The 115,343-nt window shown below is 42.3% G+C and carries 107 protein-coding genes (2 of these 107 cut by a window edge); 65 read left to right on the forward strand and 42 right to left on the reverse strand.

Annotated features, from left to right (window positions below):
- From PNC201_RS08150 to PNC201_RS08225, 16 genes are all read left to right on the forward strand, one after another.
- Positions 1 to 1,676: the final stretch of an ATP-binding protein gene (locus PNC201_RS08150; protein WP_102056740.1), read on the forward strand. 1,954 nt of this gene lie to the left of the window's left edge; only the last 1,676 of its 3,630 coding nucleotides appear in the window; its start codon lies beyond the left edge, outside the window; its stop codon occupies positions 1,674 to 1,676.
- Positions 1,677 to 1,734: 58 nt separating this feature from the next.
- Positions 1,735 to 2,250, forward strand: a complete 516-nt coding sequence (locus PNC201_RS08155) for a YgjV family protein (protein ID WP_102056741.1) — start codon at positions 1,735 to 1,737, stop codon at positions 2,248 to 2,250.
- Positions 2,251 to 2,543: 293 nt separating this feature from the next.
- Positions 2,544 to 5,528, forward strand: coding sequence for a TonB-dependent receptor (locus PNC201_RS08160; protein WP_102056742.1), 2,985 nt, complete (start codon positions 2,544 to 2,546; stop codon positions 5,526 to 5,528).
- A 95-nt stretch (positions 5,529 to 5,623) separates the two neighbouring features.
- Positions 5,624 to 6,622 (forward strand): proline racemase family protein, encoded by a 999-nt coding sequence (locus tag PNC201_RS08165; protein ID WP_102056743.1) that lies wholly within the window; start codon positions 5,624 to 5,626, stop codon positions 6,620 to 6,622.
- Positions 6,619 to 7,707 (forward strand): M24 family metallopeptidase, encoded by a 1,089-nt coding sequence (locus PNC201_RS08170; protein WP_102056744.1) that lies wholly within the window; start codon positions 6,619 to 6,621, stop codon positions 7,705 to 7,707. Before PNC201_RS08165 ends, PNC201_RS08170 begins: the two co-directional genes overlap by 4 nt.
- 9 nt (positions 7,708 to 7,716) lie before the next feature.
- Positions 7,717 to 8,661 (forward strand): ornithine cyclodeaminase family protein, encoded by a 945-nt coding sequence (locus PNC201_RS08175; protein WP_102056745.1) that lies wholly within the window; start codon positions 7,717 to 7,719, stop codon positions 8,659 to 8,661.
- Positions 8,642 to 8,899 carry a hypothetical protein gene (locus PNC201_RS08180; RefSeq protein WP_017217477.1) on the forward strand — a complete coding sequence of 86 codons (258 nt, stop codon included), beginning with the start codon at positions 8,642 to 8,644 and terminating at the stop codon, positions 8,897 to 8,899. The genes PNC201_RS08175 and PNC201_RS08180 overlap by 20 nt, the downstream gene beginning before the upstream one ends.
- 430 nt (positions 8,900 to 9,329) lie before the next feature.
- A complete protein-coding gene (locus PNC201_RS08185; protein ID WP_102056746.1) occupies positions 9,330 to 9,755 on the forward strand; it encodes a hypothetical protein in 426 nt (141 codons plus the stop codon).
- A gap of 120 nt (positions 9,756 to 9,875) precedes the next feature.
- Positions 9,876 to 11,492 (forward strand): DUF4435 domain-containing protein, encoded by a 1,617-nt coding sequence (locus PNC201_RS08190; RefSeq protein WP_102056747.1) that lies wholly within the window; start codon positions 9,876 to 9,878, stop codon positions 11,490 to 11,492.
- A gap of 547 nt (positions 11,493 to 12,039) precedes the next feature.
- The gene (locus PNC201_RS08195) at positions 12,040 to 12,549 is read left to right on the forward strand and encodes a hypothetical protein (RefSeq protein WP_102056748.1); all 510 of its coding nucleotides are present in this window, start codon (positions 12,040 to 12,042) and stop codon (positions 12,547 to 12,549) included.
- A gap of 153 nt (positions 12,550 to 12,702) precedes the next feature.
- Positions 12,703 to 13,344, forward strand: a complete 642-nt coding sequence (locus PNC201_RS08200) for a hypothetical protein (protein ID WP_102056749.1) — start codon at positions 12,703 to 12,705, stop codon at positions 13,342 to 13,344.
- An 18-nt stretch (positions 13,345 to 13,362) separates the two neighbouring features.
- On the forward strand, positions 13,363 to 15,039 hold the full coding sequence (locus PNC201_RS08205) for a lactate permease (protein WP_102056750.1): 1,677 nt from the start codon (positions 13,363 to 13,365) through the stop codon (positions 15,037 to 15,039).
- Between the two features lie 81 nt (positions 15,040 to 15,120).
- Positions 15,121 to 15,447 (forward strand): hypothetical protein, encoded by a 327-nt coding sequence (locus PNC201_RS08210; protein WP_233525235.1) that lies wholly within the window; start codon positions 15,121 to 15,123, stop codon positions 15,445 to 15,447.
- Positions 15,448 to 15,639: 192 nt separating this feature from the next.
- Positions 15,640 to 15,927 (forward strand): type II toxin-antitoxin system RelE/ParE family toxin, encoded by a 288-nt coding sequence (locus tag PNC201_RS08215; protein WP_102056751.1) that lies wholly within the window; start codon positions 15,640 to 15,642, stop codon positions 15,925 to 15,927.
- A gap of 10 nt (positions 15,928 to 15,937) precedes the next feature.
- On the forward strand, positions 15,938 to 16,255 hold the full coding sequence (locus PNC201_RS08220; RefSeq protein ID WP_099029135.1) for a HigA family addiction module antitoxin: 318 nt from the start codon (positions 15,938 to 15,940) through the stop codon (positions 16,253 to 16,255).
- Between the two features lie 115 nt (positions 16,256 to 16,370).
- On the forward strand, positions 16,371 to 16,994 hold the full coding sequence (locus PNC201_RS08225; protein ID WP_102056752.1) for a DUF5710 domain-containing protein: 624 nt from the start codon (positions 16,371 to 16,373) through the stop codon (positions 16,992 to 16,994).
- Between the two features lie 362 nt (positions 16,995 to 17,356).
- Here PNC201_RS08225 and PNC201_RS08235 read toward each other — a convergent pair whose 3' ends face one another.
- Positions 17,357 to 18,523 (reverse strand): putative manganese transporter, encoded by a 1,167-nt coding sequence (locus tag PNC201_RS08235; RefSeq protein WP_102056753.1) that lies wholly within the window; start codon positions 18,521 to 18,523, stop codon positions 17,357 to 17,359.
- Positions 18,524 to 18,593: 70 nt separating this feature from the next.
- Positions 18,594 to 20,219, reverse strand: a complete 1,626-nt coding sequence (locus tag PNC201_RS08240) for a M28 family metallopeptidase (protein ID WP_102056754.1) — start codon at positions 20,217 to 20,219, stop codon at positions 18,594 to 18,596.
- A 47-nt stretch (positions 20,220 to 20,266) separates the two neighbouring features.
- Between PNC201_RS08240 and PNC201_RS23245 the strand changes: the two genes are divergently transcribed.
- From PNC201_RS23245 to PNC201_RS08260, 5 genes are all read left to right on the forward strand, one after another.
- Positions 20,267 to 20,440, forward strand: coding sequence for a hypothetical protein (locus PNC201_RS23245; protein WP_158299109.1), 174 nt, complete (start codon positions 20,267 to 20,269; stop codon positions 20,438 to 20,440).
- Between the two features lie 37 nt (positions 20,441 to 20,477).
- The gene (locus tag PNC201_RS08245) at positions 20,478 to 21,278 is read left to right on the forward strand and encodes a DUF3025 domain-containing protein (RefSeq protein WP_102056755.1); all 801 of its coding nucleotides are present in this window, start codon (positions 20,478 to 20,480) and stop codon (positions 21,276 to 21,278) included.
- A 1-nt stretch (position 21,279) separates the two neighbouring features.
- Positions 21,280 to 22,065, forward strand: coding sequence for an ABC transporter ATP-binding protein (locus PNC201_RS08250; protein WP_102056756.1), 786 nt, complete (start codon positions 21,280 to 21,282; stop codon positions 22,063 to 22,065).
- Positions 22,058 to 23,266, forward strand: coding sequence for an ABC transporter permease (locus PNC201_RS08255; RefSeq protein WP_102056757.1), 1,209 nt, complete (start codon positions 22,058 to 22,060; stop codon positions 23,264 to 23,266). Before PNC201_RS08250 ends, PNC201_RS08255 begins: the two co-directional genes overlap by 8 nt.
- 155 nt (positions 23,267 to 23,421) lie before the next feature.
- The gene (locus PNC201_RS08260) at positions 23,422 to 24,564 is read left to right on the forward strand and encodes a hypothetical protein (protein WP_102056758.1); all 1,143 of its coding nucleotides are present in this window, start codon (positions 23,422 to 23,424) and stop codon (positions 24,562 to 24,564) included.
- A gap of 394 nt (positions 24,565 to 24,958) precedes the next feature.
- Here the strand turns inward: PNC201_RS08260 and PNC201_RS08265 are convergent, their stop codons facing one another.
- The 3 genes from PNC201_RS08265 to tsaA form a co-directional block, all read right to left on the reverse strand.
- The gene (locus tag PNC201_RS08265) at positions 24,959 to 25,759 is read right to left on the reverse strand and encodes a UDP-2,3-diacylglucosamine diphosphatase (protein WP_102056759.1); all 801 of its coding nucleotides are present in this window, start codon (positions 25,757 to 25,759) and stop codon (positions 24,959 to 24,961) included.
- Positions 25,760 to 25,889: 130 nt separating this feature from the next.
- Complete coding sequence (locus tag PNC201_RS08270; RefSeq protein WP_102056760.1) at positions 25,890 to 27,617, reverse strand: proline--tRNA ligase; 1,728 nt, start codon at positions 27,615 to 27,617, stop codon at positions 25,890 to 25,892.
- 131 nt (positions 27,618 to 27,748) lie between these two features.
- Positions 27,749 to 28,456, reverse strand: a complete 708-nt coding sequence (tsaA, locus tag PNC201_RS08275) for a tRNA (N6-threonylcarbamoyladenosine(37)-N6)-methyltransferase TrmO (RefSeq protein WP_069020685.1) — start codon at positions 28,454 to 28,456, stop codon at positions 27,749 to 27,751.
- A gap of 157 nt (positions 28,457 to 28,613) precedes the next feature.
- On the opposite strand from tsaA, the gene PNC201_RS08280 reads away from it, so the two are divergent.
- The gene (locus tag PNC201_RS08280; protein WP_102056761.1) at positions 28,614 to 28,796 is read left to right on the forward strand and encodes a hypothetical protein; all 183 of its coding nucleotides are present in this window, start codon (positions 28,614 to 28,616) and stop codon (positions 28,794 to 28,796) included.
- 104 nt (positions 28,797 to 28,900) lie between these two features.
- Entirely contained in the window at positions 28,901 to 29,083 is a 183-nt protein-coding gene (locus tag PNC201_RS23490) for a hypothetical protein (protein ID WP_233525236.1), read from the forward strand.
- A gap of 382 nt (positions 29,084 to 29,465) precedes the next feature.
- Here the strand turns inward: PNC201_RS23490 and PNC201_RS08295 are convergent, their stop codons facing one another.
- Both PNC201_RS08295 and PNC201_RS08300 read right to left on the reverse strand, forming a co-directional pair.
- Positions 29,466 to 29,945, reverse strand: a complete 480-nt coding sequence (locus tag PNC201_RS08295) for an acyl-CoA thioesterase (protein ID WP_010372647.1) — start codon at positions 29,943 to 29,945, stop codon at positions 29,466 to 29,468.
- 84 nt (positions 29,946 to 30,029) lie between these two features.
- On the reverse strand, positions 30,030 to 31,679 hold the full coding sequence (locus PNC201_RS08300) for an electron transfer flavoprotein-ubiquinone oxidoreductase (protein WP_102056763.1): 1,650 nt from the start codon (positions 31,677 to 31,679) through the stop codon (positions 30,030 to 30,032).
- 176 nt (positions 31,680 to 31,855) lie between these two features.
- On the opposite strand from PNC201_RS08300, the gene PNC201_RS08305 reads away from it, so the two are divergent.
- The 3 genes from PNC201_RS08305 (at position 31,856) to PNC201_RS08315 (ending at position 34,053) form a co-directional block, all read left to right on the forward strand.
- Positions 31,856 to 32,608 (forward strand): electron transfer flavoprotein subunit beta/FixA family protein, encoded by a 753-nt coding sequence (locus tag PNC201_RS08305; RefSeq protein WP_010604704.1) that lies wholly within the window; start codon positions 31,856 to 31,858, stop codon positions 32,606 to 32,608.
- Positions 32,605 to 33,531, forward strand: a complete 927-nt coding sequence (locus PNC201_RS08310) for an electron transfer flavoprotein subunit alpha/FixB family protein (RefSeq protein ID WP_102056764.1) — start codon at positions 32,605 to 32,607, stop codon at positions 33,529 to 33,531. The genes PNC201_RS08305 and PNC201_RS08310 overlap by 4 nt, the downstream gene beginning before the upstream one ends.
- A 114-nt stretch (positions 33,532 to 33,645) precedes the next feature.
- Complete coding sequence (locus PNC201_RS08315) at positions 33,646 to 34,053, forward strand: VOC family protein (RefSeq protein WP_102056765.1); 408 nt, start codon at positions 33,646 to 33,648, stop codon at positions 34,051 to 34,053.
- 109 nt (positions 34,054 to 34,162) lie between these two features.
- On the opposite strand, the gene PNC201_RS08320 is transcribed toward PNC201_RS08315, so the two are convergent.
- Complete coding sequence (locus PNC201_RS08320) at positions 34,163 to 35,233, reverse strand: DUF3083 family protein (RefSeq protein WP_102056766.1); 1,071 nt, start codon at positions 35,231 to 35,233, stop codon at positions 34,163 to 34,165.
- Positions 35,234 to 35,481: 248 nt separating this feature from the next.
- Between PNC201_RS08320 and glnS the strand changes: the two genes are divergently transcribed.
- From glnS to PNC201_RS08355, 7 genes are all read left to right on the forward strand, one after another.
- Positions 35,482 to 37,146: a glutamine--tRNA ligase gene (gene glnS, locus PNC201_RS08325; RefSeq protein WP_102056767.1), complete on the forward strand. Its 1,665-nt coding sequence runs from the start codon at positions 35,482 to 35,484 to the stop codon at positions 37,144 to 37,146.
- Between the two features lie 56 nt (positions 37,147 to 37,202).
- Positions 37,203 to 39,029 carry a protein kinase domain-containing protein gene (locus PNC201_RS08330; protein ID WP_102056768.1) on the forward strand — a complete coding sequence of 609 codons (1,827 nt, stop codon included), beginning with the start codon at positions 37,203 to 37,205 and terminating at the stop codon, positions 39,027 to 39,029.
- A gap of 102 nt (positions 39,030 to 39,131) precedes the next feature.
- Positions 39,132 to 40,406, forward strand: coding sequence for an RNA polymerase sigma factor (locus PNC201_RS08335; RefSeq protein WP_102056769.1), 1,275 nt, complete (start codon positions 39,132 to 39,134; stop codon positions 40,404 to 40,406).
- Between the two features lie 137 nt (positions 40,407 to 40,543).
- The gene (locus PNC201_RS08340; RefSeq protein WP_102056770.1) at positions 40,544 to 41,389 is read left to right on the forward strand and encodes a YciI family protein; all 846 of its coding nucleotides are present in this window, start codon (positions 40,544 to 40,546) and stop codon (positions 41,387 to 41,389) included.
- An 85-nt stretch (positions 41,390 to 41,474) separates the two neighbouring features.
- The gene (locus tag PNC201_RS08345; protein WP_010372682.1) at positions 41,475 to 41,864 is read left to right on the forward strand and encodes a YciI family protein; all 390 of its coding nucleotides are present in this window, start codon (positions 41,475 to 41,477) and stop codon (positions 41,862 to 41,864) included.
- A gap of 14 nt (positions 41,865 to 41,878) precedes the next feature.
- On the forward strand, positions 41,879 to 42,232 hold the full coding sequence (locus tag PNC201_RS08350) for a DUF1428 domain-containing protein (protein WP_102056771.1): 354 nt from the start codon (positions 41,879 to 41,881) through the stop codon (positions 42,230 to 42,232).
- 54 nt (positions 42,233 to 42,286) lie between these two features.
- A complete protein-coding gene (locus PNC201_RS08355; protein ID WP_102056772.1) occupies positions 42,287 to 42,916 on the forward strand; it encodes a glutathione S-transferase family protein in 630 nt (209 codons plus the stop codon).
- 90 nt (positions 42,917 to 43,006) lie between these two features.
- Here PNC201_RS08355 and fur read toward each other — a convergent pair whose 3' ends face one another.
- The 5 genes from fur to PNC201_RS08380 all read right to left on the reverse strand — a co-directional run bounded on the left by fur (position 43,007) and on the right by PNC201_RS08380 (position 45,454).
- Positions 43,007 to 43,453 (reverse strand): ferric iron uptake transcriptional regulator, encoded by a 447-nt coding sequence (gene fur / locus PNC201_RS08360; RefSeq protein ID WP_010372691.1) that lies wholly within the window; start codon positions 43,451 to 43,453, stop codon positions 43,007 to 43,009.
- Positions 43,454 to 43,557: 104 nt separating this feature from the next.
- Entirely contained in the window at positions 43,558 to 44,085 is a 528-nt protein-coding gene (fldA, locus tag PNC201_RS08365; protein WP_010604714.1) for a flavodoxin FldA, read from the reverse strand.
- 14 nt (positions 44,086 to 44,099) lie between these two features.
- Positions 44,100 to 44,378 (reverse strand): LexA regulated protein, encoded by a 279-nt coding sequence (ybfE, locus tag PNC201_RS08370; RefSeq protein WP_010372698.1) that lies wholly within the window; start codon positions 44,376 to 44,378, stop codon positions 44,100 to 44,102.
- Complete coding sequence (locus PNC201_RS08375) at positions 44,378 to 44,599, reverse strand: DUF2788 domain-containing protein (protein ID WP_010372701.1); 222 nt, start codon at positions 44,597 to 44,599, stop codon at positions 44,378 to 44,380. The genes ybfE and PNC201_RS08375 overlap by 1 nt, the downstream gene beginning before the upstream one ends.
- A gap of 87 nt (positions 44,600 to 44,686) precedes the next feature.
- The gene (locus tag PNC201_RS08380; RefSeq protein WP_102057864.1) at positions 44,687 to 45,454 is read right to left on the reverse strand and encodes an alpha/beta fold hydrolase; all 768 of its coding nucleotides are present in this window, start codon (positions 45,452 to 45,454) and stop codon (positions 44,687 to 44,689) included.
- A 136-nt stretch (positions 45,455 to 45,590) separates the two neighbouring features.
- Here PNC201_RS08380 and seqA point away from each other — a divergent pair, with 136 nt between their 5' ends.
- The 7 genes from seqA to PNC201_RS08420 all read left to right on the forward strand — a co-directional run bounded on the left by seqA (position 45,591) and on the right by PNC201_RS08420 (position 56,776).
- The gene (gene seqA, locus PNC201_RS08385) at positions 45,591 to 46,139 is read left to right on the forward strand and encodes a replication initiation negative regulator SeqA (protein WP_010604716.1); all 549 of its coding nucleotides are present in this window, start codon (positions 45,591 to 45,593) and stop codon (positions 46,137 to 46,139) included.
- 13 nt (positions 46,140 to 46,152) lie between these two features.
- Positions 46,153 to 47,790 (forward strand): phosphoglucomutase (alpha-D-glucose-1,6-bisphosphate-dependent), encoded by a 1,638-nt coding sequence (pgm, locus tag PNC201_RS08390; protein WP_102056773.1) that lies wholly within the window; start codon positions 46,153 to 46,155, stop codon positions 47,788 to 47,790.
- Between the two features lie 245 nt (positions 47,791 to 48,035).
- Entirely contained in the window at positions 48,036 to 49,070 is a 1,035-nt protein-coding gene (gene astE / locus PNC201_RS08400; protein ID WP_102056774.1) for a succinylglutamate desuccinylase, read from the forward strand.
- A gap of 351 nt (positions 49,071 to 49,421) precedes the next feature.
- The gene (locus tag PNC201_RS08405; protein WP_010372716.1) at positions 49,422 to 50,639 is read left to right on the forward strand and encodes a thiamine pyrophosphate-dependent dehydrogenase E1 component subunit alpha; all 1,218 of its coding nucleotides are present in this window, start codon (positions 49,422 to 49,424) and stop codon (positions 50,637 to 50,639) included.
- Positions 50,639 to 51,616: an alpha-ketoacid dehydrogenase subunit beta gene (locus PNC201_RS08410; protein ID WP_102056775.1), complete on the forward strand. Its 978-nt coding sequence runs from the start codon at positions 50,639 to 50,641 to the stop codon at positions 51,614 to 51,616. The genes PNC201_RS08405 and PNC201_RS08410 overlap by 1 nt, the downstream gene beginning before the upstream one ends.
- Positions 51,617 to 51,625: 9 nt before the next feature.
- Positions 51,626 to 53,197, forward strand: a complete 1,572-nt coding sequence (locus tag PNC201_RS08415; protein WP_102056776.1) for a dihydrolipoyllysine-residue acetyltransferase — start codon at positions 51,626 to 51,628, stop codon at positions 53,195 to 53,197.
- 648 nt (positions 53,198 to 53,845) lie between these two features.
- The gene (locus PNC201_RS08420; protein WP_102056777.1) at positions 53,846 to 56,776 is read left to right on the forward strand and encodes a TonB-dependent receptor domain-containing protein; all 2,931 of its coding nucleotides are present in this window, start codon (positions 53,846 to 53,848) and stop codon (positions 56,774 to 56,776) included.
- Positions 56,777 to 57,213: 437 nt separating this feature from the next.
- Here PNC201_RS08420 and PNC201_RS08425 read toward each other — a convergent pair whose 3' ends face one another.
- The 7 genes from PNC201_RS08425 to PNC201_RS08455 form a co-directional block, all read right to left on the reverse strand.
- A complete protein-coding gene (locus PNC201_RS08425; RefSeq protein WP_102056778.1) occupies positions 57,214 to 57,462 on the reverse strand; it encodes a DUF3862 domain-containing protein in 249 nt (82 codons plus the stop codon).
- A 12-nt stretch (positions 57,463 to 57,474) separates the two neighbouring features.
- Positions 57,475 to 58,299, reverse strand: a complete 825-nt coding sequence (locus PNC201_RS08430; protein ID WP_102056779.1) for a CsiV family protein — start codon at positions 58,297 to 58,299, stop codon at positions 57,475 to 57,477.
- Entirely contained in the window at positions 58,296 to 61,769 is a 3,474-nt protein-coding gene (mfd, locus tag PNC201_RS08435; RefSeq protein ID WP_102056780.1) for a transcription-repair coupling factor, read from the reverse strand. Before mfd ends, PNC201_RS08430 begins: the two co-directional genes overlap by 4 nt.
- A 16-nt stretch (positions 61,770 to 61,785) precedes the next feature.
- Positions 61,786 to 62,676, reverse strand: a complete 891-nt coding sequence (locus tag PNC201_RS08440) for a carbon-nitrogen hydrolase (RefSeq protein WP_102056781.1) — start codon at positions 62,674 to 62,676, stop codon at positions 61,786 to 61,788.
- Between the two features lie 5 nt (positions 62,677 to 62,681).
- Entirely contained in the window at positions 62,682 to 63,719 is a 1,038-nt protein-coding gene (locus PNC201_RS08445) for an agmatine deiminase family protein (protein ID WP_102056782.1), read from the reverse strand.
- Between the two features lie 114 nt (positions 63,720 to 63,833).
- On the reverse strand, positions 63,834 to 64,400 hold the full coding sequence (locus PNC201_RS08450) for a hypothetical protein (RefSeq protein WP_010372743.1): 567 nt from the start codon (positions 64,398 to 64,400) through the stop codon (positions 63,834 to 63,836).
- 66 nt (positions 64,401 to 64,466) lie between these two features.
- Positions 64,467 to 66,335, reverse strand: coding sequence for a methyl-accepting chemotaxis protein (locus tag PNC201_RS08455; RefSeq protein ID WP_158299111.1), 1,869 nt, complete (start codon positions 66,333 to 66,335; stop codon positions 64,467 to 64,469).
- Positions 66,336 to 66,500: 165 nt separating this feature from the next.
- Between PNC201_RS08455 and PNC201_RS08460 the strand changes: the two genes are divergently transcribed.
- Positions 66,501 to 67,460, forward strand: coding sequence for a DUF4382 domain-containing protein (locus PNC201_RS08460; protein WP_102056784.1), 960 nt, complete (start codon positions 66,501 to 66,503; stop codon positions 67,458 to 67,460).
- A gap of 54 nt (positions 67,461 to 67,514) precedes the next feature.
- Here the strand turns inward: PNC201_RS08460 and ald are convergent, their stop codons facing one another.
- Positions 67,515 to 68,636 (reverse strand): alanine dehydrogenase, encoded by a 1,122-nt coding sequence (ald, locus tag PNC201_RS08465; protein ID WP_102056785.1) that lies wholly within the window; start codon positions 68,634 to 68,636, stop codon positions 67,515 to 67,517.
- A 139-nt stretch (positions 68,637 to 68,775) separates the two neighbouring features.
- Here ald and lrp point away from each other — a divergent pair, with 139 nt between their 5' ends.
- The 7 genes from lrp to rmf all read left to right on the forward strand — a co-directional run bounded on the left by lrp (position 68,776) and on the right by rmf (position 76,295).
- On the forward strand, positions 68,776 to 69,255 hold the full coding sequence (gene lrp, locus PNC201_RS08470) for a leucine-responsive transcriptional regulator Lrp (protein WP_095726862.1): 480 nt from the start codon (positions 68,776 to 68,778) through the stop codon (positions 69,253 to 69,255).
- Positions 69,256 to 69,369: 114 nt separating this feature from the next.
- Complete coding sequence (locus PNC201_RS08475; RefSeq protein WP_102056786.1) at positions 69,370 to 71,979, forward strand: DNA translocase FtsK; 2,610 nt, start codon at positions 69,370 to 69,372, stop codon at positions 71,977 to 71,979.
- Positions 71,979 to 72,617, forward strand: coding sequence for an outer membrane lipoprotein chaperone LolA (gene lolA / locus PNC201_RS08480; RefSeq protein ID WP_102056787.1), 639 nt, complete (start codon positions 71,979 to 71,981; stop codon positions 72,615 to 72,617). The genes PNC201_RS08475 and lolA overlap by 1 nt, the downstream gene beginning before the upstream one ends.
- The gene (locus tag PNC201_RS08485) at positions 72,610 to 73,950 is read left to right on the forward strand and encodes a replication-associated recombination protein A (protein ID WP_102056788.1); all 1,341 of its coding nucleotides are present in this window, start codon (positions 72,610 to 72,612) and stop codon (positions 73,948 to 73,950) included. The genes lolA and PNC201_RS08485 overlap by 8 nt, the downstream gene beginning before the upstream one ends.
- A gap of 2 nt (positions 73,951 to 73,952) precedes the next feature.
- Positions 73,953 to 74,333: a fluoride efflux transporter CrcB gene (gene crcB / locus PNC201_RS08490; protein ID WP_102056789.1), complete on the forward strand. Its 381-nt coding sequence runs from the start codon at positions 73,953 to 73,955 to the stop codon at positions 74,331 to 74,333.
- Between the two features lie 7 nt (positions 74,334 to 74,340).
- Positions 74,341 to 75,636 (forward strand): serine--tRNA ligase, encoded by a 1,296-nt coding sequence (gene serS, locus PNC201_RS08495; RefSeq protein ID WP_045988497.1) that lies wholly within the window; start codon positions 74,341 to 74,343, stop codon positions 75,634 to 75,636.
- A 488-nt stretch (positions 75,637 to 76,124) separates the two neighbouring features.
- On the forward strand, positions 76,125 to 76,295 hold the full coding sequence (gene rmf, locus PNC201_RS08500) for a ribosome modulation factor (RefSeq protein ID WP_010372771.1): 171 nt from the start codon (positions 76,125 to 76,127) through the stop codon (positions 76,293 to 76,295).
- A 78-nt stretch (positions 76,296 to 76,373) separates the two neighbouring features.
- Here the strand turns inward: rmf and fabA are convergent, their stop codons facing one another.
- Positions 76,374 to 76,889, reverse strand: a complete 516-nt coding sequence (gene fabA, locus PNC201_RS08505; RefSeq protein ID WP_010372774.1) for a 3-hydroxyacyl-[acyl-carrier-protein] dehydratase FabA — start codon at positions 76,887 to 76,889, stop codon at positions 76,374 to 76,376.
- 240 nt (positions 76,890 to 77,129) lie between these two features.
- Here fabA and PNC201_RS08510 point away from each other — a divergent pair, with 240 nt between their 5' ends.
- The 16 genes from PNC201_RS08510 to PNC201_RS08585 all read left to right on the forward strand — a co-directional run bounded on the left by PNC201_RS08510 (position 77,130) and on the right by PNC201_RS08585 (position 91,949).
- Entirely contained in the window at positions 77,130 to 77,984 is an 855-nt protein-coding gene (locus tag PNC201_RS08510; RefSeq protein ID WP_102056790.1) for a 6-carboxytetrahydropterin synthase, read from the forward strand.
- Positions 77,977 to 78,801 carry a M23 family metallopeptidase gene (locus tag PNC201_RS08515; protein ID WP_102056791.1) on the forward strand — a complete coding sequence of 275 codons (825 nt, stop codon included), beginning with the start codon at positions 77,977 to 77,979 and terminating at the stop codon, positions 78,799 to 78,801. The genes PNC201_RS08510 and PNC201_RS08515 overlap by 8 nt, the downstream gene beginning before the upstream one ends.
- Positions 78,798 to 79,232: an acyl-CoA thioesterase gene (locus tag PNC201_RS08520; RefSeq protein ID WP_010372783.1), complete on the forward strand. Its 435-nt coding sequence runs from the start codon at positions 78,798 to 78,800 to the stop codon at positions 79,230 to 79,232. The genes PNC201_RS08515 and PNC201_RS08520 overlap by 4 nt, the downstream gene beginning before the upstream one ends.
- Positions 79,233 to 79,516: 284 nt before the next feature.
- Positions 79,517 to 79,882 carry a response regulator gene (locus PNC201_RS08525; RefSeq protein WP_010372787.1) on the forward strand — a complete coding sequence of 122 codons (366 nt, stop codon included), beginning with the start codon at positions 79,517 to 79,519 and terminating at the stop codon, positions 79,880 to 79,882.
- Positions 79,879 to 80,460, forward strand: coding sequence for a chemotaxis protein CheX (locus PNC201_RS08530; RefSeq protein WP_010604738.1), 582 nt, complete (start codon positions 79,879 to 79,881; stop codon positions 80,458 to 80,460). Before PNC201_RS08525 ends, PNC201_RS08530 begins: the two co-directional genes overlap by 4 nt.
- 2 nt (positions 80,461 to 80,462) lie before the next feature.
- A complete protein-coding gene (locus PNC201_RS08535) occupies positions 80,463 to 81,761 on the forward strand; it encodes a sensor histidine kinase (RefSeq protein WP_102056792.1) in 1,299 nt (432 codons plus the stop codon).
- A 325-nt stretch (positions 81,762 to 82,086) separates the two neighbouring features.
- Positions 82,087 to 82,602: a chemotaxis protein CheW gene (locus PNC201_RS08540; protein WP_010604740.1), complete on the forward strand. Its 516-nt coding sequence runs from the start codon at positions 82,087 to 82,089 to the stop codon at positions 82,600 to 82,602.
- Complete coding sequence (locus PNC201_RS08545) at positions 82,602 to 83,789, forward strand: methyl-accepting chemotaxis protein (RefSeq protein ID WP_010604741.1); 1,188 nt, start codon at positions 82,602 to 82,604, stop codon at positions 83,787 to 83,789. Before PNC201_RS08540 ends, PNC201_RS08545 begins: the two co-directional genes overlap by 1 nt.
- An 8-nt stretch (positions 83,790 to 83,797) precedes the next feature.
- Positions 83,798 to 84,163, forward strand: a complete 366-nt coding sequence (locus PNC201_RS08550) for a response regulator (protein WP_010604742.1) — start codon at positions 83,798 to 83,800, stop codon at positions 84,161 to 84,163.
- A 10-nt stretch (positions 84,164 to 84,173) separates the two neighbouring features.
- On the forward strand, positions 84,174 to 84,458 hold the full coding sequence (locus tag PNC201_RS08555) for an STAS domain-containing protein (protein WP_010604743.1): 285 nt from the start codon (positions 84,174 to 84,176) through the stop codon (positions 84,456 to 84,458).
- 1 nt (position 84,459) lies between these two features.
- Entirely contained in the window at positions 84,460 to 86,436 is a 1,977-nt protein-coding gene (locus PNC201_RS08560) for a chemotaxis protein CheA (protein ID WP_102056793.1), read from the forward strand.
- A gap of 14 nt (positions 86,437 to 86,450) precedes the next feature.
- The gene (locus PNC201_RS08565; RefSeq protein WP_102056794.1) at positions 86,451 to 88,685 is read left to right on the forward strand and encodes a methyl-accepting chemotaxis protein; all 2,235 of its coding nucleotides are present in this window, start codon (positions 86,451 to 86,453) and stop codon (positions 88,683 to 88,685) included.
- Between the two features lie 11 nt (positions 88,686 to 88,696).
- Positions 88,697 to 89,497, forward strand: a complete 801-nt coding sequence (locus PNC201_RS08570; RefSeq protein WP_102056795.1) for a CheR family methyltransferase — start codon at positions 88,697 to 88,699, stop codon at positions 89,495 to 89,497.
- Positions 89,491 to 89,991, forward strand: coding sequence for a chemotaxis protein CheD (locus tag PNC201_RS08575; RefSeq protein WP_233525237.1), 501 nt, complete (start codon positions 89,491 to 89,493; stop codon positions 89,989 to 89,991). Before PNC201_RS08570 ends, PNC201_RS08575 begins: the two co-directional genes overlap by 7 nt.
- Positions 89,991 to 91,043, forward strand: a complete 1,053-nt coding sequence (locus PNC201_RS08580; RefSeq protein WP_102056797.1) for a protein-glutamate methylesterase/protein-glutamine glutaminase — start codon at positions 89,991 to 89,993, stop codon at positions 91,041 to 91,043. The genes PNC201_RS08575 and PNC201_RS08580 overlap by 1 nt, the downstream gene beginning before the upstream one ends.
- 54 nt (positions 91,044 to 91,097) lie before the next feature.
- Positions 91,098 to 91,949, forward strand: a complete 852-nt coding sequence (locus tag PNC201_RS08585; protein WP_102056798.1) for a lysozyme inhibitor LprI family protein — start codon at positions 91,098 to 91,100, stop codon at positions 91,947 to 91,949.
- Between the two features lie 34 nt (positions 91,950 to 91,983).
- Here PNC201_RS08585 and PNC201_RS08590 read toward each other — a convergent pair whose 3' ends face one another.
- From PNC201_RS08590 to ggt, 19 genes are all read right to left on the reverse strand, one after another.
- On the reverse strand, positions 91,984 to 92,376 hold the full coding sequence (locus tag PNC201_RS08590; RefSeq protein ID WP_225739576.1) for a hypothetical protein: 393 nt from the start codon (positions 92,374 to 92,376) through the stop codon (positions 91,984 to 91,986).
- Positions 92,377 to 92,434: 58 nt separating this feature from the next.
- Positions 92,435 to 94,726, reverse strand: a complete 2,292-nt coding sequence (locus tag PNC201_RS08595; RefSeq protein ID WP_102056799.1) for a sensor domain-containing diguanylate cyclase — start codon at positions 94,724 to 94,726, stop codon at positions 92,435 to 92,437.
- A 2-nt stretch (positions 94,727 to 94,728) separates the two neighbouring features.
- Positions 94,729 to 95,706, reverse strand: coding sequence for a response regulator (locus PNC201_RS08600; protein ID WP_045989674.1), 978 nt, complete (start codon positions 95,704 to 95,706; stop codon positions 94,729 to 94,731).
- Positions 95,678 to 96,817, reverse strand: coding sequence for a response regulator (locus PNC201_RS08605; RefSeq protein ID WP_010604753.1), 1,140 nt, complete (start codon positions 96,815 to 96,817; stop codon positions 95,678 to 95,680). Before PNC201_RS08605 ends, PNC201_RS08600 begins: the two co-directional genes overlap by 29 nt.
- Complete coding sequence (locus PNC201_RS08610; protein ID WP_010604754.1) at positions 96,807 to 98,705, reverse strand: EAL domain-containing response regulator; 1,899 nt, start codon at positions 98,703 to 98,705, stop codon at positions 96,807 to 96,809. Before PNC201_RS08610 ends, PNC201_RS08605 begins: the two co-directional genes overlap by 11 nt.
- Positions 98,706 to 98,707: 2 nt before the next feature.
- The gene (locus PNC201_RS08615) at positions 98,708 to 99,307 is read right to left on the reverse strand and encodes a response regulator (protein WP_010604755.1); all 600 of its coding nucleotides are present in this window, start codon (positions 99,305 to 99,307) and stop codon (positions 98,708 to 98,710) included.
- Positions 99,308 to 99,456: 149 nt separating this feature from the next.
- Positions 99,457 to 100,785, reverse strand: a complete 1,329-nt coding sequence (locus PNC201_RS08620) for a Na+/H+ antiporter family protein (RefSeq protein ID WP_102056800.1) — start codon at positions 100,783 to 100,785, stop codon at positions 99,457 to 99,459.
- 1 nt (position 100,786) lies between these two features.
- Complete coding sequence (locus PNC201_RS08625; RefSeq protein WP_102056801.1) at positions 100,787 to 102,730, reverse strand: transglutaminase family protein; 1,944 nt, start codon at positions 102,728 to 102,730, stop codon at positions 100,787 to 100,789.
- Positions 102,720 to 103,649: a DUF58 domain-containing protein gene (locus PNC201_RS08630; protein ID WP_233525238.1), complete on the reverse strand. Its 930-nt coding sequence runs from the start codon at positions 103,647 to 103,649 to the stop codon at positions 102,720 to 102,722. The genes PNC201_RS08625 and PNC201_RS08630 overlap by 11 nt, the downstream gene beginning before the upstream one ends.
- Before the next feature lie 14 nt (positions 103,650 to 103,663).
- Entirely contained in the window at positions 103,664 to 104,569 is a 906-nt protein-coding gene (locus PNC201_RS08635) for an AAA family ATPase (protein ID WP_102056802.1), read from the reverse strand.
- Positions 104,566 to 104,949 (reverse strand): response regulator, encoded by a 384-nt coding sequence (locus PNC201_RS08640; RefSeq protein ID WP_010372856.1) that lies wholly within the window; start codon positions 104,947 to 104,949, stop codon positions 104,566 to 104,568. The genes PNC201_RS08635 and PNC201_RS08640 overlap by 4 nt, the downstream gene beginning before the upstream one ends.
- Before the next feature lie 235 nt (positions 104,950 to 105,184).
- A complete protein-coding gene (locus PNC201_RS08645; RefSeq protein WP_102056803.1) occupies positions 105,185 to 106,465 on the reverse strand; it encodes a S41 family peptidase in 1,281 nt (426 codons plus the stop codon).
- A 45-nt stretch (positions 106,466 to 106,510) separates the two neighbouring features.
- Entirely contained in the window at positions 106,511 to 107,083 is a 573-nt protein-coding gene (locus PNC201_RS08650; protein ID WP_010604765.1) for a tRNA-(ms[2]io[6]A)-hydroxylase, read from the reverse strand.
- A gap of 42 nt (positions 107,084 to 107,125) precedes the next feature.
- Positions 107,126 to 107,779: a sulfotransferase family protein gene (locus PNC201_RS08655; RefSeq protein ID WP_102056804.1), complete on the reverse strand. Its 654-nt coding sequence runs from the start codon at positions 107,777 to 107,779 to the stop codon at positions 107,126 to 107,128.
- Between the two features lie 2 nt (positions 107,780 to 107,781).
- Positions 107,782 to 108,156, reverse strand: a complete 375-nt coding sequence (locus PNC201_RS08660; RefSeq protein ID WP_102056805.1) for an MAPEG family protein — start codon at positions 108,154 to 108,156, stop codon at positions 107,782 to 107,784.
- A gap of 56 nt (positions 108,157 to 108,212) precedes the next feature.
- A complete protein-coding gene (locus PNC201_RS08665) occupies positions 108,213 to 108,917 on the reverse strand; it encodes an SIMPL domain-containing protein (protein ID WP_102056806.1) in 705 nt (234 codons plus the stop codon).
- A 137-nt stretch (positions 108,918 to 109,054) separates the two neighbouring features.
- Positions 109,055 to 109,270 carry a hypothetical protein gene (locus PNC201_RS23665; RefSeq protein WP_102056807.1) on the reverse strand — a complete coding sequence of 72 codons (216 nt, stop codon included), beginning with the start codon at positions 109,268 to 109,270 and terminating at the stop codon, positions 109,055 to 109,057.
- A gap of 125 nt (positions 109,271 to 109,395) precedes the next feature.
- Complete coding sequence (locus PNC201_RS08680; protein ID WP_095726893.1) at positions 109,396 to 111,090, reverse strand: NAD-dependent malic enzyme; 1,695 nt, start codon at positions 111,088 to 111,090, stop codon at positions 109,396 to 109,398.
- A 172-nt stretch (positions 111,091 to 111,262) separates the two neighbouring features.
- Complete coding sequence (gene ggt / locus PNC201_RS08685; protein WP_102056808.1) at positions 111,263 to 113,023, reverse strand: gamma-glutamyltransferase; 1,761 nt, start codon at positions 113,021 to 113,023, stop codon at positions 111,263 to 111,265.
- Between the two features lie 82 nt (positions 113,024 to 113,105).
- Between ggt and rrtA the strand changes: the two genes are divergently transcribed.
- Positions 113,106 to 113,690, forward strand: coding sequence for a rhombosortase (gene rrtA, locus PNC201_RS08690; protein ID WP_102056809.1), 585 nt, complete (start codon positions 113,106 to 113,108; stop codon positions 113,688 to 113,690).
- 25 nt (positions 113,691 to 113,715) lie between these two features.
- On the opposite strand, the gene PNC201_RS08695 is transcribed toward rrtA, so the two are convergent.
- Positions 113,716 to 115,343: the 3' portion of a S9 family peptidase gene (locus PNC201_RS08695; RefSeq protein WP_102056810.1), read on the reverse strand. 856 nt of this gene lie beyond the right edge of the window; 1,628 of the gene's 2,484 nt are visible here — the last part of the coding sequence; its start codon lies off the right edge, out of view — the gene reads right to left on this strand; it ends in the stop codon at positions 113,716 to 113,718.

Raw genomic sequence — 115,343 nt, forward strand, 5'->3', positions numbered from 1 at the left:
CAAGTCTTGATGGGATCCTCTCTGTTGCGCCAGAGCTTGCGGGCTCATTACGATTACGCTATGACCAAAATATCATATCGTTGCAATATTCAAGTCTAGACTTTGGCTCTGAGAAGCTGAGCTTTTATTACCGTATTAAAGGACTAAGCGACAAGTGGCTGAAACTTGCAAATGGAGCAAGGCAAATAAATTTACTCCAGCTTGAGCCTGGCACCTATCGAGTAGAAACCTATACCGTTAATCGCTTTAATATGCAGTCGCCCGTTCACGAGTTTAGCATTTATATCGCTGCACCAATTTGGTGGAACGCTTACTCGAAGACCCTTTATACCCTAGTCATTGTGCTTATCATTGCAGCATTTGTTCGAGCGAAACAACGGCGTTATCGGCAAGTGCTGCGGGATAATCAGAAAATGTCAGCGTTACAAGAGCGGTTAGAGTTGTCATTGTGGGCAAGTGGTGATGAACTTTGGGATTGGCATGTTGAGTCGGGTAAAATTTATCGTTACAGCGTAAATCCAAGGATCGATTTTAGTGATCTCCAAGATAAACTCATCCTCGATGAACTTGACCAGTTTGTACACCCTAAAGATTGTGTGTTACTTGAGGAGCGCCTGCAATCTTGTGTGGACGGCCGTGAAGACGTATATGAATTGTCTATTCGAGTTAAAGATCAACAGGGAGAGTGGATCTGGGTATTAGATAGAGGAAAGGTAGTTGCACGAGATGATAATGGTAGAGCAACGCGGATAGCGGGGGCACTGAAAGATATTGCTGATTTGAAAGCACATCAACAAGCCTTGCAGTCGTTAAACGAGCAACTTGAGATAAAAGTTGCGATGCGCACCGATGAGCTATATAAAAAGAATCAAAAACTTGAGCAAGCAATGTTTGAGTTAAAGCAAACGCAAGAAGACTTGATTGAAAGTGAAAAAATGGCTTCTTTAGGTGTTGTGGTTGCGGGGGTTGCGCATGAGATCAATACACCTTTGGGTATTGCTATCACAGCGCTTTCTCATAACGAAGATTGTTTATCTGAGTTGGTAGAAAAGCTTGAGAATAAAACCCTTAAGCAAAAAGATTTGGTTTCCTCCATCGATGCACAGCAAGAAGGATATCTGCTGATTAGTCGCAATCTGCAAAGAGCAGAAAGCCTTATTAGTAACTTTAAGCAAGTTGCAGTAGATCAATCCAGTGAGACTGAGCGTGATATTAACCTGCTTGAATATATCAATGACGTATTCGACTCACTTAAGCCATTGGCTAAAAATAAAGAAGTATATTTGTCCATAGATGGGAATGCTGATGTAAATTTCTCCACCTATCCAGGCGCGGTTTATCAAATAATGGCAAACCTATTTAACAACTCCGTTATCCATGGCTTTGAGGGGAGTGCCTCTGGTACGGTTAGCGTGTTAGTCGAGGCGACGGATAGCCACTGGACTATTGTATACTGCGACAATGGTGTCGGCATGGACGAAGCAATGCAAAAGACCTTGTTTGAGCCATTTGTAACCACAAAACGTAATCAAGGCGGATGCGGATTAGGCATGCATATTGTTTATAATTTGGTAACGCAACTTTTAAAAGGCGAGATCCGCTGTAAAACGGCGAAATTACAAGGTGTCGAAATTACAATAAAAGTACCGTTTAAGAAAATAACGGCTGAAAATTAACTTAGGTGAATTACAGCAAGCTAACTGCCTGTGACAATGCTTCTTTTAGGAGTTTGTCATGTTCTTATTATCTCAAGTTTTGGTTACCCTTGCTGTTTTACTCGATCTCGCCTCATTTCAATTTATGAAACGTCGGCAGGTGTTATTGGCACTAAGCTTGTCGACTGCACTCACTGCAATTCACTTCTATCTACTTGATGCTATGGCTGGTGCTTTGCTTATGGCGGTTGCGAGTCTCAGATATCTGGTGTTTATCAAGTCGCAGTCAAAGCGCTTGCTTATCGGGTTTCTACTACTCAATACAGTGCCGCCTTTAGTACACTTAAATGCAAATTACGAACTTTATGCTGTTTTTGGCAGTGTTTTATTGACATTAGGGGCATTTATTCGCGCGCAGGTGGCATTTCGGTGTGTGATGATGTTAGGTACGGTGTGTTGGCTGATACATAATTGTTATATCGGCTCTCCCATGGCGATTGTGTTAGAAAGTACTTTTTTGGTGAGTAATTTGATTGGGTTATGGCGAATTTATATGAAGCGTAAAGCGAGTAAGTTAAAGGCTGAGTTGAAGTAGATTCAATTTTACTGGAATGGGCACTAATAAAATTAGGTTGAGTTTTAAAATGTGTTATATTTCAGTTGGTTAAGTTATTTTCTATCTACTTTTTCAGATAATTACGCTGAGTACAAGTGGTATAGGAAACAGACTGAAATAAAAGTTATATAAATAATCTTTATCTAAATCATAGTGTTATCACTTTTATTAATATTAATTGCATAATTAATATTGTATACAATATATCAATTGTGTATTGTTTGTTCGTTACCAAAAAACACTCAAATCAATGGGAACAAAAGGACAACAATATGCGTAATAACAAAAAAACAGCGCAAACACTGTGTAAATCACTCACTGCATCAGCACTTGCTCTAGCATTGGGGACTTCTACTGCATTTGCTGCAGATGGCAATAGTACTGTGAAAGGGAGCATCGTAAATGGTCAAGGTACTGAGTTATCTCAGGCTCAATTGACCTTTACACACAAATCCAAGGGGCTGAAGTTTGCTGTACAAACTAATGGTAAGGGCGAATACATTTTGCGTAATCTGCCTGTTGGCCGTTACAGCGTGTCAATTAATAAAGCTGGATTCGAATCCGTTATTGAAGAGGATGTCGAGCTTAATATTGGACAGGCGCTAATCTTAGACGCTCAATTATTACAACAAGGGCAGGACATAGAACGGATAGCGGTGACTGGCACGGCGATTCGACGTGTGGATATGGCCTCTTCAACTGCTGGAGTAACGTTTACAGACGCCGAGCTTAAAGTCATGCCAGTAAATACCGGCTTTGAAAGTATAGCGTTATTGGCACCGGGTACAGCTGAGCCTGGTGGTGATTCATTTAATAGAGCCTCAAGTTTCGGTGGGTCCTCATCGGCTGAGAATGGCTACTATTTTAATGGTCTAAATGTCACGAGTATTCAAACTGGTTTAGGCTCAATTCGTTTGCCTTGGGAAGCTATCTCACAAACTCAAATCAAAACGGGGGGAATTAGTCCTGAATTTGGTGGCGCACTAGGTGGCATCGTTAACGCAATTTCTAAATCTGGGGATAACGAATTTAACTTAGGGGCAGAAGTGAGAATAGACCCTGCTTCAACCCATAGTTATCACGACTCAAACTACCTAGATAATGGCACAGTGAATCTTAATACTGAGCAAGAATACGACTCTTTTAAAGAGCTACAAGTTTGGGCAAGTGGTGCACTAATAGAGGACAGCTTATTTTACTATGGTTTGTATGCACCTCGACGGGAGGTTAATCGTTGGGCTGGGCAAACGACCTTCAATGACAGAAAACGAGATGAAGATCGCTGGTTTGCAAAAGTTGATTGGTTCATCAATGAAGACCATTCCATCGGTTTTTCCGCCATGAATAACAAAAGAGAATGGACACGGCAAACCTATGCCTATGACTGGGAAAGCGATGCGATTGGTGATAAACAAGGGGTTGCGGCTCCTGGTGAAGATGGCGGCAAGGTTTACAGTGTCAATTATAGTGGTTACTTTTCTGACTTTTTCTCGGTGTCGGCTGTGGTGGGCCGAGTGACCGAAAACGTTGAAAATATTGTCGCATCAACAGTGCCGGGTGTTTGGGATGAAAGAGAGGGATTCGTTACTTTATCAAGTCATACAGCCAGCAGTGTTTCTGAGCAAGAGTTTATCCGTGATCAAGCGAGAGTCGACTTCAATATCGATTTGGATTACCACTCCATTTTGTTCGGTGTTGATTATACTAAAGTTACGGTAGATCACTTTGAAGGTCAAAATGGCCTTGGAGACGCAGAAGGCTGGTGGACAATCAAAACCGCTGGTGAAGGGAGCATTTCTGGTGCTGCGCTCGGTCAGGATTATATCGAACGTCGAATAAGAACAAGGACGGTTGATTCTGAGGTTAACTCGCTTGCTTTCTACGTCAATGATTCTTGGCAAGTCACCGACCAACTCGTGTTAAATCTGGGCCTGCGTTATAGTCAGTTTGAAAATACCGTTACTGACGGTAGAGCGTTTGTAGATATGGATAACCAACTTGCGCCTAGATTTCAAGCGATTTATGACCTAAACGGTGATGGCGAATCCAAAGTTTTCTTTACTTACGGGCGGTACTTTCAACCTGTTTCTGCCAACATGAACATCACTCAAGGCTCGGCTTCAGTAGAGTGGTTTGAGTATTTCAACCTCGATCAAGTAGACAGTGATGGCTATCCTGTTTTATTAAGTGATGGCTCGCCAAGTCGAGGGGAAATGCTTCGAGATAGACGCTGGCGTCAACGCGGAATTACAGAGCCCGGTTTGATTGCTTCGTCCACCCTTAAGCCGATGTATTCTGATGAATTGACTTTAGGATATCAGACCACCGTTTTTGACGATATGGCATTTGGGGTTAGAGCGATTTATCGAGACCTTGGACGCAGTGTTGAAGATACGGATGTTGGTCCTGTGCTTGCGAAGAAATTGGCCGAACTCGGTATCCAAGACAATGTCGGTCAGGGTTCTTACTATGTGCTAAATAACCCGGGTGAAGCGATCACCATGAGTTATGACTTCGATGGCGATGGCCAAGTCGATGAAGTGACACTCAGTGCACAAGAGCTTGCCCTGCAACAAGCAGTACGTAAATATCTTGCACTTGAATTTACCTTAGAAGGAAATATTACCGACAAGTTACGGATTAATTCTTCTTATACTTGGTCACACAGCTATGGTAATACAGAAGGTTTAGTGAAAACCGATAACGATCAGGCAGATCCAGGTTGGACAACTTCTTATGATTACGCGGATCTGATGGATCACGGCTATGGTAATTTACCGAATGACCATCGCCATTCAATAAAAGTATCAGGTTCTTACGATATCACAGATGAGTTAACTTTGGGTCTGGTTGCAAGAACGTCGTCAGGTCGCCCGACTAACTATTTCTCTAAGCACCCAGTCGGTATAGATAGCTGTACCGCAGGAAGCCCTTGGGATGCATGCGTAAGTAAAGATTATGGCCATGTTTCGCATTACGACGAAAATGGTAACCCAGCCCCTCGCGGTAGTGTAGGTAATCTTCCTTGGGCAACCACGATAGACTTATCACTCAGTTACTCTACAGATATTATGGGACATGACTTGTTACTCAAGGGCACCGTTTATAACCTACTAAACAGTGATAAAGCGCTTGGGATCAATGAACAGCGATCTTTAGATGGTGCAAATGGCTTAATCGTTAACCCTGACTACGGCATTACAACGTTACGACAAACTGAGCGTTACGCGTCGTTAGTTGCAAGGTTTACATTTTAGTTTCCCTGGTGATAGCCAAGGGTAGGTGCCATGTACCTAGCTCTTGGTTTAAGCCAAACAAAACGTTTGGCTTATTTCATGTCACGGAGAGTATGATGACGTTAACAATAGATTTTGAGCAAATACTGAGCCACGCGGAAGTAATAGAGACGGTTGACATGCATACCGCCGGAGAGCCTTTGCGGGTAATTGTCGATGGTTTCCCTGAACCTCAAGGCAACACTATTTTAGATAAACGGCAATACTGCGTAGAAAATCTTGATCACTATCGCACCGCGCTGATGTATGAGCCTAGGGGTCATGCTGATATGTATGGTGCGCTTATCGTTGAAAAGCAGTTACCAGAAAGCGATTTTGGCGTGTTATTTCTTCATAATGAAGGATACTCAACAATGTGTGGTCATGCGATTATTGCTTTAGCTACACTATTTTTACAGCACAATCCTGCAAAGAAACAGTTGTTGATAGATACGCCTGCAGGGCTAATTACCGCATGGCTAAGAGACGGCCAAGCTGAATTTGCTAATGTACCAGCAGAGGTAGTGACACTTGATAAGCAAGTCAAGACATCTGAATTTGGTTTAATCTCAGTGGATATCGCATTTGGTGGTGCGTTTTATGCCTATATTGACGCTGATACAATCGATTTAGCTCTTACGTCAGCAAATGCAGCTTACATTCAGCAGTTAGGTTTAACGCTTAAACAAGAAATTGCAACACAGATTAGCTTAGTGCATGACGATGCGCGCCTCGCATTTTTATATGGTGTGATTTTTTATTCCAATTCTCAAAAATCGGACTCTGCTCACAGTAAGCATGTGTGCATTTTTGCCGATGGCGAATTAGATCGCAGTCCAACAGGGACAGGGGTCAGTGGTAGAGCTGCAATTCTTGCCGCCAGAAATGAGCTCGCCGCAAATCAGCATATCTTTATTGAAGGTATATTAGGCTTGGGCTTAGATGTTTGTTATCAACTTAGTGATGATAGTAAATCATTAATCCCAATAGTTTCGGGCATGGCCTATATAACAGGCCGACACCAATTTATTTTAGACGACCACGATCCATTAGTAAGAGGATTTTTACTACGATGAATGTAGATTACGCAGCCAGACAGCAACGCTTAGTCAATAAATTACAACAACACCAAAGTGACGCTATCATTATTTATGGCTACGAGAATATTGTATATTTAACCGGCTTTACCGGTCATGCAGCAACATTGTTGATGTCTTCAAATGGGCGACACCGACTCATTACTGATTATCGTTACTTTGAGCGTGCTAGCGATGAAGCGGTGGGAGTCGAAGTTATTTTAAGAAATCGTGATAAAGAAACGCTACCTGATTGTATTTTTAGATTATTGGATGGGCCGCGACAGCTTGCATTTGAAGCGCATCAAATCAGTCACGCAGATTATGTCTCATTAAACATCAGTGCAAAAAATACCACGCTTATTGCCGCGCCGCTTTGGGTGGAATCGCTAAGACAAGTTAAAGATGGTTATGAAATTAACTGTATTAAACGCGCCGCCGAGATAGCTGACTCGGCGCTTGCCCATACACTGCCTTTGTTAAAAGTAGGGATCACTGAGCGAGACGCGGCAATTGAGCTTGAGTATCAGATGCAAAAGCTAGGCTCCGAAGGACTCTCTTTTGACACAATCCTATTATTTGGTGCGCGTTCTTCCTTACCGCACGGAAACCCAGGACAGACAAAACTTAACCTAGGCGATTTAGTACTTATCGACTTTGGTGCGGTGATAAGCGGCTACCGCTCTGATATGACGCGAAGTTACGTGTTAGGGGAGCCGACGAAGCAACAACAATCCATTTATGACACGGTCCAACATGCGCAGCGAGCTGCGTTGGCGCTAATAAAAGCGGGCGTTAACTGCATAGATTTAAATAACGCATCACACGATGTGTTGAGTCATAGTGACTTTTCACAATACGCAGGTGAGGGACTTGGTCACGGTGTGGGGCTATTTCTACACGAGCAGCCGTTTATTAAACCTGGGGTCGATCACCAATTAGAAGCTGGCAATATCATTACCATAGAGCCGGGTATTTACATTCCAAATTATGGTGGTGTGCGCTTGGAAGAAGATGTACTGGTGACTGAAAATGGTTTTGAATGCTTAACCCACGCGCCACAAGTATTTCAGCTAACGAACTAAGGAGTTAGGATGCAAATTATTGCTCGCCAAGAGGTCGCGGATAGCCTCAACTACCCAAGCTTAATTCAGGCGCTTAAACAGGGTTTTGCGCAACCAGCAGGTACACCAACACGGCAAGTTTTTGAGCTAGATGATAGTCACAGCAATCATGACGCTTTTGCTGTTTTACCTGCTTGGAATGCCGATGTGATTGGCGTAAAGGCGTTTACCTATTTCCCTGATAACAACCAGCACGATAAAGCCAGCCTTTACTCAAAAATCATGCTGTTCTCCAGACAGTTCGGCGAGCCGCTCGCGCTTGTGGACGGCACCGAAGTAACGTTGTGGAGAACCTCTGCTGTGTCAGCATTAGCCTCGGAGTATTTAGCACCTAAGCATGCCAAACATTTGGTTTTCTTTGGTTCAGGCAATTTAGCCAGTTACATGATTAATTCGCATTTAAGTGTTAGAAATTATAGTAAAATTTCAATAATTGCACGCAATGCTGAAAAAGGACGCCTGTTGCTGGAGCTATTGTCCTCGCAGCATCCGGGAATGGAATTTTCATTGTATCAGGAGGCAACAGAGTCAGTTATCGCTTCGGCAGATGTGATCAGTTGTGCAACAGGCAGTCATACGCCTTTGTTCAATGGAGAGTGGCTGAGCGATGGTACGCATATAGATTGCATTGGCAATCACCATAAAGATTGTCGAGAAATTGATACCACAACGGTAACTAAGAGTCGCGTTTTTGTAGATAGTCGCGCCAATGTATTGAACGAGGCGGGCGAATTGTTGTTACCGATCAGTGAAGGTAAGTTTAGCCCCGATAAGGTGGTTGCAGAGCTTAGCGAAATGACTAAAAATAACCTAGGTCGAAGTAACGAGAATGAAATTACTTTGTTTAAGTCTGTAGGAACAGCGCTGAGTGATTTAATTGGAGCGAAATTAGTGTATGACTTGGTTCAAAAATAAAGAGCACGGTAAAGTGTATGAAGTAACCGCAGTAGTCAAAGCTGCTGATAAGCGCTTGGTGAATCCGCTTATTTGTCACGAATGTCACATGTTGGTTAGTTATCAAGGAGTTGGCGGCGAAACGAAAAGCGAAAAGCTGCTTTATGACGAGGTGTTTTACAAAGCGTTTCAAAACCACGATAGCTGTTACGTCATGGTGGATGACAATGGTATTCGCCATTATCATCCAAGTGAATAAAGTGACTTATTCAATTAAGTGAATAAGCGCTAATTTTTAACCTGACAGAGTACAAATATAGAACGCTATGAATACTGACATTTCAGTTATTGGTCTGGTGCGGACTGCGGCACTAACATGTTTCTGCCCCGAAATGAGTTAACGTAAATGCTCTAAGGGTGGCTTTGAGCGAAAAGCTGACGTTCATCCTTTCACCTAAATAACTGTATATACATCCATTGTAATTGAGTTTCTTCCATAGTCAGGAAAACGACCCTGTGGGTCGTTTTTGTCGTGTTCACATTTAGATCAATGTAACGTAACTTCAATGCTGGTAAGTACTTCCTAAATTTGCTATCAATAGTCATGGGACAAAAACGAGACAGATTGCTGTAGAAAAACGACCCAATCGCTCGATATTAAATTGTTATGAGCCTTACGAGATTTCAGTGTGAAATTTAAGTTTGATAAAGCTAGATACAAAGTCGTAGATTCTAAAATTAGCTTAGGTCTATGTTTTTTGGTGTTAATTTCTGGCATTTTAGATCTATTGTTTGGGATGAAATTCCTATTGTTAGGCTTTGTAGCAATACCTTCAGTAGCCTACTGGAGCCACAAAGGTTTGATGTCTGAAACTTATTACGCGTCAAAAGAAGCTGAAGTTGTAGAAATAACAGAGTCAAAAGTTAAAGTACTTAATGAATTAACTGGTTATGAAGTCTCAAGGGAGCTGGCTCAAATTAAAAACGTTCAATATAAAGCTCTCTTTGGTTTCGGTGTTGTAATTATACAGTTCACAACAAGTGAGACTTTTAAGTTTCTTTGCTATAAAAATCCAGAGCAACTTTTGGGTCTCTTAAGTAAAAACGGCTCATAACAAATTAATTAAACAATGGACGCAAAACAGCAGGCTTGCGCTCATTCTTCGCTTAGTTTAGCCTGCTATTTTTCGCCGTTTATTAAGGCGTTATGCCTTCAAAGGAATAGAGAAATACCTATGAATACGAGTTTTACTTTGCATCTCCCTAATAGCCAGGGAGGTACTGAAGAAATATCAACAAATCAAAGTTTGTTATTTATTGGGGCTAATGGTTCAGGTAAAACACGCCTAGGTACATGGATTGAAATTCAGTCGCCACAAAAAGAAAAAGTTCACAGAATTTCAGCTCAGAAATCTCTTTCTATGCCCGACAATGCTACCCCTATGTCTATAGAGAAAGCTGAAAAAGATTTACTCTATGGGTATGCAGATGCTCCTGATCAAAATGCATGGCAACATAAGCAGGGGCGTCGTTGGAGTCAAAAGCCTGCTATCTCTTTATTAAACGATTACCAAAAACTTATGGTTTATCTATTTTCAGATCATACTGAGGAGAGTGTTAAATACCTCAAAGCTTCAAAAAAGACCGCGGAGAAAGTAGAACCGCCAATAACAAAATTGGATTTGGTAAAGAAAGTATGGGAGAAGGTACTACCTCACAGAGAACTTATTCTAGGTGGGCTTAAAATTCAAACATGCATCAAAGGTCAATCTGATAGAGTTTATAATTCATCTGAAATGAGTGATGGCGAAAGAGTAATATTTTATCTAATTGGCCAGTGCTTAGCTGCTCCTAAAGACGGCATAATCATAGTCGATGAACCAGAGATACATTTGCACAAATCTGTTCAGGCTCCACTATGGAGAGAAATAGAAAGTCTCCGCCCAGATTGCCTTTTTGTATACATGACTCATGACGTGGATTTTGCGGTTTCGCTGCAGGAAACACAAAAAATTTGGCTAAAATCGTATGATGGGGCGCGATGGGAATGGGAAAAAGTAGCTGAAGTTGAAGGGCTGCCAGAAGCTCTGTTAGTTGAAGTTCTAGGTAGCAGAAAGCCTGTTGTTTTTGTTGAGGGAGAAAATGGAAGCTATGATGTAAGCCTTTATCGAGCAGTATTAAATAATTTTTTAGTCATTCCAAGTGGCTCATGCACACAGGTTATTCAAGCAGTAAAGGCGTTATCGAATAGTGAACAACTTCACCACCTAGAAGTAGTGGGGTTGATAGATCGTGATAGGCGAGTAGAAGGTGAGATATCCTCACTTAAAAATGATGGGATTTATACTTTAGGTGTTGCAGAAGTTGAAAACCTATTTTGTACCCCAGAAATTATTAAACTTGTTAGTGAGCGATTAGCTCGAAATCCTGATGAGGATGTAACTAATGCTACTGATTTTGTCATTGGCCGAATTAGTTCAGAAATAGAAAAGCAGGTATCTCTAAGAGTCGCGAGTGAAATTAAGTACCAGTTAAATTGTTTTGACGAAAATGCAACAGGAAAAGAGCCTCTTAAAGTTGCGCTCTCCGATCTTGCAGGTAGCATCGATGTTGATTCAATTTATGCTGAAAACGACACGCTAATTAGAAACGCTGTAAACAATAAAGATTATCTTTCAATATTAAAACTCTACAACAGAAAGGCTCTGGCAAAGCAAATCAGTAGCAATCTGGGTTTAGCTCATGGTGAATTAGCTCAACTGGTCGTTCGAATGGCTAATAGCTCTGATGGTCAAGTCGTAAAACAAGCATTAAAACCATACTTCGGTGACTTTGCCGAAAAAATGGCATAACAAGCGCATGTTGTCGGACTGGTTTTCCGCTGCGCTCCAAACCAGCCGCAAATGCGGGCGTTAGGTGAACACTCGGGATCGGTGTCTTGAATAAATATTTGTACAATTATTATTGGTTGGCATCTTCTTTAGCAGCTAAGTTGCTTTGGCTAATTGTCCCAGTTATTTTTATCTCTCAAGAGCTATTTTTACCATTTCTAATTTTTACAGTAGCTCTTGGTTGGTCAGCGATAATGGTTACAGCATTTTACAAATGTCCTAGCTGTAACAAGAGGGCTTTGGTTCATTCAGGTGTTGTAGTTAAACAACTCGAAACTGATCGTAGTAAGCTTCAAATATGGCTACTACCGAATGAATTCGTGTATAAGTTTTTTTACTGCTGCAAATGTGGGCATAAAATAAAATCGCAACCATAGCTTGGTTCTTTGTTCACCTAACAAATTAATTAAACAATGGACGCAAAACAGCAGGCTTGCGCTCATTCTTCGCTTAGTTTAGCCTGCTATTTTTCGCCGTTTATTAAGGCGTTAAGTTACTAGGATAGTGCGTGCGTAAATTTATAAATTTAAGCAAATATAGGCAAAAAGAGCTTAACTCCAATTTCCCAGAACTATTTGAGATTTACGGTGCCGAAGATTCATCTCACTATAAAAGAGTAGCCGTATCGGTTTTTGCTCATTGGTTAACTCGTGAAGAGTTTCAAAATGATTACCCTTCAAGAGAAGTGCATTTGCAGAGAAATGAAGCGTTGTACAATTTTGCTAAAATAATGGCAGCAAATACTGAAGTGCTTAATTTCAAGTTCAAAGGCAAATGGGATAAGTGTTACCCATGCTTTAGAAAATTTAGCTCTCAAGAAGCTATGTTAGATTACTTACAACCAGCGGGTGATAACGATTCGTCAGATAAATTCTGCAAATTAGTTCTACCCGAATTTAATGCAGTGTATTTTGAAAGTTGGGATTACACGAATGTTTTTTACATTCAAAACGATAGTGTCATATCTGAAATTAAAAAATGGGCTAGTGAAGCAGGCGTATATTGCTTAGAGTTTTAGTAACTTAACAAAGTGCTTAAAGGGCGGACACAAAAAGCTTGGCTGTGCTCGTTCCTCGCAAATTTTAGCCAAGCATTTTGTGCCGTTTAGCAGGGCGTTAGCTGCTTAAATCAAAAATTGTAAGCTTAAACTAAATCTAAAAAGGAGATTGATATGTGGGGTAAAATTTTAGCTGGTGCTGCGGTTGGTGTTGGCGCCGTTGCTGCTGCGCCTTTTACGGGTGGCGGTTCATTATTGGGTGGTGCATCTGTTATTGCTTCACTCACGGGTGCAGGAACTGTCGCTGCAGCCGTGGGCGCAGGAACAGTGGGAGGTGTAGTTGGCGCTGCTATGGCTGATAGTGAAGAAAATGAGAAAAGACAGCTAAAGGAGAAAGGAAGAGCTGAAGGGCGAGCTGAGAGTGCTATACAAATAGAAAAGCTTGCAAATAAGCTTTCTCAGGCACTAGAGAAGCTCAAATCTCATGATGAACATTTCAAAGCCATTATTGCAATGGAGGCAGTCGGAGTTGCTTGTGCAGCCTGCGATGGTGATTTTTCTGACAATGAGAGGGAAGAGATTGGTGAGTTTGTTAAGGGAATGATGGCTCAAAGTATTCCTTCGGATGTAAAAGAAAGAATTCAAAGTATTTATGATAATCCACCTAGTGTTGAAGAAGCATTTTTGCTGGCAAAAACTTCTGGCATGTCTTTAGATGTCTATGAGGAATTAATCAGATTTGTTATGGAGATAGATGGTATAAAGCCAGAAGAAGAGGTTTTTGTTCAAGCTTGGAATCAGCTTAAAGCAGCATAAGACAAGGAGTAATAAATAATGAGCGGCAGAATTGATCGTTTCAAAAAAAGAAAAGAAATATTAAAGAAAAATCAGTCTCTGCCGTTCGTTCGTGGCGTTACTGATCAAGATCAGGTTGGTAAACTTCTTAGCAAGGGTGTGGATAGCAATAGACTGAAAAGCCTTAACTATTCAACTGATGTTAACGTTTCTTTGGAGGCAAATTCCGCAGAGGTAGAGTCTTTGCTTTCTGAACTTAAAGCATCATTCCACAAAGATAGATTGGAGCACCTTTTAGATGAAACGAAGCGCGGCGTCATATCATCGATTGCAGGTCCATTTGGGCTTGGAAAAATAATAAGTGCTTATGACAAAACTGGTGGGAATGTTGATACAGTCCATAATGCACGAGAAGGGGTTTATGCAACTATCGAGGAAAAGCAGCGTTATGATGAGCGCGGCGATTACAATTCTAGTGATTATCATGGGCACAAGGACTATAAGAACAAAAATAAAGAGGACTCTCAGTTACAGGACAAGGGGGCACTTAGCGACTCCTATACAGGCAATGTGATTGATGAGAATTCAAATAGGCACCTCGACCACACCATTTCCGCAAATGAAGTACATAATGATGCTGGTCGCATATTGGCTGAAGTGGATGGTCCGAGTGCCGCAAATTCAGAGTCTAACCTGAACTCCACATCTGAGCACATCAATAATAAGAGTGGAAAGGGAGCGCTAACATCTAATGAGTTCCTGAATAAACTGGAGCGCACAGCTCCTGAGCGGAAAGCGCGTATTGAAGAGCTTACAGGAAAGCAGCAGCTTACAAGCAAAGAAAGCCGTGAGCTTGAGAGGCTTCGTGAGCATGATGCCGTCGATGCGGACCGAATGCGTCAGATAGATGAGAATGCAAGAAATGAATACGACGCAAACATCAACAAAGAGTACTACACAAGCAAAAAGTTTGTTAAATCCACTCTGAGTACAGGAGCCAACGAAGGTGTGAAAATGGGAGTTCAGCAAGCATTTGGGCATTTGTTGGTAGAGTTTTTCTCAAGTGCAATGTTTGAAATAAAGGACGCATACACTAATGGGCTTGAAGGTGATAGCTTGTATAAGGACATCAAAGCTCGTTTAATTCGTATTGGCCGAAACGTTGCGGATAAATGGAAAGGAGCGATAGAAGGTTTTTCCGATGGCTTTATATCAGGTTTCATATCAAATCTAATTACAACACTTGTAAATATGTTTGTAACCACAGCAAAACGATTTGTTAGGATGATTAGAGAAGGTGTATTTTCTCTGTTAAAAGCACTTAAACTTATTCTTTTTCCCCCTGCTAATATGAGTTTTGTCGAAACAATGCATGAAGCTATGAAGCTAATTGCCGCTGGCGGTGTTGTTATTGCTGGTGTAGCGCTTGAAGAAATTATTGAAAAACTAATATTAGGTGCGCCACTTCTTGCGCCATTTGCTCCTATTGCGACAGCAGTAATTATTGGCTCGCTAACCGCCATCGCAATGTCGTTGGTAGCATATTTAGTAGATAAAATGGATATTTTTGGCGTTATTGAGGCTCAAGAAACTAAATTCATATTAGAGAGCCTTGATAAAGATATCGATGAGAAATTAAATAGGTGCGAGCGTATTTCCGAAGAAGTCGACGAGTTTCTTAGTGAAAACTCTTTCTTATTGCCGCAAAGCAGCTAGCAAGGCGCTCCACGCGGATAAATTACTCGCTGCGCTCGCAATTTACCGGTGAGCGCGGCGTTATATGCCTAAGAGAGTTATGTGAATATTGCTATTTTTGTGGTTTCGTTTGTGGTCTATGTTTGCCTCTGTTTGGGTATCGTAAAGTTCCATAAGCATTTAGCGGATAAACTTAAACTGACTAGTCGGCATAGTTTACTAAACGTGTTTAGCCAATATATTTGGTTCCTGATGTTTATCGTTACCTACATCCCGTTTAGTATATTCTTCCCTGCATGGTTAAATGGAAAACTTGGCATTGTGCAAGAATCTCCAAATGTAACAGCTATTTTCATTTTTCTGGGGTGTTTTACGCTAGCAGTTACTATGTGGCTAGGTTATAAAGAAACTAATCAGGCGAATTGGTAATCTGCATATAACAAAGCAACTTAAAAGCTCGGACAAAAACCAGTTGGCTTTGCTCGTTCCTCACAAATTATAGCCAACTAATTTTTGCCGTTTATTTGCGGCGTTATGTACTTTCTTGTCCTTCCAACTTGTGCACATCTCTTTTGTGCGATAGTATTTCACTATAGATGCACAGTAAAACAGTGCGAGGATATGTCAGTAAATTTTAAAGATGATTGGCTTGAAGCATTTTATGAGGAAGATAAGCGTCATCGCTTGATTCCTAAAACTATAGAGAATGCGCTGTATCGAAAGCTTGAAATCCTAGATGCAGCAAAAGCTGAATCAGATCTAAGAGTTCCACCGGGTAATCGGTTTGAACATCTTGAAGGCAATCTGAAAGGTCGGTGTTCGATACGGGTGAATAAACAGTATCGTTTGATTTTTAAGTGGGTTGACGGTGTAGCAGAAGACACCTATTTAGACCCTCATAAGTACTGAGGTTAGGATAATGCGCAGAACTAAACGTCGTCCAGTTGGTGTAGGAGAAATGCTCAAAGTTGAATTCTTGGAGCCAATGGAGATTACATCAAAAACATTAGCAGAAGCTATGGGTGTACATAGGAACACCATCAGTAACTTAATTAATGGTGGTACTCTGACTGCTCCACTTGCAATCAAGTTAGCGGCTGCACTTGGGAATACACCTGAGTTTTGGCTTAACATTCAACATGCTGTGGACTTGTGGGATACACGAAATCGTTATCAAGATGAAGCCAAGCAAGTAAAACCTTTGTTTTCAACGCAAGATATCAAACTACGTACATAACAAAGCGTTTAAGAGCGATTCCATAACGTGTGCCGATTTCGCTTCGCTCAAGCGTAGCAAACGTTATTCCACGCCTTTACGCGGCGTTAGGGCTTATCGAAATAGGTAGCTTTTTATGGATGAAATAACATATTTAGAAGTTCCATTTGAGGATAAAGAGAAAGTAAAGTCGTTGGGCGCTCGTTGGCACTCAGAGAGAAAGAAGTGGTTTGTTCCAAAAGGTTTAGATACGGGACCATTCGAAAATTGGCTACCGATTTATGATGATCATGCATCGCAAAAAGCTATCTCTCCATTTTATCTGCTTCAATCGACAGAGCTTTGCTGGAAGTGCGACAAACCATCTGAAGTCATTACCTTTGCTAGTCATGGCACAATCGACACTGAAAGTGATGAGCGCTCTGAAGGATTAACCAAGTATTTATACGTCAGCTTTATCCCAGAGAGACTGAGAGTATACTTGGATCTACACTTCAAAAGTTATTACTTGGATTATTCCGCAACGACCGATTCATTTTACTACATGAATCATTGTCAACACTGCAAAGCCCCACTAGGTGACTTTTTTATGCATTCTGAACCGGAGGGTGCTTTTTTCCCTATCAGTGCAGAAATGTCAGCCGATATTGCTATTACTAGACTGAAAGAAAGTGGATTTGTAAAAATCTCAGCATCTGAATCATATGGGGTTATTGAGCATATATTGGAAAATGGGCAAATGAAAGAGTTTCAGCCCTAACAGTCTGTATAAGAGTGATTCGCAACGCGTGGCATTTTCGCTATGCGTTGATTTTAGTGATTAAGGTGGCATGCTGAGGCTTTTGTATTGCGTTGCTCACTACTTAAAGCGGCGTTAGCCCATAGAAACTTTTAAGCGAAATTTGCCTAATACAGCCGAAGACCTGAAACGTTTTTTGTCCAAAAATAGGTTTATTTAACCGTCCGCTATTCGCTCTTTCGGCAATTAATCAGTTACGAACGGTCAGATTTGGTTGAACTCATAACCCTAAACTGCCAGATCGTGTATGAGCCAGCGCACTGAGTCTTGTTAACACCAGCGCACTGAGCTGCGTCAGAGCATTTCGTCGACGTACTCAAGTATTAAGCCAAGTTAATGTAGTAGAGGCCGTAGCCCACGATAAATGCAGGCACTGCAGAGTAGATAGTGGCAAATAGCGCCGCCCTTGGTGCCAGTGCTATCGCTGGAAATAACGCATCGCCATCGTTAGCAACGGCATTGGCTGCCAGGGCACTAAATGGCACGACACCTTGCAGGTAAAGCGTTGTAACAACAATTTGGGGGCCACAGCCTGGTAATAATCCGACAAGAATGGCCACCAGTGGTGCATATAGCGCATAGTCTTTAAACCAAACCGCGAGATCAAGCCCTAAATACGCAGTAGATAGCTCGTAAAGCAAAAAGCTTGCAACGACCCAAGCGGTCACAAAATGCGTGTCCTGTAGCACTCTAGTGAGTTTTGACGGTGGGTCGCATTCACCTTCTTCACAGGTGATATCTTTATAGCTTACGCCCTTTGAATTAAGTGCCCACACGCAAACAGCAAAAAGACATAATGCTGCACCAAGCCAAGCAATTTCTGTATCAAATGGCGCTAAATCGACGTTAAAAGCAATCGCGAGTGCAATAGCAAGGCTAGGTAGTAAGCACAGCTTCCACACCTTACGGCTTAGACTAAACGCACGGCTCGCGTGTAAGGTTTCTTCTTCGACCTCATTGATGGTCTGCGGGACACAAAAGTCGGGTTGATGAATTAAGTGCACACATAGCCCACTCACGATACCTACACCAACCCCCATCGCAATGATAGTAAGGCCTGTCAGGGGCTCTTTGGCGAGTAGCAAAAACGCAGCATCTCCCATCGTCGCAGTAAGTACTGCGACAACAGAAGCAAAGCTCGCTTGTTTTTTGGTAAATTGGGTGACCACGATAATCGCGCCACCACAGCCGGGCAGCGCGCCTAATATTGAGGCCATGGCTATTTCGAGAATAGGGGATTTGGTACTCAGATAACTGAGATTAAGCTGTGGAATTCTGTCAACAAGAAAGTAGTACACGAGCAGGGTAGCGGCAACAAAAACGCTGACTTGAAAGAATGCATCGCTCAGCGCGCTGACCACAATTGGTCTCGCCGTTTCAAATGCTAAAAGTACAATAATAACGAGGGGTAAAATCAACCGCTTGTTGAACAACAAACTCACCTTAGCGCCATGTGCTGGTTGAGAGTATCGAAGTAGAGATGAAAACATAAAGTGCAACCCGTGTATTGTCTAAGTTGCACTTTAATTTCATTTTAAATGAAAATCAATATCATTTGCATTATTTTCTTTGAAACTCTGCGGTTGCTTTCCATTTTGGCCAAGCGTCTTGCTCAGAGACATCATAGCCAACTTTAAAGAACAGCTGTAGATCCTGTATCGCCCCACTTAAATCCCACTCTTCACGGTAGCGGTCACACGGCTGATGATAACAACCGCGCAATACTAAACCCATACGTTTACGATAGGTTTCAGTCTCTTCGTCACGTGCTTCAGTTCCACCACCTGCGTACATTGCAGGCACACCCATGTTCGCAAATGCGAAGTGATCAGAGCGATAGTAACCACCAGCGGCAGGACGCGGATCTCCCGAAACGACACGGTCTTGCGCTTTTGCTGCGGTTTCTAGTATTTCATCAAGCTCAGATTTACCAATACCAACTACGCTGATGTCTTTTACTTTACCCAATAAATTTAGGCTATCCATATTGATGTTAGCAACGGTTTTCTCTGCTGGAATAACAGGGTTTGCAGCATAAAATTTAGAACCTAACAAACCTTGCTCTTCAGCCGTCACAGCCAAAAACGTAATTGAACGGCTAGGGCGAGTTGGCAGTTTAGTAAAGGCTTCAGCGACCTCAATCATACCGCCTGTGCCGCTGGCATTATCATGCGCACCATTATAAATTTGGTCACCTTTACGGTTTGGATCGGTACCTAAATGATCCCAGTGTGCTGAGTAGATGATGTGCTCGTCAGACTTATTACTACCTGGCAGAGTGGCGATAAAGTTATACGAAGTTGATTTTTTGATGGTGTTTTTGACGGTAACTGACGCGCTTAGGTTGCCCATATCAACGTGGTATGCGCCTTCAGCAGCTTTTTTCTTTGCGGTGTCAAAATCAAGTCCAGCCTTTTGAAACAGCTCTTTAGCAACGTCTACTGTTACCCAGCCTTCAACCGCAACGCGGTCCATATTGTTATTTTCTTTTTGGAAGCCAAACTGTGGGCCACTCCAAGAGTTTTCTACTACGCTCCAAGGATAAGAAGCCGGCGCTGTTTCGTGAATAATGATCGCACCTGCTGCGCCTTGGCGTGAAGCTTCTTCGTATTTGTACGTCCAACGACCATAATAGGTCATAGCTTCACCGGTAAATTTACCCGAATCAGGATTAGCAAAGCCTGGATCGTTTACTAGCATCACCACTGTCTTGCCTTTCACGTCTAGGCCTTCGTAGTCATTCCAGTCGTACTCTGGGGCATTTACGCCATAGCCAACAAAAACCAGCTCTGAATCTTTGATTGATTCGAGTTCGCTGATACGGGCCGAGCCCATCACCATGTCTTTCTTATATTCGTAGTTTTTGCCACCGATTGTTAACGTCATATTAGGATCGGCTTCAAGCGAAACCAGTGGCACTTCTTGCAAGAAGCTGTTGCCATTGCCAGGCTGATAGCCAAGCGCTTTAAAATGTTTGGTTAAATAGGCAAGCGTTAGCTCTTCACCTTTTGTTGACGGAGCACGGCCGCCAAATTCGTCAGAGGCAAGGGTTTTAATATGGGCTCTGAGTTGAGCATCGTTAATACTATTGTATGCAGTATCGATGTCTTGGGGGCTATTGCTAGTGCTAACACAGCCCGCCAGCACCGCCATAGATAGAGCGCTGAGCGTCAGTTTAAGTTTCATAATTGCCTTTCTTTTACTTGTTAGGAACCCATAAGTAGTAACATAAAATGCGTAAAAGTTCGAGCGGGACAAGACGGCTAGAGGAGATAGAAATTAATGAAACAACCGTTGTGGAACAGATCATTGCATTGTTTTTAATCGCTATCCTCATTTTAGCGTGTGACGTAGCCTGTTACGCTCATTTACAATTGGCTTTTGCCAAGTATCAAGCGCTTCAGTAAAATAGTCGGCTAATTGCATGATAAGTATCTCAATCAAATGAAAAAGTTTACAGCGCCTGAGGCGTGGCAGGTTACATGTTTACATGCTGAGCCATTTTCCCATTTAAATCAGCTTTTTGACTTAAAAAGTCAACAAGACTGGCCAAGCCCCCAGTGGCTGTCTTCTCACGTAAACAGCATTAGCTTGCAACAATATGATACCCGCTTTGTGGCCGATGAAACGATAGACTTTGGCGATAAATACTATGAAGAGATTATCTTTGAAACCCATCAGGTACCGACGCGTAGTCAAAACTGGCACGATTTATTTGGCGCGTTGATTTGGTGTTTATTCCCAAAAACAAAAGCTTTGTTAAATGCCCTACATATCGAAGAAATAGCACAGTTTGGTTTAAAGCAGCGGAGTAAAAAGCGTAACGCGTTAACACTCTTTGATGAGTGTGGTTTGGTGTTGGCAATCGATGATGATAAATGGCGTGATGCCTTTAAATCACACCAATGGCAGAATGTATTTTACGATAATCGTTCAGAATGGCAGCAAAACCTAAAACCTTTCGTATTTGGCCACGCAAACTACGAGATGCTAACCAATCCCTTTATTGGGCTAACGGGAAAGCTGGTGTGTATCAATGTTGATGCTGCATTTTGGCAACTTTCACTAAGCGAACAATATCGTTGGTTAGATGATAAATTGGTTGCACTGATCAATGATGGGCTGCTTGAAGACAATACCAAAATGTCACCCATTCCGCTGCTTGGGATCCCAAACTGGCATGAGCCACAAGATTTAGAATTTTATCAAAATACGGACTATTTCAGGCCGAAAAGAAGGAAATAGCATGATAACTATCAATGGATTAAAAAAACGCTTCGCCCTGACTCGCGAGCACAAAAAGAAAAAGAGTCAGACGGATCCTCGCGAGCGTGATGGTTTTTTTCACAGTGTAGAAGAGGTTAACCTGCACTGTGGGCAAGGTGAAGTACTTGGATTGCTCGGCCCCAATGGGGCGGGAAAAACCACCACTTTGCGTATGCTCTCAACTGCACTGACGCCGGATGCCGGTACTATTTTAGTGGATGGTCAGGATATTGTGAAAAAGCCAGTTGTTGCACGCAAAGCCATCGGTTTTTTATCAGGGTCAACTGGTTTATATGGACGTCTTACCGCCAAAGAAAATGTTGAATATTTTGCACGACTTCATGGTTTAAAAGGAAAGGCATTAAAGGCGAAATGCGATGAGCTGTTTCAGCGCCTGGAAATGGAAACCTTTTTAGATAAAAGGGCTGAACACCTATCGACCGGTATGAAACAAAAGACCAATATTGCAAGGGCGGTGGTACACAATCCTAAAGTCGTCGTATTAGACGAGCCAACGACGGGTCTTGATATTATGACCACACAAACGGTTATCTCTTTTATTCGCGACCTCAAAGCGCGTGGTACACCCGTTATATTTTCTACCCATCACTTAGATGAAGTTGCATTATTGTGCGATAGGGTGTCTGTTATCGATAAAGGGATCACCTGTTTTGATGGCAGTTTAGCTGAGTTTAAAGTGAAGGGGCAAAGTGAAGAGCTAAATCAAGCATTTTTAAATTTGTTAACGGGAGCACAGCATGTTTGAGGTATTTTTAAAAGAAATTAGAGAGCTGCTGCGCGACCGCAAAACACTGTTTTTTGTGATTGCACTACCGATGTTGGTATTTCCCGTGATTATGGCTTTAGTCGGCTTTATGGCTTCACAAGCCGCCATGGAAGCGAAGCAAGAAGTTCATACGTATTACATCGCAAATGAAGCCTATGCTGAAAAGTTCTCTGAGCAGGTTTTTTATCATAAAAGTTTTAAGAAATATGCAGGTGAGCTCAAGCTTGATAGCGTCGAAGCATTGAGTGATGCGGTACGAAGTGGCGTGATCGATGTTGGGATTTTTATTCCATCCGATCCGGTTGAAAATCTAGAGTCTGGCGTAAAAAGTGAATGGAAAATCGTGTTTAACGATGCGCAATCTATCAACTTTATTTACGACCGCTTGTCTAAACTTGCTAAGAAGTTTTCTGATGAACTCAGAGCGGTGAAGTTAACCTCACTGGGATTGTCGCAAGCGGAGCAAGCGGCAGTGCTCCAACCCATATCGATTACTAAAGTGGATACTGCTGACAAACGCGAAAATTTAGGCGAGAAGTTAGGTGCGTTTATCCCTTACATGTTAATTCCGTTGGTATTGATGGGGGCGAGCTATCCAGCTATTGATTTAGGCGCTGGAGAGAAAGAGCGTGGCACTTTAGAGACGCTGTTATTAACACCAATCTCACGCACGGAGCTGGTGTTAGGTAAATTTTTAACCGTATTGAGCAGTTCAATATTCTGTGCGCTTATCACGGTCTCCAGCATGGCGCTGTGGATAGGAATTGCCAGTAGCTTTGTCGAGCTAGACGTAATTAAAAACGCCTTCTCGTCGGTTGCATTATTAGACTTTGTCTTGATTTTTGCACTGTTGCTTCCTGTTGCTGTGATGCTTTCGTCGCTAACACTTGCCATCTCAATTTACGCCAGAACCTTTAAAGAAGCACAAAACTACATGGGACCACTCAGCATGGGGATCTTCATTCCCATTGTGATGTCTTTAATGCCAAATATGGAGCTAACCGCTAAAACTGCATTGATCCCAATTACCAATGTCGCATTAGCGATTAAAGAAATCATCAAAGGCACGGTTGATTATGGTTACGTCGCATTAATTTTTGGCGCTTCTGCTGTTTTAGCAGCTGGGTTACTCGTGTGCTGCGTTAAATGGTTTAATAAAGAAACCGTTTTGTTTAGGTAAAGCTTCCGTTAGGTGTGAGTCATTGAGAATTATGGCGTTTTTCTGTACGATAAACGCCTTATTCAGCGCTTAACTTTTTGTAACTTAGCCTGCTGTTTATTTGGATAGCTTGCGGAAGTCGTAGGTTTCAATTTTAGTCACTCAAGGAATGTAGGATGACATCAACCTCGGTACTTAAGTCAGTCAGTGAATCGGTTACTAACGGCATAGCCATTTTATTCTTGTTTTCGTCGGTGTTGCACTTAGGCGGATCAAGTTTTTTGGAAGCTCTGATCTACTTAGTGATTTCTTTGTTACTATTTTCATACCGTAATCGTTTAATGTTTGACTCTGCACAAAAGCAGTTTGTTATCACTAAACAACTATCGCTATTGAATGTAAATATTCGGCGAATAGACGAGTATGTGATACCACTTCCTACTGTGACTGACGTATCTTTGGATTGTAACAAGCAACTCAATTATATCGGTATAAGTTATCTTTCAGAAAGTGAGGAGCCTGCGGTCTATTCATTTTCGTGTTTGCGGCAAACTGATGAACTCAACGCGCTTTTGTCTGCATCAGGTTTTGACCGTAACGTTCAACGAACAGCTGATACAGATAGGAGATCAACTACGCGCTCAACTCCAACTAGCCTTGCAAGATTATTTCCTTTGTTTATGAATAGCAATCGCGATATTGAAGAGCGATTCTCCGTGTTACGATGTGCACTACCGACGCCTAAGCATAAGCTGCATATTGTTTGGATGGTGGTAGGGGCTTTTGCTCTAATGACCTGCTTTATTCTTTACTCGTCACAAAATTACATAGCTGGTTTGGTATTTTTGGTGCTCACATACTTGAGCTATTGGTTGACGTCTTTATTTATCAGTAATAAACACTATTTTGTCTATCACTCACCCGGTAACCAAATTAAGGTTGAGGAAAATAGTTTGCTGCTACCTGCGTTACTGTTTACAGATAAACAAGCACGAGAGGTAAAAAAGGATGAAGTTAACGATATTAAGGTACACTGGAATACGTTTACAGTCAGCGATTTAGATAGGTTAACCTCTTCGACTCGTCGTAATCATATTGTTGATTTGGTCTTTGATACTGAGTATGGTGCGACGGTTTCACTCTCTGGCATGAGCGTAGAAGCCGAGCCACTCTTACTTGCGTTAACGCATTGGCAATATCCTTTGTCTATCGAACGAACGGATAAAGCGGTGTTCCCAATGGTGAGGCACTTTCAATATGGTATTCTAGTATTTATTATCGGTATTATTGTCTGGGCAATGACCACATTTGTGATATAACACACCTGACAAAAGCGGCGATTCTACCAGAATATCGGTATGCTAGTGGCAATAGTATTTTTAATCTATCGCTATCCAGAAATTATTGAACAACCCGTTTTATACCAGTTGTATTAAGTAAATGATCTATCTTGAAGCGGGGAAGTAGCTTTAGTAGCAAGGCAAAAATTTTGCTATTTAGTTGTTCTAGATGAGAAATTTTTAACGAAGCTAATATGCTATTTCACCCTTCAAATTGATTAGAGAATTAATTCAATTGGTATTATACATCTTTTTGATTTTAATGATGGGCTTAAGCGCAGAGGCATACGTGCAAAACAAGCGTATCAATAAGCGTACTGACTTACTGCATAAGCTATTAAAAGAAGAGTGACTGGAAGAACTGAAGCCGCTATTAAGCGGCTTCAACATTATCGGTTTTAACATTGTCAATTTCAACTACGTTGAGGACAGATTGTACATCTGACCAATGCAGCAATTCGATACGACCTTCTTGGTTTTCAACCAATGCCGTGCAGTTTTCTATCCAATCACCATCGTTGCAGTACACAATACCATCTACGACACGGATCTCTGGTTGGTGGATATGCCCGCAGATAATACCGTCGACACCTTGTTTCTTCGCTTCATGAATTGCTGCGTTCTCGAATGCGGCAATGGCCTCTCTGGCTTTATGCACTCGCTTTTTCAGCCAAGATGCAAGCGACCAATAATGACCACCATATAAACGTCGTACGCGATTGGTCCAGCGATTTAAGAAGAGTAGAAAATCATAAGCGGCATCCCCAATGATACTGATCAGTTTGTTGTATCTTGTTGCCGAGTCAAAATCATCACCGTGTAGTAATAAAAACCGCTTACCTGCGGAAGTGGTATGAATAAAGGTTTTATGCACTTCGACTTTAAAAAGCGTTTGCCCAACATAGTTTCTGAAGGTTTCGTCGTGATTACCCGGTATGTAGATAACGCGTGTACCAGATCTCGCTTTTTTTTGTATGCATTCTAATACCTGATAGTGGGATGGATCCCAAAAAAACTGGCGTTTCATTGACCATAGATCAACGATATCACCAACCAGATAGAGTACATCACATTCGGTTTTGTTGAGAAAATCTAGCAAGAACTTTGCTTTACAGTCCTTGTAGCCCAAGTGTACGTCTGAGATCCAAATACTCGGATAGTATGTTGTTTTCATGGCTTGGCTCTTTAGCGTAATAATGACAATGCTAAGAGGCAAAGATGACAGTGGCGGGGCAGTTAGGAGAAGCTAATATGACAAAAGAGCATACATCTGTATGCTCTTTTGTCATGCAATTTACGTAGGTTTATTTACTTCTAATTGCATTAACGATTGTTTCAACCGCAGATCCAATATCCAGCATCAGTTTTTCGCCAGTTTGACGATTTTTCAGCTCAACCTTATTTTCATCAAGATTACGTTCGCCAATCACTAGGGTATAAGGAACACCGATAAGTTCCATATCGTTAAACATAACGCCCGGACGCTCTTTACGGTCGTCGAATAACACATCAATCCCCGCATTTTGTAGATCTGCATAGAACTTTTCTGCGATCTCTGGGATACGGTGAGACTTATGCATATTCATTGGCACGATTGCCAACTCAAATGGCGCAATAGCAACAGGCCATTTGATACCGTAATCATCGTTATTTTGCTCGATTGCAGCGGCAACGATACGAGAAACACCAATACCATAACAACCCATGGTTAATGTTTGGTTTTTCCCTTCTTCGCCAAGTACACCAGCTTTCATCGTTTCAGAGTACTTAGTACCAAGTTGGAACACGTGACCTACTTCGATACCACGTTTGATAAGGATTTTACCTTTACCACAAGGGCTTGGATCGCCTTCAACCACGTTACGGATATCTTCAACAGTATAAGCGCTTACGTCTCTGTCCCAGTTGATCCCACTATAGTGAACACCATCTTTGTTTGCACCGGCAACAAAATCAGCCATGATAGCTGCGCTACGATCGACAATGATAGGCATTGAAAGACCGACAGGTCCCAAAGAGCCTGGTTTTGCACCAATAGCGTTAACAATGTCTTCTTCGCTTGCCATCTCGAGCGGTGAATCCACTAGTGCTAATTTCTCAGCTTTAAGCTCATTTAAGTCATGATCGCCACGAACGATAAGCGCGACAAGCCCACGTTTACCGTCTTCGTCTGGTGCGCCATACACGATGAGTGTTTTCACACCACGGTGCGGCTTAACGCCATGTTTTGCTTTTAGTTCAGCGATGGTGAAAGCTTCAGGCGTGTCAAACGTATTAAGTTCTTTACTTGGCGCTGGGCGAGCTTCAGTTGGTGCAAGTGCTTCTGCCTTTTCAATGTTTGCAGCGTAGTCACTTTCATCACTGAATGCGATTGCATCTTCACCAGACTCTGCAAGTACATGGAACTCATGCGATAGGTTGCCGCCAATTGAACCACTGTCAGCAATAACAGGACGGTAGTCAACGCCTAAACGATCAAAAATGTTGCAGTAAGCTTGGAACATCTTGTGATACGTTTTTTCAAGGCACTCATCAGTCATGTGGAATGAATAGGCATCCTTCATGGTGAATTCACGCGCGCGCATCACACCAAAACGTGGACGAACTTCGTCACGTACTTTCGTACTGACTTGATAAAGTGTGATCGGCAGTTGCTTATAGCTGTTGATTTCGCGACGTACAAGATCAGTGATCACTTCTTCATGCGTTGGACCAAGTGCAAATGGACGGCCATGACGGTCATTAATACGAAGTAGTTCGGGACCAAACTGTTCCCAACGGCCTGACTCTTCCCATAGCTCTGCAGGCTGGATCACTGGCATTAGCAGCTCAATCGCTCCCGCTTTGTCCATTTCTTCACGGACAATTCGCTCTACTTTGCGGAAAACTTTTAGGCCTGATGGTAGCCAAGTATAAAGACCTGAAGCCAATTTACGGATCATACCCGCTCTAAGCATTAGCTGGTGGCTTACCACCTCTGCATCAGACGGCGTCTCTTTTAGAGTCGCTAATATATATTCACTCGTACGCATTCTTATTCCAGTATAAGTTACTTATTGTTCTCTTATTGGCGGCTATTCTAGCAGTGCAGTAGCCGCTTAAAAAGCTTTAATACCTAAACATCTTCATAATTTATAAGTTTATTGGCAAGCCGCTGAATTTGCTATTTTGCTAACGAAATTTCAGTGACATGGTTATGCTCACCATCTACTGTCCAGCGGATATTAAAATCATACAAACTCATACCATAGTCCTGCTGTGATGTGCGTTTCTTTTTATAAGCTGGACGAGGGTCCTGCTTCAGTACATTGGTAATGAATTGCTGAAGTTCAGGATAGCTTTTTTGTTTTTCAATAAAAACAATAGCCTCGTCTGAGAAACTAACAGACATCTGTGTTTCTGGCCGAGTATCAGCAAAGCCAGCCGTGGCATCCACCAAGGCATCTGAATAGGGGAGGTACGGCTTTATATCAATGATTGGTGTACCGTCCAATAAATCTACGCCAGAGAGCAACAGATCCAGCTGACCATTTTTATATTCTACGCCCTCGAGCTTTACTGCACTCATGCCAATCCCGTTGGGCCGAAAAGTCGCTCTAGTCGCAAACACGCCTTTACGTTCATTGCCACCGAGTCTCGGAGGACGTACAAGTGCGGAGTAACCTTTATCAGCGGTTTCATGAAAACGAAACAACAACCATATATGCGTGAACGCTTCAATACCACGAACAAATTCTTCGCGATTGAATTCACCAACAAATCTAAGCTTGGCTTTTGCCTCTGGGACAAGCCTTGGTTGTCTCGGTATAGCGAACTTCTGTTTATAAGGAGATTGGATAAAGCCGATGGGCTCGATAGTGATTTGTTCCACTATGGTCTCTGTTTTAATTAAGATGAGCGAAGTTTACTATTGATCCTGACTTTCACAAAACCCTGCTCGTAATTAGCCCTGTAATGTCATGTAATTTATCTATTCAGATTTTTCGCATAACCTTGTAAACAATGGAATTGCTGGTGGAAGTCGCAACATGAATCGGCACACTTTTTCGCCCCAAAATGGCTTACGTTCGAGTTTACGCACAGATAACGAACAAATTATTGGTACTCGAGCGTACGAGTACAAGCAATTGGTAGAAGATATAAAGCCAATTCAAGGTTTACGAGAAAAATTACAAGCATTTAATCGCCTGAAACGAGATGAGTGTAAATAATGGAGTTTCATAGAAAGGTTGACCAAAGTTGTCAAGAAGTGCTCTGTAAATCGTCCCCTTTAAAGCCTATTTTGATCCGCGCTATATCGGAGCGTAGAGCTGCATTGCAAGCAATAATTAATGATTTAACAGAAGGGGTGGTAAGTCCAACTAAAATGGATGTACTGCTCAGTCAAGAGGCTGAAAAAGTAAGCTTACAATTATTAAAAGAAGGTAATTTAAGCAAACGCGATGCGCTAGCTGCTAGTGAAAAAGTTATTTTTTCTCTTGCAAGAAACCTTTTGTGAAATTGCTATTTAACTTAAAGTTTGAATAAGTAATGTTCTTTGTTGGATAAGCTTTTAAATGTAAAATTGGATTAAATCGCTAGTTCAATGGTACTTAGTTTCAGTAGCTTTAGTATCTCTGCATAGAGCGAATCCAATTTGCACTTGTCAACATTGTTAATGCTGGTCCACTTGCAAGAAATCCGTCCAAATGCCCCGAAGTTCGTCATTGTAACCAGTTCTCACAATTTAAATTTGCTGAAAATATGCAGTGGCAAATATCGAAAAGTTGGGGTGAGTGTAATGTCGTGGTTTTTGGTGAGCCGAATAGCGCCTTTAAACTGCTAGAAGTTCAATCGTAGTTGAACTTCTACACTTTAATTTTTGTTATCAAACCTTCATGTTATTTACTATCGGACAAGGTTTCTTCTAATAGCGATTCGGTCTGGATCGCTATTTCCTTCATTTTCACCGCATAGGCTTCTAATTTTTTCTCCTCTTCGGTTTTCGCTTTAAACTGAGGAATTTGAATTGGATACCCAGCTTGGTCCATGGCGATAAAGCTGATAATACAGTGATTGGTTTCGACAAGTCGTTGCGTTTTTGGATCACCACAGCGCACCTGAATAAAAATCTGCATACTGGTGTTCCCGGTATGGGCAATGCGCGCGGAAACCTCAACAATCTGACCCACAAGAATCGGACGGTGGAAACGCATGCCCGCAACTGAAACGGTAACGCAATAGCTGCCGCTCCAACCCGCGGCGCAAGCATACCCAGCTTGATCAATCCATTTCATGACCATACCACCGTGTACTTTACCGCCAAAGTTGACGTCGGTGGGCTCTGCTAAAAATCGAAAGGTGACGGATTGTTGTGGCATAGGCTCAGCTCTATTTTTAAAAATATACGCTAAGTATAGGAAAGAAAGGGGCATTTCGCCCCCGCAATTTAGGATTTATTGATATTACATGTTAGGATAGTTCGGACCACCAGCCCCTTCTGGGGTGACCCAGGTAATATTTTGGCTCGGATCTTTAATATCGCAGGTTTTGCAATGAATACAGTTTTGCGAATTGATAACAAACTGCTTCTCACCTTGCTCGTTTTCGTTTACTTCATACACGCCTGCAGGGCAGTAGCGCTGCGCAGGCTCATCAAACTTAGCTAAATTCACTTTGATTGGTATTTCAGAATCTTTTAACTGTAAATGACATGGTTGCACTTCTTCATGATTGGTATTCGATAAAAATACGGAAGAAAGTTTGTCAAAACTTAATTTACCATCCGGCTTTGGGTAACTTATAGTTTGCGATTCAGATGCAAGCTTAAGCTGTGCGTGATCCTGATGTTCGTCCTTAATAGTAAATGGTAGCGAACCTGAGAAAATGTTTTGGTCGATCATATTGTAGGCGCCACCCATAATACGACCTAACTTATGCATTGCTGGGCCAAAGTTACGAGATTGATAAAGCTCATCATAAAGCCAACTTGCCTTAAATTTATCGGCAAAACTTACCAAGTCTGACGGAGCGCTTTCTTGGCCTAATGCCTCAATGATGGCATCGGCTGCAAGCATACCTGACTTCATTGCAGTATGGTTGCCTTTAATTTTGGCAAAGTTGAGGGTACCTGCGTCACAGCCAATCAGTAAACCACCTGGGAAATGCATTTTAGGTAGGCTGTGAAAGCCACCTTTGGCGATTGCGCGAGCACCATAGGCAATGCGCTCACCACCTTCCAGTACACTCGCAAAGGTGTGGTGATGCTTCATACGCTGAAATTCATCAAATGGACTTAGGTGTGGATTAGTGTAATTTAAGTCGATGATTAACCCGACCACGACTTGATTGTTTTCAGCATGATACATAAATGAACCGCCATGGGTATCATTGTCGAGTGGCCAACCTGTGCCGTGTACAACAAGACCTTCTTTATGCTTGCTTGGGTCTACTTGCCAAATTTCCTTAAAGCCGATGCCATAGTGTTGAGGGGAAGCGTCTTTATCCAGTTTAAATTCAGCTATAAGTTGTTTGCCTAAGTGGCCACGGCAACCTTCAGCAAATACGGTATATTTCGCTCTAAGCTCCATTCCAGGCATGTAGCTGTCTTTAGGCTGGCCATCTCTATCTAGGCCCATATCACCGGTAATAATACCTTTAACTTGTTGCTCTTCTATTATTAGAGAGTGGGCGCTAAAGCCTGGGAAAATTTCAATGCCAAGTTGTTCTGCTTGTTCAGCGAGCCAACGGCAAACATTACCCATAGAAACAATATAGTTGCCGTCATTTTTAAATGTTTTTGGTACTACTAGATGAGGCAGTTTGGTGGCATTGGTTTCATTTTTGAATAAATAAATGTCGTCACCCGTCACTTTCGTTGTCACGGGAGCGCCTTTTGCAGCCCAATCAGGGATAAGTTCATCTAGTGCTTTGGTTTCAAATACTGCACCCGACAAGATATGTGCACCTACTTCTGAGCCTTTTTCGACTACACAGATCATTAATTCTTGTTGTTTTTCTTGAGCCTGTTGAGCGAGTCGGATAGCGCAAGACAGGCCCGCAGGACCTGCACCAACTATCACAACATCAAACTCCATGGTTTCACGTTCGACCATTATTAACCTCACACTATTTGACGGTAGATTAACTAAAGAGAGGCTTTAGTTTGATTTTCGTTAAACTAAGGTTATTTGAGGTTGACGTTTACGTCAACAGGAAGTAGTCTGAAACCAATAAAATAATTTGTTGACGTAGACGTCAGCTTAGAGAATAACCAGATGATGGAGTAACCATGAAAGTACTTGTGCCAATCAAACGCGTGATTGATTACAACGTAAAGGCAAGAGTCAAATCTGACAACAGTGATGTTGATTTGAGCAATGTTAAAATGGCGATCAACCCATTTTGTGAAATCGCAGTAGAAGAGGCGGTTCGTTTAAAAGAAGCGGGCACCGCAACGGAAGTTATTGCCGTTTCAATTGGCGATAAAGCTTGTCAAGAGCAGCTAAGAACGGCGCTTGCACTAGGTGCAGATAAAGCAATTCACATTGAAACAGACGCAAAGCTTGAATCTCTGCACATTGCAAAACTACTGGCTAAGGTAGTGGAACAAGAAAGTCCAGAGCTGGTCATTCTAGGTAAACAGTCTATCGATTCTGATAATAACCAAACAGGACAAATGCTAGCGGCGTTAACTAAGCGTGCTCAGGGCACTTTTGCCTCTAAAGTTGTAGTTGAAGGCGATAAAGTACAAGTGACACGTGAAGTTGATGGCGGTTTGCAAACGGTGTCGCTATCACTTCCAGCGATCGTGACAACAGACTTGCGTTTGAATGAGCCTCGTTATGCTTCACTGCCAAATATCATGAAAGCTAAGCGTAAACCACTAGACGTAATCGCAGCGGATTCGTTAGGCGTTGATTTAGCTCCTCGTATTGAATTGGTGAAAGTTGAAGAGCCAGCTAAGCGCTCTGGTGGCGTGATGGTTGAGAGCGTTGAAGAGTTAGTAAACAAGTTAAAAACAGAAGCAAAGGTGATCTCATGAGCGTATTAGTTATTGCTGAGCACGAAAATGGTGTATTGAAACCTGAAACCGCTAAGGTGGTTGCTGCTGCAACAAAAATAGCAAGCGACATCACCGTATTAGTTGCAGGTCACAACATCGCTGAGGCTGCCAATCACTCTTCACAGATCGCTGGCGTAAAAAAGGTGGTTGCTGTTGATGATGCTTCATTCGAACATCAGTTGGCAGAAAACACATCTGAGCTAGTTGTTGAATTAGCAAGTGACTTTTCACACATTTTGTTTTCAGCGTCTACCACAGGTAAAAATATCGCGCCACGTGTCGCGGCGTTACTCGACAAATCACAGATCTCAGAAATTATCGATGTGATTGATGCAGACACCTTTAAGCGTCCAATTTATGCGGGTAATGCAATTGCGACTGTAAAATCATTAGACTCACAAAAAGTTATCACTGTGCGTGCATCAGCATTTGATGCCGTAGAGACTCAAGCAGCATGTGACATTGAGGATCGCTCGCAAAGTATTGCCTCTCAAGTGAGTGAGTTTGTGAGCATTGAACAAACTGAATCTGAGCGCCCTGAATTAACTGCCGCACCGGTTGTTATTTCAGGTGGCCGTGGTATGCAAAACGGTGAAAACTTTGCCTTGCTAAATGGTATTGCTGACAAACTAGGGGCCGCAATTGGTGCATCGCGTGCTGCTGTTGACGCGGGCTTTGTGCCTAATGATATGCAGGTAGGCCAAACCGGTAAGATTGTGGCGCCTAACTTATATATTGCAGTTGGGATCAGCGGCGCAATTCAACACCTTGCGGGTATGAAGGATTCTAAGGTCATTGTCGCTATCAACAAAGATCCAGAAGCCCCGATTTTCCAAGTGGCTGATTATGGCCTTGTTGCGGATCTATTTGATGCGTTACCAGAGCTTGAACAGGCACTGTAACGCTTCTTTTTGTAGCTAGCCTACATCAAGAAAAATAATTCTGGTTGTTAAAGCCGTTGTACCTTTGGTCGCGGCTTTTTTCGTGTCTGGGATAAAAAAGCGGTAGGAATAAATATGTTATCAGGCTTAAATCACATCACAATAGCGGTATCTAACCTAAATACGTCACTGGATTTTTACTGCGGTTTGCTAGGGTTTGAGCTTTGGGTAACTTGGGACAAAGGCGCGTATTTAGCGCTTGGTGAAGTATGGCTTTGTTTATCTTTAGGAGAGCCATCTCCGAGCTCAGATTACAGTCATATAGCGTTCAATATTGCTGCCGAAGACTTTACGACTTTTTCTAAAACATTATTGGATAACGGAGTTGGCTTATGGCAGCAAAATAGCAGCGAAGGAGACTCGCTCTACATTTATGACCCCGATCATCACAAACTCGAGATCCATAGTGGTAGTTTGCAAAGTCGGTTAAAAAGTTTGCTGCAGCAACCGTATTCAGGCCTCACTTGGTATAAAAAATTATAATTTTAATTACCAGTATTAATTATCTCGTCGTTTAAATTGATGCTTATATTATTCTGGTAAAGAAAGGGCGCAATGACTTGCTCGGAAGCGCCCAAACCTTATTTAATGGCTAGTAGTCGTAACTAATATGTTGGAAGAAGCGTACGTTGATATCTTGCTTTTCAACATTAACAGGAAGTTGCGCAACAAAGCGTTTAATAGCCGTTTCTACGTGATTCATAAAACGACCATAGCCCATGTCTTTTTTGTCTTTGTCATTGGCAACGATCACAAAGCGAATGGTGTCCACTAGGTTTGCTTCGTTAAACAGCGAGTAAATTTGATTGTCACCGGAGCCGGTATCAAAACTCAGCTTTTGTAGCTCTCGGTTAGTATCGGACTTATCGATTTTGGCGCTTCTGATGATAGGCAAACGGCCATCGGCTACCATTGCTACCATATTAAGCTGTTTATCGGCGCAAGAAGAAAGAAATGCATCTTCTAGTGTACGATAGAATTGTCCGTAATCACTAGGGCGCATTTGGCTTTGGAACTCTGTTTTTATTGCACGTGACACTGGAATGTTAAAGGTCGCGTAGGTCATTTCACTATATTCTTCTGGTAACGTGCAGTTTCTGGCTTGATAACGTGGGTAAAGTGCACGCAATTTATAACCATACGACTCTTTGTCACCTTTCGCTTTGGCAAAGAGATCATAGGTTAAATGTTGATGGTCTCTCACTCTAAACTGAGGTTCTAGCGGAGAAAAGCCTTCTTTAAGTGCATCAAGCACCTTTTTCACTTTGTTGTGGAAGGTCGCTGCATTGGCGCGTAATTCATTTCCCGTGGCTAAAAATAATAAGCGGATTTTACGCGCTTGGTATCCGTCATTGAGATAAGTTTGGTGCGCTTCGTGGAACTTAGGATTATAGAAAAACAAAATCTGCTTTTCTGTTTGCATGGTATAGGCTTCGTCGTGGTAACGCACCACCGGCAATTTATCGTTCGCAATTACATGTACATTATGCAGCTCATATTCGTCACACAGTGCGAATAGCTGGCGAGACAAACGCTCGTAACACGCGGCGCTGGAGTCAAAACATGCATAGAATGCATCATCCGGTTTAAACTCAGCAAGAATATAGTGGTTGTTCCTAGCCTTAGTTGATATATAAACACGATTCAAATTCATTGAAGCCATTACTTTTGTCCTTTCCTCGGTAACGTGACTTAAGCAGTGTTTGTGGTATAAACACTGAGATGGCGCAACTATAGGATGAAGTTGTGACGGAAATATTGCGCTAGAACAAAATTTGTCACAAAAATCTGATGAACATTTAACCAAATGAATAAATCCTGATACAGCGCAGATAATTGCTGTAAGTTCGGCTGAGTTTTTGTAATAATGCCGAGGTTAACTAAGAGCATAATTCAGAGGAAAGATTTCCTATGGCGGAAACTGAAAATCGCCCATCAAACTTTATTCGCAACATTATTGATGCGGATCTTGCCAGTGGCAAACATGCGTCTACGCACACACGTTTTCCACCTGAGCCAAATGGCTTTTTACACATTGGCCATGCTAAATCAATTTGCTTAAATTTTGGTATTGCCCAAGATTATCAAGGTAAGTGCAACTTACGCTTTGACGATACCAACCCAGAAAAAGAAGACATCAACTACGTTAAATCTATCCAAGAAGATGTCCAGTGGCTTGGCTTTGAGTGGGATGGTGAAATTTGTTATTCATCAAACTACTTCGACAAGTTGTATAGCTACGCCGTAGAGCTAATTGAAAACGGTAAAGCGTATGTCTGTTTTTTATCTCCAGAGCAAGCACGCGAATATCGCGGCACGCTGACTGAGCCCGGCAAAAATAGCCCTTATCGTGACACTTCACCTGAAGAGAACTTAGCCTTATTCGAAAAAATGAGAAATGGCGAGTTTAAAGAAGGGGAATGTGTTCTTCGTGCTAAGATTGACATGGCAAGCTCATTTATGGTGCTTCGCGACCCTATCATCTATCGTGTACGTTTTGCACACCATCATCAAACTGGTGATAAGTGGTGCATCTATCCGATGTATGACTTTACGCACTGTATTTCCGATGCGCTTGAAGGGATCACGCATTCACTTTGTACATTAGAGTTCCAAGATAATCGCCGTTTGTACGACTGGGTGCTAGATAACATCAGCATTGCGTGTCATCCGCAGCAAATCGAGTTTTCTCGTTTAAATCTTGAATACACGGTGATGTCGAAACGTAAGCTTAATGACTTGGTTGTTAATAACCATGTTGAAGGATGGGACGACCCACGCATGCCGACAATTGCAGGGCTTCGTCGTCGTGGTTATACACCAGCTGCAATTCGCGAATTTTGTAAGCGGATTGGCGTAACCAAAATGGACAACATGGTTGAAATGGGTATGCTTGAAGCGTGTATCCGTGATGACTTAAACGAAAATGCACCACGCGCAATGGCGGTACTCGACCCTGTTAAGCTAGTAATTGAAAACTTTGATGCAGATAAAGTTGAAATGCTACAAGCGCCTAATCACCCAACATTAGACATGGGCGAGCGTGAGCTACCGTTTACGCGCGAAGTCTACATTGAACAAGAAGATTTCCGCGTAGAAGCGAACAAAAAGTTCAAACGTTTGGTGCTAGGTAAAGAAGTGCGTCTTCGTAATGCTTATGTGATTAAAGCTGAGCGCATTGAAGAAGACGAAAACGGTAATATTACGACAATCTACTGTAGCTACGACCCTGATACTTTAGGTAAAAACCCAGAAGATGGCCGCAAGGTAAAAGGCGTAATTCACTGGGTATCTGCTTCACATTGTATTGAAGCGCCAGTGCGTCAGTATGATCGTCTATTTACTGTGCCAAACCCAGCGGCTGCTGAAGATTTCACGGAAGTGTTAAACCCAGACTCTTTGGTAACCATTGCAAATGCCAAACTTGAGCCAGCACTTGCAAACGCTAAGCCTGAGCAAGGTTATCAGTTTGAGCGTTTAGGTTACTTCTGTCGTGATAACAAGTCAGAAGCGCTAATGTTTAACCAAACTGTTGGTCTACGTGATTCGTGGACTAAGATAGAACAGCAAGGTTAATACTGAATGAGGTCGGCTAATGTCGACCTTTTTTATTGCTTTTCCTACGTACAATTATGTCTGAAAAATCCATCCAACACTTCTATATCAACGAACAGCAGTCCATCTACTTACTGTCTCATCATGATGCAAAAAAGCATCGTCAATGGCTGAATATCTGTAAAAAACAATTGAGCCAACTTGGCTATAAACATGTTGAGGTAATTGGCTCTGGTGCATTTGGCTTCGTATTTGCTGGTAGAAGTGATATGGGGAAAGACTGGGTGTTTAAATTTTCTCGGATCACGCTTGCCCAAAGTGTGCGTGATAGGCTTGAAGATGAAGGCTATATGTTGTCGCAAATTGACAACCCTATGGTGCCAAACTTCTATGCCTTCGAGCGAGTAAAGAAGCAAGGCATTTTGATGATGGAGCGTGCCCCTGGTGAAGATTTAGAAAAGATCTCACTCAAAAAGGGCCGTTTTAAAGCGCATGAGTTGGTAAGCCTCGCGTTAAAACTCAGAAATGTGTTGGTTGATTTGCGCGAGCGTCGCAATGGCATGTCTCCTCAGCCCATCGTTCATGGAGATATTAAGCCATCCAATATCGTTTGGGATGAAGCTTCCGATGGTTTCTCTTTGGTTGATTGGGGAAGCTCAGTCTATGCTCAGGTGGACGTGTATGGCGAGCCTATCGCCAGCAATATCATGGATTTAATGTCATCTGATGTAAGTACGACTAACGCTCGGATGGGAGATGTGTACTTTATTGGCGATGAGCAAATGTCGGGTGCACAATCTTCTCCTCGTTTTGATGAACAAGGCGTTGCATCGACGATTTATGCACTGGCTAGTGCACAATCATGTCGCTTTGGTGCTCAGGTCATTCCTGCTAGCGCTTTGGGGCTGCCAAAAGTATTTGCGCAAGTGCTGGATGGCATGCTTAGCAAAGACAAAGCAACGAGGGATAGCGCAGGGGATTACTTTGTTCGTAATATGCCAGCAATGGCAAAAATGTATTTACCTGATTTAACACTGTCAGAGAAAAAATCCCGCATTCCTTTTTGGACCTACGAAACCGCAGTTAAACCTGAAACGGTCGTCTATAGCTCACGCAAGCAGTTTTTACGTCGTGCTGACGATAAACACAATCTAAGAGACGTAAACGACGCGCAATTAGATAGATATTATAAAGAGTTTTTGTTTGATACCGGCGATACCGAGAAAGCCTTTTTGGCCTCAATCAGCAGGCTGGCAAAATATCCGGTCGTTGGTGGTCTCAGTTTTCACTGGAAAGACGCGCAAGTATTTGTTGAGTCGAGTCTTATTTTACACGATGAAACATTGAGTCTTGCATTTAAAGACGCGTTGAACGCCACCGTAATGCTCGCGCAGGGGATCAAACAAAAAGGTTTATTTAAATGTTGTTTATTCGACGCGCGGCAAACTATTCAATTGACTCGTGACGGCACCGGTGCGTTCCAATTTGACCATCTGCCAGAACTAGAGTTTAGCGTTAGCGATATTTCGAGCAATGAAATTACACGCCCGCATTCATACTTTGAAGACGGCAAAGATCCAGACGAGCAACTGCAGCTGCCAAGACAGATAATTCAATGCGTGTTCGAGTTAAATCAGATCCATCATACAGGTTGCATCATTTTTGAATCGTTGCAAGATAGGATGAAAATTCATTATTACTACCGGCTACTTGATGCTAATAAAGCAGCGCAATTTAAGGCGCTATTGACTCGGATCATGCAATACGCGGTTAGTATTCAAGATTATGGCGTAGCAGGGTTTATGAAGCTGCCCTATAAAAATACACGTGAGTTTGCTTTATGCGACCGTCAGTCTGACTTTTTCTTTCCCAAAAATCCCAAAACATTTGTCGTTAACACTTAGGTGTTAGTACCGCTTCTGGCCAGTTATTGAGGCTCTTGCTGATTTATGAAATAGTGACTATACCAATTCTAATTGCTATAACCTAGCTGACGAAGGAAAGTGATGAGCAATCAACTTGCTTGCGATAGCAATGCTATTCGTAAGTCTATAGAAGTGCTGTACAAGCAAGAAAGCCGGAAAATTTACGCCACACTGATCCGCCTTTTAGGTGACTTTGAGTTAGCGGAAGAAGCATTGCAAGACGCGTTTAATGTGGCGTTAAAACATTGGCCTACTCAAGGCATACCAGAAAATCCAGTCCCTTGGTTAATTTCTACTGGTCGCTTTAAAGCCATTGATGCAATACGTAAACAGCAACGTCAAAGAGAAAAGCTAGAAGTTGCTGCTACTGAAGTGGATGGGGTTTCTGATATCGCAGGCCACGCTCAAGAGCAAAACGCCAATGTAATTGAAGACGACCAATTGCGATTAATTTTTACCTGCTGCCATCCGGCTATTGATCCAAAAGTACAAGTTGCGCTTACTCTGCGGGAGGTCTGTGGACTAACAACAGAAGAAATTGCCAGTGCATTTTTGGTGTCTAACACAACAATGGCACAACGAATTGTGCGCGGCAAAGCGAAGATCCGTGATGCCCGTATTCCGTTCGAGCTGCCAGACGACACTGACTTTAACAACCGACTTGATGCGGTGCTTACGGTTATCTATCTGGTCTTTAATGAAGGGTATTCAGCAACACAAGGCGAACTTGCAATACGCAGTGAACTGACGTCCGAGGCCATCCGCTTAACTCGTTTACTTTATTCTCTAACACCAGATCCAGAAGTGGCGGGGTTACTCGCCTTGATGCTCTTGAATGATGCAAGAAAGGCGGCGCGCACCAATGCCAGCGGTGACATCATTTTACTGGAAGATCAAGACCGAAACCTTTGGAGTAAAGGTATGATCACCGAAGGTACGCAGTTGGTCGCTGAAATAATGCGCGCCGGTGAATATGGCTTTTACACCATTCAGGCGGCTATCTCTGCGACTCATGCTGTTGCGACAACTGCAGCGGCGACAGATTGGTCACAGATTGTTGAATTATATGCTCAGCTACACAAAGTGAGCCCTTCTCCTGTTATTGAGCTCAACCAAGCGGTTGCAATCGCTATGAAAGAGGGGCCAGATGCGGGTATTACCATTATAGAGCGGCTATTTGAGCACAAAGAAATGCAAAGGTATCACTTGGCTCATGCGGCTTATGGCGAACTATTATCTCGTGCTGGCAGAACGGCTAGTGCGATTAATGCATTTAAAACGGCTCTCAACTTAACAACGCAATTACCAGAGCAAAGGGTTCTCAAACAAAAGCTTCTCAAGCTCGGTGAAAATTAATTAAGAAAATTTTCCTTACTTTGTCGATCTCTAAAGAATGCATTCGACTAGAGTGTATAGAGCACTTTATTTATTAATACCGCAGGTAACCTTTGGTTATTCAGCTCTATTTATAAAAGACAACAGGAGAATTGACGATGAAAGTAATGGTGATTGTAAAAGCAAGTGAAGGGTCTGAAGCAGGAGAGTTACCAACCGCGGAATTAATGGCTGCGATGGGAGAATTCAATAATGCATTAGTTGATGCTGGAATAATGACTTCTGGTGATGGTTTAAAGCCGAGTAAAGAGGGAGTTCGCGTTCGTTTTAAAGGCGAAGAGCGCATAGTAACTAAAGGGCCTTTTGCAGAGACTAATGAGTTAATTGCAGGTTATTGGGTATGGGAAGTTACATCAATGGAAGAGGCGCTAGAATGGGTTAAGCGCTGTCCTAATCCCATGAATGAGGAATCTGATATTGAAGTTAGACCGTTTTATGAAATGGCTGACTTTGCAGGTATCGATCCCAGCGGCGAAATCCTCGCAGGCGAAGAACAATTAAGACAAAAGATTGCGATGCAAACTGCACATGTTTGCAATTATTTGTTTTTTGCAGGGCGTACCGAAGAGGCACTTGAATACTATCAACAGCATCTATATGCCAAAGTCGGTCTGCTTATGCGTTTTAACGAAAGTCCAGATCCTATTCCTGATGGTGCGATACCAGAAAACTTCTCAGATAAAGTAATGCACTGTGAGTTTAGCATTGGCGATATGAAGATTTTTGCATCTGACGGCTGTGGTGATGATGCTTCGTTTGCAGGATTTAGCCAGTCTATAACCATTGATTCTGAACAAGAAGTCCACAGAGTATTTAATGCGCTAGCCGATGGTGGCACGGTCAGAATGCCATTACAAGAAACATTTTGGTCCCCCCTTTATGGTCAAGTCGTTGATAAATTTGGTGTTGCGTGGATGGTGATGTTACCTAGTAATACTAATTAACCTTGAGCACGGAATAGCTAAGTCAGATCGAGCAGCAAAAGACGTTCGCTATTCAGATACTAATTAATAAGGAGCTGGACACACTATGAAATATGTCGCTTTGGTTTATTACGATGAACAAGCAATGGAAAAGCTCTCACAAGATGAATGGGACGCACTTAACCGTGAATGTATCGCGTGTGGGGAATCATTAAAAGAGCGCGAGCAGATGATAGGGGGCAACGCGTTGCTCTCAACTCAAAGTGCGACAACCTTGCGGGTACGAGCGGGTAAAGTCGATATTACCGATGGCCCATTTGCAGAGACTAAAGAGCAGCTTGCGGGGTTTTATTTACTTGATGTCAAAGACTTAAATGAGGCCATCCAAGCGGCTAGCAAAATTCCGCCAGCGCGCTATGGCAGCATTGAAATTCGGCCTGTTCGCGAGTTACAAGACGAGAACAATGTCAGCTATGAAGCACAAAGACGAGAATAATAGAGGGGTCAAAGATGAGTTATATAGATGGTTTTGTATGCGCTGTACCCACCAGTAAGCGTGAAGAATATCAAGCACACGCCAGCAAAGCGGCAAAAGTGTTTAAAAAATTTGGAGCAGAACGCGTTGTCGAGGCCTGGGGGGATGATGTCCCTGATGGTACGCTTACCTCTTTTCCAATGGCTGTAAAATGTAAGCCTGATGAAACAGTGGTGTTTTCCTGGATCACTTGGCCTTCAAAAGAAGTGCGTGATGCTGGAATGGCAGAAGTATTTAAAGATCCTATTTGCGATCAAGAAGCTAATCCAATGCCGTTTGATGGTAAAAGGCTTATCTATGGTGGCTTTATGACAATAGTAGAGTGTTAATCTTAGTTATTAAATTGGGCTGAGTTATCAGCCCAATAGACATGGAGCTGATATATGCCGAACTTTACCATTACCACTTTTGATTGGGTGCCTGAGCTGCCAAGAGGATATGTCAGGGATATTCGCTTGCGCTGGGCGCTAGAAGAGGCGGGCATACCCTATGATATAGAACTTACCGCATTCAATGAACGAGAAAATGCGCATTATTTACATCAACCATTTGGTCAAGTTCCTTGGCTTAGCCATGAAGATAAGGAGATATTTGAAAGTGGTGCTTGTCTGTTATACATCGCTGAACATAACGATGAGTTAATATCGACAGAAAATAGGTCATCGGTAATACAGTGGTTATTCGCCGCGCTCAACTCTGTTGAAATGGCGAGCCTTCCATGGACAATTTTGAAATTTTCTGAAGATACTTTTGAGAGTGATAGCAGCAAAGCGATAGAGCGATTTTTACATAGCCGTTTGAAACACATGAATGAATATCTTCGTGGAAAAACTTGGTTGGCTGAGCAATTTTCTGTTGCAGACATCGCGATGGCTGACGTGCTTCGTTTGGTCGATAGGTTTGATGGGCTAAAACAATATAGCTATTGCCGAAAGTATCTAGAGCAATGTGTTTCTAGAGCTGCTTTTAAAAAAGCATACAAAGATCAGCTGGAATTGTACTCTAGAATATAGTGACCATATAAATGGAAGGTGGTGTTTATGCAACAAATTAAAAAAGCCAGCAATTTGCTGGCTTAATGCTTAAATTGGCGAAAAGGTAGGTTAGTTACCATTTTCCTCAGCGTACTTTTTGCACGCTTCTTTATCTTCACACTCACCGTATAAATATAGTGAGTGATTCGTGAGTTTGATGCCATTGCTGTTCGCGATTTCTTCTTGGCGTGTTTCAATAACGTCATCTTCAAATTCGACAACTTTGCCACATTTTAAACATACCAAGTGATCATGGTGCGTGCTGCCAGACAGCTCGAAAACAGATTTACCGCCTTCAAAGTGGTGACGTGTTACAATACCAGCATCATCAAATTGGTTTAGCACGCGATATACTGTAGCTAGGCCAATTTCTTCACCTTTGTCCAATAAGATCTTGTACACATCTTCTGCACTGATGTGTTGATTATCAGGAGACTGAAGGATCTCTAAAATTTTGATGCGTGGAAGCGTTACTTTTAAACCAGCCTTTTTAAGCTCTAAGTTGTGATCAGTCATTAAATCTGTCTCAATCTGTTAGTTATAATTTGTCTTAGGTCAATATTCACGACGCTATAACCTAAGAATAACTTGCTCGGGCAGCAAGTGCAAAGCAAATGGAATTAATCTTCCAGCTCGCTTAAGCACATTTCGTCATATACTTGTGCACACCACTGTTTAACGCGTTGCTCTGTTAGCTCAGGCTGGCGATCTTCATCAATACCAAGGCCAACAAACTTACCATCTTCAACGACAGCTTTTGACGCTTCAAAGTCATAACCATCGGTAGACCAATGGCCAACAACAATAGCGCCACGTTCGGTGACGATGTCATTAACCATGCCCATCGCGTCAAGGAAATATTCAGCATAATCTTCTTGGTCGCCACAGCCGAAAATAGCAACTAACTTACCTTCGAAATCGACTTCTTCAAGTTCAGGGAAAAAATCATCCCAATCACACTGAGCTTCGCCGTAGTACCATGTTGGAATACCGAAAAGTAGTAAATCGAATTCGGCAATCTCTTCTTTACTGCTTTTAGCAATGTCCTTTACGTCTACGAGCTTTTTACCTAGCTCTTTTTGAATCATTTTAGCAACGTGTTCTGTGTTACCAGTATCACTGCCGAAAAAAATACCTACGCTTGCCATTAATTTCTTACCTTCTATCTATTAACCGCTAACTTTTCTTGTAAGATGGTCTCGATGAGTGCACTTCGACTAATGTTTTGCGACTCCGCCATATCACTTAGCGCTTGATACAACTCTGATGAAACCTTAAATTCTACTCTTTTTAGGCCACGCGCGCGATCCCTCTTAATTTGATTGCGCTTGTTAACCTTTAACTGCACTTCTCGTGGCAGTGGATTCGTCTTAGGACGTCCTGGACGTTTTTCATTTTCAAATAGGTCGATAGTTGTTCTATCAGTTTCAGCCTTGGCCATTATCCAACACCTGCGCCTTGCCAAAATACTTGGATCAAGCCTTTTGCTATAAATCCAGAACAGCCGAGAAACAGCACTAGCCAAACGATGTAGCGTCCGAACTTTGGCACATCACCTTTTTTCAGTACGTCCTGAATCGCCATACCGATGAAAAAGAATATACCAGCTAGCGCAAACCACAGCCCTAGCGTTTCAAATTCATTTATAAATTGACTGACCATCTGAGCTCTACTCAATACTTAAACGGCGGCTACTATACCATAACCTACATGCATAAATTAAGTTTATAACGGTAAATTCAATTCGTTTTATTGAAGAAAATCAATAATTGAGCGATTTACAGCTTCAGGCTTTTCAGCATGTAGCCAATGGCCCGCACCTTGTATTATTTTTGCTCGCGCATTTGGGAAAAAACGAGCGATGGGCTCCCTATGCTCAGGCAGGATATAGTCAGAGTTATTCCCTTTAATGAACAAAGTATCGCATAAACAGGAATGCGTTTCATTAATATTAGATGTAATTGCGTCGTATTTTTCAGTAATTACATCTAAATTAAAACGCCAAGTAAGCTTACCTTCTTCATTTTTTGCCAAACTTTTAAGCAAAAACTGACGCACGCCGACTGTTTCAATATATTGGGACATTATGGTATCTGCTTCACTACGACTTGATACATCACTTTTCTGCACTTCGTTAAGCGCGGCATTTATTGCGTCATGCCTTGAGTGATAATCAACAGGCGCAATATCTAATACGACAAGTTTGTTGATGCTTTCTGGGAATAATTGGGCGAATTGCATTGCCACTTTACCACCCATTGAGTGGCCAACTAGGCTGACTTTATCCAGTTTTAACTCATCCAATAACGCTTTGATGTCGTTTGCCATTATTGGATAGGACATTTGCTCATCATGAAAAGAGCGACCGTGATTTCTCAAATCGACGTTAATCACACTGAAATGTTCAGCAAGTGCTTTTGCCACCACATTCAAATTTTCCAAGGAACCAAAGAGTCCGTGCATAACAAATACACTAGGTTTGGCTTGGTCGCCAATTTGTTGATAGTTTAACTGCATAAATCCTCCAAAATTGGCGCTAATTGTGACATTGAAGAGTAAAAATGCAAAGCCATAGAGTAATAAGTTAAATTTGGATATACTAAGTGGCAATTGAAATGAGTTGCTCCTAATTAGCATAGATGACAGGAAACGCATGAAAAAGATAGAAATAGATGACGAGCTATATCAATACATTGCAAGTAACACACAAAGTATTGGAGAAAGTGCTTCTGAGATTTTACGTCGTTTATTAAAACTTACTTCTGGGACAGAATCTAAAGCCGTCGCACAGCAGGAAGAAAAACAAGTACCAGAAATTACAGCTGAGTCACAAACAAAAACACCAAGCCAACCTGTAAAACCCGTTGCGAATGTCTTTAATATTCTAAATAAAGAAGAGCTTGCCATGCAAAAGGGCGTGGTCGGGCGATTTTTGTTTATCCTATCCGCGCTTCATCGTACACATAAATCCGAATTTAATTGTGTGCTCGAAATTAAAGGCCGCGATAGGATTTACTTCGCCACGAGTAAAAATGCACTACTCGAAAGTGGTAGCAGTATGAACCCGAAAAATATAGCAGACAGCGAATATTGGGTGATGACAAATTCAAATACGACTAGAAAGAAAATGATGCTTCACGAAGTAGCTAAGGTGTTAGGTTACACAGATGAAGCTGCCGAGAAAATTAGAGACTACCTATAAGTAAGGAAATCTTATGGCGATCCATCCGCAAGCTGGCAAAAAGGTATCGAAAGAATTATTGGTAAATGTACCTAAGCTGGTTTCATCGTACTATTTAAATGAGCCTGATTTAGAAGCGCATCCAGAGCATTGTGTCGCCTTTGGCACAAGTGGCCATCGAGGTTGCTCACTTAATTTTAAGTTTAATGAGTCGCATATTCTGGCCATCACTCAAGCGATCTGCGATTACCGTAAAAACAACAATATTTACGGTCCGCTTTTTCTTGGTAAAGACACTCATGCGTTGTCGGAAGCCGCTTTTAACTCGGCTATTGAGGTCTTGGTTGCCAACGAAGTACAAGTCATCACACAAGAAAATGATGACTACACACCAACCCCTGTGATCAGCCATGCGATTGTCTCGCACAATTTAGTCAATCCTCATGAGCTTGCAGATGGAATTGTCGTTACGCCATCACATAACCCGCCAGAAGATGGCGGGTTTAAATATAATCCTCCGAATGGTGGACCTGCCGATACCGATGTCACCAAATGGATTGAAGATAGGGCGAATCAGTTACTACTCGAAGATTTGGTTGAAGTTGAACTATTTCCGTTTGCTAAAGCGAGAAGATCTGGATTTATCAAGTACGAAGATCTGATCACTCCATATGTTGAAGACTTGGGTAACATAATTGATATGGAAGCCATTGCTCGAGCTGGTGTTAATATTGGTGTGGATCCTCTTGGTGGTTCAGGTGTTAATTTCTGGCCAGTGATCGCCAAACACTATGACTTGAAGCTCACGGTTGTAAATGACGTTGTAGACCCGAGTTTTTCCTTTATGCCACTAGATAAAGACGGCAAGGTGCGGATGGATTGTTCATCGCTTTTTGCGATGGCTAATTTGATAGCACTGAAAGATGACTACGATATCGGTATTGGTAATGATCCGGACTTCGACAGACATGGCATTGTTACCCCTGATGGCCTGATGAATCCTAATCACTTTTTAGCGGTTGCAATTGACTACCTCATTAAACACCGAAGCTGGAAGAGCTCAGTAAAAATCGGTAAAACACTGGTATCTAGTGCCATGATTGACAAAGTGTGTGGCGCAAACGGCCGAGAAGTTTACGAAGTGCCAGTTGGCTTTAAATGGTTTGTAGACGGGTTAGCGGCTGGAGAGCTCGCGTTTGGCGGTGAAGAGAGTGCTGGCGCTGCGTTTTTAAGAAAAGATGGCACCACATGGTGTACTGACAAAGACGGTTTTATCATGGGATTACTTGCCGCCGAAATCCTAGCTGTCACAGGTAAATCGCCATCTCAGCATTATCACGCTTTTGAACAAGCATTTGGCGCACCTGTATACAAACGTATTGATGCACCCGCAAATACTGAGCAAAAAGCAAAGCTTAAGGCATTAAGCGCGGACAATATCAAGGCGGACACCCTGGCAGGTGATAAAATTACTCAGATATTAACCAATGCCCCTGGTAACGGCGCGGCTATTGGTGGCCTTAAAGTCGTTACCGAAAATGGTTGGTTTGCGGCGCGTCCATCGGGTACTGAAGATATCTACAAAATTTATCTTGAATCATTTAAAGGTGACGCGCATTTAGCTGAACTTGAACATGAGGCAAAGACATTGGTTGACTCAGTGATTAGTTAACAAAAAGCTTCTACAAGCCATACTCCTCGTATGGCTTTTTTGTATCCCTATGCGGGTTATACCAATTAGTCGTAATACTTGCTCAATTTGAAGGAGTAAATCTGACGCTAACCGCGTTAAAAATTTCTTATTTAGAATAACTAAATAGCAAAATTTTAGCCTTGTTATCGACAAGATTTTCTCGCCTCAAAATAGATCACTTAATTAAGATAATTGGTATTACTCAACAACATCAATTTGGAATTATGACGTACTTAGCAGAATTAAAACAAAGCGGTGACTTTCTTACTATCACAAGAAATAACGAATTTACACTGGAACCCGTGAATTTCACTTTAGACAACGGTACTTTGGTGGAAGTCCATGATACTGGTGTGATCCAGTTTACGCCTGTAGGTGAAACAACGAAAGATATAGTGCTATCGAGCGCTGTGCACGGCAATGAAACCGCGCCAATTGAGATATGTGATGAGCTTATCCAACATATTATTACTGGCAGACTAGCGTTGGCACAACGGGTGTTATTTATTTTTGGCAACCCGAAATCCATTAATATTGGGCAGCGTTTTGTCGATGAAAATCTAAACCGCCTTTTTAACGGCGCACATAATCAAGAAACAGATAATCCAGAAAAGGTCCGAGCGCAAAAACTAGAAGGTTATGTTAGGGCTTTCTTTGAACAGGGAAGCGGTGAGCGCTATCGATGTCATTACGACCTTCACACTGCTATTCGAGGATCTAAAAACGAAAAGTTTGCAGTCTATCCATTTTTACATGGTAAGCCGTGGAAGAAATCGCAGCTGCAATTTTTATTGTCATGCGGTGTCAACACTGTATTAATGATGCGCTCGGCTGCTACGACATTTAGTTACTTTTCTTCTTACCAGTTTGGGGCCGACGCTTTCACTATCGAACTTGGGCAGGTTAAGCCATTTGGTGAGAATAACATGGCAAGCTTTGCAAAAACCAAAGAAACGCTAAAAGCATTAATTAGCCAAGAAAAAGTAAAATATAAAGAATTTAATGCAGATGAGTTCGAGCTGTTTACGGTTCATCGTACAATCAATCGTACTCAAGCCGAATTTTCTTTTCCATTCGCTGATTCTGCTGAGAATTTTACAGGGTTTTCAAAAGGTGAATTACTAGCGACGGACGGAGATAAGCAATATTTCGCTGAAGTTGAGGGGGAAGCTATTATCTTCCCAAATGCCAATGTTGCTTTGGGGCAACGTGCATTACTAACGGTTATCCCGTTAGAGGTTGATGAAAACTTTATATAAATCATAGATGTAAAATTCTACTTGCCTTCGTATCAAAATCTTTCCAAAAACATTGATGCATTTTCACGGTTATTCATCTAGGATTAGTTGAATAACCGTTTACGTTAACGTAAAGTTGAAACGCTTTAATTTAATTTACTTACTTAAATCGCAAATATTATTCAGTCTTTGATAAGTTGTTAGACCAGTTATTCATACTAACCACGAATGTGATCAAGACCAATTAACACAATCATAAATGCGAGGTGAGTTAAGACTCTTTTCGTCTTACGCAATCTGAAGCCAGATCTCGTATGAGAAAGTCGGGTTTGAACTCCGTAAGTTTGTTATGACAACAAGAGAAGGTAGGTTATGACTAACCCCAATAATATATCCTTAAATATCAGCCATGCGCTGGAATTTATAGATGGTCATGCACTCAATATCCCTACATTAAAGATTTTAAGTGACCAAGGCGATGTTTTAGACGGTGCAACAGCACCTGATATTGATAAAGAAACGGCATTAAGAATTTACTCAACAATGCGGTTTATCCGTTTACTTGACGAGCGTATGCAAGGGGCTCAGCGTCAAGGACGTATTAGCTTCTACATGCAATGTCTTGGCGAAGAAGCCGCTGTTACGGCAAGTGCTGCGGCGCTTAAAGAAGATGACATGATCATGGCTCAGTACCGTGAGCAAGCTGCAATTCACTATCGTGGTTTTTCGCTTGAGCAGTTTATGAATCAGCTATTCTCGAATGAGAAGGACTTAGGCAAAGGCCGCCAAATGCCTGTGCATTATGGTTCTAAAGAATTACATTACCTGACTATTTCGTCGCCGCTAGGAACGCAAATTCCTCAAGCAACGGGCTATGCATACGGCCAAAAGCTAAAACACATTGATAAAGAAACTGGCGAGCTAACGTCTGAAATTGACAACGTCACGATTTGCTATTTTGGCGAAGGTGCTGCGTCAGAAGGTGACTTCCACGCTGGTCTAAACATGGCCGCGGTGCATGGTTCACCGGTCATCTTTTATGCACGTAATAACGGTTATGCGATTTCAACACCTGCGGATGAACAGTTCAAAGGTGATGGTATTGCTGCTCGCGGTGTGGGCTATGGTATTAAGACCATCCGTGTGGATGGTGCCGATGCGCTTGCTGTTTACGCCGCAACACAAGCCGCGCGTAAAATCGCAGTTGAAAACGGTGAGCCTGTGATGATTGAGTCTATCGCATATCGTTTGGGTGCACATTCAACATCTGATGATCCGTCTGGTTATCGTACTAAAGACGAAGAAGCTGAATTTAAAAATAGTTGCCCAGTAAATCGATTTAAGCAATGGCTTCTAAAACAAGGTTGGCTGGATGAAGCCCAAGATGATGCGGAAAAAGAGAAAATCCGTGAAGATATCTTGGCTGCATTGAAGGTTGCAGAGAAAGTACAGAAGCCTGCATTAGAAGATCTGGTCTCAGATGTTTATGACACGCCAATTCCATCGCTGCAGAAACAATATGATGAATTGAAAGCGCATATTAAAGCTTATCCAGACGCATACCCAGTCACAGCAGGGAGAATTAAATAATGGCTAAAATGAATATGCTACACGCCATTAATTCGGCGCTAGATATCACGATGGCGGAGCATCCACAGGCTTGTATTTTTGGTGAAGACGTCGGCTACTTTGGAGGTGTATTCCGAGCAACTTCAGGCCTTCAAGAAAAATATGGTAAACACCGTGTTTTTAATACGCCATTGACCGAGCAAGGTATTTTAGGTTTTGCCAATGGTCTTGCAGCGATTGGTGCTCCTGCGCTTGCTGAAATTCAATTTGCGGATTATATCTTCCCAGCATTTGACCAAATCGTGAACGAGTCGGCCAAGTTCCGTTATCGCTCAGGTAATGAGTTTGATGTGGGTAACTTAACAATTCGTACGCCATACGGTGGTGGTATTGCAGGTGGTCTATATCATTCACAATCACCGGAAGCTTACTTTGCACATACACCAGGTCTTAAAATTGTAGTACCGCGTAACCCGTATCAAGCAAAAGGCCTACTGCGTGCTGCCATTAAAGATGATAACCCGGTTATTTTCTTTGAACCTAAGCGCTTATATCGCGCTTCTGTTGGTGAAGTGCCAGAAGAAGATTACAGCATTGAGCTTGGTAAAGCTGAAGTAATTAAAGAAGGTACTGACATAACGCTATTGGCTTGGGGCGCGCAGATGGAAATCATAGAACAAGCGGCACAAAAAGCTGAAGAAGCGGGTATTAGCTGTGAAATAATCGACTTAAGAAGTATTCTTCCTTGGGATATGGACACGGTAGCCAAGTCAGTGGTTAAAACGGGTCGTTTGGTCGTGAGCCACGAAGCGCCAATCACAAATGGTTTTGGTGCTGAGATCGCAGCAACCATACAAAAAGAGTGTTTCCTGCATTTAGAATCTCCAATTGAGCGAGTTTGTGGATTAGATACGCCATACCCTCTAGCACTTGAAAAAGAGTATGTGCCAGATGCACTGAAAGTGTTCGCCGCTATCAAACGTTCTATGGAATTTTAAGGATAAGTTATGGCTAAAGAATTTATCTTACCAGATATTGGTGAAGGCATCGTAGAGTGCGAAATCGTCGAGTGGTTGGTGGCTGTTGGTGACGAAGTAAAAGAAGATCAACCTATTTGTGACGTAATGACGGATAAGGCACTAGTGCAGATCCCTGCGGTACATGACGGTGTGATCACCAAGCTGCATTACGAAAAAGGTGAAATTGCAAAGGTGCATGAGCCTTTATTTGCAATGGATGTTGCCGGCGAGCAAGCTGCTCAGCCGGAGCAATCGGCACCTCAGTCCTCGCCAACTACTTCAACCAGTGCTGTACTTGAAGACTTTATCTTACCAGATATTGGTGAAGGCATTGTTGAGTGCGAAATTGTTGAATGGCTTGTCGCTGAAGGCGATGAAATCAAAGAAGATCAGGCCGTTTGTGATGTAATGACTGACAAGGCGCTAGTGCAAATTCCAGCCAAGTACGATGGTATTGTTGAAAAACTCTATTATCAAAAAGGTGAGATAGCACAGGTGCATAGTCCGCTATTTCAAATGAAATTGGCGTCATCTCATGTCGGAAAATCAGACGATCCAATCGCTGATGTCCACAAGCCTAAAGAAAGTACAGTACAAGCTGCTACTGCAAACGATGAGGCTACGCGTAGTTTACCGAAAAATGGTAAAGCGATTGCCTCTCCGGCAGTACGCCGCAAGGCGCGCGAAGTTGGTGTTGACCTCTCTGAAGTACCAGGCTCTGGTAAAAATGGTCGTGTGTATAAAGAGGACATCGAACATTTCCTTGAGCACGGTGTAAGTGGTGCTTCGACCACGAATGAAGCTAACACAACGATAAAGTCTCAAACACAAAAGCCGGCTCCTACCTCAGAAGGTGGTAAAAGAGTTGAGCCTCTACGTGGTATGAAAGCGGCGATGGCCAAACAGATGGTGGCCTCTGTTTCGACGATCCCACATTTCACTTACTGTGACGAGATTGACTTAACCGATTTAATTGCATTTCGTGGTGCTTTGAAAGAGCAATATGCCAAACAAGGCGTGAAGCTGACGATGATGCCATTTTTTATCAAGGCGTTGTCACTTGCAATCAACGAATTCCCAATTTTGAATGCAAAAGTAAATGATGACTGTACGGAAATCACTTATTTTGATGACCACAATATTGGTATGGCGGTGGACAGCAAGCTCGGTCTTCTTGTACCAAATATTAAATCATGCCAAAGCAAATCGATTGTAGAAGTTGCCCAGTCTGTTACTGAACTGACAGAAGCCGCTAGGGAAGGGCGTGTATCTCCTGATTCTCTGAAAGGCGGTACTATCTCAATCTCAAACATAGGGGCGATTGGCGGTACGGTTGCGACGCCGATTATCAATAAACCGGAAGTTGCTATCGTTGCACTTGGCAAAGTGCAGCCGTTACCACGCTTTGATGCACAAGGTAATGTGGTTGCGCGCTCTATCATGCAAGTAAGTTGGTCTGGCGACCATCGTATTATTGATGGTGGCACGATCGCACGCTTCAATAATTTATGGAAAACCTTCCTAGAGGAACCGGCTAAAATGATGATGGCAATGCGCTAATCCTTGTTTTTGCTAGTTTCTACTTGTTGTAAAGGGCCTTTACGGCCCTTTTTTATGTCCCGCCATATTATATATAAACCACCGTGAAAACAAACTTGTAATACCTGTTTGCTTAATTTAGAGAGCTATTCTGAAGCAAGAAAGCCTTTTCGATAACACTGCTACGTCACCAGCTATCGTCAAAGTATCTACATTCATGTAGGCAAAAAATTCTATTCTAAGTAGAAAGTTCTTAACGGAGTTAGCGTCAGATTCGTTCCTTCAAATTGAGCGAAAGTTTATTAGATATTATCTGCATTTCTACATTCTAATTCTTTGTATATAAAAGATAATTGGAATAGAGCTTAAGAAGCAACTGCTAATTATTTTGCAAAAAAATATTAAAAAGATCCCATTACAATAATTGTACTTCGTATTTATTTCTTTACAATTACTAGAGTGGGTGGGATGACTAAAATGATATTTTTTCAACTAATTAACAATGGATGCGGGTTAGCTCTGTGTAGTAAAAGTGTAAAAATAAATTTGTACACTTTTTGGGGATAATGGAAATTGCGTTTAGTTGTATTTGCTTTTTTTTAAATTAAGTTAATCTGATCGCGAGACTAATTTTGTCTCAAAGAAAAAGTATAATTAGGGAAAGTCTATATGAAAAAAAGCAAACTGAGTAATGCTATTCACTCTGCATTAGCCATCTCATTGACAGGTATCATTGCATCAACAGCGATTGCAGAAGAAGTTGCTTCAGATGAATCACTTGATAAAGTTGAAAAGATTCAGATTACAGGTTCACGTATTGCCCGTTTTGAGTTGAGTCAACCAGCGCCCATTATTTCAATAACTGGTGAGGAAATTGAACAAGCGGGTATTCCAGACCTAGCTTCTGTACTTGCAGAATTACCTGCGATTGGTGCGACCGGAACAATTCGAGCCAACTCAAATAGTAACGGTTCTGCAGGTATGAGTACTGTAGATTTGAGAAGGCTTGGAGTAGATAGAACCCTTGTGCTCGTTAATGGTAAGAGACATGTTTCGGGTGAAGCCGGTTCTTCTACAGTTGACCTATCGACTATACCTTCCGCATTGATTAAAACAGTTGAAGTGACAACTGGTGGTGCATCAGCAGTTTATGGTTCTGATGCGGTATCAGGTGTTGTTAACATTATCTTGAAGAAAGATTTTGAAGGTCTAGAGCTAAGCGCTAGTTACAGCGACTCAACAGAGGGCGTGGGCAGTAAAAATAGCGCATATAGCTTAGTTGGTGGTGTGAATTCAGAGGACGGCAAAGGGAATGTAACCTTTTTCGTAACAAAAGACACCATAGAAGAAGTTATGACAAAAGATATGCCAAACTTCAATCTTGGTGGTCATATGCCAAATCCTGAAAATACTGGTGAAGATGACGGGATCTTTGATGAGCTTTGGGTTCCAAACGTTGTGTCGGAGTATGTTAGCCCTAATGGTGTATTGAGAGGTGGCGGTATTAACTACACATTCTCGAATGACGGCATTGGTGAGTTCATGCCAACTCGAGGCTTATTCGCCAATAGTGCGTTTGCAAGCTTCCCTGATGGTTGTAAATATTGTTTCTCTCCTGAAGACTATGTGAACTATCTTCCTCAGCGTGACAAAGTTTCAACAGGGGCGTTGTTTAACTATGCCTTTAACGATAATGTAGAGCTTTATGGTGATTTCAAGTACGTTCGCTCTGATATCGCTCAACAATTCCAGCCAAGTTTTCGATTTGGCCAAAATAGAATCAAAGTGGCAGATAACCCTTACTTATCTGCTGCAGATAAGAAAGTATTTGCAGATCGTGGACTAGAAGAAGTTCAAATTAATAAATTTCTAGACGAAATTGGTAACCGTTCGGCTAAAAACAAACGAGAAACGTTTACGCTTATGTCTGGGTTACGTGGTGCCTTTACTCTGAGTGACACAATATTTGATTACGATGTGTATTACTCATACGGCCGCACTGAAAATGACCGAATTACTGAAAATGATTTAATTTTGGGGAATTGGGCGGCAGCAATCGATGCGGTGATCGATCCGAATACGGGTAAAGCAGACTGCCGTAGCAATGTTTCTGAAGCTCAGCCGGAAGGTTACCAGAGTCCCGAGACAGTAAATATTGGCGGATGTGTACCTTACAATCCATTTGGATTTGGCCAAGCCTCAGCTGAAGCTATGGATTGGATCACAGCCGATGTTACCAGAAGCGATGCTGTGAAACAGCGTTTCGTGGGAGGTTCTGCATCGTTCGATACCGCTGAGTTTTTTGAATTACAAGGTGGTGCAGTTGGATTTGCGTTTGGTTATGAGAAGCGTTGGGAGTCGTCAGAGACTATCACCGATGAATTAACTCGTTCAAATGTATTATCAAATTCTGCTACACCAAATGTATATGGCGAGTATGATGTATCAGAATGGTTCGTCGAGACACGCCTACCAATTTTGGCTGATGTATTTTTAGCCCATGAACTTTCTGTTGATGCAGCGTTCAGAAGAGCTGATTACTCACATACCGGTGAAGCTGATGCTTGGAAAGTTGGTTTTATGTGGTCTCCATTAGAAGGCTATAGCTTACGTGGTACTTTCGGCGAAGCGGTTAGAGCACCAAACATTGCAGAGTCGTTCTCTCCACGATCACCAGGTTTTGGCCGAGTTACCGATCCATGTGACGTCGATAATATTTCCGATAACCCAAACCGTGTCAAGAACTGTGCGGCATTAGGGATCCCGGCTAATTTCCAAGCTGAAGATAATGTATCAAAAGAGACGCTTACAGGCGGTAACCCAAATCTCAACCCAGAAGAAGCTGAGTCGTTAACTTTAGGCTTTGTATTCACGCCAATTGAGGGGCTGTCGGCGAGTATTGATTACTTTGATATTGAGATCACAGACGCAATTCAATCGCTAACAATACAAACCGTAGCGGATAACTGTGTAGATGGTCCTGATCTAGATACTGTTTTCTGCGGACAAGTAACTCGCGATCCGGCTACTATGTCAATTACGCGTGTTGAGTCTGGTTACTTAAATACAGCTAAACTAAAAGTTAAAGGTGTTGAAGCTGATATTCATTATAATACAGATCTGACATCTATTGGACTTCCTGGTGATCTGAAATTAAAGTGGTTTGTTAGCCATTTGATCGAAAGAAATACATTCCAATTCCAAAACCGCCCTGAGCTTGTAAAACGCGAACATGGCGAGCTTGGTGATCCAGAATGGCAAAGTACGTTCAGAGCAACTTATGCTCAAGATAACTGGTCTGCAACATGGTATGCAAGATTTATTGATCGCTCAGCTTTGATTGATTTAGAAGATACACTGACTGAGTCTGGAGAAGAAAGAGGTGAGTCGAAAGAAGACCAGGAGCATTCATATACTGGTAGCTTTATAACGCATGACATTTCTGCTAAGTATCGCTTCGACAAAGCTTCAGTAGAGGTTGGGTTTAGAAACGTATTCGACAAAATTCTACCAGATTACGTAGATGGCCGAGGTGCAAACTCTTCACTCTATGATCCTTGGGGTCGTAAAGTGTTTGTGAATTTGAAATATAATTTCTAATCTAAATACGAGAAAAGAGTACTCAAAGTAGTACTCTTTTTTTCATAAACTTTCACTTATACCAATTTGCTTAATTAAGTGATATTTGCCGATAATACCACTGATACATCCAACTACTCTCCAAGGTACCTACATCCATCTAGGGAAGCCAAAAGCTTTTCTATTTAGTTGTTCTAAATAAGCAGTTCTTAACGCAGTTAGCGTCAGATTCGCTCCTACAGATTGAGTAAGTATTAAGACAAATCGTTATTAAACTTGCTACTCTGGTGGTTTTGTTGCGAAGCGAATTTGAAGGAATACCTTTCGCTTTTCCTAAATTGTGATTTTGATTAGTACTATATGAAATTTACACGATTTTTTAGGTTTAGCTTAAGTTGCTTCTCGGAACTCAACACTAGAGTGCTCTATCACATAAACGATAAAGCACTGAGTTGTGGTTAGTTTAACCCTTTCTTTGAATAAAGGGTGACTTTGTCAGAAAGTAGCGTTACTTTAATATGCTTGTCTTCGCTTCCCCAAATACAATTGGTATGTAGTGTTTTCTCTTCACAGTTATCAGCAGAGCCAAGAATATTCTCAACTTCAGCTTTGTCCATGCCCACTTCTAGTTTGTTGTAGTTTTCTAAACTTACTTTAGAACAGCCGACTAGGGTAAGTAGCGCAGCAGCAGTTAGTAATTTTTTCATAGGGTTGCCCGTCTAATGTTTGTATTTTCTTATTTGAAAGATGACCCCAAGTTTAGGGTGATCTAAGTAATGTATGTCGCCGCTATACACGCGCGTATATTGAGACATACGAGCAGTACGAATATCGTTACCGTCTTCGTACTTTAAATCTAAATCTGTGGTCACGTAAAGGTAATGTCTCACGTGAATTTTAATCAAGCCTTCAAGCTGCCAATGCACATGCTCTTTCGATTCTTCGATATTAAAACGCTTCGATAGTGACGAAAACTGATCGTCATTTTCTATTACACTATAACTGGATGGCGATGCGAACTGTTTGCCAGCAATAACCTCGATATTAGGAGCACGCTTATTACTTTGTTCTGGGAATCGCCAACCAGTGTGCAACAGTGGCTTGAGCCCTTTACGTTTTAGCTCTGCAATCTTGTTGGAAAAATTAAGCTGGGACTCATCCAACAAGTAGATAGAGTCCATGTGTTCTTGTGGCTCAACTTTTGGTGAAAGAGGCAAAGTGCCGAATTTTTCAACATAGTTTGCATCTGGATCGCAAGAGCTGGAGTGCGCGCCCGACGTTAATCCTCGAATAAAATCTTGCTCAGCAAACTGCTCACTGCCTTCCAAGCATAGTTTATAGCCGGTGGTATTAAAACCGTCGAATAATAGTGACTTGATGGTTTTTTTATTGAGCGGTTCAGGTTCAATACTAAAGTCTTCTCGCAAAGAGAAACTAGGCTCTTGCTCAAATGCTATCATTTCTACTTCAAACCAACGGGTGGCATGTGCAGACGCGCTACTTACCAAAGCCGCTAGGATGGCCAGACTTTTTATTGTTTTCATGCTACAGCCTTTTTCTCAAAGTCATCAATCATCGCATTAACCAGTTTTAATCTCTCTTGGCCATTTTTTTCTTCGATCAGGAACTTCAGTTTATTCGCGCCTTCCATTCTATAGGTTGACGGGCTACTTTGTATCAATCCTATGATGAATGTTGGGTTAACTTTTGTATGACTACTGAACTCAAAGAAGCCACCTTTGGGGTTTGCTTCGACCTTGTTAATGCCCAATTGAGTTGCCTTTAGCTTAACAGACTGCACCGCAAAAAGGTTTTTCGCCGCATCTGGAAGCAGTCCAAAACGGTCGATTAATTCGATTTGCAGCTCATCAAGTTCCGCCAGCGACTTAGTGCTTGCGATGCGTTTATACATGCTAAGACGAATATTTACATCGTGAATGTAATCGTCCGGTAGCAGTGCTGGGAACTTAAGATCAACCTCACTTTGCTGCTGAAGTAGGTTATCGAGTGTTGGCTCTTTGCCATTTTTTAAGGCTTCAACTGCTTGTTCTAGCATTTCCATATACAGCGTGAAGCCAACGGTTTGAATTTGACCGCTTTGGTCATCTCCCAGTAGCTCACCCGCACCACGGATCTCTAAATCGTGGGTGGCAAGGGCAAAGCCCGCGCCTAAGTCTTCGAGTTGTTCTATGGCTTGTAAGCGCTTGACCGCGTCTTTAGTTAAGGCTTGGCTATTCTTCGTGAGTAGGTATGCGTATGCTTGGTGATGGCTTCGTCCTACACGGCCGCGAAGCTGATGTAATTGTGCCAATCCGAGTTTATCGGCCCAATCCATAATGATGGTATTAGCAGAGGGTATATCGATACCGGTTTCAATAATGGTTGTACATACAAGCACGTTATACTTTTGGTGATAGAATTCACCCATCAAGTGCTCAAGTTCTTTTTCACGCATTTGCCCGTGGGCAGTAGTAACGTTAGCTTCTGGCACGAGTGCCGAGATATCAGCGGTGACCTTATCTATCGTCTCGACGTTATTGTGGAGGAAGTAAACCTGTCCACCGCGCTTTATTTCACGCAGAATTGCTTCGCGAATAAGCTCGTCGTTGCGCTCTCGTACAAAAGTCTTTACCGCTAATCGTTTGGCTGGAGGTGTTGCAATAATAGAGAGATCACGCATACCACTCATCGCCATATTCAGCGTACGCGGGATTGGGGTTGCGGTCAGGGTAAGAATGTCGACATCTGCTCTTAGCTGCTTAATCTTTTCTTTTTGTCTCACACCGAAGCGGTGTTCTTCGTCGACAATCAGCAGACCTAAATCGGCGAACTTGATGTTTTCTTGAATAAGCTTATGGGTGCCTATCACAATATCAATTTTGCCTTCTTCAAGTTTTTGTAACGTCTCTTTTTGTTCTTTCGCTGAGTTAAAGCGCGAAAGCACACCGACTTCAACTGGCAGATCGGCAAAACGGTCTTTAAAGTTCTCAAAGTGTTGTTGGGCAAGTAGCGTAGTTGGCACTAAGACGGCCACTTGTTTGCTATCGTTGACGGCAACAAACGCAGCACGCATGGCCACTTCGGTTTTACCAAAGCCAACATCGCCACAAACAAGTCTGTCCATCGCTAGGCTTGATTGCATGTCCGCAAGTACGGCTGTAATTGCATTGCGTTGATCGTCTGTCTCTTCAAATGGGAAGCTATCGGAAAAGTCTCGATAGGCACTCGCATCTAGCTTAAATGCATAACCCGGTTTACTTTGACGTTTTGCGTATATGTCTAGGAGTTCAGCAGCAACATCTCTGACTTTTTCAGCCGCTTTGCGTTTTGCTTTTTCCCACGCGTCATTACCCAGTTTATGAAGTGGTGCAGAAGCTTCTTCACCTCCAGAGTAACGACTGAGCATATGGAGTGAAGAGACAGGCACATAAAGTTTAGCGTCATTGGCATAGATGATCGTCACAAACTCGGTAGCAATACCCGCTGCATCTATGGTTTCTAGCCCTAAATAGCGACCTACACCATGATCTAAATGAACAATAGGTTGACCTTCTTTTAACTCAGCGAGGTTTCGGATCAGCGCATCTTGCCCTTGCTCGTATTTATGTTTGCGGCGGCGTTTTTGGGAGATTTTAACACCTAACAGTTCTTGCTCGGTGATGATAGACAGCGATTTTTTATCCAGTAGTTTCACACTGGTAGCGAGTGGAGTGACGACCACACCAACATCTGAGTCGCTAGATACAAATTCTGCAATGCGCTTATAAGGCTTAAGCTTTAGCCCTGTTGGTTTTAATAAGGTAAGCAGTGACTCTCGTCGGCCCTCTGATTCAACACTGAATAACACGCGAGACTTTTGTTTTTTCTCAGCAGCGATGTAATCGAGGATTTTTTGATATGGATTAGCTTGTTTATGCTCAATGCGAACATCGTCGATTAATTCAGCTGCGACATTGCTATTGCCCCCTTTGGTCCCCAGCATCGCTTGACTAAGCTTTATTCGAGAGAAGCCGTTAAGGCCTTCAAACAAGGTCTCTATTGGCTGATATAGCTTGGCTGGTGAAAGTAGCGGACGAAGTGGGTCAACCCGGCGACTTTCGTAGCGTTTAGATACGTCTTGCCAAAAGGTTTGCGCCGCAGATTCAATGTCGCCAAAAGGCATAAATACGGTATCTTCAGGCAAATAGTCAAACACCGTCGCTAACGAATCGAAAAAGAGCGGCAAATAATACTCTATACCCGCAGGCCAGTTTCCTTTACTAACCTGCATATAGATGCTGTCTTTTTCACTACTTGCGCCAAACGCTTCACGGTAATTAATTCTAAATCGTTCAATGTCTTCTGCATTGGTTGGGAATTCGTGTGCCGGTAATAAATCGATAGCATCAATCTCATCGTTTGAGCGTTGGCTTTCGATATCAAAATGACGAATTGAGTCTAACTCATCGTCAAAGAAATCTAGTCTAAAGGGGAGTGGGCTACCCATGGGGTATAAATCGATAATGGAGCCTCGAACAGCAAACTCACCATGTTCCATTACCTGCTGAACATGACGATAACCCGCTTGAGTTAAGGTATCACGCAAGCTTTGTGCGTCTACTGTGTCACCTTTTTTTACCTGAAGACTCATGCCGTGGATAAAGCTAGGTGGTGCGGTACGTAGCATAAGGGTTGAAACAGGAATGATGAGTACGGATTGCTTTTCCTGTTTGAGTGTATTTAGCGTCGCAAGACGCTGAGAAATAATATCTTGATGTGGTGAAAAGTGATCATAGGGTAATGTTTCCCAGTCAGGAAACATCATGACTGGCGTATCTTTTAAAAGATACGCCAGTTCATGCTCAAGGCGAAGTGCAGAGGGGGTGTCGGGGGTGACGAGTACAACTAAGTTGTCATGTTGTTGGATGTGCTCACTCAAACACAGTGATAAGCTACTGCCAACCAAATTACCCCACGAAATTTTATCCTTGTTTGATTTTACCCAAGGTAAATTGTTCCATTGCACATTCGCCATTGATTACTCCTATTTATTAATCGCGATAAATTTTGCAAAGATCCTGATAGTGATCGATTCGTCTGTCTCTTAAATACGGCCAGATGCGACGAACGGATTCACTGCGTGCAAGATCAACATCAACAACCGAGATTTCCTCAGCTTCTTCAGATGCATGCAATAACATTTCACCTTGCGGACCGGTAACAAAAGAATTGCCCCAGAATTGAATACCTTCACTTTGACCCGAAGGATCTGATTCATGGCCAACACGGTTAACGCTAATCACAGGTACTCCGTTAGAAACTGCATGTGCACGCTGCGCAATTATCCAAGCATCTCGTTGACGGATTTGCTCTGCTTTGTCATCGCGAGGATCCCAGCCAATTGCCGTTGGGTAAATTAAAAACTCAGCGCCTGCCATCGCCATCAGACGCGCACCTTCTGGGAACCATTGATCCCAACACACCAGTACGCCTAATTTGCCAACAGAAGTCTGAATTGGAGTAAAGCCCATGTCGCCAGGGGTGAAGTAAAACTTTTCATAAAAACCTGGGTCATCGGGAATGTGCATTTTACGGTATTTGCCGGCAATCGTACCGTCAGACTCAAGTACAACAGCGGTGTTGTGATAAAGCCCTGTTGCACGCTTTTCAAATAACGACGCAACGATGACAACATTAAGCTCTTTTGCAAGTGCGCCTAGTGAGTCTGTGCTTGGGCCTGGAATGGTTTCCGCTAAGTCGAAGAGAGCGGTGTCTTCAGTCTGGCAAAAATACAAGCTGCGGTGCAATTCTTGTAGCACGATAAGCTTAGCACCCTGACTAACGGCTTTTCGGATACCGTCACAGGTTTTCGCAAAGTTATTTACGAGATCTGTAGAGTTACTATGTTGAACAATACCAACTTTGATGTTTTTTTCAGTCATGGTACTTACCTTAAAAAACCTTTTGGTAACTGCATCGTAATACAGTGCAGGCTACCGAATTGATGGATGATTGGTAGGCAGTTAACGCCAATTACCGTTCTTTCTGGGTGGGCAAGAGAGACTTTGTCTAGCGCTTCTTGATCTTTGTCATCGCCATAGATAGGTACTAACACCGTTTTATTCAAGATCAGATAGTTTGCATAGGTGGCAGGTAATCTCTCACCCTCATTATCAAACTTAGCACTAGGCCAAGGTAAACTAATCAAACGGTATGGAGCGCCATTTGGGGTGCGGAATGTGCGTAGCTGCTGTTCCATTTTATTGAGGGCATCATAGTGCTCGTCTAATTTGTCATCGCACTTAACATATACCAAGGTGTTATCCGGTGCAAAACGCACTAAAGTGTCGATATGACTGTCAGTATCATCACCGGCTAAGTATCCATGATCTACCCACAAGAATGACTCAGCACCCAATTCTTTTTGCAACAATAGTTCTAATTCGGTTTTACTTAGATGTGGATTGCGATTTTGGTTCAACAGACACTCTGAAGTGGTCAATAAGACATTGGACTCGTTAATCTCAATACCGCCGCCTTCAAGTACCACGTTGACCTGTTCAAAGGTACAGTTTGGGTTGAGGACCTGTTTGGCAAGCTGCTGATTGATCTTATTGTCTAAATCCGCAGCAAACTTGTTACCCCAACCTGTAAAGGTGAAATCTTTGATACATAGATTTCCTGTACTTGTTTGCGTCGTAAGTGGACCGTGGTCACGGGCCCATGTGTCATTACAAGGCGTAACAACAAAGTGACACTTAGCTAAGCTAACCTCAGCTGTGCTGAGTAAGTTTTCGATATGCTGTTTTAGCGCTTCATTATGCGCCACGATAACGACTTCTTGAACTTGGGTAATATGTTGGCAAAGTGCAACGTACACAGGTTCAACGTCACTGAGAATGTCGCTCCAATCGGTATCAGAATGCGGCCAAGTAAGCATGATTGCATCTTGTGGTGCCCATTCTGGGAGTAAAGTAAAACTCATTAAATCATCACCATATAATAATAAGCCTATAGTTTATCATTAACCTCAGGTGTGTCAGTAAGTTTTATGAAGATAATTGAGCATTTAAAGAAGGCACCTAATGCGTTAAATGCCTTATTGGTCTTTTTGCTGCTTTAGCTTAAGTTGTCTGGTCTGGGCGTGTAAGCTCGCCCGTACGAGCAACTCTTGATCCGCTTCTCTAATAGCGGTAAAGGCGAGAGTGAATTTACCATCTTGCTTGGCAATGACTTCTGAGTAGCAAAAGATAGCACTGGCTTCATTGCGCAAAAATATTTTAGTTCGCAATGATTGTCCGACCTCATAATCTGCTTCTAACGTTGCGGTCAGGCCGCCACCGCCGTAGCTGTCACAAAATAGATGACTGTCGTCAGGTTCTTCAGTTGCGAGAATGTGGCTGATAATTAAATCAATCTTACGTGATTGCGCCTGCAAATAAGCTGCTAACTCATTGGCAATATCACCCAGATTACGAAGTGGTCGCAGGGCATTAAGATCTAACTCATTAATTTCGTTCGCGAGCTTAAATAGCGGCGGAATTGCAGCTTCTAATTGATATTCGTTCTCTGGAACCATATTGTCATCAACCGGATAGAGGTTGATCTGAACCTGTTCAGCTATCTGAAAATACTGTTCAAATAATTCCTGCAAATTCGCTTTCATGTTTTATCTCTTGGCATCGCGCCGCTTTACAACTGTCTCTATAGTAACGGTTTAGTTTACCGATAATCAAACCTTGAATTGCTCTAGTAGTTGTTCTTGGGTTGTTATCTTTTCTACTTGAGACTGCATGGTGGCATCAACGCTCTTAGCTTCGCTATACACCGACTCGGAAATACCACGAATTGATGAGCTACTGCTATTCACGTTATTTACAATGTCATTTTGCTCATTCAGCATATCAGCAATACGAGAGTTCAAATCGACAATGTGGCGAATGGCGCTGCGCATATCTTCAAGCGCGGCTTTGGTTTGGTCTGCCTTTTCAACCGTTTTATCGACATAATGTTGGCTTTGCTTCATTACAGTGACCGCGCTTTCAGAACCCGACTGCAGTTGACTTATCATTCCACGGATTTCAGTTGTGGCTTCTTGTGTTCTTTGTGCAAGCGATCTCACTTCATCTGCAACGACGGCAAAGCCGCGACCAGACTCACCAGCCCTTGCGGCTTCAATGGCTGCATTGAGCGCTAGGAGGTTGGTTTGCTCGGCGATACTGTTGATAACAGATAGTATTTGTTCAATAGCCGTAGACGAGCTTTCTAACTCAGTAACTACGGTCATTGCCGAACTGATTTGATTAGATAGCTCTTGAATTGTTTCCGTTGTTTCTGCAACGATTGTTTCTCCTTGGCGAGCAACTTGATCGGTGGTTTTAATTGCTTCAGCGGCTTCATGGGCAGATTGTGTTACTTGATGCTCAGTTGCAGACATGTGTGTTGTTGCTTCATCAAGGACTTTGATACTCGCTAATTGCTCTTGAATGGAAAGTTTGGCTTTATTTGCGACCTTAGATGTTTGTTGAGCATCGTTTAATACCTCATGGCCTAAACCTTGAATATTCGCTATCAAAGACTGTAAGCTGCTGGTAAAGGCATTAAAATTTTGCGCCAGTGCTGCAAATTCGGGTTCATGCTCGGTATTTAATCGTACGGTTAAGTCTGCATTACCACGTGCGATAGCAGCCATGGCAGTGTTGATTTCATCGAGTGGCTTTAATAATAAACTAATCACAAAAGAAAGTAGCACAGTCGCGAGTGCCACAGAAATAAAGGCAAATATGGCTGCATCTCTTTGCAGTCGTGAAAGTGCAGCAAAAACGGTGTCTTCATCCAGCATCACCCCTAAATACCAATCTAAGCCTTTGACCTCTTTAAACTGCACTAATTTGTCTTCGCCGTTAACTTCAACGTATTGGATATTTTCTGAGATACTTATGTCACCGAGAAATGCACGAGAAGACTTACCATTTAGTTTTACATCAGGGTGTGAGATAGTCGACCCGTCTTTACTCACCATAAAGGCAAAACCCGCGTCTAGCAGGTTAAACGAGTTAATCATTTCGCCGAGTTTTGCCAAACTAACGTCGTAAAAAATTGCGCCGTTAAATTGGCCTTGTTTAAATACAGGTGTACCAATTGATACCACGATTTCGTTACTTACCGCATCAGCGTAAGGTGCTGTGATAATGAGCTTTCGTGCAGTTTTTGCGTCGGTATACCAAGGCCGCTTTCTCGGATCCCAGTTTGCACCTGGGTTCCAATTTGGATCGCTTGCTACATATTTTCCTGTTTGCTCTTCACCATAACCTATCAATAGGAAAGAGGTTGTGAGCTGTGGCTGCGAGAGAATAGGGAAGGCCGCGTCTAAGGTGTCAGTGGAAGCTACGAGGTTGGTAGCAAGAGCGGCGAGATCGGTTGCTCCTTTCATTTGCGCAGTGACAGTATTACCGATTCCCTGAATTATTTCATTCACACTTTGTTCGGTTTGCGCTTTGATTGCTGATTGCACGGAAATATATTGAATAACAGATAAGATCAGTAATGCTGCAAGCAGCACAAGCGCAGAGACGGATACGACTTTGTGTTTAAACTTCACGGCCACACTCCAATAAGTTTGATACATTAAACTTATGACATTTAATAAGAAAATGCCAAACCTTCTGCACTGCATTTGAAGGTATTTCAAATTATTGCGTTTATATTAATTATCTATTCATGGCGCAATTCCTATTCTTTAAGACTTAGAAGAGGAGAAAACATCATGTACAAACCAGTTTTAACAGCGATTGCCTCGGCAATGATACTCGCTGCATGCGGTGGCGGTTCAGGTTCTGACTCAAACGACAACAACACCTCACAACCAACTCAAAAAACCACCGTAAGTGTTGGTGTTTCAGATGCTGCTGTGAATAATCTTGCAGAAGTCAACCTTGTTGTTCAACGGCTGACATTTAGAGCATCTGGAAAAGAAGATGTGACATTTGATACCTTGGATGCGCAGGGTAATCCAATGAAGATCAATCTGCTTGAGTATGCGGGTGATGATATCTATTTGGTTGTAAACGACCAAGAGATCGATGCCGGTGATTATGAGTGGATCAGAGCCGATGTTGTAAACGGTGGTGCGGGGTCTAATTTTGATTTAACCTCTAGCGTGCGTTTTTTAGATGGTAGCCAAGCACCGCTAGCCGTAACCCGTAAAGGTAATGATGGTGTGGGTGAAATCCAACTCAATAACTTCTCGTTAAATGAAGGTGAAAACCAAATCGTATTGGAGTTTGACTTAAATAAGGCGCTATTGAAGCGCACAAATGATGACACCGTTTATCTAAAACCAACAGCTGTCCGTTTGGAAAATCTGTTAACCAGTTTCGAGATTGAGGGTATGGTTAGCGAGTCTGTGAAAAATGCATGTATAGCAGATAACGCAGACCTAGCCCCTCTTGTCGGAGAGTACAAACATGTTGTTTATCTTTATAAAACGGATGTTGCAGTGCCAAGCGACATCAGTGATGAAGATTCAGCGCCAGTAGCAACCGCAAACTTAGATGCTGAGAGTGAATATGAGATAGCATTTATTGGTTCTGGAGACTACAAACTAGGGTATTCGTGCTTAGGTCATTTAGATGATGCCGAAACGATAGATGCAGATTTTAGTTTGTATCAAACAAAAGACGTTACGTTGACGCAAGATACCGAAGTGAATTTTGAGACAAACTAACAGCAAACAAAAAGGGCTTCAAGTGAAGCCCTTTTTACTACTTAAAATTCAAAATTAAGCATTTTCTAGTGCAGCGCGTGGGTCAACATATTCCATGTTGAAGCCTTCTGCCACTTCTTTACACGTTACTTGACCTTTCAGAACGTTTAGGCCGTCCATAAAGTGTTTGTCATTAAGTAGCGCTTGTTTGTAGCCTAAGTTTGCAAGCTTGATGATGTACGGAAGCGTTGCATTGTTAAGTGCAAACGTTGAAGTACGAGGTACAGCACCAGGCATGTTAGCTACACAGTAGTGAACTACGTCATCAACAATGTATGTTGGATCTGCGTGTGTAGTCGCTTTAGAAGTAGCAATACAGCCGCCTTGGTCGATTGCAACGTCAACAATAGCAGCACCTGGCTTCATCGCTTTGATGTGCTCTGCAGTTACAAGCTTAGGAGCCGCTGCACCTGGAATTAGTACGCCACCGATCACAAGATCTGCTTCTAGTACGTGTTTTTCAAGTGCATCAGCAGTTGAGTAGATAACTTTAGCTTGGCTACCAAACTGTGCATTTAAAGAACGTAGAACATCGATGTTACGGTCAAGAATAGTAACGTCTGCGCCTAGACCTACAGCCATTTGCGCTGCGTTACGACCAACCATACCACCGCCGATCACAACGACTTTAGCTGGTTCAACACCAGGCACGCCACCTAGCAGCATACCACGGCCTTCACGCGACTTTTCAAGCGCTTGAGCACCAGCTTGAATTGACATACGACCAGCAACTTCTGACATTGGCGCTAGCAATGGAAGACCACCACGCGTATCAGTTACCGTTTCGTATGCAATACAGATAGCACCGCTCTTGATTAGATCTTCTGTTTGTGGAAGGTCTGGTGCTAGGTGAAGGTAAGTAAATAGGATTTGGTCTTCACGTAACATGGCGCGCTCAACAGCTTGAGGCTCTTTTACTTTAACAATCATATCAGCAGTAGCAAAAACGTCTGCTGCAGTGTCTAAAACTTTAGCACCAACTTGAACATAATCTTCGTCAGTAAAACCAATGCCGATACCAGCATTTGTTTCAACAACGACTTCGTGACCGTGATTGATTAGTTCACGAACGCTCGCAGGAACCATACCTACGCGGTATTCGTGGTTTTTTATCTCTTTAGGTACACCAATAATCATAATATTCGCCTCAAAATAAGAACGGGGTAAAATTTTTGACTATTATATTTACCTATAGCCAGTGTGTCTCACTGTTTTAATATTTTAATGTAGTGATATACTCTGAATTAATGAGTCATTCAGGATAAAAAACTACACTATGTATCAACAACTAGACAGAATCGACAGAAAGATTTTAGTCGAACTTCAAAAAGATGGCAGAATTTCAAACGTAGAATTAGCCAAACGCATAGGATTGAGCGCTACGCCTTGCTTGGAGCGCGTTAAAAAGCTGGAACGGGAAGGATTTATTCGGGGTTATAAAGCCGTAGTCGATCCTGCTAAGCTTGGACAGGGACTTTTAGTGTTTGTTGAAGTTACAGTGAATAAAAACTCGCCTGATGTATTCGATAGATTTAATCAAGCAGTAAAGCAGCATGACGAAATTATTGAATGTCATCTTGTGTCCGGTAGTTTCGACTATCTATTGAAAACACGAGTGACTGACATGTCAGAATATCGAGGAGTATTAGGAGAAATTTTACTTAAACTGCCAAGTATCAGTGAAAGTCGCACTTTTGTGGTCATGGAAGAAGTAAAAGGAGAAGAAGGAGAAGTAATAAAACCTTGTGCACCTTGAGGTATTTCTTGGTAAGGTGTAAGTATATACAGCAATACTAACGCAAATCACTAATTTGCTGACGTTTTGGGCTTACATAGTCCAGAAAAGAAACAGAAAAAAGGTTTAATTACAATGCGCTTAAATGGTGTGCAACGCCTCTTAGAGACAGGTTTGATTGTAAGCACGGCTGCAGCAATATTTATGTTGTGTGCGTTGATAAGTTTCGACCCAGCAGACCCTGCTTGGACTCAATCCGGTGAGTACGTAAAAGTAAACAATATAACGGGTGCTGCCGGAGCTTGGCTGGCAGACATTATGCTGCTGAGTTTCGGGTGGCTGGCGTTTTTGATCCCCGCGGCGCTGCAGTTTCTTGGTTATCTACTGTTTAAAAAACCGCATAAGCTACTGCAACTCGATTACACCACGCTAGGTTTACGCCTTATTGGCGCAACATTGTTTATCACCTCTGCGAGTGCAATCAGCAGTATCAACTTTGATGATATCTATAATTTCTCATCTGGTGGGGTAGTAGGGGATGTGGTTGCAGGGGCCATGATGCCCGCCTTTAACTTTACCGGTACTTCTATACTGTTACTATGCTTTTTCTTTGCAGGAATGACGCTACTTACCGGTGTGTCTTGGGTTGAATTTGTTGATTATTTGGGTGAAAAGGTACTCGCCGGCTTTAGATGGTTACGCGATAGACTGACAGCAGAGCGCAATATAGAGCAAACGCAGTCAGTTTCACAGAAACCTGAGGCCGCTAGCACCAAAGCGGATAGAGTAGACAGTGAGACACCAATAATAGCTCCCGAGAAAAAAAATGATTATGAGCAGGCTCTCCAGCAGCAAACCGATACTGAAACTGATATTGACTTCGATGCTGAAGAAGAACCTAGTGGACTTGGTAAATTAAAAGATAAATTGTTCCGCAAAACGAACACTGAATCTACACCTCAAACTTCGTCTGCACCGCACTCTGATCTACAAGAGAAGAAAGAACCGTCGGTGTTCGATGAGCTAGATGATATCCTTGAGCAAGAAATCAACTTTTCAGCGATAGAGGATGAGCCACTGGATACTGTCGCGGCATTAAATGCCTTGGATGAAGCACCTGTGCACGAAACCAAAGTGGTTTCTCCGGCAAGGCCTCTTAAGCCTAAAGCACCTGAAAAGGCGGCCTATGGTTATCAGCCTCCACCAAGCGCAAAAGAGCAATTTGAAGCGCTTCTAGAGGCTCAGCCACCTGCAGAACCATTGCCTTCATTAGATTTGTTGGATAGGCCGGACAAGGCTAAGAATCCAATTTCGCAAGAAGAGTTAGATCAGGTTTCGCGGTTAGTTGAAACTAAACTATTAGACTTCAATGTCCAAGCACAGGTAGTTGGTGTGTATCCAGGCCCTGTCGTTACGCGCTTTGAGTTAGATCTCGCGCCGGGCATTAAAGTTGCTAAGATCACCGGTCTGGCAAAAGACTTAGCGCGTTCATTATCTGCAGTCTCAGTGCGCGTAGTTGAGGTTATCCCTGGCAAGACGTATGTGGGTTTAGAGTTGCCTAACAAACACCGCGAAATCGTACGTTTGTCCGAAGTGATAGATGCCCCTAAGTTTGAACAAAATCCATCTCCTTTGACTATGGTGCTTGGTAAAGATATCGCAGGCCAGCCGGTTGTTGCTGATTTAGCCAAAATGCCGCACCTGCTGGTGGCCGGAACAACCGGCTCTGGTAAGTCAGTGGGCGTTAATGTCATGATCTTAAGCTTGTTATATAAGTCGCCGCCAGAAGATGTGCGAATGATCATGATAGACCCGAAAATGCTTGAGCTTTCAGTCTACGAAGGTATCCCACATTTATTATGTGAAGTGGTTACTGATATGAAAGAGGCTGCAAACGCGCTACGCTGGTGTGTGGGGGAAATGGAACGCCGTTACAAGCTGATGTCGGCACTCGGTGTCCGTAACCTTAAAGGTTACAATCAAAAGATTAAAGACGCCAAAGAAGCGGGTCATCCAATCTTAGATCCACTCTTTAAAGATACAGACGGTATGGCGGATGAACCACAAGAGCTAGATAAATTACCGAGTATCGTGGTTGTTATAGACGAATTTGCCGACATGATGATGATTGTTGGTAAAAAAGTAGAAGAGTTAATAGCACGTATTGCACAAAAAGCGCGAGCGGCCGGCATACATTTAGTGCTGGCAACACAGCGTCCATCAGTGGATGTCATTACGGGTTTGATCAAAGCGAATATACCAACGCGAATGGCGTTCCAAGTATCAAGTAAGATTGATTCACGTACAATCTTAGACCAGCAAGGTGCAGAAAACCTGTTGGGTATGGGTGACATGCTCTATCTGCCGCCAGGAACGAGTGTTCCGGTTCGTGTGCATGGCGCGTTTGTTGACGATCATGAAGTACATGCGGTAGTGAGTGACTGGAAAGCAAGAGGCAAACCAAACTACGTAGAAGAAATTCTATGCGGTGAAGCAACCGAGGATATTTTACTACCAGGCGAAGCACCGGAAGGTGGGGATGAAGAGTCTGACCCACTTTATGATGAAGCCGTTGGGTTTGTTATTGAAACAGGCAAAGTGTCTGTTTCGAGTGTACAACGTAAGTTAAGAGTTGGTTATAACCGTGCCGCTCGATTAGTTGAGCAAATGGAAATGTCGGGAGTGGTAAGTGCTCCTGGTCATAATGGTGCACGAGATGTATTGGTAAAAGGTGGAGCCAATTAATGAAAAAATTTAAGCAAATTGCGTTGCTAACGGTATTATCAAACCTCCTTATTCGGCCTGTGTGGGCTGATGAGGCAGCGATGCAAAGTCTAAAAGGAAGACTGGCTGAATTAACCAGTTTTCAAGGTAAGTTTGAGCAAATCGTTAAAGATCAAGAAGGCAATGAGTTGCAAACCGGCGAAGGGGCGATAACCTTAGCGCAACCACTAAAAATCCGTTGGCAACAAGAGATGCCGGATGACACTTTATTTGTATCAAGCGGAGCAACAACCTATTACTACGATACGTTTGCTGAGCAAGTGACCATCCTAGATACGACTAAACTTATTGATACTACGCCATTTGTGCTACTTACGACACAAGAGGACAGTCAATGGCTGAAGTACAACGTAGCACTTACCGGTCAAGAATATCTAATCACGCCAAAAAACAAAGTAGACTCGCAGGTTGAGCAATTAACACTGCGTTTTGATGACAAAAACGATGGTTTAGCACTATTGAAAGTGAACGATATTTCAGGTCAAGTCTCTACGTTTAGCTTTAAGGAAAGCAAAGTCAATGCGCCAATAAAAGAGAGTTTGTTTGAGTTTACAATTCCACAAGGAGTGGTCGTAGACGACCAAAGAGGCAGTGACTAGTTTAGGGTTTGATTTTACACCAGATGTACGACCGTTGGCCGCAAGAATGCGGCCAACCTCGTTAGAGCATTATGTTGGGCAGAGTCATATTTTGTCCAAAGGCTCTGTACTTTATCGTGCGATTGAATCTGGACGCTGTCATAGCCTGATCCTTTGGGGGCCACCCGGAGTGGGTAAAACCACCCTTGCTGAGATCATTGCCAACTATGCGGATGCAGAGCTTATCAAGCTTTCCGCTGTCAGTGCAGGAATTAAAGAGGTTCGTGAAGCGGTCGTCGATGCTAAAAACCGATTAGCTCAATTTGGTAGACGTACGCTGTTATTTGTTGATGAAGTACATCGCTTTAACAAATCCCAGCAAGACGGATTTTTACCTCACATTGAAGATGGCACCTTTATTTTTATTGGCGCGACCACTGAAAACCCTTCTTTTGCACTGAATAACGCGATCTTGTCCCGCGCGCGTGTTTATACCTTACAATCGCTTGTAGAGGACGAACTAGGTCAAGTACTTAAAGACGCGTTGTCACGAGATGAACAGCTGTCGAAATTAGCCATCACCATTGATGACAGCGCACTTAAACTCATTGCCAAAGCCGCTTCGGGAGATGCGAGAAAGGCGCTTAATCTACTGGAGCAGGCGGTTGACTTAAGTTTTGAGCCAAATTCAAACACTCATTTGGTGAATGAACTTGTACTAAAACAAGTGTTGCCCAGCCAATTATCAAGTTATGATAATAAGGGCGACTTATATTATGACCTAATCTCAGCGTTTCATAAGTCAGTTCGCGGCAGCGCACCAGATGCAGCGCTCTATTGGTATTGCAAGATATTAGCAGGCGGAGGCGATCCGCTCTATGTTGCAAGGCGATTGCTTGCGATCGCCACGGAAGATATCGGCAATGCAGACCCAAGAGCGATGCAAGTTGCGTTAAATGCTTGGGATATATTTCATCGTGTTGGGCCAAGCGAAGGAGAGCGTGCGATAGCACAGGCAACGCTTTATCTTGCGAGTGCGCCAAAAAGTAACGCGGTCTACATGGCGTTCAATCAAGCTAAACGCGATGCTGTAAGTGATCCGAATTACCCCGTACCTGAACATCTCAGAAATGCACCGACAAAACTAATGAAAGAGCTCGGTTTTGGCGAAGAATACCGTTATGCACATAATGAACCTGGCGCCTTTGCCGCAGGAGAAAATTACTTTCCAGAAGCCATTCAAGAGCGACAATACTATCATCCGACAGATCGGGGACTTGAGAAACAAATAGCCGACAAGCTCAACTATCTACAGACGCAAAATGCGCAAAGTAGCACCAAGAGGTACAAGTAGCGATGCTAATAAATTATCTCACAATTGCGCTAGGTGGAGCGTTTGGTGCAATGTTACGCTTTTTTATCAGCGATATGTCGATAAAACTCTTAGGTAAGGGATTCCCTTTTGGGACGTTGATCGTTAATATTCTTGGTTCATTATTGATGGGTGTGCTTTACGGTTTAATTGAAAAAGAAGTTATTTCAGTTTCTCCATCTAAAACGTTGATAGGTATTGGCTTTTTAGGTGCGCTGACTACTTTTTCTACATTCTCAATGGATTCCTTGTTGTTACTTCAACAAGGGCAATATGTGAAAATGGCGTTTAACGTCACATTAAACGTGGTGGCGTGTATCTTTATGACCTGGGTTGGTCTTTGCCTCATCATGCAAAAAGGTTAAAAAAACAATGTTAGATTCTAAATACTTTCGTCAAGACATCGAGGAAGCCGCTGCGCGTTTGAAAAAGCGTGGTTTTGAACTCGATGTTGCTAAGATCACCGAATTAGAAGAAAAGCGCAAAGCGCTACAAACCAAAACTCAGGAATTACAGAGTGAGCGTAACAGTTCCTCCAAAGCGATTGGTCAAGCTAAAGCGAAAGGGGAAGACGTTCAACCTTTACTAGATGCTGTTGCAAACTTGGGCGACCAATTAAGTGCAGCGAAAGAAGAGCAGGATAAAATTCTTGCTGAACTTAATGACTACGCAATGTCGTTGCCAAATCTCCCTGCTGAAGAGGTACCTGCAGGTGCTGATGAGTCTGAGAATGTTGAAATAAGCACTTGGGGTGAGCCAAAGCAATTTGACTTTGAAGTTAAAGATCATGTTGACCTTGGTGAAGCGCTTGATAAGGGTCTCGATTTCGAGACTGGTGTTAAGCTAAGTGGTTCTCGCTTTACAGTGATGCGCGGTGGCGTAGCACGTATGCATAGAGCACTTGTACAACTGATGCTGAATACCCACACGGAGCAAAATGGTTATACAGAAATGTATGTACCATATCTTGTGAATAAAGCGAGCTTGTTTGGCACGGGTCAGCTTCCTAAGTTTGCAGAAGATTTATTCCACACAGAAGCATTATCTGAAGACCAAGATGGCTTTAGTCTAATTCCGACGGCAGAAGTACCGTTAACTAACTGCGCTCGCGATGTTATTTATGACGAAAAAGAGCTGCCGATTAAGATGACGGCGCACACGCCTTGTTTTAGAAGCGAAGCAGGTAGCTATGGCCGTGATACGCGCGGACTTATTCGTCAACACCAGTTTGATAAGGTTGAACTTGTCCAGCTTGTAAAACCTGAAGATTCTATGGCAGCGCTTGAAGAGTTAACAGGTCATGCTGAGCAAATTTTACAAGCACTTGGTTTACCTTACAGAAAAGTGGTGCTTTGTACTGGAGACATGGGTTTCGGTGCGACGAAAACGTACGATTTGGAAGTTTGGTTACCAGCACAAAATACCTACAGAGAAATCTCTTCTTGTTCAAACATGTGGGATTTCCAAGCGCGCCGTATGCAAGCGCGTTTCCGTCGTAGTGGTGAGAAGAAGCCAGAACTACTTCATACTCTTAATGGTTCTGGTTTAGCGGTAGGTCGTACTCTAGTTGCGATTTTAGAAAACTACCAGCAGGCAGATGGATCAATTATTGTGCCTGATGCACTAAAACCATATATGGGTGGTGTAGAGGTTATTAAAGCAAGCTAAGATAGTACTGCTTAATTGAGCTTTGCTCGATTTAAAAACTCAAGTTATTGAAAAGAGGTTGGATTCGTCCAGCCTCTTTTTATTACTATATTATGAATGTTTTTTTACAGAGAAAAATAGAAAAACAAGATCGTCAACCAACAATTTAAGTCTTGAATATCTAGGTATCTATATAAAAGTAAAATAAATATGCTTTTTGTGCTCAGCTGTACAAGAATTACATTTCTGATCATTGCATGACTCGCTGAGATGTGATTTATTGAAGGTATGGGTTTGGCCAAATCTCATCGGTAAGTAGCACATCTGTATGAAATACGATGTCGCTCGTGTTTAACTTTTCTCAATAAAATCTTTAATTTAAATTGTTAGTACGAATTGTCATTATATCGCAAGTCAATATCTTCGTTTTGAATGACGTTCGCTCAAGTTTGAACTACACAGTATTAGAAACGCTAATGCTGATCGAGAAAAAGGTGAGGATATTACCTATGAAGAGACAGAAAAGAGACCGTTTAGAAAGAGCACATTCACAAGGATTTAAGGCAGGATTAGCCGGTCGGTCGAAAGAAAATTGTCCCTATCAACAAGTAGAACACAGATCAGAATGGTTAGGCGGATGGCGAGAAGCGATGGATAATCGCAACATCTTTAAAACCTGATACCGAATTTTAGGAGAACAAAGCCCCAGATGGGGCTTTGTGTGTTTTTAAAGCTATAAAACGATAACAGCGAAAAAGTTAAAATGCGCTGGTATCTTGGAAAAGACCTACTTTCAAATCTTTTGCTTCATAAATCACGCGACCATCAACTTCGACGATACCATCCGCTAGACCCATAAATAGCTTACGTTTGATAACGCGCTTCATTTCAATGCGATAAGTTACCTTTTTAGCAGTCGGTAAGATTTGACCCGTAAACTTCACTTCGCCCACACCGAGTGCACGACCAAGACCTGGACCACCAGACCAACCAAGGAAGAAGCCTACCAATTGCCACATCGCATCCAAACCTAAACAACCAGGCATTACTGGATCACCTTTAAAATGGCAGTCGAAGAACCACAGATCAGGGTTGATATCGAGTTCAGCAATAATTTGACCTTTACCATGCTCACCACCGTCATCATTAATTTGAACGATGCGATCCATCATTAGCATGTTGTCGCTAGGTAGGCGACAGTTGCCTTCACCAAACATTTCTCCGCGACCACATAAAATAAGTTCTTCTTTTGTATAGCTGTTCTTCGGTTCCATAAATCTTCTTCTTAGCTTGCAAATTGACGCTACTTTAGCGTACAGATGTACGCTAAACAACTCCGAACAGTTAAAAAGCGTACGGAGACTTGTAAATTTTGCGCTAAAGATATGTCTATTTGATTAAATTTCAAAAAATTGAAGAGATTAAATGCAAATCAGTTCCAATTAGGGGCGATTTATAATGTGAAAATCATTATAATCGGGGATGATTTTTTAGCAGGCTATTTTGGGTGATCTATGATCCTTTTTGTTGACTCTTTGACCGTAATTGATTTTTCGTACCTTTGCCCACGTCGTGGTGCGGTAGGTGAAAGTTGGATCACCGATATTGTGCTGCATGGTGACTTAAACGAAGAGTCTATGGTGTTAGACTTTGCAAAAGTTAAAAAGCAAATCAAACGTATTATCGACGAAAAGCTGGACCACAAATTAGCGGTACCCAGCGTGCTTGCGTGTAATGCAAAACACAGTGAAGGACGATTTGAATTTGATATGCAATTTGATGGAAATCACTTAGCCATGAATGCACCGGAGGAAGCGGTGTGTGTAGTGGAAGGGGATGAAATCAATGAAGCCAATGCAATCGCTTACCTTAAGTCTGTTATTATGCCGCATATGCCTGAAAACGTGAAAGATTTAGATATAACACTGCGTCCAGAGGCCGCAACAGGCTTCTATTATCACTATAGCCATGGCTTAAAGAAACACGATGGTAACTGTCAGCGTATTATTCATGGTCATCGTTCATTGATTGGTGTGAAGCTAAATGATATCAGCATGCCTAGATTACAAAAGCAATGGGCGGATAGATGGCAAGATATTTATCTTGGCAGCGAAGAAGACTTGATTGATCCTAGTTTGCTTCAGTATATAATCGCTCAAGATAAAGATTATGCGTTCGCGTATACCTCGTCGCAGGGATATTTTGAGTTGGCGATCAGCAAATCACGTTGCGATATATTACCTTGCGATACAACAGTTGAATGTATTGCGGACTATCTTGCAGGCCAAATAAAGCTGCAAAATCCACATGATAAGGTTGAAGTAAGAGCATACGAAGGGGTTGGAAAAGGAGCGATTGCGTATGCTTAAACGTGCAATTGTTATATTGCTTGCGAGCACCACATTATTTGCTGAGGCGCTTGAATTAAAAGGTAACCTGACACAAGGTGGCTTGGTTGTCGGCAAGCTTGAAAATGCAACTGAGATAAAGCTAAACGAGACAGAATTGAAACGCTCTAAAGATGGCTATTTCGTGTTTGGTTTTGGCCGTGATGCCGAACTTAACCACATCTTGAGTTGGCAATCTGATGATGGTCAAAAGCATCGCCAAGCGATAGTGATCACGAAAAGAGATTATGATATAGACAAGATCACGGGGGTGGCGAAAAAGTATGTTTCGCCACCAGAGTCGGTGCTAAAACGCATACGTGAAGAAGCACAAGCTGTGTCAAAAGCAAGACAAGGCAATTCGGATTTATTATTCTTTAAAGACCCTGTTTTCAGACCTGCGAAGGGCCGTATTTCAGGTGTTTATGGTAGCCAAAGGTATTTTAATGGTGAGCCAAAACGACCACATTTTGGATTGGATATCGCAAATAAAACGGGTGAGCCGGTCTTAGCGCCGGTATCGGGTAAAGTGGTGTTTGCAAATCCAGATCTTTATTACAGTGGCGGCACTTTGATTATCGATCACGGTCACGGCATTACCTCTACGTATATCCACCTTAGTAAACTGGATGTTAAGGTTGGCGATACGGTAAAAACAGGCGATAAAATCGCTGAAATTGGCGCGACGGGCAGGGTAACTGGCCCGCATTTGGATTGGCGCTTTAATTGGTTCGGGGAACGACTCGATCCAGCTCTACTTATGAAAGATACACTAGCGGATAAAGCAGTAAAAAAATGACAGACGAACAAAGACAAGCCATTGTTGAGCAACGCATCAAAAGCTCAATCACACATGTAACAAAGACCGTTTTCCCAGGCCGAACAAACCACCATAACACTTTATTTGGTGGTGACGCACTGGCTTGGATGGACGAAGTTGCCTTTATTGCTGCAACGCGTTTTTGCCGCAAACCTTTGGTGACTATCTCTTCAGACAGAGTTGATTTCAAAGAGGCAATTCCTGCAGGTACTTTCGCAGAATTAGTATCGAAGGTAGTGCATGTTGGTAATACCAGCTTAAAGGTTGATGTTGAAATCTATCTTGAAAGAATGCACAAAGATGATAAACACTTAGCAATTACAGGTAGTTTTACCTTTGTTGCCGTGGATGACAATCATAGGCCAACTCCTGTTGTTTGTGACAAAATGCTAAACGGCTTTGATAGCTAGTTTTTCGCTAAGATTTTATTTTTAAAATCTCTAAAGCAAATATAGGGCTAAGCCCTATATTTTACCGACCCATAAGAACACATCATACAAAATTGTAAAATTGCTACTCATCAAGAACCGCTAAAACTCATTTACGATAATTAATCGAGCCATTATTTGTTATTTCTAAGTTGAATCTCTTTCGTTCAGAGGACAAATGAGTCATTTTTTACTCATAATTTTTTGACAGTCAAAAAGCCAAAGACCATACTTTTTACCAATATAGTGAAATAGGAGTGGTGCTCATGGCAATTCCAGTAACCGTTGCAGACGATTCTATGATGTCGAGAAAGGCTGTGCTTAGGGCAATACCTGAAGACTGGGATGTCGAAGTCAGTGAGGCAAAAAATGGCAAAGAAGCATTGGTGATGGTTGAGCAGGGCAAAGCAGAGGTGTTATTTTTGGATCTAACTATGCCAGAAATGGATGGTTTTGAAGTTCTTACGCATCTACACGAACACCATGCAAAAACCGTGGTAATCGTTATTTCCGCCGATATTCAGCCCGAAGCGAAGAAGTTGGTAGATAAACTCGGCGCATTTCGCTTTTTGCAAAAGCCATTACAAAAAGAAGAGTTACATAACACGCTACAAGAGCTAGGTTTATTATGAACATGCCACTCAGTGAAGAGCAAAGGGACGGCTTGCAAGAGCTAATGAATATATCCATGGGCCAAGCAGCGAACTCTTTAGCTCGATTAATTGAAACGAAAATTAGTTTATCTATCCCTGAAATAACTTCGGTCAGCCCAAATCAACTCAATGAGATCTGTAATACCGCACATGTTTACAGAACGAGGCAGTCATTTTTAGGGGAAATTAAAGGTGAAGTCATTAATCTATTGTCACCGCAAGGCTTACAAGAAATAGCCGAACTTATGGACTACGATAGTCCACTGGATGACTCTGATCTTAATGAAGTCTTATTAGATTTATCTAATATCTTGGCTGGTGCATGTTTAAACGGCTTTTCTAGTCAGTTAGAGCTTAAAACCTCATTGACTATGCCGACTATTTACAAACATCAACTATCCGACGACATTGCCGAGTGGAAAACCACATTGGTGATGAAAATTGCATTTATAATCGAGTCTATTGCTTTTGATTCGAGAGTGATTATTTGTTTGGATGAGAAATCCATTAAAACTGTGATCCAAAAACTCAATGCCATGCTTGGAATAGAGGACTGACTGTGTTTAACGAATTGCAGCGTTATATTCCGGTTGGAATTTGTGTACTCGACCAATCACATACGGTGGTTTTTGCGAATGAATTTTTGAAAAACCGCCTACCGGATAACACTCCCAAAAATATTGAGGGCATGTCTATCGATGAGGTATTTCCTGAAGCTGCAAAAATCATTAAGCGGAAATTGAAGAGTGTTTTTGCTTTAAAAGCAGCAAGTTTTAGCTACTGGGAGCATCGTCCTCATGTGTTTGAACTTAGCAGCAGCCGTCCTGTTACTGGCGATGAAACTTCAATGTATCAGAACATTCAATATGTGCCGATTTTTGAGCATTCTGAAGAAGTGAAAAAGGTATGCGTGATCATACAAGATGTGACGGAGCTGGCGAGCTATTATCAAGAGCAAAAACGTCTAACCGAAGCATTAGAGATAGAAAAACAGGAGTTAAAAACACTCAACCTTAAGTTGGAAGCTGCACAAAACCAATTACTACAGTCTGAGAAAATGGCAGCAATTGGCCAACTAGCCGCTGGCGTGGCGCATGAAATCAACAATCCAATTGGTTTTGTGAATTCCAATATTCAAAGTTTAGAAGGCCAGGCTAGCGGACTGTTTGCGATGCTCGATTTTTATGAATCGAATTTTAGTACACTTGCCGACAGTGGTTTAGCACAGCAGGAGCAGCAGCTCCAAAGTCAGCATAGTATCGACTTTTTAAAGGAGGACGTGCCTGAATTACTGCAAGAGTGCTTAGAAGGGCTGGACCGAGTCTCTAAGATAGTTGAGAGTTTAAAATCCTTTTCTCATGTTGATAACCAGGAGTGGCAAGAGGCAGATCTCATTAAAGGGATTGAAAGTACGCTGAAAATAGCCAACAACTCAATTAAGTACCATGCGGTTATCAACAAAACTTACTCGCTTGATGATGAAGTGTTGCTATATTGTCAGCCAATGCAGATTAATCAGGTATTTTTAAACTTAATTATCAATGCAGCGCAATCAATAGCGTCAAGCGGTACGGTAACTATCTCTATCGAAGATAAACAAAACGAGGTGGTTATTGCCATCCAAGACACTGGCAAAGGGATCCCAGCTGAGGACATCAATAAAATTTTTAATCCATTTTTTACCACCAAACCTGTTGGTCAAGGTACTGGCCTTGGTCTGTCTCTATCATATAGCATCGTCGCCAAGCACAAGGGTCGCATTCAAGTTGACTCACAAGTCGGTGTAGGCACAACGTTTACGGTATCTTTTCCTAAGCTCAGCGAAGCAGATTTCTCCGACGAATTTACGGATAAGTAATCAATCAAACCCAGTTCATAATAAAATTAGCCTTCATTAGGTTAGCGTTTCTTTGCAATTCATGTACTTCCTTATTGCTTTTGTTCTGATTATCCAGTTTTCAATCAGTTGGCTTTAGCTTTCTGCCACAGGTTTCGTTGTCAAAAAATCCATTATAAATCCGTCACCGCGGTAATACTTAATACTAAGAAATTGTTTATATCCACCTGCTTTTAAACTTATTTTTACCACAAAGAAATAGTTAAAATAAATTATTGCTCAAATTTTGACAGATAAGAAATGCGAGACTAAAGTAACATATAAGACAAATGAGACGGGGCGGAAAATGCAAGCGATCACAGAAAACACACAGTCATTGCAATATCTCACTTTTCAGTCAAGACAGGATTGCTATGCAATTGAGATCCTGTCAATAAAGGAGATCATTGAATTGGGCTCCGTGACAAAAGTCCCCTTGATGCCTGAGTTTATTAAAGGAGTGATTAATTTAAGAGGCTCAGTTGTACCCGTTATCGATCTGTCAGCTCGGCTTTGTGGAGAAGTAATAGAAGTTGGCAGACGAACCTGCATTATCATTTGTGAATTCAGTATTTCTGACAACCTCATTGAGATGGGTGTCATTGTTGACGGCGTTAATGAAGTCATAGAAGTTGACGCAAAAGATCTAACCAACTCACCCCAGTTTGGCGCGCAAATCAGAGCTGACTTCATCGCTTCCATGGTAAGACGCGGAGATGAGCTACTTATCGCGCTAGACCTTGAAAAAGTTCTCTCAGTTGAAGAGATGGCTGAGCTGATAGAGTTAAGCGAGCGTGGTAGTCACCTTGGGGAGTCAGCATAATGCAGATACTTCCAATTAATGAGCTAAAGGCAATCTACAAGTACTACATTAGCGCTGCGGTGTTGCTCAGCCTAGTATTGTCTCTCACGCTATTGCTCAGTGTTCGCGTTGATATTTTGTCGCTATCTTCTGTGCTCATCACCAGTGCACTCTTAGCGGTAACGTTAAGGCAGCGTCATTTAACTGCAAAAGTAATTCTTGATTGTGAGGCATTTGCTAGTTATTCGAGTGAGATGCAAGAGCATTGCGAGGTGGAGCAGCACAATACAGAATCTGTTGCCGCGATTTTAGAAACCGTTATTAATCAGGTCTATAGTATTAAAACCTTGGGTAATGACTCGGTTTCTGGGCTGACCTTGCAGTTTTCAGAGCTAAGACAGGCACTAAATAACACGATCGAATCGGCACGAGGTTCTGTAGAAAATTTTGGTGATGATGAACACTGTTTTGCCAAACACAGTCAAGAAGAACTCAATGAAGTCCTGCATAGTTTGCGCGTTGCTCTCGGTTCAAAACTCGAGGTCGTCAATTCCAATCAAGCTGTAAGTCATGCTGCCAAAGAACTAACTGAGCAAACAAAATCTATTCAAAAAATCTCAAAAGAGATCACGTTATTGTCACTTAACGCATCAATTGAAGCTGCAAGAGCAGGGGAGGCCGGTCGGGGGTTTGCCGTGGTAGCGGAAAGGGTGCGTGAGCTTTCGGATATTACCTCAGAAGCTGCAGAGCTTATTATTGAAAAGATGAATGGCTTAACCAATGCCGTTGCTGACAATACTCAAAAGCTCACCGAATCACAGGCACAAGACGTTACGCTAATGGATGATGCTGAATTACATATCCGAAAAGTGCTCAATGAGATGGCGTCGGTCGCTAATGAGCTGACGCAATCGGTACATGGATTAGATGATACCGCAAGCAAGATAAAAGCGAACGTCGACGACGCGATAACCGATTTTCAATTTCAAGATAGAGTGAGCCAAAAGCTAGAACACATTTGCAAAGGGCTTACTTCATTAGTCTCACTATACAGGACAGAAGGTGAGCTAGGCGAGGAAGGGTTGGCTACATTACAGCAAGAAATGTTCAACTCTTACACCATGAAAGAAGAAAGGGAATGTCATGTTTCAACCACTGAAAATACGTCTCAACACGACCATGTTGAAGACGAAGTAACATTTTTCTAGGAGGTCTTATGACTAAGAAAATTATGATAGTAGATGATTCGGCTTCAATTCGTCAGGTGGCAAAAATGACACTACTCGCTGAAGGTTATGAAGTCATTGATGCCTGTGATGGTCTTGACGCAATCAACAAGTTAGATGAAGGCAAAATCAACCTGATCATTAGTGACTTGAATATGCCAAACATGGACGGGCTGAGCTTGTTGAAGAAAGTGAAAGAAATGGGTCAATATCGCTTTACGCCTTTTTTGATGCTAACCACAGAATCGGGCTCTGATTTCGTGAGTCAAGGTAAGCAAGCGGGAGCAAAGGCTTGGATGATAAAGCCGTTTAAACCCGAAAAGCTGATTAATACCGTTTCACGTATTTTGGCTTAGGAGCATAAATATGAGCAACTTAACCATTGTGCTGCCAGAAGTATTGACCATTTATGAAGTGAGCAAAGTGGCAGCAAAATGGCAGCTCATGTTAAGCGATGACACGACGGCGATAGCGATTGACCTTAGCGAGCTGCTGGAGGTGGACGCTGCAGGCTTTCAATTAGTTGTTGCACTCGCACAGTGTTGTACGGAAAAGCCATTATCTGTGATAGGGGTTGATGAGCATCACTCACCTTGTGCCTTATGGCTACTCAATACCTTAGTTGCATCAAACTGTGCGCAAAGGAGGTAAGATGGTTGATTTATCCGAAATTCAAGCGGTCTTTATTGAAGAAGCCAAGGAGTTGGTACTTCAATTTGAAGAAAGTCTCTTGGCAATGGAGTCTATACTGCCAAATAGTGACGACGAGATCATTAACGAGGCGTTTCGTGCTGCACATACCATAAAGGGCTCTGCCGGTGTTGTTGGCTATGACCATATTGTCGATTTTACGCATTTTGTTGAAGCCACTATGGAGCTTCTTCGTAATCACGCGCTAAATCCCTGCGAAAAACTGATTTCGACTTTGCTCGAATGTAATGACCATATAAATGCGTTAATTAAGTGCTTAGAGTCAAACGAAGATTTTCCTCAGGCGTTGACCGATGCTGAAGCTGGGCTGCTAGAAAGTTTAAAGTCATATAGTGGTTTGCAAGACAAAGCCTCAAGCGAGCAAACCGTTGTAGAAAATCAAGAAGCAACGCAGAGCTTTCGAGTCTCAGCGCAGTTTTATAAGGCCTGCATGGTGGATGGTTTTGATCCGCTCTCGATTATTCGCTACATCGAAAGTAAAGGTAGTACGGTAGAAGTAGATTGGTTGATTGATGAGGTACCTGCGCTTAACGCGGTCACAGCAGATGAACTAGAATTATGCCATTTTAGAATGCAGCTAGAGATACATCACTCTACGCGAGAAGATATTGATGAAGCATTTGAGTTTATTGCTGCAGAATCCAATATTGAGATAGCCCCAATTGAAGATGATAAGCCAACGCCAACACTTGTCAAAACTGATAAACAGCCCACCAAAAATAACAAAGTCAAACCAAAGAATCCCGAGCGGATGATGAAAATACCGGCGCAGAAGCTAGATGAATTAGTCAATGAACTTGGCGAGCTGGTTATCGTGTCTGCGGCACTCGAAGATCACACCAAAACAATACGCGACTCGGCCCTTACCGAAATTGTTGAGCATATTCAACAACTCGTTAGTGATGTGCAAAGCAGTACACTACAACTCAGAATGGTACAGATAGGCGAAACGTTTAATCGTTTTAGCCGTGTGGTGCGCGACACCTCAAAGGAGTTAGAAAAACAGGTTTCTTTAGAAATTATGGGGGCTGAAACCGAACTTGATAAATCAATGGTTGAAAAGATAGTCGACCCTCTTACGCATTTAGTTCGCAATGCCATTGATCATGGTATGGAGTCACCAGCACAACGAGCGGACAGTGGAAAGCCTGAATACGGTACCTTATCACTCAAAGCCTTTCATGATTCAGGCAGTATTGTAATAGAGATCAGTGACGATGGACGCGGGCTAGACAAAGAAAAAATTAAAGAAAAAGCAATTCAGCGTAATCTGATCTCACCTGATACTGAGCTTACCGACAAAGAAATTGCCAACTTAATCTTCGAGCCAGGCTTTTCCACAGCCGAAAAAATATCAAATATCTCGGGACGCGGCGTTGGCATGGATGTGGTGAGAAAAAACATTGAAGCGGTACGTGGAACGGTGAGTGTTGAATCTGTCGAGCACCAAGGTACGTGTTTCCAACTCAGGTTGCCGTTAACCATGGCCATTATCGATGGTTTTATGGTGAGTGTTGCGGATGCTAAGTTCGTCATTCCACTCGATATGGTTACAGAGTGTATTGAACTTCCGCTTGGCAATGGGGCAACTCGTCAAACCGATTACATTAATCTTCGCGGTACGGTGCTGCCATTTATTCATTTGAGTCGTATTTTCGACTTACCAACGAACCCTAAGATCAGACCAAGTATTGTCGTTGTGAAGTACGGTCAGTTGCGAGCAGGCATCGTCGTCGATCAGCTGTTAGGTGAGTTTCAAACGGTCATCAAACCACTCGGTGCGTTATTTGAAAAGATGTCGGGGATCAGTGGCTCAAGTATTTTAGGGTCAGGAGACATTGCGCTCATTCTTGATGTACCAAAGCTTATTCATGATTTTGCTCATGAACCTGAATCTAGAAAATTAGCTAACTCTTAATAAGGGGATACATAATGGGAATTTTACCAGCAATCTTTGACAAACAAGTTACTCAACTGTCGAAGGCAGTCGTAAACGCGATTGAACACTCAGATCTTACCCAAGTAAACCCCGCTTTATATGAAGGGGAAGCCAAAACACTCGCGACCAATATATTAAGTTTGCTTAAAAGTAATGCAGAATTAACGGCTATCGAGACCACAGGCACATTTGCTGCTCTCCTAGATGGTGCTGGTCGGATTGTTCATCAAAGCAATCAATTTACCCGGCTTATTGCAAATAACGCACAAAGTGATGGTGGATATATTACTGATATGCTGTCGTTGCACAATAACTTTTCCGAGCTGATAGACAAAGCCACCACTGTTAATATACCTAGTGGATCTTATCAATTAGAAATCATGAAATTAGCAGAGCCCATTTCTAACTGTAGTTTCGTGGCTAAATTAATCAGCCAATCGAGTTTGAGCGCTGGAAGTAATAGCGATTTTTATAAGCAAGCCATGGATTACAGTACCGCTTGTATTATGCTGGCTGATGAAAATTACGATATTGTTTATATAAATCGTGCCATGCGAGACATGTTACTCAGGTTAGAAACTGCGATCCAAAGCACGTTACCTACCTTTTGCGTCGACAAACTGGTGGGAGGAAGTATTGACCAGTTCCACCGTAATCCAAGCCACCAGCGCACTATGTTAGCGAGTTTAACCTCTACGCACGTTGCAAAGCTCGGGTTTGGCGAGCACAGCTTGGAGCTCATGATCACCCCCGTATTTGATGAAAGCAATAAGCGTATTTCTACTACGGTTGAGTGGAAAGACGTAACTGATGAAAAGCGCAAAGAGCGCTTGTTAGAAGAAGAGTTTGGTGTTGCCTTCCAAGCGGTAGCTTGCGGGGAATTTGACAGACGCATTGAAGCCAATGAGTTAGAGGGATCGATAGGCAGAATTGCTGAGGCATATAATAAGTCGATGGAAGTGCTGGAATCGGTACTTGAGGACAATTTTGCCGTGCTCAACGCAGTGAGTGAAGGTAACTTATCATTAAAGCCCAAAGTACAAGCACAAGGGCTTTTAGGTGAGCTGGCGCAACGTACAGCCAATCTCACCGATGTGTTAGATACCTTAGCGACCGATATCGTCGAGTTGGTTTCACAAGCGGTCAAAGGAAACATCCAAAATCGCGCAGACACCTCAAACTATGCCGGCGCATTTAAAACCATGACTGATGGTCTTAACGAGGTATTGGAAGCGACCGAAAAGCCAATTCAAGAAATTGCTAACGTCATGGAGGGGTTAAAAGAAGGTCGCCTTGATGTTGAGATTGCAGGAAGCTATTCAGGTGTCTATGACGAGTTGAAGCAAAGCGTCAATAGTACAATCTCCAGTTTAAGTCGCATTATTTGTGATGTTCGTTCTAACTCAGAGTCGTTAGCGCAGGCATCTACCGAAGTCTCTTCTACAGCACAGTCATTGGCACAGAGTGCAAGCGAACAAGCCTCGTCAGTTGAAGAGACATCAGCCTCTGTAGAACAAATGACGGCATCCATTGCCCAAAATGCAGAAAACTCCAAAATCACTGACGGTATGGCATCAAAAGCGGCAGGTGAAGCACAAGAGGGCGGTAGCGCCGTGGAAGAGACCGTATCGGCCATGAAACAAATTGCGTCTAAGATAGGTATTGTCGATGACATTGCTTATCAAACGAATCTGTTGGCACTCAACGCTGCCATAGAAGCGGCTCGAGCTGGAGAGCATGGTAAAGGGTTTGCTGTGGTGGCTGCAGAAGTCAGAAAGCTTGCTGAGCGTTCTCAATTTGCAGCGCAGGAAATATCTCAGTTAGCATCTGGCTCAGTGAGCAAAGCCGAGCGGGCAGGCAGTCTACTTGCTGAAATCGTACCTGCAATTGGTAAAACCTCTGATTTAGTACAAGAGATCTCCGCAGCGTCAGACGAACAAGCGGCAGGTGTTGGCCAAATCAACGACTCGATGAATCAAATCACCCAGCTAACGCAGCAAAATGCGTCATCGTCAGAAGAGCTTGCAGCCACCGCGGAAGAAATGTCCAGTCAAGCAGAGACGCTTACCCAGCTCGTTGCCTATTTTAAAATCGGAGATATTGAAAGCCAAAGCAAAATGCGCGTGTTAGAAGGAGGCAAGCCGCAAACAGAAGCACAACCCGTCGCCGAGCGAAAAGAAGTTAGTGCTGGGCAAGCTCGCTCAAAAGAGCACTTTGAACAGTTCTAAGGAGGTGCCACATGATTGGGGACTTTATTAGCGATCAAGAATTTACCTGTATTGCTGACTTCTTCAAAGCCGAATCAGGAATACATCTTAGGGATCATAAAAAGAACTTAGTCTGTGGACGACTAAATCAAAGACTGAGGATTTTAGGATTAAGTAGCTATGGTGAGTACATTGAGTATCTAAAAATACCCAATAACAAAGGTGAGCGAAATATGTGCATCGACTTGCTGACTACCAATGAAACCTATTTCTTCAGAGAGCGTAAACACTTTGAAAAGCTCGCAGAGCTGTTTACCACTTACTACCAAAAGTCTGCACCAGATATTTGGTGTGCGGCTTGCTCCTCTGGCGAAGAGGCATACACCTTGGCCATGTGCACGCAGGAGCATTATGGTAACGGGAATTGGGTGGTGCGTGCCAGCGATATTTCTGAGCGGATGCTGGATTTAGCGAAAAAGGCAATTTACCCCTTACATCGTGCTAAAAACATTCCTGACGAATACCTAAGGAAATACTGTCTAAATGGCGTCGGAGAGAAGACCGGCTATATCATGGTGAATGATGAGCTCTATCATAAAGTTAATTTTTTCAAAAATAATCTACTTGTGCCTTATATCGGTGGTAAAGCTGACATAATATTTCTCCGTAATGCACTGATCTATTTTGAAAAAGATGAAAAGGTAAAAATCCTAGAAAATATTTATAGGGCGATGCCGAAGCAAGGTTTTTTGTTTTTAGGACACTCCGAGAGCTTAAATGGCGTGTATGACAAATTTGAATCAATCGCCCCTGCGGTGTATGCAAAATGTTGATGCCGAGCAGAGACGTTGAATCAATATTTTTGCAGCCGGGTAGTTTGGCGATTGAGTCATTTCGTCCAGCAACGCTCAATACCTTGCTGGGGTCCTGTGTTTCATTTGTTTTAGTGTCTAAGCAGCACCAACTAGTTGTTGTGAGTCATATGCTATTGCCAACCACAGAAAAGCCGAATGACGATGAGCCCGCTAAATATGTCGATAAGACTTTTTCGTTGGTTCGCCAATATTTAGAGCGGTTTAGTATCCCTGAGGATTGTGTGGAGATTAAGCTTTTTGGTGGTGGAGAGATGTTCAAAACGTCTTGTTCAGAGACTGTCGGTATGCGAAACATCGAAATGAGTCATAAGCTGATTGACGATTATGGATTTAGGCTTGTCGCGCGTGATGTTGGCGGCCCTTATTATCGGAGAATTCAAGTGGATCTCAAGGATGGCGCTTGCCGGGTAGACCGTTTTCATGTTGCGTTATCGAGTAGGAGAGCAACCTGATGTCGAATAAAATTTCCGTCTATATTATCGATGACTCTGCTGTGGTAAGGCAAACGGTTACTGCGATGTTGGAGTATTCGCCTGAAATCTGCGTGACTAAGGTGTTTAGCAACCCTGTCTTGGCGCAGCCCAGCGTGTTGGCAGAGCCGCCAGATGTAATTATTCTTGATATAGAAATGCCACAGATGGATGGTATTACCTTTTTACGCTGGCTCATGGCCAATAAACCTATCCCCGTGATCATTTGTTCATCGCTAACAACCACAGGAGCTCAATTGTCGGTAGAGGCACTCTCTCTTGGCGCATTTGAAATCTTAACTAAACCAGAGTGTGGCTTAAAATCATTTCTTGAGTCTCAACGCGAGCAATTTATTAAAGTGGTTAAGCAAGCGAGATTCTACAGACCAAAGTCCTCTACGGAAGACATAAGCCGTGCGCCTGCTATCGATGTTGCAATGAGCAATACCAACCTTGCCATTAATACCACTGATAAAGTGGTAGCCATCGGCACTTCGACAGGGGGGACGCAAGCGCTTGAGTACATATTTAGTCAATTAGAACCCGAATTGCCTGGTATTGTGGTGGTACAACATATGCCAGCCAACTTCACTAAAGCCTTTGCTCAAAGGCTAAATGATATTTCAAAATTAAAGATTAAGGAGGCTGAGCATAACGAACGCGTACTGGCTAACCATGTGTACATCGCGCCAGGAAGCCATCACCTTCAGCTTGTTCGTCGTGGTGCATTCTATTACACTCAGCTCAAAGATGGGCCGCCAGTGCAGCGCCATAAGCCTTCGGTCAATGTATTGTTTCAATCTGTTGCGAAGCAAGTTAGAAGTAATGCTATCGGATTTATATTAACCGGAATGGGCGCAGATGGTGCATTTGGTTTGTTAGAAATGAAGAAATCGGGGGCGAAGACTTATGCACAAGATGAAAGCTCCAGCATTGTATTTGGAATGCCAAAAGAGGCCATTAAGCTAAATGCTCACAGTAAAGAAGTGACTCTAGCGGATGTGCCGATGACAATAACTCAATGTTTTTCATAACGTTACTGTTGGGGTGAGCTCAACTCTTGTTTACGCGATTAAAAGGAAATTAGCTTGAAAGCGACTACATTAACCCGTAATTTTTATCATGGATTGGCTGTAGCTATAGCCATCACTCTATTTGGATGTGCGTCACAAAATAGGACAGTTTTAACACCCACCGAGAAATTGAACGTTGAAGCGTTTCACTGTGGCGAGCAGTGGATGACAGAGGTCGATGATCTTTTAATAAGTGGCGATGGTAGCGGGCATGGTCCTGATCTTGGCAGCCAAGAATGGCAATCGGTCATTGAGTTTAAACTTGGTGTAAGAAGTTACTCGGATAAGCCTGACCGTAGCACGCAGGATTGGTGTCGCTATATTGACGAACACTTAAAACAACATACCCTACATACGCCTTCATTCGCTTGTAACGAGGTAAGTGCAGGAAGCATGGAAGCCGTTATTTGTGATAGTGCGGCGTTGTCTCGACTGGATCGCAGGCTAAATTCTGTGTATAAAAAAATTGTAAAAGAGCCGCATTCGAAGCAGCTTAAAGCCGAGCAAAGAGGGTGGATAAAAGGGCGCAATGCGTGTTGGAAATCTAGCGATATCACGCATTGCTTGAAGCAGTCGTATATTCACCGTATTGCCGAGCTTGAGGCTCGTTTTGCATTAGTGACTAGCTCCGGGCATACGACGTATCTCTGTAACGATAAGTTATTATCCGTTTTTTACTACGATACTCAGCCACTAAGCATAGTCGCTGAATTTAATGACAGTGAAAAGCTGATGTTCATCGATAACTCCGCCAGTGATACTCATTACCGCGGTGGCGATTATCACCTTAAAGTACAAAGTAATGTAGCAATATTAACTTGGGGTTATTATCAACAGCCCATCCAGTGCAAAGTTACAGTAGACTAAATTTAGAAGCAGATTAGCGCTTCGAGTTGAAGCGCTAATCACCGGTTGAATGATAGCAAATCTTGTCGAGCATCATGATAATAAACGAGTCGTCTTTTGCTTTTCCTAAGAACTCCATAGCGTTAAATTCAAACGTCCCATCAGATTTGACTTCGTATTGAAGAAGAAAATCAAACTTTTCGCCTTCTTCTTCTACATAACCATCAATATTTATGTAGTTTCTGCCCCAATCGCTTGTGAGATAATCCCAAGTGAGTTCGGTAAAAAAATTATTCATAACTTGGCGAAAAGTGTAGTCGCTACACTCTTTAAACGGTGTGTCCTGCATTCGGTCAATTTCTAACTCAGCAGTATAATCGGCATAAGCTACAGATGAGGTGACTAAAAATCCAAGTGCAGCTAGGTTAAGTGAGAGCTGTTTCATCATTTTCCATTTTTATGTCTGACGCGAAATTAAAGTATATCAAGCAATATGAAATATTTTGTTATTCGAACCAAACTACTTTATTTTTGCCAGTATGTTTAGCCTCATACAAAGCTTTATCAGCATCATTTAAATGTCCTGTAATAGACATTTTTTCCATCTCGGGAAGTACCGCTTTTACACCAATGCTGACCGTGAGATGTATTTTCTCTTTTTCTGACAGTGTAATTTCCAAGTTAGATATGGATTCTCTGATGGTCTCGATCAGTGCGCTAGATGATCCATGTGTGGCATCAAGTAACACAAATGCAAACTCCTCACCTCCCATTCGCGCGGTAAAATCATCACTGCGTAGCGCATCCTTTATGGTGTAAGCAATCAGTTTAATAGCTTTGTCACCAGCATCATGACCGTAGGTATCATTAATAGACTTAAAGTTATCGATATCTACCATACCAATTAAATAGGGGAAGGATATCTCACCAACTTCGGCGGCTTTTTCCATAAAGGCACGTCGGTTGGGCAGGCCTGATAAGGTGTCGGTCATTGCAAGTTCAAGCAGTTTGTTTTCTGCTTCTTGGCGCTCTTTATCGAGTTTAACCGCATAGTATAAACCCGCTAGAGAATCGACCAGTGGTTGTAAGAATTTTGCATCTTCTTCGGTATAGTCAAAAAACTTATTCGCCAGTCCTATCATACCGACCAATTCGCCATTGAGCTTTATCGGCAGCCCTAAAAACTTAGAGATCCTTGGGTGTCCTTTTGGCGTGCCTTTCGACGCAGGGTGCTTGCCTCGTTCATTACTAATGACGGTTTTTCCCGTCAGGATCACTGATCCAAACAGATTATTAAAATCAGTAAAATAGAGATCGTTATCATAATATCTCTGTACCAATTGAGAGCTTAAATCATTCCACTGCATTTCTGAAATGGCATGAATAAAGAGCCTTGGTACACCGGCGGTATGCTCAAGCTCGCCGATCAGCGCAAATTGGCTATCCGCAATGTCGATGAGCTCTTCTAGAATTTCACGGCATGATTTAGACAGATCACCTGTTTTTAAATAGGCTGACTGTGCTTTACTGATAAAAGACAGTAATTGCTTTTGCTTTCGCTCTTGCAACTGTGCTTCCATCCGGTAGGTAATATCCCGGTGAGTACCAGCAAGGCGCAGTGCTCTGCCACTATTATCGCGTTCAACCACTTTGCCATAGGTTTCTATCCACACCCAGTGGCCATCGGCATGTTTCATTCTATAGGACGTTGTGTAGGCATCGGTTAACCCTTGTAGGTGTTTGGCTAGGTCTCTTTCTACGTGACTACGATCGGCTGGATGAATAAGTTGGCGGAAGTAATTAACACTGGTCTCAACGTATTCAAATTCAATTCCAAGCATATCACACCACTTTTTATTAACTTTATTGATATCTGCTGGAATATTCCAATCCCATGTACCTAGCTCCGAGGCTTCTAACAATAGGCGCATCTGTCGGTTCGTCTCATTGAGTTTGTCTTCGGTGTACTTTTGCGCAGTATTTTCGGTAATAAATGCCTGAATGCTTGTCATTCTGCCGTCGTGGTTAAAATGCGCCACGGTGATCATACGGATCCAAATCTGTTTTGAGTCTAATGCCATCTCTAGCAAAATTTCAGACGCTTCTAAACCATCCAAGTGGTTTTGTAAGTTAAAATGAAATTTCTCAACACTTGGCTCGGTGAGTAAGTCTTCAAAATGCAATTCCCCGGAGCATAAGTGAAAGGCGTCAATACCAATCACGCGCTCAATATTCGGAGAAACCGTACGAATGCGCAGCCCATTATTGTACTTCCACTTAATTAACACGATTGGTGAAAAGCGGATTAACTCTTGATCTTCGAGGTATAACGAATAGTTTTTTTGTAGCTCTAAAATATTGGTGATAAGACCGCTGATCGTCTCGAGTAAATGAACATCTCGCTCGGCATAGTTTTTCGGTTTGGTATCGATTAAACATACGCCACCGATTGGCTTGCCGTCGAGTCTAAAAGGTACACCCAAGTATGAGCGAATGTAGGGCTCGCCAGTCACGAGCGGGTTATTGGCATAATTTTCATCCAAGGCGGTATCTGGAACAAGCAAAGACCTGTTATGTTTGATTAAGCTCTTACAAAAAGCATCTTGCTCCGGTGTCCTATCGGCTAGGATCCCATGTCTGGCGATCAGATGTTGCCATTGCCCTTCGATTACAGTGACTAAAGTTATTGGTACCTCAAAATAATCAGATAGGGAGGTAAGTAGCGTATTGAGGTCGGCGAGCGGAAAGCTTGATTCGACTAAATCTTGTGTTAATTCAACTTTTGCAAAAGTATCCACGCCTACTCTCCGTTATTTAAAAATGCAGCGAGTTGAGTGGTATTACTTTGTATCTCGTGAGGTAGTGCGGTATCGAGTAACTTTTCCAACTGAATTTCTAGCTCTATCTGCTTTCTTGGCAGTAAGGATTGCTCTATGTTATCCAGTACGAATAGATAGTTATGGGTCGGTGATGGTAATATTTTGTAGTTTCTGAAAACTTCTTGCGCCGCAGCTGCCAATTTCGGTGTGGTGAGTTCGCAAGTTGGCAACGCATAGTAAGTGAGAACGGGGTTTATCGAGTAACATAATAGCAGTTCGGTGATAACTTCATAGACGTTAATTTCGTCTGTTACTTCGACTTTTTCTATGGTGATCAGATAGAACTCTTCGTCTTTTGGATTGCTGCGGATCTCACATCTTAAAACACCAAGAGGAGTGTGGTAGATGCCATTACCACTAAAGCATGCCGAGAACTCTGCAAGTATCTGAGATTCTATGTCTTTGCTGAGATTATGTTCGACAACTTGGCCTTCATTATTGATTAATACCCGTGGGCAATCACGCTTTTTTAGTTGTTCCTGTAAAACCGTTTTAAAATAATTATTATTGTATACGTCTATTGCTGCATTAACTTCTTCGAGTAATTTGTCGTTCTCCCATGGTTTACATAAAAACTTATGCGCAACCTTGCTATTAATCATATCAATAAGCATATCGGAGTCGGTATAACCGCTAAGAATTAGGCCAATTGCACCAGGGTTTATTTTTTTGGCTCGTTTTAGAAAATCTCCACCATTCATTAGCGGCATTCTAAAATCAGAGATAATAACCTGAACGGGGTGCGTGTCTATGTACTCAAGAGCTTCAAAAGGATTATCAAAACTGACAACCTCTACCGAAGGCAGCCGTATGACTCGTTTTAACGCCTTAAGTATTGACGTTTCATCGTCTAATATCAGTACTTTGTAACTAACTAAAGTATTTGCTTCTGAGTTCATAGAAAAGCTCCAACCAATCTTGGCTCTTTTGATCAAAAAAGGTGTTGATCACCGTCTGATTGACTTCTTTATTGGTGATAGTGTCTATAAGCAACAATAGCTTAGTGGCATTGCAATCTGAGCTAGCCGTTTCTAGGGCATTAATGAGTGCATACAATTGATCTGTGATGGCTGACTCGTAGCCAATTAACGTGGCTGTATAAAGGGCGATGTGTAATTTCTCGATATAGCAACTCTGTGGGGAATGACATTGACTTTCGGTAATAAGCTGAGCTATTTCTGAGCCGAGCTCACCTAGAAATAATAAGGATTGAAGAAAAACAACACGCTCAGAGTCAATTGATGCGTCATGTAGCTTGTGTACCAATTCCTTAAGTAACTTGACCTTTTTAAAGTTAATATCGCTTAACTGCTCACAGTTCGCGATATCATATCTGGCTGCGACCATATTGTGATAACACACAGAGACAATAATTGCAGACACTAAATCTACACCGAGCGTCTTAATCGCGGTAGAGAGGGAGTATTGCTTCGTCGATAATCCCACATAAGCACTGTTACACAGGTGGAATAATTTAGCTTGAATGAGCACCTCTTGTTCTAGCATCGCTTCAAGCTTATGAAAATCTAAATCAATGTCTTCAATTTTACTTAGCAAGATAGGCAATTCGTTTTCAATGAAAGTTTCATTTAACGCACGCTTTATTGCTTCTCTTAAAGGCAGCTCATTGAGTCGATAAAAAGCGGTGATAACCTCATCGAATTCTTCTCTTCGAAATGGCTTAGCGATGATAAAGGTCGCAGAAATTGAAGATTTGCACAGTACCTTGCCCGTGGTATCGCCCGTTAATAACACGGTGAGGACTTGCGGATAACGGCGTCTAACGATATTGATTAATTCAACACCGTTAATCGATGGCATAAGGTAGTCACTCACAAAGATGTCTATGCTCGCTAACGTATCTAGGGATTCTATGAATTGTTTAGGTGATGAAAAGGTCAGTATCTCAGCGCCTTCCATGCTGATTTTGAAGTGGCGGTGGAGCGACTTCAACATTAACTCATCGTCATCAACGAGCACAATCCGTGGCACTTGGCTTTTAATAGACATAGTGAGTAAACTCCTCAAGCAAAACAGGTTTTCCGATGAGATATCCTTGTACTTCATCGCATTTTAACTGTTCTAGAATTTCAAGCTGTTCCACGGTTTCTATACCTTCAGCGACAACTTTTAATTCAAGGTCGTGAACTAATCGAATAACATTTTGGACAAGATCTCGAGCTGATTTTGAACTGTCGATATTTTCAATCAGGCTTTTGTCAATTTTGATAACATCCACTGGCAATTTTGAAATATAGCCCAGTGAGGAATATCCCGTACCGAAGTCATCGATGGCAATGGAGAATCCGATTTCTTTTAATTGTAGTAATTTAGTTTTAGCTTGCTCGAGATTTTCTAAAACAAAGTTCTCGGTGATTTCTAACTCGAATTGCTCGGGTTTGAGCGAATACCTTTCAATAATCGAATACATGGTTTGTACAAAGCAGGGATCGGAAAGTTGATAAGGTGAAACATTCACTGCAACTTTTTGGATCTCAAGTTCTTCCTTTTGCCATTCGCACAGTGCGATACACGCCTGCTCAAGTACCCAAGTTCCTATTTTGACTATTTGTCCGTCTTTTTCTGCCAACGGAATAAAATAATCTGGTGAGTTAGCGCCAAACTGGGTGTTCTTCCAGCGAATTAACACTTCGCAACTATTGATTGAATGTTCATTTAAATTAAGCTTAGGCTGGAACCTTAGATAAAACTCATCATTATCAACGGCGTTAAATAATGCCTCAGAGACTTTATGCTCGTTTAGCTTTTCTGAAAGCAGTGATTGCGAATAACGCATATAGAAGTCAGTGCGAGACTCGCAAACAAATTGGGTATAGATAACTAAGCTGTCTATTGCTTCCGATAGTGGTTGCTCAGGCTCAATCATGGTGTACGAGACAGAGAACTTGATTTGGATATTTTTGCGAATGAAAAATTGTTTAATTGAGTTGATTAACTCATCTAAAAATTTGTGTACCTCAATTTCACTTTGTACTGAATCTAGCCAGAAAATAGCTTGGTCAAAGCTGATTTCAAGCATCGAAAAATGAGTCGCTTCGCTCAGTAGAGCATGATCTATGATTTTTTTAAACGTATCTGAATATATTGGGGTATTAGAAATAATATTCTTAACCAACAAGTCTCGAATTTTCAGGCAGATCATGACAGAGTTATCGGTGCGATTGATATGTTCGAGAAAGCCCAATTTGCTCTGATAAAAGTTAGGATATTTATCCTGCTCGCTGGAGAGGGGTTTAATGATAAGTAGGTAGCTGGATTCTGTTTTTAGCTTGAGCTCAACTTGACATAACACCCCAGAGCTTTTTAATGTTGCAATTCTGCGTTCAGTAAAATCATCAAGGCATTTATCACTTTCAAAATTAAACAGTTGAAAGAAGTTGCCTTTATTGACCTCGTTCAACACTAATTCCGTGTAAGCGTAATTACAGTCAATGACATTACCTATGGTATTAACTTCGACTAAAGGTGCATTATTGTTACGCAATATCTGGGTTTTTAATTCGTTTTTGTGATGGTTTGTGAGTGCCGCTTCTATCGTAGTGTACAGTTCTTCGTTATTCCAAGGCTTGGATAAAAACTTAAAGGTGTTATTCGCGTTGATCAGCGACTTCATATCGTCATAATCAGCTTGCCCACTGAGCACGATGCATTCAATACTGGGATCATGCTTTTTCACTTCTTGGATAAGCTCTTGGCCATTCATGTTGGGCATTCTGAAATCAGTAATAAGCACATGCGGTTTGTGCTCTTGTATTAAACCGAGCGCTTGTCTTGGGTCATCGGTATATACCACTTCATAATGCTGTAAACGCAGAGTGCGCTTAAGCGACTTTAGAATATCAATTTCATCATCAACCAACATGATAGGTGCATTCATAGCTACCCCTGGATTAGCGCATTAATTTTTTCTAACAGAATAGAGTTATCAAACGGTTTAGAAAGGGCATCGTTGGCGCCCATCGCTTTGGCCTTTTCAAGTTCTACATCATTTAACGCAGAGATCACCAAAATCTTAATCGCTTTAAATTCTTCTTTTTCGCGGATAAATGAGATCACTTGAAAGCCATCCATTCCCGGCATGGAAAGATCGAGCGTGATTAAACTTGGTTTAAACTCAGAGATGGCAATGCCTGCCATAAAGCCATCTCCAGCTTCTTGTATCAAATAATCGTTGCCTATCACTCGTCTTATCGCTTTTCTATATTGGGGCTCGTCATCAATGATAAGCACCTTAGCTAAATCCCGTTCTTTATCAGAGTGTAGACCACTTTCTGCGATTTGATAGTCGCTAATAAAGTCTTGCGAAAGGGGGATTTTGTGCTTGTTTAAAAAGGATAAAAAGTCTTCAAGTAAGACACGGTAGTTACCGCGTCCAGGAAGCTTATGACCTTTTAATTCGCCATTGGCAATCCAGCGACTTACACTGCGTTGGTGTACGTTACAGTAGCTGGCGATTTCGCTTGGTTTAAGTGTTTGCATAGTCTTATTGCTTTAATTCTCTTACCTATTGGTATAGCACAAGAAAACTAATAAGACAAAAGCGACATTAGAGACAAAGAAAATAGAGTATGTTTGTGAGCTAAAGGTATCAAGGCGGGGAGCCTTGATACCATCATGGATATATAAACCTATAACACCATCGCGGCTATCCAGCCGAAGCAGAGTAGTGGGATGTTGAAGTGAATGAATGTTGGCACCACGGAATCCCATATGTGATCGTGCTGGCCGTCGGCATTTAAGCCAGAAGTGGGTCCAAGTGTGGAATCTGATGCAGGAGAGCCCGCGTCGCCTAATGCACCTGCGGTTCCCACCAAAGCGGCGGTAGCCATAGCGGAAAAGCCAACCTCTAGAGACAAAGGTACAAATAGCGTGGCAATGATTGGCACGGTTGAAAATGAACTGCCAATTCCCATGGTAATAAGTAATCCAACAAGCAAAATCATCGCAGCGGCAAGAGGTTTATTATCGCCAACAAAATCGGCACAACTTGCTACTAAACTTGCCACATCGCCCGTTGCTTTCATGACGGAGGCAAAGCCTTGAGCAGAGATCATGATAAAACCTATCATTGCCATCATCGCCACGCCTTTGCTGAAAACATCGGAGTTTTGTTCCCATTTCACAATGCCAAAGAGGCTAAAAATCATCACGCCAACGAGCCCACCTAATATCATTGAGCCACTGTTATTTTGTGCAATGAGAGAAGCCAGCACCGCAGCACCGCCGACGATCATGACTTTAGTTGCTTCTTGGCCTTCCGGTACTGTGTTTGACTGAGTACTTTGCTGTTGACTCACTTCATAAACTCGCTTTTTACGATAAGTAATGAAAACGGCAACCAACAGTCCTATCAACATACCAAGCGCTGGGATCACCATAGCGTATGGCACGTCGAACTTAACCAATTCTAAACCATTATCTACAAGGTTTTTATGCAAAATAGAGTAAAGGTAAATGCCACCGAATCCATATGGCAACACCATATAACTGGTCGCTAAGCCAAACGTTAAAATACACGCAATCGCACGGCGGTCTATCGTCAGCTTGTTCAGTACGACTAATAGCGGTGGAATGAGGATCGGAATAAACGCAATATGGACAGGCACAAGGTTTTGCGAGGCAATCGAGCAAGCCAAGATGATGACCATTATAAACATGCTTAAAAACGTTGAACCTTCGCTATCATTGGCATTAACCAATTTGAGCAGCTTTTGCGCGAGGATTTGAGTTAAGCCAGACTTTGAAATAGCAACTGCAAACCCACCTAACATGGCATAGCTTAAGGCTATTTCTGCGCCGCCAGATAGCCCATCATTAAAGGCGTTTAAGGTTGTCTTCAAATCTAAACCGGCCACTAAGCCCGCAGCTATTGCACTAACTGTCATGGCGACAATTACATTTATTCTAAAGAGGGTTAACCCCAGCATGAGCAAGACGCCCAAAATAACAGCATTCATACTATTTTCTTGCCTTTCTTTTTATTGATTTATACAACCTCTTCAACTCACCAAGCTCAAGTTTATTAAGTGGTTTTTGTTGATACTGTGACTTTTCAATTAATTGATAAAACTGCCAAAGCGACGCTTCTAACTCAGGAAATAACTTACATAACTCAACAATATGTTGTTTCGCCGTAGTGCCACTTAGGTGCTCTTTGAAATCGGACACTATAGCATTGTAATAGACAAGTTCGATAGGGCGTTTATGCCGAGTAAGCTGCTTGCTAAGGTAAAATAGCGCAATTGAGAGCAAAAGCAGCATAAACAGGGAAAATATCCCAGCCCAAAATTGACCATTACTCCCAAACCACTCTTTAAACAGTGCGCCTTGCTTTTCTTTGTCAAAATTAATGACGACGCGAGTCCACTGATAGTCAAGCTCCTCGAGCTGTAATCGCAACCAATTAATAGATTGCCAATTAGACAACCCAATTAAGCTGTAGCCCAAACCACTTTTAAACTCGCTCGATAATTGTTCTAACTGAGAAAGACTCCCTGTCATGCGTTCTGGGGCAATCCAGGCAGTTGGGTCTAAGCGTTGCCAGCCAATTCCCGGTGTAAAATATTCAACCCAAGCATGTGCGTCATATTGATAAACGCTGTAATAGCCTTGATTGTCATTTTTTTCACCGCCCAGATAGCCTGATACTAAGCGAGCGGGGATACCCGCGCTTCGCAGTAGAAACGCCGCAGCAGAGGCGTAATGACCACAAAAACCGTTAAACGAGCTAAATAGAAAGTCATCAATCCTATCGCTCGATTGGGCTGTAGTTGGTGTTAAGGTATAGACGAAACCATTTTGCAAAAAATAGCGCTTCATTAATTCAATGAATTGGCTCGTTGTTGTCGATTGACTGTCCCAGTCGCGCGCCAGTTGCCTTGCCTGTTGATTAATGCCGTCAGGTAATGCGGTGTTACGCCTATAATACCAAGGCCTTAACGAGTCTTGGGGTTCAAAGTCAGTGAAATCGATTTGATACTCGACAGGTTTTGCTGATAGGTTTTTCAAATAGACCGTGCCAAACACGTTACTATTCAACTTAGCGTTTCTCGAATAAGAGTATGACAGGCCATACAACCAAGGAAGTTGACTTGGCTGCGCAATAATGGTTGCTGCGCCGATCGGCTCTTTGGGCAACGCTCTGATATTAGTACCTTGATACTCAGAGACTTTCCATTGCCGTCCGTCAAATTCATCATGAATAATTGCACGCCAATAGAAAGGTCCAGTTTGTTGAGTGTTCTCAAATGACGCCCTAAACACCAAGTCGCTGGACTGGGATAAGTTTGCGATATTGAAAGGATCTACATTCTCAGATAATCCTGTTTTTGCTTGATTCTGCGGTGCAGGTAACTGCCAAAATGCCGGGAGTTTTGGTAAAAAAACGACTAATAAGGTAGCTACAGGCAGCACCAATACCAATCCCTTTGCACTTACCTTAAGCGCAGGTTTGAACCTTAGGTTTTGCTCGAGATTAAGCATGATAGCTAAATTAACAGCCAGCAAAATCAATACAAGAAATGCTGCAAATATACTTTGTGTAAAAAGAAATAAGCACGGATAAGTAAAGAAATTCAAAATACATATTTGTGTAAATTGGCGAGCTTGCGTGGCATGCACTTGTTTCAGTAGCGATGCAACCAACATCAAAGCCACAAAAACATTCACGCTGTTTTTTATACCTATTAATGAGGCCGTTGCAATGGCGCCGAGTAAAGTGACCAAGTTGATAAAGCGAATGCTTAACACGCTTGGTTTAGTCACCAACCTCGATGCTTGCCATAGTGTTAAAACGGTACATAACCCGACAAAACCGATACCAAAATCATCGACAAGAATAATGCTCAGCAGCCATAAAAATAGTGACGTGCTGTAGTACCATTTTGGGAAGCTAGAATTCACTTAATGCCTCCAAGCAACATAGTTTATGGGTTTCACCTTGACCGAACGGGATCCTGTTTTGTTGAAGTAACAGGGCATAACTTGTTTGTTGCTTATCGGCGTCAAGCACCATAGTACAAAGTTTACTCAGACGTTCTTCTTTGCTGCCTGAAAGTTTAGAATAATCGAAAATAATGCGGTGTAAATCGGCCGACTCCGGTGCATTCTGTTTAATTAACATCAGTTCCGTCTTGGCGTAATGCTTCCAAGAAACGCGGCTTAAACTCATCCCTTTTTGATATTGCGAGAGATGGTCGAACTCAACTGAACGCTCTTTCTGTTGTATGCTTTGGCTAGTATTCGAGGCACTGCCGAAGCTAAACTCTGTGTCTACAACGGGCAATGGAGTAGGGTACACGTAGAAAGCATCGTTTGGTTTTATATACGACCAGGTACGAATAAGGCCAAATGGGAAGTAGCTGAGGATTTTAATTACCCCCGTATCATATACGCCACGAGGTAATTCAGGGGCACTTAGCTCGAGAATTTTCTCATCACTCACTTTGGAAATATAGGTAGCCGTTTGGTTGTATTCACTTGAAAGTCTGAGTGATTGGATCTCTGTGCTAGATGAAATACTGAGCCTAATAGATGAACTATATGGGCTAAAATTAGCATTACTTCCCAAATATCGGACATTTGTATTGTTCAAGTTGAAAAAACCTAAAAATAGGGCGGCTATCATCATCACAGCCATAATGTAGGACACTGCAAGGATTAGATTATTTTGATAGTTGATCCCCAATACAAAATTAAGCAAAGCCACAGCGATAAAAAAACCGCCATCCTTAGATGGCAGTATGTAGATATTATTATGAGATAACCGTATTTCTGAGCGTTGATGTCGTTGATAAATATGCTGCTTAACTTTCCGTTTCAAGCGGTTAATCATGCTTAATGTACCGGTACGTTTTGAAAGACCTGTGTCTGAACTTCTGCTTCATTAGTCGTGGTAACGCCAAGCCGATGGGCACAGACTGAAGTGAAAACGGCTTGAACATCATCGGGTATGACGAAATCTCGACCACTAATAAACGCATATGCACGACTTGCGGCTGCAAGTGCGATGCTAGCTCTTGGCGACAAAGGATCGCTAAATTGACCTGAGCTTCGTGTGTAGTTAACTAAGCGAAGGATGTAATCAATAATAGCGTCACTTAGCACAATGTTAGGCACAACTTGTTGATAGGCTAACAGTGTTTTACCATCGATCACTTGTGGTGCTTGAGTCAGTTTTCTCGCTTTCCCAGCTAATTTAATTAGCTGCGCTTCTGCCATTTCCGAGGGGTATCCTAAGCTTATACGCATAAAAAAGCGGTCTAGTTGTGACTCAGGCAGTGGATGCGTGCCAGATTGATGCTGAGGATTTTGCGTTGCAATCACAAAAAATGGGCTAGGGAGCTCATGGCTTACGCCATCGATGGTTACTTGATGTTCTTCCATGGACTCCAACAACGCGCTTTGAGCTTTTGGACTTGCGCGGTTGATTTCATCGGCCAGTAAAACTTGGCTGAAAATTGGACCAGGATGGAATTCAAAAGACTGATGTTCACGGTTAAAAATAGAAGTGCCGGTAATATCAGCTGGGAGTAGATCGCTAGTAAATTGCACGCGACGATATGTCAGACCTAACACATCTGCAAGAGAATGAGATAGCGTCGTCTTACCCATACCTGGTAAATCTTCAATAAGGAGATGGCCGCGACACAAAAGACTGCAGATCGCGAGCTTTATTTGTTCAGGCTTTTCTAAAATAACGGTAGAGAGCGCATCGGTAAGTTTCTTTATTTCTTCATTCATGTAACCAGCTCTAAACGCTTCATAACTGAATCCACTTTATGTGCATTGAAAGGTTTAGCGATAAAGCCCTTAGCACCAAGCTCCCAAGTGTTTTGAACATTCTCCATACTATTATGGCCAGAGCACATGATGACATGGGCCACAGGAAAGTTTTCGTTGATGTAGGAAAGAATTTCGGTGCCATCTGTATCGGGAAGCTCAATATCTAAAAAGACAACACTGGGTTGTTTATGCTTTAGTAGCGGCTTTGCGGAATCAAAGTCTTCACAACCATAAACTTCTTCAAACCCTAAGTTTTCCAAAATCTGTGTCAGAAAATCTCTGATCTCAACAGCGTCATCAATTATCAAGATTGGTTCTAGCGGTCTTACAAATTCCATATGTCGATACTTCAAATTACAAATTCAACCACATACTATAAAAAGCGAAACCATAGCTCAATAGAAAATACAGTAAACTTTTTAATAATGTCCGATACCGTCTAGTATTGGACATATTAAGGGTGATTAAATTGGCTTTCTTAACACTACAATTACTACAAACTATATAGCCTATAATTTACGTTATGTTAAATACAGTAAATTAAAAGAGAGATTAACTTACTCTCTTATACAATCAAAATTTCGTTGGATGTTTACGGACTAATTTTTGACCTGCTTTCGTTTTCGAATGTAAAACTGACACTGCTGTTTCTAATGCTACGTCTTTACCATTTTTGTCCATGTCGCCAGCCACGATTATATTTGGTTCGAAGTCTTCACGAAAACTACCATTTACGTGATATAAGCGTTCAAACCCAACTTCAACCCAAGCGTTACTTTGATCAAGGACGAGACGTTTGATGCCGCCAAGCAAATCAGCCATCGGTGCGCCAATTACTGCGTCCGCACCCAAAGCATCAAAGCCAATTGTCATGCCTTCTCCAATACTGCCAGTCCAGCGCCCAGCAAGTACAACAAATGGTACCTTTATTTGTTGCTTTGCTGGTTTAGTGAGCGCGTCTTTTAACTCTGCTTTGTTGAATTGTACAGATCCCGTTTGATTACGGTACTTTTGATACACGCTTGGCGCAGCAGTAAAATGTCCAAGTATGGGTTCTGCGACACCAGTATTCCCGCCGCTGGGTGTATTTCTAAGGTCAATAATATAACCTTTCACTTCACCTAAAAGCTTTAATGCAGCTTTAAACTCATCAACGGTTTGGGCGTTGCCCATGGCGTTATTAAATCGAATATGACCAAATTCATCTATTTTTTCGTAGGATACTTTAGGCCCATTACCTAGCGCATTTATCGCATCATAACTTGCGGCAAGTTCGACAGTTGCTAGCTTTGTATCCCGTTGAAATTCAATTTCGCGTTTTTGATAACGTTTTCCTCCTAACGCAATATTCAGTGCGTAACTCTTCTGAGCCTTATTTAATTGACTCAATGGCACCTGCATTACGTCTTGGATGGCTTGCGATATTGTATTGCCATCTATCCTTGTCACTTTATCTCCGGGTTTTATCCCTTTAACGTCTGCATCGCTGCTACGTTTTACGTCAATAATAAGTGCGCTGTTATCATTAAACTCGACATACATATCTGCACCTGTTGGATACACACTGTAATCCTCTTCATTTAATGGACCAAGATTGAGGTGCGGATCTGTAAAGTGGCGTAAATATGCTTGGCTTAAATCAATAAAGGCTTGCTTTGAATCTAAATTATTTAACTTATTCTCAAATAGCTGCCGAGTTTGCTGGTAATCTTTAAAGTCATCTAGATATGCGTAATGGGTTTGCAAGTTATGATCGAGTTCTTTCCAAGCATCTAACGCGCTAAAAGTCTCAGCACTTGCAGAAAAATTTGTTGTTAAAAGGAAGCTGAAGCATAAAAAAGCATTTAGTTTCATATTATTATGTCCTTGTTATTATTATTTAATCCCAGTTATTTCATACTAATGAAGCGCTGCGCTAAATGGAATACGCTTACAAATATCCGCTTCTGCGATGAGAATTTCCTCTAAACGTTTGTCTATCGTTAATTTGTCGAAATACTCGTAGCCGAGCTCCACAAAGAGGTTTTTGTGTTTTTCTTCTGACTTGGCGATTGCAACATAAAAGTCTTTCTCTTTGCCTTCAGGAAGCGCTTCTGCAACTAAAGAAAAACGCTCGTGGCCCCTAGCCTCAATTACCGCACCAATCAGTAATCTATCAATTAAATATTCATCTGTGCCTTGGCGGAATAATGCGCGCATTTGCTTTATATAGGGGTCTTTTTGATCGTTTCCTAGTAGCGTACCACGCTCGGTTAAGATCTTAAGTACCTGTTTAAAATGGATCATTTCTTCTATTGCGAGATCAGCCATCGCTTTTACTAGCTTGATCCTGTCTGGGTAATGACCAAGCATTGCCATCGCCATTCCGGCTGCTTTTTTTTCTGCAGCGGCGTGATCTTGAAGAAAGGTATCAAAGTCGGCTAGGACTTTTTCAGTCCAGCTAAAAGGTGTGTGATATTTTAATTCAAACATAATTCTATCTTGTATATACAGCTTGTGGTGAGTATAACAAACTCAGGTGCTCGAGCGAACTTGCATGCTAAAGAGCGCTGTGTCTTTATCTGCTTTGCCATTACGTGTCGATTCCACTTTATTGGGGTGTGAAAACCACTTCCATGCAGTGACTTTACCACCGATATTGACATGCGGAATGGTCACTTTTTCTTGAGTCACGCCTATAAATTCGGCAAGCGTTTGCTCGGCATCAGTCGCGGTTAGATTGACCATTATAATAGGAATATGATTCATTTTTGCAAAGCTAAGCACCCTATCATGATGCTTGCAATAACAATCCCGCCAATAACCATCATCTTCAAAATGTTTGTCAAAATCAGGAAAAGTTTCCAAATAACAACGCTTAATGGTGTCGTTAAAGCCCCCTTTTTGTGACAGTAAATTTTCTTTCATTGCCGTCATCAAACGCTTAATTGAGGGAAGCCATTGCTCAAAATCTCGTGTCAAATGTACTATTTTAACTTCAGGATATAAAGCATATAGTTTTTCATAGTCAGCAAAAACGGGCGTGTCAGCAATAAACTCAGCGCAGTCTAACGCTTGCCTTGTGTATGCCGTGTGTGCTGTTTTGTATCCAGCACCTAATGCAGCAATACACAGACTTGTTGTGCCCGTTCGTGGTAAACCCGTTACCAGAAATTTGTGTTTTGTCATATTTAGATAAAGTAATACACGAGGTTGAATGACGCTAAAATAAGTATTACTCCATATGTTGTCGCCATCGCTACTTTTCTGATTGAAAAGTTGGTTTTACCGAGTGCAACATAGTGTGCAACTCGAGAAAACAAAAAAGCAATGCCAAAAGCATGAAGTAGATATGGGTTGATTTGTTGAGTTTCGAGTAACAACATCATTAACAGTACGAAAGGTGTGTACTCGATAAAGTTGCCGTGGATCCGTATTGCACTTTGCAGTTCATCGACACCGCCATCTCCTAGCGATACTTTGTGTCTGTATCTGAGTGATATTATGTTAAAACTGAGTTTAATATAGATTATTGCCAGTAATGCCGCATATAAACCGGTGATCATAAAAAGCCCTCCAATGGAGGGCTTAGTGTATAAGTTTAATTAGTTCACAGCCAGTATTACTCAATTAAGTAAACAGCATAAACTTCCGCGTTCAATGTAATTGCACCTGTGTTATACGCATTTTTGTATGCGCCTTGATCTGCTTCCATAGCCACCGCTGCAGAGCGCACGTAAGGCTGAACTGGCGTTTGCATTGGTTGGAATGAAACTGAGTACAGTTTTGCCAATTCAACATCAAACTCGCCTGCTAGTTCTTTAGCTGCTTTCTTTGCATCTTTAATGGCGGCTTTTTTGAGACTTTGCAGATACTTGCCTTCATTTTCAACACCAAATTCTGTGTTATTGAACTGATTGATGCCGCTGTCTACAAACTCTTGAAGTAACTCTGGGTATTTTTTGATGTCTTTAAGTTTCACAGTCAAGCTGCGGCTCACACGAAACCCATCAAACTCTTCTTCATTTGATTCGCGATTGTAGCGTGTCTGTCTGTAAACATTCAGTTGCTCTGCATGAATATCGTCTTCTTTAATATCGAAGCGTTTAGCGATTTCGATGGCCTTAGCCATGATCTTATCGACGTTTTCTTTGGCTGTAGGTAGCGATTTTTGCTTTTCGGTAATGGCGACACGTATGGTTGCAACATCGGGTTGTACTTGAATAAATGAAGTGCCTTTAACATATAAATGCGGAGAGTCAGGCAATGCGCCTGCAAAGCTAAATCCAGATAAACATAATGCCAGTAAGCCAGTTAAAATTCGCATCTTTTGCTCCTAAAATGTGATACCTGCATATTCAAGCATATTTCAATTAACAACTACTGAATTGGATTTCAGGGTAACAAATTTTAACAAAATGGTTGATTATCACTCTGAGAAGTTATATGTGGTACTCTCAACTTTTACGCGTGATTGATAAACAAAAATCGCCGCCAATATGAGTTGGCGGCGATTTCTGTTTTAGCTAGGGCCTGTTGACCTTTGCTGTTTGATTTTTGTTCTTCTGAGTGTGTTTTGGTCGCGACGCTCGACTTGCCGCCTAGTAATCTAGGCAAAAGTTGAGCAACAATGAACAAATCGCACTCAGGTGAACCCAAAGGGCAGCGCTTGACTGGCATTTCTACTGTGTTATCACCTGACTTACATAGAATAACTATGCTACGCAGGCTCTGCCTTGTATAAATACCAGTCAAACTGCTGCAAAAACAAACTTGAAAGATCAACAGGCCCTAAGTAAAAGTAATTAGACGCTACAGCGTTTGTAATTTCTATACTTAGGGAGCCAATAGTTTTTCTCTATCGCTGCCCAAATTGCGTCGTCTTCCATTTCAAGTGCAACGCCCTCTTCCATTGCTTTTTTAGCAACTGCAAAAGCAATTCGCTTACTCAACGGCTCAATTTCAGTTAGGGCTGGTAGTAAGCTACCTTTGCCCGTATTAGCACGTGGTGATGATTCAGCAAGCATTTCGCTCGATACCATCAACATGCTATCTGTAATACGGTTCGCTTTAGCTGCAAGTACACCAAGGCCGATCCCTGGGAAGATATAACTGTTATTACATTGAGGTATGATAATTGTTTGCTCACCATGTACTACAGGTTCAAATGGGCTTCCCGTAGCTACAATTGCTTGACCATCAGTCCACTCAATCACATCTTTTGGATGCGCTTCAACTTGGCGTGATGGATTACTTAGTGGGAAAATTATCGGCTGTTCGCACCCTGCATGCATCGCGCGGATCACTTGCTCAGTGAATAGACCTGCTTGACCTGACACACCAATTAAGATGTCTGGTTTTGCACAGTGCATTACATCTAATAAAGATGCAAATTCACCACTGTATGTCCAATCCGCAAGGTTGGCTTGTTGTTGAACTAGCGCTTCTTGGAAATCTCTTAGCCCTTCCATGCCTTCTGTCAGAAGGCCAAAACGGTCCACCATAAACACTTGGCTTCTCGCTTGCTCGTCGGTTATCCCTTCTGAAATCATTTGGCTAATAATTTGCTCTGCAATACCACAGCCAGCAGAACCTGCACCAACAAACACCACTTTTTGTTCCGAGAGCTTTGCCCCCTTCACACGGCAAGCGGCTAACAGCGAGCCTGCAGTAACCGCAGCGGTGCCTTGGATATCATCGTTAAAGCTACAGATTTCATCGCGGTAACGTTTCAAAAGTGGCATTGCGTTAGGTTGCGCGAAATCTTCAAACTGTAACAGCACATTAGGCCAACGGCGTTTCACCGCTTTAATGAATAAATCTAGGAATTCATCATATTCAGCTTGGTTGATACGCGGGTGTCTTGCGCCCATGTACATTGGGTCGTTGAGTAGCTTCTCGTTGTTTGTCCCCACGTCAAGCATAACAGGCAACGTGTAAGCTGGGCTGATCCCACCACACACGGTGTAAAGTGCCAGCTTACCGATAGGAATACCCATACCACCAATACCTTGGTCGCCAAGGCCTAAAATACGTTCACCATCTGTAACCACAATAACTTTTACTTTGCCTTTAGTAGCATTTCGTAAAATATCGTCGATTTGATAGCGGTCTTCATAAGAAATAAACAAACCACGAGAGCTGCGATAGATATCTGAAAACTTCTCACATGCATCACCTACTGTCGGGGTGTAGATGATTGGCATCATTTCTTCCAAATGATCACGTACTAAGCGGTAATACAGCGTTTCATTGTTGTCCTGAATAGCGCGCAGGTAAATGTGCTTGTTTAGGTTGTCGCTAAAGCTTGAATATTGCTGATAACAACGCTCAACTTGCTCTTCAATTGTTTCATAACGAGGAGGAAGTAGTCCTGCTAAGTTGAAATTTTCACGCTCGCGTTGAGAGAATGCACTCCCTTTGTTAAGCAATGGTGTTTCTAATAGCGTAGGACCTGAATAGGGAATGTAGAGATAATTTGGATCGGTTTGTTTAGTCATATTTACAAGCTTGACACTAATTTTTTAGTCTAAGGGTTCATTATTGTCGAAAAGGATTAAATTACAATGAATTTAGTGCTCATCAGACCATTATTAACGCGCTCCAGAGCACGTTAAACGCATTTTTCTGGAACGCTAAATTATAGCCTAAAAGCACTTAAGAAACCACGGCTTATTCGCTGCTCTCACCGAGTGCAACACCTTCTCTTCTTGGATCTGCGCCACCGATTAAATGTGTTCCACGAACCTCAATGGCATGCAGTCCTGAGTTTAAGTCACGGATCTGTACTTCATGACCTTTTTTCTCAAAGTACGGTGCTTGTTTTGTCAGCTCAGTGCCTTTTTCAAGCGTTGTGTACTTATTGCGATTGGTGATTTTTGGTAAATCAATCGCAGCCTGCACAGATAATCCCCAGTCCAGAACACCAACTAAGGTTTGAGCAACATAGTTGATAATACGACTACCGCCAGGCGAGCCGACTATCAATTTAAGCGACCCGTCTTTGTTAAATACCATGACGGGTGCCATAGAGCTTCTTGGGCGTTTGTTTGCTTCTACCCGGTTAGCGACCCATTTATCCCCTACTTTTGGAGAAAGCGCAAAGTCGGTTAATTGGTTATTGAGTAAATATCCGTTGACCATCACCGTCGAGCCAAATGCCATTTCTATCGAGCTTGTCATAGAAATAGCATTACCCTCGGCATCTACAATCGACACATGGCTGGTCGAAGGTAATTCATAACTATCATCCATAGCATAAGCGAGTGTGCCCGAAGTTGGATCGCCTACTGGAAAGTCGTGATTATCCGTTTCACCGATAAGTTTGCTACGGCCTAATAGATATTGCTCGTTAAGCAATGCTTTTGCTGGCACTTCAACAAAATCAGGATCGGCTACGTAAAAATCTCTATCGGCAAACGCTAGGCGAGATGCTTGAGTAAAGAGGTGCAAGGCTTCTGGGTCATTTGCCTTATACTTACCTAGGTCGTACGGTTCCAGCAGCTTCATCATTTGCAAAACGGCAATACCACCACTGCTAGGCGGTGCCATAGAGCAAACTTTATATACACGATATTCCGTACAAATAGCGTCTCTAGTTTTGCTCTTATAATGTTCTAAGTCGCTCAGCGCCAATTTGCCAGGTGCGATTTCAGACTTTTGCACAGCTTCTACTAATTGAGTGGCATTTTGCCCTTCATAAAAGGCTTGGATCCCTTGTGTTGCTACTTTGTAGTATAGGTTTGCCAAAGGCAGATTCTTTTTAAGGGCCCCTGGTTGTAGTGCTTTACCATCCGGATAAAAATACTCTTTTGCGGGACTGAGCTTTGTCAAACCTGGGTTGAGTTTTTTCTCAAGCAGCATATTTAAACGTGGAGAGACGATAAATCCTTCTCGAGCTAATTCAATCGCTGGTTTAAATAATTCCTGCCATGGCAATTTACCGTATTTGTCATGTGCTGATTTAAACGCGTGCAGAATGCCAGGCACACCAACAGAGCGACCGCCCACAACAGCCTCAATCCACCTAACCGCATTACCCGTATCATCTAAAAATAGATCAGGGCCTGCAAGTTTTGGTGCAGTTTCTCTTCCATCAAAACTAATTAATTCATTGCTTTTCTTGTCGTAGTGCAGGATAAACGCCCCCCCACCTACGCCCGAAGATTGCGGCTCAACCAAGGTAAGCACAAGTTGAGTCGCTATCATGGCATCAACCGCACTTCCCCCTTTTGAGAGCATCAATTGACCTGCTTTACTCGCATAGGGATTGGCAGCAACGACCATGTACTTTTCTGCGGTGCGTGCTTCTTTAGATTGGAAACCTGTTGCGGCTTCCGGCTCTCTAATTTCGATTTTTTGTTGCTCAGCTAAGGTGTTGGTTGAAAAGCTGAATGCGGCAATCACGGTTAGTGATGCAAGTGTATGTTTCATAATACCCACTTTGCTTACGTCTTATATTTGGCATCATAAAAGCAATTAGGCACAATATGCAAAAATAATAACGTGAAATCGTATGTTTGAACTTCCAACGAACAAAGAATATCTCATTGGCCCTGTGTCTTTGGCGATATTGTCAACAATACTGATGTTGTTCGGGCTTGGCCCGCACTTAGATTTTGACAGAAATGCGATTGCTGAAGGTGAATTATGGCGTATTTTGAGCGGCCAGTTTACCCATAGCAATTGGTATCACTTGATGCTAAACCTGCTTGGGATCTCATTTATTTGGCTATTACATGCCGAATATACAAGACTAAGAAAATATTGGCTGAATGTACTTTTTCTTGGCCTCTTTACCGGGCTCATGATCTTGCTATTTTCCCCAAACATTGTTGTATATACAGGCTTGAGTGGCTTATTACATGGGCTTATCGTATGGGGAGCACTTGAAGATATTAAGCGGAAGCTAACAACTGGATATCTGTTGTTTATTGGTGTGTGGGCAAAGGTCTGTTGGGAGCAATATGCGGGTGCAAGTGCAGATGTAGCCAAACTGATAGACTCGAGAGTCGCCATTGAAGCACATCTATTTGGTGCAGTTGGTGGTGTGGTTTTAGCTGTTATCTATTTATTTTATAAAACAAAAAAGCCAGCTTAAGCTGGCTTTTTATCCACTCATTTGATTACAAGTTTTCTTTGAACAGCTTGTATATACGACGGTATTCATCCAACCAACTTGATGGCTGTCTAAAGCCATGAGGTTCAACTGGATAAATCGCCGTTTCAAAGTCTTCCTTTTCTAGCTCAATTAGGCGTTGCACCAAGCGCACAACATCTTGGAAAAATACGTTATCATCAACCATAGGTGCATTGATCAGAAGCTTGTTTTTCAAACCTTCAGCATGATAGATAGGCGAACTGCGTTTGTATGCAATTGGGTCTACATCTGGGCGATTAAGGATATTTGAGGTGTACGGGTCGTTGTAATAGGCCCAATCGGTGACTGGACGTAAAGCTGCGCCTGCTTGGAATAGATCCGGCTGAGTAAATAGCGCCATAAATGTCATAAAGCCGCCGTATGAACCACCATAAGTACCTACAGCACCACGGTCAACATTAGCGTTGTTCACCATCCACTCAACACCGTCTGCCAAATCTTCGATTTCTGGTTTACCCATATGACGATAGATTGCCGTTCTCCAGTCTCGACCGTAACCTTTAGAGCCACGATAGTCCATATCCATGACGACATAGCCTTCGCTCGCGAGAAGTGAATGGAACATAAACTCTCTAAAGTAGTTAGACCAACCCATATGAGAGTTCTGCAAATAACCCGCGCCATGGTTAAAGATCACAGCCTTACGATTCTTACCCGTTTCGCCTTCTTGATAATCTGCTGGGTAATATACTTTTGCGTAGACAGGCTCACCTTGATGGCTTGAAGGAACCGCGACAATCTTAGGTGCAATTAGCTTCTTATTTAAAAATGCATCTGAGACCGTATTAGTGAGTCGTGACACCGCTGCTTTTGGCGCTGCATCCGCCACATAAAGTTCTGGAGGCATCATGATTTTTGAGTGAGTTAACAACAGCTTTTGCTCATCTGGGCTTAGCTGGTAATCAGTCAGGCCATCTAAATCAGTTAACTGCTCATCTTCACCGCTTGCTAAATTGACGCGATAAATTTCGTATAAACCTGGGTGATCTTTATTGGCTTTGTAATAAACAAATTGACTATCGAGGGTTAAGGTTGGTTCAGAAACCACAAACTTCCCTGAAGTCATTGCTTTTGCTTTGCCGTTAAGCGGCTTAACATAAAGCTGGCTATATCCAGTTTGCTCTGAAAGATAGTACAAAGCATCTTGGTTGTTTAACCAGCCAAAATCATTGTAGGTGTAATTGATCCATGCTTCATCGTGTAGGCGATGCTGAGAAACGAATTGTTGTTTATCAAAATCAACCGTCGCTAACCATCTGTCTTTATTATCCCAAGCACCAAGCATCACTGCGACTTGAGAACCGTCACTATTCCATTGGATAGCGGATTGACTCCAGCCCCATGTGTCGATCAAGTTGATATCACGTGGTGCTTTTTCACTCTTATATGATTCACCTTTTGCCTTAGCATTTTCGCGTTTCACCTCGGCTAGTACATCTTCATCAAAGCCAGGCAAAGTATCATAGCTCAGCGTGACTTGCTCTGATTTTGCTAAATCAATGAAAATAACATCAGAACTCATTGGTTTTGTGTCTGCAACGCGGCGGCGAGCTTTTACCGGATCAATGTCACCGTTTTGACTGACGTAGTTAG

The sequence above is a fragment of the Pseudoalteromonas sp. NC201 genome (assembly GCF_002850255.1).
Classification (GTDB): Bacteria; Pseudomonadota; Gammaproteobacteria; order Enterobacterales; family Alteromonadaceae; genus Pseudoalteromonas.

Excerpts from the sequence above, each read along its gene's own strand:
- PNC201_RS08355 (WP_102056772.1), top strand. The coding sequence starts at position 42,287 with ATGCCGAACTTTACCATTACCACTTTTGATTGGGTGCCTGAGCTGCCA.
- PNC201_RS08215 (WP_102056751.1), top strand. The coding sequence starts at position 15,640 with ATGTCAGTAAATTTTAAAGATGATTGGCTTGAAGCATTTTATGAGGAA.
- PNC201_RS08640 (WP_010372856.1), bottom strand. The coding sequence starts at position 104,949 with ATGGAATTTGTAAGACCGCTAGAACCAATCTTGATAATTGATGACGCT.
- PNC201_RS08520 (WP_010372783.1), top strand. The coding sequence starts at position 78,798 with ATGACAGACGAACAAAGACAAGCCATTGTTGAGCAACGCATCAAAAGC.
- ald (WP_102056785.1), bottom strand. The coding sequence starts at position 68,636 with ATGATTATTGGTGTACCTAAAGAGATAAAAAACCACGAATACCGCGTA.
- PNC201_RS08220 (WP_099029135.1), top strand. The coding sequence starts at position 15,938 with ATGCGCAGAACTAAACGTCGTCCAGTTGGTGTAGGAGAAATGCTCAAA.
- PNC201_RS08255 (WP_102056757.1), top strand. The coding sequence starts at position 22,058 with ATGTTTGAGGTATTTTTAAAAGAAATTAGAGAGCTGCTGCGCGACCGC.
- PNC201_RS08430 (WP_102056779.1), bottom strand. The coding sequence starts at position 58,299 with ATGAAAACAATAAAAAGTCTGGCCATCCTAGCGGCTTTGGTAAGTAGC.
- ggt (WP_102056808.1), bottom strand. The coding sequence starts at position 113,023 with ATGAAACATACACTTGCATCACTAACCGTGATTGCCGCATTCAGCTTT.
- PNC201_RS08250 (WP_102056756.1), top strand. The coding sequence starts at position 21,280 with ATGATAACTATCAATGGATTAAAAAAACGCTTCGCCCTGACTCGCGAG.
- PNC201_RS08170 (WP_102056744.1), top strand. The coding sequence starts at position 6,619 with ATGAATGTAGATTACGCAGCCAGACAGCAACGCTTAGTCAATAAATTA.
- rrtA (WP_102056809.1), top strand. The coding sequence starts at position 113,106 with ATGTTTGAACTTCCAACGAACAAAGAATATCTCATTGGCCCTGTGTCT.
- PNC201_RS08305 (WP_010604704.1), top strand. The coding sequence starts at position 31,856 with ATGAAAGTACTTGTGCCAATCAAACGCGTGATTGATTACAACGTAAAG.
- PNC201_RS08560 (WP_102056793.1), top strand. The coding sequence starts at position 84,460 with ATGGTTGATTTATCCGAAATTCAAGCGGTCTTTATTGAAGAAGCCAAG.
- PNC201_RS08655 (WP_102056804.1), bottom strand. The coding sequence starts at position 107,779 with ATGACAAAACACAAATTTCTGGTAACGGGTTTACCACGAACGGGCACA.
- PNC201_RS08345 (WP_010372682.1), top strand. The coding sequence starts at position 41,475 with ATGAAATATGTCGCTTTGGTTTATTACGATGAACAAGCAATGGAAAAG.
- PNC201_RS08590 (WP_225739576.1), bottom strand. The coding sequence starts at position 92,376 with ATGATGAAACAGCTCTCACTTAACCTAGCTGCACTTGGATTTTTAGTC.
- PNC201_RS08240 (WP_102056754.1), bottom strand. The coding sequence starts at position 20,219 with ATGAAACTTAAACTGACGCTCAGCGCTCTATCTATGGCGGTGCTGGCG.
- PNC201_RS08445 (WP_102056782.1), bottom strand. The coding sequence starts at position 63,719 with ATGAGTTTTACTTTACTCCCAGAATGGGCACCACAAGATGCAATCATG.
- PNC201_RS08350 (WP_102056771.1), top strand. The coding sequence starts at position 41,879 with ATGAGTTATATAGATGGTTTTGTATGCGCTGTACCCACCAGTAAGCGT.
- PNC201_RS08570 (WP_102056795.1), top strand. The coding sequence starts at position 88,697 with ATGATTGGGGACTTTATTAGCGATCAAGAATTTACCTGTATTGCTGAC.
- PNC201_RS08235 (WP_102056753.1), bottom strand. The coding sequence starts at position 18,523 with ATGTTTTCATCTCTACTTCGATACTCTCAACCAGCACATGGCGCTAAG.
- PNC201_RS08515 (WP_102056791.1), top strand. The coding sequence starts at position 77,977 with ATGCTTAAACGTGCAATTGTTATATTGCTTGCGAGCACCACATTATTT.
- PNC201_RS08665 (WP_102056806.1), bottom strand. The coding sequence starts at position 108,917 with ATGCGAATTTTAACTGGCTTACTGGCATTATGTTTATCTGGATTTAGC.
- seqA (WP_010604716.1), top strand. The coding sequence starts at position 45,591 with ATGAAAAAGATAGAAATAGATGACGAGCTATATCAATACATTGCAAGT.
- PNC201_RS08580 (WP_102056797.1), top strand. The coding sequence starts at position 89,991 with ATGTCGAATAAAATTTCCGTCTATATTATCGATGACTCTGCTGTGGTA.
- PNC201_RS08600 (WP_045989674.1), bottom strand. The coding sequence starts at position 95,706 with ATGAACTCAGAAGCAAATACTTTAGTTAGTTACAAAGTACTGATATTA.
- PNC201_RS08260 (WP_102056758.1), top strand. The coding sequence starts at position 23,422 with ATGACATCAACCTCGGTACTTAAGTCAGTCAGTGAATCGGTTACTAAC.
- PNC201_RS08300 (WP_102056763.1), bottom strand. The coding sequence starts at position 31,679 with ATGGTCGAACGTGAAACCATGGAGTTTGATGTTGTGATAGTTGGTGCA.
- PNC201_RS23665 (WP_102056807.1), bottom strand. The coding sequence starts at position 109,270 with ATGCCAGTCAAGCGCTGCCCTTTGGGTTCACCTGAGTGCGATTTGTTC.
- PNC201_RS08410 (WP_102056775.1), top strand. The coding sequence starts at position 50,639 with ATGGCTAAAATGAATATGCTACACGCCATTAATTCGGCGCTAGATATC.
- PNC201_RS08605 (WP_010604753.1), bottom strand. The coding sequence starts at position 96,817 with ATGTCTATTAAAAGCCAAGTGCCACGGATTGTGCTCGTTGATGACGAT.
- PNC201_RS08160 (WP_102056742.1), top strand. The coding sequence starts at position 2,544 with ATGCGTAATAACAAAAAAACAGCGCAAACACTGTGTAAATCACTCACT.
- fldA (WP_010604714.1), bottom strand. The coding sequence starts at position 44,085 with ATGGCAAGCGTAGGTATTTTTTTCGGCAGTGATACTGGTAACACAGAA.
- PNC201_RS08315 (WP_102056765.1), top strand. The coding sequence starts at position 33,646 with ATGTTATCAGGCTTAAATCACATCACAATAGCGGTATCTAACCTAAAT.
- PNC201_RS08270 (WP_102056760.1), bottom strand. The coding sequence starts at position 27,617 with ATGCGTACGAGTGAATATATATTAGCGACTCTAAAAGAGACGCCGTCT.
- PNC201_RS08295 (WP_010372647.1), bottom strand. The coding sequence starts at position 29,945 with ATGCCACAACAATCCGTCACCTTTCGATTTTTAGCAGAGCCCACCGAC.
- PNC201_RS08205 (WP_102056750.1), top strand. The coding sequence starts at position 13,363 with ATGAGCGGCAGAATTGATCGTTTCAAAAAAAGAAAAGAAATATTAAAG.
- serS (WP_045988497.1), top strand. The coding sequence starts at position 74,341 with ATGTTAGATTCTAAATACTTTCGTCAAGACATCGAGGAAGCCGCTGCG.
- PNC201_RS08190 (WP_102056747.1), top strand. The coding sequence starts at position 9,876 with ATGAATACGAGTTTTACTTTGCATCTCCCTAATAGCCAGGGAGGTACT.
- PNC201_RS08340 (WP_102056770.1), top strand. The coding sequence starts at position 40,544 with ATGAAAGTAATGGTGATTGTAAAAGCAAGTGAAGGGTCTGAAGCAGGA.
- PNC201_RS08555 (WP_010604743.1), top strand. The coding sequence starts at position 84,174 with ATGAGCAACTTAACCATTGTGCTGCCAGAAGTATTGACCATTTATGAA.
- PNC201_RS08635 (WP_102056802.1), bottom strand. The coding sequence starts at position 104,569 with ATGAATGAAGAAATAAAGAAACTTACCGATGCGCTCTCTACCGTTATT.
- PNC201_RS08425 (WP_102056778.1), bottom strand. The coding sequence starts at position 57,462 with ATGAAAAAATTACTAACTGCTGCTGCGCTACTTACCCTAGTCGGCTGT.
- fabA (WP_010372774.1), bottom strand. The coding sequence starts at position 76,889 with ATGGAACCGAAGAACAGCTATACAAAAGAAGAACTTATTTTATGTGGT.
- PNC201_RS08225 (WP_102056752.1), top strand. The coding sequence starts at position 16,371 with ATGGATGAAATAACATATTTAGAAGTTCCATTTGAGGATAAAGAGAAA.
- PNC201_RS08545 (WP_010604741.1), top strand. The coding sequence starts at position 82,602 with ATGCAGATACTTCCAATTAATGAGCTAAAGGCAATCTACAAGTACTAC.
- PNC201_RS08650 (WP_010604765.1), bottom strand. The coding sequence starts at position 107,083 with ATGTTTGAATTAAAATATCACACACCTTTTAGCTGGACTGAAAAAGTC.
- PNC201_RS08610 (WP_010604754.1), bottom strand. The coding sequence starts at position 98,705 with ATGAATGCACCTATCATGTTGGTTGATGATGAAATTGATATTCTAAAG.
- PNC201_RS08180 (WP_017217477.1), top strand. The coding sequence starts at position 8,642 with ATGACTTGGTTCAAAAATAAAGAGCACGGTAAAGTGTATGAAGTAACC.
- PNC201_RS08200 (WP_102056749.1), top strand. The coding sequence starts at position 12,703 with ATGTGGGGTAAAATTTTAGCTGGTGCTGCGGTTGGTGTTGGCGCCGTT.
- PNC201_RS08375 (WP_010372701.1), bottom strand. The coding sequence starts at position 44,599 with ATGGTCAGTCAATTTATAAATGAATTTGAAACGCTAGGGCTGTGGTTT.
- PNC201_RS08175 (WP_102056745.1), top strand. The coding sequence starts at position 7,717 with ATGCAAATTATTGCTCGCCAAGAGGTCGCGGATAGCCTCAACTACCCA.
- pgm (WP_102056773.1), top strand. The coding sequence starts at position 46,153 with ATGGCGATCCATCCGCAAGCTGGCAAAAAGGTATCGAAAGAATTATTG.
- PNC201_RS08165 (WP_102056743.1), top strand. The coding sequence starts at position 5,624 with ATGACGTTAACAATAGATTTTGAGCAAATACTGAGCCACGCGGAAGTA.
- PNC201_RS08460 (WP_102056784.1), top strand. The coding sequence starts at position 66,501 with ATGTACAAACCAGTTTTAACAGCGATTGCCTCGGCAATGATACTCGCT.
- PNC201_RS08615 (WP_010604755.1), bottom strand. The coding sequence starts at position 99,307 with ATGCAAACACTTAAACCAAGCGAAATCGCCAGCTACTGTAACGTACAC.
- astE (WP_102056774.1), top strand. The coding sequence starts at position 48,036 with ATGACGTACTTAGCAGAATTAAAACAAAGCGGTGACTTTCTTACTATC.
- PNC201_RS08530 (WP_010604738.1), top strand. The coding sequence starts at position 79,879 with ATGAACATGCCACTCAGTGAAGAGCAAAGGGACGGCTTGCAAGAGCTA.
- PNC201_RS08575 (WP_233525237.1), top strand. The coding sequence starts at position 89,491 with ATGTTGATGCCGAGCAGAGACGTTGAATCAATATTTTTGCAGCCGGGT.
- PNC201_RS08320 (WP_102056766.1), bottom strand. The coding sequence starts at position 35,233 with ATGGCTTCAATGAATTTGAATCGTGTTTATATATCAACTAAGGCTAGG.
- PNC201_RS08680 (WP_095726893.1), bottom strand. The coding sequence starts at position 111,090 with ATGACTAAACAAACCGATCCAAATTATCTCTACATTCCCTATTCAGGT.
- PNC201_RS08540 (WP_010604740.1), top strand. The coding sequence starts at position 82,087 with ATGCAAGCGATCACAGAAAACACACAGTCATTGCAATATCTCACTTTT.
- PNC201_RS08450 (WP_010372743.1), bottom strand. The coding sequence starts at position 64,400 with ATGAAAGCGAATTTGCAGGAATTATTTGAACAGTATTTTCAGATAGCT.
- fur (WP_010372691.1), bottom strand. The coding sequence starts at position 43,453 with ATGACTGATCACAACTTAGAGCTTAAAAAGGCTGGTTTAAAAGTAACG.
- lolA (WP_102056787.1), top strand. The coding sequence starts at position 71,979 with ATGAAAAAATTTAAGCAAATTGCGTTGCTAACGGTATTATCAAACCTC.
- PNC201_RS08330 (WP_102056768.1), top strand. The coding sequence starts at position 37,203 with ATGTCTGAAAAATCCATCCAACACTTCTATATCAACGAACAGCAGTCC.
- PNC201_RS08565 (WP_102056794.1), top strand. The coding sequence starts at position 86,451 with ATGGGAATTTTACCAGCAATCTTTGACAAACAAGTTACTCAACTGTCG.
- PNC201_RS08440 (WP_102056781.1), bottom strand. The coding sequence starts at position 62,676 with ATGACTGAAAAAAACATCAAAGTTGGTATTGTTCAACATAGTAACTCT.
- PNC201_RS08335 (WP_102056769.1), top strand. The coding sequence starts at position 39,132 with ATGAGCAATCAACTTGCTTGCGATAGCAATGCTATTCGTAAGTCTATA.
- PNC201_RS08620 (WP_102056800.1), bottom strand. The coding sequence starts at position 100,785 with ATGAATGCTGTTATTTTGGGCGTCTTGCTCATGCTGGGGTTAACCCTC.
- PNC201_RS08265 (WP_102056759.1), bottom strand. The coding sequence starts at position 25,759 with ATGAAAACAACATACTATCCGAGTATTTGGATCTCAGACGTACACTTG.
- crcB (WP_102056789.1), top strand. The coding sequence starts at position 73,953 with ATGCTAATAAATTATCTCACAATTGCGCTAGGTGGAGCGTTTGGTGCA.
- PNC201_RS08380 (WP_102057864.1), bottom strand. The coding sequence starts at position 45,454 with ATGCAGTTAAACTATCAACAAATTGGCGACCAAGCCAAACCTAGTGTA.
- PNC201_RS08245 (WP_102056755.1), top strand. The coding sequence starts at position 20,478 with ATGAAAAAGTTTACAGCGCCTGAGGCGTGGCAGGTTACATGTTTACAT.
- PNC201_RS08155 (WP_102056741.1), top strand. The coding sequence starts at position 1,735 with ATGTTCTTATTATCTCAAGTTTTGGTTACCCTTGCTGTTTTACTCGAT.
- PNC201_RS08525 (WP_010372787.1), top strand. The coding sequence starts at position 79,517 with ATGGCAATTCCAGTAACCGTTGCAGACGATTCTATGATGTCGAGAAAG.
- lrp (WP_095726862.1), top strand. The coding sequence starts at position 68,776 with ATGTATCAACAACTAGACAGAATCGACAGAAAGATTTTAGTCGAACTT.
- PNC201_RS08415 (WP_102056776.1), top strand. The coding sequence starts at position 51,626 with ATGGCTAAAGAATTTATCTTACCAGATATTGGTGAAGGCATCGTAGAG.
- PNC201_RS08405 (WP_010372716.1), top strand. The coding sequence starts at position 49,422 with ATGACTAACCCCAATAATATATCCTTAAATATCAGCCATGCGCTGGAA.
- PNC201_RS08550 (WP_010604742.1), top strand. The coding sequence starts at position 83,798 with ATGACTAAGAAAATTATGATAGTAGATGATTCGGCTTCAATTCGTCAG.
- rmf (WP_010372771.1), top strand. The coding sequence starts at position 76,125 with ATGAAGAGACAGAAAAGAGACCGTTTAGAAAGAGCACATTCACAAGGA.
- ybfE (WP_010372698.1), bottom strand. The coding sequence starts at position 44,378 with ATGGCCAAGGCTGAAACTGATAGAACAACTATCGACCTATTTGAAAAT.
- glnS (WP_102056767.1), top strand. The coding sequence starts at position 35,482 with ATGGCGGAAACTGAAAATCGCCCATCAAACTTTATTCGCAACATTATT.
- PNC201_RS08510 (WP_102056790.1), top strand. The coding sequence starts at position 77,130 with ATGATCCTTTTTGTTGACTCTTTGACCGTAATTGATTTTTCGTACCTT.
- PNC201_RS08280 (WP_102056761.1), top strand. The coding sequence starts at position 28,614 with ATGAATCGGCACACTTTTTCGCCCCAAAATGGCTTACGTTCGAGTTTA.
- PNC201_RS08660 (WP_102056805.1), bottom strand. The coding sequence starts at position 108,156 with ATGATCACCGGTTTATATGCGGCATTACTGGCAATAATCTATATTAAA.
- PNC201_RS23245 (WP_158299109.1), top strand. The coding sequence starts at position 20,267 with ATGCGTAAAAGTTCGAGCGGGACAAGACGGCTAGAGGAGATAGAAATT.
- PNC201_RS08420 (WP_102056777.1), top strand. The coding sequence starts at position 53,846 with ATGAAAAAAAGCAAACTGAGTAATGCTATTCACTCTGCATTAGCCATC.
- PNC201_RS08475 (WP_102056786.1), top strand. The coding sequence starts at position 69,370 with ATGCGCTTAAATGGTGTGCAACGCCTCTTAGAGACAGGTTTGATTGTA.
- PNC201_RS08310 (WP_102056764.1), top strand. The coding sequence starts at position 32,605 with ATGAGCGTATTAGTTATTGCTGAGCACGAAAATGGTGTATTGAAACCT.
- PNC201_RS08645 (WP_102056803.1), bottom strand. The coding sequence starts at position 106,465 with ATGAAACTAAATGCTTTTTTATGCTTCAGCTTCCTTTTAACAACAAAT.
- mfd (WP_102056780.1), bottom strand. The coding sequence starts at position 61,769 with ATGGCGAATGTGCAATGGAACAATTTACCTTGGGTAAAATCAAACAAG.